Genomic DNA, 115343 nt, shown 5'->3' with positions numbered 1-115343 from the left:
CAACAGCATGGGCGCGCATCTGCGTGAAACCCTGCTGGCCCTGCCAGGCAGCGAGTGGGATAAAGAAGATTATCTGAACCTGATCGCCCAGCTGGACGAAGAAGGACACGATGATTTCACCCGCGTGCGCGAACTGCTGGGTCTGGCGACCGGAAAAGATAACGGCTGGTACACCCTGCGCATCGGCGAGCTGAAAGCGATGCTGGCGCTGGCGGGCGGCGATCTGGATCAGGCTTTGGCCTGGACCGAGTGGACGATGGAGTTTAACCAGTCCGTCTTCTCCGCCGAGCGCACAAACTATTACCGTTGCCTGCAAACGCTGCTCCTGCTTTCTCAGGAAGACGACCGCGAGCCATTGCAGTATCTGAACGCATTTGTACGTATGTACGGTGCGGATGCCGTTGAAGCTGCCAGCGCGGCGCTGAGCGGTGAAGAACCATTCTACGGCCTGCAAGCGGTTGACAGCGATCTGAAAGCCTTCCCGGCGCATCAGTCACTGCTGAATGCGTATGAAAAATTGCAGAAGGCAAAAGCCGCTTACTGGTCAAAATAAGCGCATATAACATTAATGGCTGTAGGCGTATTCAATCGCCTGAGCTATATTACGGGGCAATTTCATTGCCCCTTTTTTTTATTTTTCCGCAATGACGTTTAATTGTAATAATTAAGTTAACCACGGGTAAATATAAAAACGCTTACCTGAGCTTTACTGTTACTAATTATAATAAATACTCCATTTTAATTAACTGTTCCACGGGAGGCTGAAGGAAAAAATTCAACTCTTTTCATAACTTTTAAAATTTATTTTTACACGGATAATCAAATACTTACTCCGCTTTTGCTGTAAAACCATACACACTGCGGGCCTATAAGCCAGGCGAGATATGATCTATATCAATTTCTCTTCTATAATGCTTTGTTAGTATCTCGTCGCCGACTTAATAAAGAGAGAGTTAGTGTGAAAGCTGACAACCCTTTTGATCTATTACTCCCCGCTGCGATGGCGAAAGTTGCCGAAGAAGCGGGTGTCTACAAAGCCACGAAACATCCGATGACGACGTTCTTTCTGGCCATTACGGCTGGGGTGTTCATCTCCATCGCTTTCGTCTTCTATATCACAGCCACCACCGGCACTGCCGGGATGCCTTTCGGCATAGCGAAACTGATTGGTGGTATTTGCTTCTCACTGGGCCTGATTCTCTGCGTCATCTGCGGCGCCGACCTCTTCACCTCAACGGTGCTGATTGTGGTGGCAAAAGCCAGCGGAAGAATTACCTGGGGTCAACTGGGGCGCAACTGGCTCAACGTTTACGTTGGCAACCTGATTGGCTGTCTGCTCTTTGTTCTGTTGATGTGGCTCTCTGGCGAGTATATGACCGCCAACGGCGGCTGGGGGCTTAACGTCCTGCAAACCGCCGACCACAAAATGCACCATACATTTATCGAAGCTGTTGCTCTCGGCATCCTCGCAAACCTGATGGTCTGCCTGGCGGTCTGGATGAGCTACTCTGGTCGTAGCCTGATGGATAAAGCCATGATTATGGTTCTGCCGGTTGCGATGTTTGTTGCCAGCGGCTTTGAGCACAGTATTGCGAATATGTTCATGATCCCGATGGGTATTGTTATCCGCAACTTTGCAAGCCCGGAGTTCTGGACTGCTGTAGGTTCAACCCCGGAAAGTTTTTCACACCTGACTATTATGAACTTCATTACTGATAACCTGATCCCCGTCACTATCGGGAACATTATCGGTGGGGGTCTGTTAGTTGGGTTGACATACTGGGTCATTTACCTGCGTGGCGGCGATCATCATTAATGGTTGTCTCAGGCAGTAAATAAAAAATCCACTTAAGAAGGTAGGTGTTACATGTCCGAGCTTAATGAAAAGTTAGCCACAGCCTGGGAAGGTTTTACGAAAGGTGACTGGCAGAATGAAGTCAACGTCCGTGACTTCATTCAGAAAAACTATACCCCGTATGAAGGTGACGAATCCTTCCTGGCTGGTGCGACTGACGCAACCACCAAGCTGTGGGACAGCGTGATGGAAGGCGTTAAACTGGAAAACCGCACTCACGCGCCAGTTGATTTTGACACCTCCGTTGCTTCTACCATCACTTCTCACGATGCTGGCTACATCAACAAAGCCCTTGAGAAAATCGTCGGTCTGCAAACTGAAGCACCACTGAAACGCGCAATCATCCCGTTCGGTGGTATCAAAATGGTTGAAGGTTCCTGCAAAGCGTATAACCGCGAGCTGGACCCAATGCTGAAAAAAATCTTCACCGAATACCGCAAAACCCATAACCAGGGCGTATTCGATGTTTACACCAAAGACATTCTGAACTGCCGTAAATCTGGCGTTCTGACCGGTCTGCCAGATGCCTATGGCCGTGGCCGTATCATCGGTGACTACCGTCGCGTTGCGCTGTACGGTATCGACTTCCTGATGAAAGACAAATACGCGCAGTTCGTCTCTCTCCAGTCTGACCTGGAAAACGGCGTAAACCTGGAAGCGACTATCCGTCTGCGTGAAGAGATCGCTGAACAGCACCGTGCGCTGGGTCAGATCAAAGAGATGGCGGCTAAATACGGCTGCGATATCTCTGGTCCTGCTACCAACGCTCAGGAAGCTATCCAGTGGACCTACTTCGGCTACCTGGCCGCTGTTAAGTCTCAGAACGGTGCAGCAATGTCCTTCGGCCGCGTATCCACCTTCCTGGATGCGTACATCGAACGTGACCTGAAAGCAGGCAAAATCACTGAACAAGACGCTCAGGAAATGATTGACCACCTGGTCATGAAACTGCGTATGGTTCGCTTCCTGCGTACCCCAGAATATGATGAGCTGTTCTCTGGTGACCCAATCTGGGCAACCGAATCTATCGGCGGTATGGGCGTAGATGGTCGTACTCTGGTAACCAAAAACAGCTTCCGCTTCCTGAACACCCTGTACACCATGGGTCCTTCTCCGGAGCCGAACATCACCGTTCTGTGGTCTGAAAAACTGCCTCTGAACTTCAAGAAATTCGCCGCTAAAGTGTCCATCGACACCTCTTCTCTGCAATATGAGAACGATGACCTGATGCGTCCTGACTTCAACAACGATGACTACGCTATCGCTTGCTGCGTAAGTCCAATGGTTGTTGGTAAGCAAATGCAGTTCTTCGGTGCGCGTGCAAACCTGGCGAAAACCATGCTGTACGCAATCAACGGCGGCGTTGATGAAAAACTGAAAATGCAGGTTGGTCCTAAGTCTGAACCGATCAAAGGCGACGTGCTGAACTATGACGAAGTCATGGACCGCATGGACCACTTCATGGACTGGCTGGCTAAACAGTACGTGACCGCGCTGAACGTTATCCACTACATGCACGACAAGTACAGCTACGAAGCCTCTCTGATGGCGCTGCACGACCGTGACGTCGTTCGCACCATGGCGTGTGGTATCGCAGGTCTGTCCGTTGCGGCTGACTCCCTGTCTGCAATCAAATATGCGAAAGTTAAACCAATTCGTGACGAAGATGGTCTGGCTATCGACTTCGAAATCGAAGGCGAATATCCGCAGTTTGGTAACAACGACGCTCGCGTTGATGACATGGCGGTTGACCTGGTAGAACGTTTCATGAAGAAAATTCAGAAACTCACTACCTATCGTAACGCTATCCCGACTCAGTCTGTTCTGACCATCACCTCTAACGTTGTGTATGGTAAGAAAACCGGTAACACCCCAGACGGTCGTCGTGCTGGCGCGCCATTCGGCCCAGGTGCTAACCCAATGCACGGTCGTGACCAGAAAGGTGCGGTTGCCTCTCTGACCTCCGTTGCTAAACTGCCGTTTGCTTACGCGAAAGATGGTATCTCTTACACCTTCTCTATCGTGCCAAACGCGCTGGGTAAAGACGACGAAGTGCGTAAAACTAACCTGGCGGGTCTGATGGATGGTTACTTCCACCACGAAGCGTCCATCGAAGGTGGTCAGCACCTGAACGTGAACGTGATGAACCGTGAAATGCTGCTCGACGCGATGGAACATCCTGAGAAATATCCTCAGCTGACCATCCGCGTATCTGGCTACGCAGTACGTTTTAACTCCCTGACGAAAGAACAGCAGCAGGACGTTATTACCCGTACTTTCACTCAGTCCATGTAAGTGGAATTGACTGAAATCACGCGTTAAAAAGCGTACAATAAAGGCTCCACGCAAGTGGGGCCTTTTTAACACCCTCGCTTCATCAGTCTCTTTTGTCCGCTATCTATACTTAATGGATAACAGCCAAAACAGACTCGACATAGCCTTTGAGCTGTGCATCTACATAGGCCCCCGGATGGGCCAAATTCGGAGATATCACCGCAATGTCAATTATTGGTCGCATTCACTCCTTTGAATCCTGTGGCACCGTCGATGGCCCGGGGATCCGCTTTATCACTTTCTTCCAGGGCTGCCTGATGCGCTGCCTGTACTGCCATAACCGTGACACCTGGGACACCCATGGCGGTAAAGAAGTCACCGTTGAAGATCTGATGAAAGAGGTGGTGACCTATCGCCACTTCATGAACGCGTCCGGCGGTGGCGTGACGGCATCCGGCGGTGAAGCCATTCTTCAGGCTGAGTTTGTGCGCGACTGGTTCCGCGCCTGCCACAAAGAAGGCATTCATACCTGCCTCGACACCAACGGCTTTGTGCGCCGTTACGATCCGGTTATTGATGAACTGCTTGAAGTGACCGATCTGGTCATGCTCGATCTCAAGCAGATGAACGATGAGATCCACCAGAATCTGGTTGGCGTTTCAAACCACCGTACCCTGGAATTTGCCAAATACATTGCCAACAAAGGCGTCAAGACCTGGATCCGCTACGTGGTGGTGCCGGGCTGGTCAGATGATGATGACTCTGCACATCGTCTGGGTGAATTTACCCGGGATATGGGTAACGTGGAGAAAATTGAACTCCTGCCCTATCACGAGCTGGGTAAACATAAATGGGTGGCGATGGGTGAAGAGTACAAACTCGATGGCGTGAAGCCGCCGAAAAAAGAGACGATGGAGCGCGTCAAAGGTATTCTTGAGCAGTATGGCCACAAGGTCATGTATTAACGAAAAGGCCCGGTGAAAACCGGGCCTTTTTATATTCTATTTAAAGACGCCATTAATAACGGAAGTCACAATCGCCGTACTCAGCGCAATTAAGACCAGGTCGTCACCTACTACGCGCCATTCATAGCCCGGATAGGAAGGAAGCTGACCCAGCATATCGGCTGGCACGGTTTTCTTCGCAATGCCCGGAGGCAGTGGCTTACCGCGCGCCAGGTTTTTCGCAATTCCCGGAGGCAGAGAGTCGTAGCCCGTTAAGCCGTAATTCAGTGCCAGATGGCGGGCATGATCGAAGCTCACGCGAGCATCCACATCATTACCGACATCTTTGCTGTTTTTAAAGCTCTTATCCGATTTCCCAGGGTTATCCTGACCGTTATTGTGTTTATTACCATGGTTACCAGCGTTCCCGTTACCATGATTGCCGCTATTACCTTGTCCGCCACCGTTTCCGTGACCACCACCATTCCCGTTTCCAGGATTAGCCATGGCCGGAGCCGTTGCAAACGTTAAAGCCAACACTACGGAAAGTGCGGTAGTGGAAAAACGACGAGTAGACATGATTGCTGCCTTTTAGTGGTAAACTCATTTGAATTATCGCCAGGCAGTAAAAACTCACAATAAGTAAAAGTCTTATATGTGACAGGGACAAAAAAGCCTGTCATCGACAGGCTTTTAATAAGTCATGCATGGGCCACTGGCGTTGGATGTTCGCCCACTTTGCGCAGCAGCATTAACAGATAAATAAACGACACGCTGGCGATCATAATAAACAGCAGATTGTCAGAATAATTTTGCATGAGCATAGCGGTAAACGTCGGACCCAGTAAACTGCCGATGGTGTAACTCAGCAACAAAGCCTGGTTCATTGCAACCAGCTGGTGATGCTCAACTTTCTCACAGGCCCAGGCCATCGCGACCGGATAGAGCGTAAAGCCCGCAGCTCCCAGAATGAACAGCGCAGGCGCCATTGCGGCGTTGCTGAGCATGGCGAGACAGCCCATGATGACCACGAAAACCTGGACGCGCAGCACCAGCAGACGACCAAAGCGGTCCGCCAGGCGGCCAATCGGCCACTGGCCGACAATCCCCGCGCTGACCATCACCGCCATCCAGAAACCGATCCCGGAATCACTGACGCCCTGATGGTTAAGATAGAGCGGCATCAGGCCATAGAGCGAGCCCAGCACAATCCCGGAAATAATGCAGCCGTTAACCCCCAGACGCGCCTGGCGCAGTCTCAGCATCGGCCAGACGTGGGTAGCTTCCTGATGCTCGCTGTTTTGATTCACAATGCGGGTAAAGAGCAGCGGCAGGATCGCCGCCAGAACCATGCCCGTCACCCACGGCAGCACGCTCATCAGGTCTGTTGGCAGTTTGCTGACCATCAGCTGTCCCAGAACGGTACCGACGTAGTAAACCATCATATAGGCCGCCAGAAGACGCCCGCGATTACGGGACGTTCCGCTGCACATTAGCGCACTTTCAACCACCACCCAGATCATGGCGCAGCCGACGCCCGCAATAAAGCGCCAGACCATCCAGCTCCAGAAGCCGACCATGAGGCCTAAACCGGCGCAGCCGACGGCAAAGATCAGCGACGCCAGATAATAACTGCGGTTAAAACCAAAGCGCTTAATAAGGCTGCCCGTTAATAAGGTGCCCAGCAGATTGCCCGTAAAAAAGGACGAGCTAACCATACCCACCTGCCAGGTCGGTAAGTTTTCATGGGCGAGCCATAGCGGGACGAGTGTGTTTAACACCGCGATCGCCAGGGTCAGCAAAAGCAGGCCACAGAGCAACAAAAGCACCGGGCGGGTATAGGTGGTCATGGATTAAAAACCGTGAGGAAGTTCAGATTTCGTGCGCATCATGCCACTGGCAAAAACAAAGTCAATCCACCGGTTCAGGCGTCACGCACGTTATGCGCCTTGTCGATTTAAAAAACTCATCCTGCTAATGCAAAGCCTGCTACTGATATTAATTATCTATTTGTTTTTATTTATTTCCGGGAATTTTTACAACGAAACATCAGTCGAAAAATTTCATGAATGAAAAAAGAAAAGCCGGGCGCTATGTCCCGGCTTTTTATAACAAAATCTAAAAATTAGCTGGCGATAGCCATACCGACCGTCATATGCAGACCGTAAAATACGCCGCGACCAATTAACTCCCCTGCCAGCACCAGCACAAAGGCCAGGGACAGTAACGGCAGCGCAGGCGAGTAACCTTTAAGCTGAGGGGCAATCCAGCACACCAGCGCCGCCGTCAGCAGCACCACACGCCAGGCCATCAGCGAACCGTAATCCGGCACCAACGCCGAAGCCTGCTGGATAGAGCTGTGAATGGTCGCCAGCTCCGCTCCCTGCATGAGCGCGACAACGGTACTGATTACCAGCGCCAGCAGCGAGACCGCGGGCAGCAGGCGCATCGCCCAACCATTAATGCCAGCCACACGCAGCAGCAGATAACCCAGCAGCGGCCCGCCAATAAACATGGTCAGGAAGAAGCTCATCGGCGTCCAGACGCTGTACCAGGTCGGAACGGTATCGATGGTGTTGTACACCCGGACCATCATCCAGACGAAGACAACGCCCAGTACCATGGTGACGATGAGCCACAACGCGCGTAACCCTGACGGCAGCTTTTTCACCGCTGCCAGTAACCACCCCAGCCCGCCAACGGCAAAGAAGATTGCCCCGCTGGCAATCTCGTTACTCAGCGAAGAGGCACCTACGCGGTTCAGGGAGTTGAACGCGCGCATCGGTGAGCCCAGGTGCAGCGTAGAGGCGATAAACCCAATGCCCATCAACACCCACAGGCCAAACATGCTTAACACCAAACGCTGCTGCTGTTCAGCATTGAGGTTCCCTTTTAACAGCGCCAGCGCAAGGACGATAAACCCGCCCGCCACGCACTGCCCAAAGACCGTGAAGATCATTAGCGGCCATTCATGCCATCCACTTCCCATCTCACACCTCCTTCGGGTTTGCCAGGTAGCCGGTGGTGTCACCCGTCGGACGGCTGTTGGCGTTAGGTTTAATCACAATACTCGGCTTCGTGAAGTGCGCAGACGGCAGCGGCGCGACGGCAGCAAGCTGACCGTGTTTTTTGCGCAGCTCTTCAATCGGGCCAAAGTCCAGCGCGCGCAGCGGGCAGGATTCGACGCAGATGGGCTTTTTGCCGTCCGCCACGCGGCTATGGCAGCCGTCGCACTTGGTCATGTGGCCTTTGGCGGCATTGTACTGCGGCGCGCCGTACGGGCAGGCCATGTGGCAGTAGCGACAGCCGATGCAGACATCCTCGTCCACCACCACAAAACCGTCGTCGCGCTTGTGCATTGCCCCGCTCGGGCAGACCTTGGTGCAGGCCGGATCTTCGCAGTGGTTGCAGGCAATCGACAGGTAATAGGCGAAGACATCCTGATGCCAGACGCCGTTGTCCTCCTGCCAGTCGCCGCCCGCGTATTCATAAATACGACGGAAGCTAACGTCCGGGGTCAGATCTTTGTAATCCTTGCAGGCCAGCTCGCAGGTTTTGCACCCGGTGCAGCGGCTGGAATCAATAAAAAATCCATACTGGGTTGTCATCGGTTACTCCTTACGCCTTTTCAACCTGAACGAGGTTTGTGTGGGATGGGTTGCCCTTCGCCAGCGGCGACGGACGCTGCGTAGTGAGAACGTTGATGCAGCCCGCCTGATCGATACGGTTCGCATCCGGGTTATACCAGGCCCCTTCCCCCAGCGCGACAACGCCAGGCATCATACGCGGAGTCACTTTAGCTTCGATATGCACTTCGCCACGTCCGTTGAAGATACGTACGCGATCGCCATTACTGATGCCGCGCGCTTTCGCATCCATCGGGTTGATCCACATCTCCTGTCGGCAGGCCGCTTTCAGTACGTCAACGTTGCCGTAGGTGGAGTGAACACGCGCTTTGTAGTGGAAACCGGTCAACTGAAGCGGGAATTTCGCCGTCAGCGGATCGTTGTAGTTTTCGAAGCCTGGCGTATAAATCGGCAGCGGATCGATAACATCCCCTTCCGGCAATTCCCACGTTGCAGCAATTTTTGCCAGCTCTTCGGAGTAGATCTCGATTTTGCCCGACGGCGTGGTCAGCGGATTGGCCTGCGGATCGTCGCGGAAGGCTTTATACGCCACGTGATGCCCTTCGGGATCGCGCTGCTTGTACATGCCCTGCTTGCGGAAGGTATCGAAGTCCGGCAGGTCAGGAATGGCTTTGCGTGAGAGCTCGTGCAGATGGCGCATCCACCCTTCCTGAGTACGTCCTTCAGTGAACTGCTGCTCAACGCCAAGACGTTTCGCCAGCTCGGAAGTCATCTCATAAATGGTTTTGCACTCGAAGCGCGGTTTGATGGCCTGGTCAGTGAAGATCACATAGGACATGTTGCCGCAGGAGGCGTCCAGCGCGAAATCCATCTGCTCAGACGCGGTGCAGTCTGGAAGCAGAATATCGGCATACTTCGCCGATGAGGTCATGTGGCAGTCGATCACCACAATCATTTCGCACTTCTTGTCGTCCTGCAAAATTTCATGGGTGCGGTTGATTTCAGAGTGCTGGTTGATCAGGCAGTTACCGGCGTAGTTCCAGATCATTTTGATCGGCACGTCCAGCTTATCTTTGCCCCGAACACCGTCACGCAGCGCGGTCATTTCCGGGCCGCGCTCGATCGCGTCCGTCCACATAAACATGGAGATGCTGGTCTGAACCGGGTTATCCAGCGTTGGCATACGTTCAAACGGGACTTCATACGAGCCTTCACGCGCCCCGCTATTACCGCCGTGAATACCAACGTTGCCAGTCAGAATCGAGAGCATAGAAATAGCGCGGGTGGCAATTTCGCCGTTCGCGTGACGCTGTGGTCCCCATCCCTGGCTGATATAAGCCGGTTTTGCTGAACCAATTTCACGGGCCAGCTGAACAATACGCTCGACTGGAATGCCGGTAATGGTGGATGCCCACTCAGGGGTTTTCGCTACCCCGTCGCTGCCCTGACCAAGAATGTACGCTTTGTAATGCCCGTTAGCCGGTGCGCTGGCTGGCAGGGTCTTCTCGTCATAACCAACGCAGTATTTATCAAGGAACGGCTGATCGACGAGGTTTTCAGTGATCATCACATACGCCAGCGCATTGACCAGCGCCGCATCGGTACCAGGGCGAATAGGGATCCACTCGTCTTCACGTCCCGCGCCGGTATCGGTATAGCGCGGATCGACGATGATCATACGTGCGTTGGATTTGGCGCGCGCCTGCTCAAGATAATAGGTTACCCCACCGCCGCTCATCCGGGTTTCGCCTGGGTTGTTACCGAACAACACCACCAGTTTACTGTTTTCGATATCCGACGGGCTGTTACCGTCTGCCCAGCCGCCGTAGGTGTAGTTCAGACCCGCAGCAATCTGTGCGGAAGAGTAGTCGCCGTAATGATTGAGATAGCCGCCGCAGCAGTTCATCAGGCGCGCCACCAGCGTTTTACCCGGCGGCCAGGAGCGGGTCATGGTACCGCCCAGCGTCCCGGTGCCGTAGTTGAGGTAGATGGATTCGTTGCCATACTCTTTGATCAGGCGCTGCATGTTAGTCGCGATAATATCGTAGGCTTCGTCCCAGCTAATACGCTCGAACTTCCCTTCCCCACGCTTACCGACGCGCTTCATTGGGTATTTCAGACGATCCGGGTTATAAACGCGACGGCGCATTGAACGGCCACGCAGACAGGCACGAACCTGATGTAACCCTTCGTAGTTATCATCGCCGGTATTGTCTGTTTCGACATATTTGATTTCACCGTCCACAACATGCATACGCAGAGGACAACGGCTACCACAGTTAACGGTACAGGCACTCCACACCACTTTTTCCGGGGCTGAAGCGGGAGACAGAGCCTCCGCCGCCGACGCCAGACGGGTAAAAGGGAGCGTAAAGGCGCTGCTGGCAACCGCCAGACCGCCTATTGCCGTGGTTTTCATCAACCCACGGCGAGTGACCTCGGCAGCCATTAACGCTTCAGGCGCTTTGATTTTCATAAAGACTCACTTTGGTTGCTCACAAAGAAATAAAGGGCGGCATACACCGCTATATAGTTTTATGTATAACGATATTTTTGGTTATCAGTGTTTTATGCTGACTTTCGTTCGGAGGAGTATTACTACTTTAGAGGAAGGGGTTATTGCTTCGTATCAAATCAGAGGCATAAAAAAAGCGCCCTGAGGCGCTTTTTTGTCTTAGAGCAAATAATTAGCCGATGAACTGCTGGCCTTTCATGTAAGGGCGCAGCACTTCCGGGATCTCAATGCGTCCGTCAGCCTGCTGGTAGTTTTCCAGCACAGCAACCAGCGTACGGCCTACTGCCAGACCGGAACCGTTCAGGGTATGAACCAGACGGGTTTTCTTGTCAGATTTGCTGCGGCAACGCGCCTGCATACGACGCGCCTGGAAATCCCAGACGTTGGAGCAGGAGGAGATTTCACGGTAGGTGTTCTGCGCAGGCACCCAGACTTCAAGGTCGAAGGTTTTGCAGGCACCGAAGCCCATGTCGCCGGTGCACAGCGCCATACGGCGGTACGGCAGGCCCAGCAGCTCCAGCACTTTCTCAGCATGACCGGTCATCTCTTCCAGCGCGTCCATAGACTCTTCCGGACGAACGATCTGCACCATCTCAACTTTATCGAACTGGTGCATACGGATCAGACCGCGCGTATCGCGACCGTAAGAACCGGCTTCAGAACGGAAACATGGAGAGTGCGCGGTCAGTTTGATTGGCAGATCGTCTTCGTCGATGATCTCATCACGCACGAGGTTGGTCAGCGGCACTTCCGCGGTTGGGATCAGCGCGTAGTTGCTGCTGTCTGCTTCCTCGTCCAGCGGACGGGTGTGGAACAGATCGCCGGCAAATTTCGGCAGCTGGCCTGTACCGTACAGCGTATCGTGGTTAACCAGATACGGAACGTAGGTTTCGCTGTAGCCGTGCTGCTCGGTGTGCAGATCCAGCATGAACTGCGCCAGAGCGCGATGCAGATGGGCAATTTGACCTTTCATGACCACAAAGCGAGAACCCGTCAGCTTAACCGCAGCCGCAAAGTCCAGGCCCGCGTGCATTTCGCCCAGCGTGACGTGATCGCGCACCTCGAAGTCAAACTCGCGAGGCGTGCCCCAGCGTTTCACTTCAACGTTGTCGTTTTCGTCTTTGCCGACAGGCACGCTGTCGTCAGGAATGTTCGGGATCGCCAGAGCGATATCACGAATTTCAGCCTGAAGAACATCCAGTTCAGCTTTCGCCTGATCCAGCTCTTCACCCAGTTTGTTCACTTCCAGGCGTAATGGCTCAATATCTTCCCCGCGCGCTTTCGCCTGGCCAATGGATTTCGATCGAGAATTACGCTCTGCTTGCAGATTTTCAGTTTGTACCTGCAAAACTTTACGACGCTCTTCAAGAGCGCGCAGCTTATCTACATCCAGCTTAAAGCCCCGGCGTGCCAGTTTTTCAGCGACTGCGTCTGGCTCATTACGCAGCAGATTGGGATCGAGCATGCTTATCCTGTGCTTATCGAATTAAAAAAGGAAAAAGTGACCACAGCCTGCGGCCACAGAGATATATTGCCAACATTACCGCAACGATTGAACTAACGGTAGCGTTTTATAGGGCTATTTTGATCCTGTCCGGCAAGCCAGGCGAGCTTTTCGCCAATCTTACCCTCAAGACCTCTGTTTGTGGGATGATAATAGCGGGTTTGTGCCATCTCCTGCGGGAAATACTCTTCCCCGGCGGCGTAGGCATTGGGTTCATCATGGGCGTAGCGATACTCCTGCCCGTAACCCATCTCTTTCATCAATTTGGTTGGCGCATTGCGCAGATGAACCGGCACATCGTAGTCCGGACGTTCACGTGCATCTGACATCGCCGCTTTGAAGGCGGTATACACCGCGTTACTTTTCGGCGCGCAGGCCAGATAGACAATTGCCTGCGCAATGGCACGCTCACCTTCCGCGGGTCCGACGCGGGTAAAGCAGTCCCAGGCGGAAATAGCGACCTGCATGGCGCGTGGATCGGCATTACCGACATCTTCTGACGCGATGGCCAGGCAGCGACGCGCGACATATAACGGATCGCCACCGGCGGTAATGATACGCGCGTACCAGTAGAGCGCCGCATCCGGGGCGCTGCCGCGCACGGACTTATGTAATGCCGAGATCAGGTCGTAAAAACGATCGCCTTTATTATCGAAGCGTGCGCTGCGTTCACCGGCTATTTCGGTGAGCAATTCAGGTTTCAGTACGCGCTTGCCGGCATCATCCACTTCGGCCATATCGGCCATCATTTCCAGCGTATTCAGCGCCCGACGCGCATCGCCGTTGACCAGTTCAGCGATCGCACGACGCGTGTCGTCCGGCAGAACGATATCCTGTCCGCCGTAACCCCGCGCTTTGTCCTCCATCGCCTGGGTCAGAACCTTTTCGATATCCTCTGTAGTCAGGGATTTAAGCAGGTAAACGCGGGCGCGGGAAAGGAGCGCAGAGTTCAGCTCAAACGACGGGTTTTCCGTGGTTGCGCCGATGAAGAAAATCGTGCCGTCTTCAATGTGCGGCAGAAACGCATCCTGTTGGCTCTTGTTGAAGCGGTGGACTTCATCGACAAACAGAATGGTGCGGCGCCCGGCATTACGGTTTTGCCGCGCGCGCTCGATCGCCTCACGAATCTCCTTCACGCCGGAGGTAACCGCCGAGATGCGCTCAACGTCCGCGTTAGCATAGCGGGCGATCACTTCAGCGAGGGTTGTTTTGCCGGTGCCGGGTGGCCCCCAGAGGATCATGGAGTGCAGATGCCCCGCCTCTATGGCGCGCGGCAAGGGTTTCCCCGCAGCCAGCAGGTGTTGCTGGCCGATGTACTGCGCTAAATTTTCTGGCCGCATACGGGCGGCCAGAGGTTGAAACGCATTATCTGAAAAATCGAGCGACAGGTTGCTCACTCATGCCTCTTACTTATTACGTTGGTCGTCCACCGTTACGCCCTGCGGCGGGGTAAAGGTGAATTTCGAAGCATCTACGGCGCCGTTTTGCTGAGACTTGAGCTGATAGCTACTGCGCTGATCGTCCTGCTCAACCGCACCGAACTGATTAATGGTACCGTTGCTGCTCACGTTAATGGTGAACTGCTTCAGGTTACCGTTGCTGCCTTTTGGTGTCAGGACGAACTCATCACCGTTTTGTTTAATGTTGTACTGCTGCCAGTCGCTGGACTGGTTACGGGCAATGAGCATAAACGGCGTATTGCTGGTCGCGTCTTTCAGCCAGGTGGCGGTCGCCTGCTCAACAAACGGGTTGTAGAACCATAAGGTTTTCCCGTCGGACACCAGCACGCTTTCATCCGGCTGGGTCATGTGCCAGTTGAAGAGATTCGGGCGTTTCACCCACAAATCCCCCTGACCTTCCTGCACCGCGTTGCCACTGCCGTCAGTCACTTTTTGCGTGAAGCTGGCGTGGAAGCTGCTCACTTTATCCAGTCGGCTTTTAAGGTCGCTGGCTGCATCAGCCCAGACGCTGCTGGCAACAAAACTGGAGAGTAATGCACAGGCGATGGCGATTTTTTTCATTGTTATTCCTTAAAATACGTCTTCCCGATATGGGGGTTCCGTTTCTATTCTGGACCTGCCCGAAGGCAGGCGACAGAAGAATATGCTTAATTTTTGCTGATTTACCCTTCTTTGCAATCGCTGAAGGTTAATCAAACGGCGGTGGCGCCAGCACCTCACGGTTACCGTTATGCCCCTGTTCGCTCACAATACCCTGGGCTTCCATCTGCTCGATAATACGCGCCGCGCGGTTGTAGCCAATACGGAACTGGCGCTGGACGCCGGAGATGGACGCCTTACGTTTTTCGGTAACGAAATTAACCGCCTGGTCAAATAACGGATCCAGCTCTTCGCCGCCGTCAAAACCACCGCCGCCACCTTCGCTTTCACTGTCGGAGGTGATGCCGTCAACGTATTGCGGCCGACCGCGCGCTTTCCAGTCCTGCACCACCGCATGCACTTCCTGGTCGCGAACAAACGCACCGTGTACGCGCACCGGCGAGGTGGAGTTCGGGCCGGAATAGAGCATATCGCCCATACCCAGCAGCGACTCTGCACCGCCCTGGTCAAGGATAGTACGCGAGTCAATTTTACTCGACACGGTAAACGCGATACGGGTCGGGATGTTTGCCTTAATAAGACCGGTGATAACGTCTACGGACGGACGCTGCGTTGCCAGTACCAGATGGATGCCCGCCGCACGCGCTTTCTGCGCCAGACGCGCAATCAGCTCTTCCACTTTCTTGCCAACGGTCATCATCAGGTCGGCGAACTCATCCACCAGCACCACGATGTAAGGCAGTTTTTCCAGCACCGGATGCTGGGTATCCATGCTGTCCCCCGGCTTCCAGTATGGGTCCGGAATCGGACGGCCCATACGTGCCGCCTCAGCGATTTTCTCGTTATAACCGGCCAGGTTACGCACGCCCAGCGCAGACATCAGCTTATAGCGACGCTCCATTTCATTGACGCTCCAGCGCAATGCGTTGGCGGCGTCCTTCATGTCGGTCACCACTTCCGTTAACAGGTGCGGAATGCCTTCGTAGACGGACAGTTCAAGCATTTTCGGGTCGATCATGATGAAACGCACATCTTCAGGCTGCGCTTTGTAGAGCATACTGAGGATCATGGCGTTCACCCCGACCGATTTACCGGAGCCGGTGGTACCCGCAACCAGCAGGTGCGGCATCTTCGCAAGATCGGCAACCACCGGATCGCCAGCGATATCTTTACCCAACACCACGGTCAGAGGGGACGGGTTGTCGCGGAATTTGGTGTTATCCAGAACTTCACGCAGATAAACGGTCTGGCGTTTCTTGTTTGGCAGCTCAAGGCCAACGTAAGGCTTACCTGGGATCACTTCCACCACGCGTACCGCCACGGTCGACAGAGAACGCGCCAGGTCACGGGAGAGGTTAGAAATACGCGCCGCTTTTACGCCTGGCGCCAGATTCAGTTCGAAACGGGTGATCACCGGGCCAGGTGAGTAGTTCACCACGTCCGCTTTAATACGGAAGTCAGCCAGACGCGCTTCCACCAGACGGGCCATCTGCTCAAGAGCAAAAGTATCCACCGGTTCGACTTCCGCTGGCGGCGGCGTTAACAGATCCAGCGACGGCAACGGCGTACTTGGTCGTTGCAGCGGACGGCTGTCTCCGTTACGCATCAGCAGCGGGTGAATCAGGCTTTCCTGCGGCTGTGGTGCTGGCTGCTGGAACTGCGGCTGCGGCGGTTGGGCCGACGGTGTATGCGGCTGCGCATAAGCCTGCGGCGCTGGCTGTTGTGGCTGCGCATTAACCTGCGGCGCTGGCGCCTGACGCACCGGTTCCGCTTCTGGCATCACGCTCGGCGTGAACAGCGGTTCGCTCGGACCGTCATCCACCAGATCTTTCATCGGTGAAAATTCAAAATCCGAGAGCGAGAACGGGTTTGCCCCCGAAGGCTGCTCACCGGAATAACGTTGCTGTTGCGTGGCCGCAAACTGACGCGCTAATTCCGCTTCGGTAGCATCATCTTCATCCTGCTGAGAATGAACATCGTGTTGGTACTCATTCCCGTAGCGTTGAGTCTGCTGGGCGGCAAACTGACGCGCCAGCTCATCCTGATGCAGTTCGTCGGCATCATCTTCGTAGTCGGACTCACGGGCTTTCTCTTCCGCCATACGCTGGGAAGGCAGTTTAATGCCATAAGAGGCCAGCTCCCGGCGCGTCGGTACGCGCACGCGATTAGGACGCGGCAATTGTGGACCAATGCCCTCTTTTACCTGAGGACGTGGCGCACCATCGGTTGCCGGGCTGAATAGCGGAGCGGACGCGGCAGCGGCTGCCGTTGCCTGCTTCACGGTTTCCGCTCTCGACGCAACGGCTGGCGCTGGGTCTACAGGTGCAACGCTCGCAGAAGGCGCTTTTACAACAGGCTCCTGCACCGGCTCAGGCACGGGCTGATACCAGGCGGCAAGCTGCTCGCGCTCTCGGGCACGGCGCTCTTCCACCTCTTCAAAATAGTACAATGGCGGACGGGATGGCTTCGCTTCCTCCACCATTTCGGGTTCAGACACCGGCGCAACGTATGGCTGTTCAGGCTCAGCAGGTTCGGGCGTATAGGCCTGATACGGCTGTTGCGGCTCGCTGGCAGGCTCAGGCGGCTGATACGGTTGCTGCCACTGTTCCTGCTGCACAGGAATATAGCTTTCAGGCTCCGGCGCAATGGTCGGTTCAGGCGTATGGACGCCTGGCGCAGTCTGCCAGTCCACCTGCGGTTGCTGGATCGCGGACTCCGGTGCCGGAACAGGCGAGGACGGCATCACGGCTTCAACAGGCGCAACATGGGCCTGCGCAGCCGTCGTTGCGGCAGCAGCAGCGGCTACCGGTTCAGTCACGGAATGACCATGCAACAGCGGATCGTATTCGTCATACTCACCCGGCGTAGCTCGATGACCAGAGAACAACACATCATCAGGATCGACGGCCGCGCCGCGATACTCAATCTGCTCCTCTTCATCCATACGTTTGCCGGAGAAAAGCGCGGCATCCGTTTTACGGCCTAACGGGTTAGCGAATTTTTCAGCAACGCGCTGGCGGCGCGCCAGAGCACCGCGCAGAATACGGGCACGGCGGGATTCACGACGCTGCACGGGTGCCTCGTCTTCCTCTTCGTACTCATCTTCATATTCATCTTCATCGACCCACGTATCGTCACGACGGGTGCGATTGCTGGCAAACGTCAGCAGAGTCAGAATAAAGCTGCCGATTTTTTCGGCAATGCTCACCCAGGACCAGCCGGTAAACAGCGTCAGGCCCGCTGCCCAGATACAAAGCAGCGCCAGCGTGCCGCCGCTGCTGTGAAGCATCGGTTGCAGCGCGGAGCTCAACAGGCTGCCAATCACCCCGCCGGAGGCGAAGTACCAGATGTCATCGGCGTTGATCGCCGCCAGTCCGCAGGAGGTGAGGATCAGCGCCAGGGCGCCAATCAGGCGCAGCGAAACGGCAAAATAATCGATGTAGTCGTCGTTCTGTCGATGACGCCAGGCAAACCAGCATCCGCCAATAATGATGACGGGAAGGGTATAGGCCATCACACCGAAAATGAAGAAGAGTGTGTCCGCAAGCCAGGCGCCGGGAACGCCACCTAAATTATGGATAGGCTCATGCCATGCGGTTTGCGACCAGCTGGGGTCTGAGGGGTTGAAACTGAGTAAGGCAGCCATCAGCCAGACGGCAAAAAGGGCAATAACAATCAGTAACGCCTCAAGGAGACGACGTCCGCTGCTTAGCTTAGATAATGTGACTTCTTTGTCTTCAGTGTATTCCTGGCTCAAGAAAGGCTCTCCAGGTATCAGGCATGTCCTGCCTGTGTGCTAAAACGGACAACAGCGCCGGGACTCCCCGGCACTGTTGCTGTATGGATTAACAGGAGTGTAATCAAACTACACTGATTTTGCACCTGTTCCGTGTTAGCGCGTCTTAATAACCAGACGATTGCTCTGTTTGACCTCTTCCATCACCACATAAGTACGGGTGTCGTTCACGCCTGGCAGACGCAGCAGGGTTTCACCCAGCAGCTTACGGTAGGCGGACATATCAGGCACACGGGTTTTCAACAGGTAGTCAAAATCACCGGAAACCAGATGACACTCTTGAATTTCTTCAAGTTTTTGTACAGCGGCGTTAAATTGCTCAAACACATCTGGTGCACCACGATTCAGAGTAATCTCAACAAATACCAGAAGTGAGGCATCCAGATAATGCGGGTTCAGCAGAGCCGTATAGCCCTGAATAAAACCCTGTCTTTCCAGTCGACGCACACGCTCAAGGCACGGCGTCGGGGAAAGTCCCACACGTTTTGAAAGCTCGACGTTGGAAATACGCCCATCCTTTTGCAATTCATTAAGAATGTTACGATCGATACGGTCGAGATCTTTGCCAGGGCGCTTCTTGCTATCTACCATTATTATTGTCTCTCTGTATTCCTTCCCTACTCCTGCCTGGACCCTGTGCACATCACTGTTCAGAGCCTGGACCCGTTATTCATCACATCGCCTGGTTATGTATTAGACGCGATGTAGATTCGGGTTCTGCGGTAAGAAGACCGTTGCCCGAAAGCAGTCACAGACATCACGTATGGCGTCTGTCCACACCATGCGTAGATTTCACTGACCCGGTAAAAATGGCATTTCCGTGCATGTCTATGCGGCATGCAGTTCGTGCGTCTTTTTTCTTCCTTGAATGTTTTCGCAAAAGCGCAGGGGATTGTCAAAGCAAAACATCGATTTTTAGTACAACATGCCGGATATTCATTACGGAGGGGTATTAATCCTCATTTTATTGCCTTATAAACGCGCGGTTTTCAGTAGCAGAAGTGATGTGACCGCCTCTGACCCATAGGGCGCGTCTATTGCATATATCGGAAGCAAAACTCTCCTGCTCTTTTTTTACGGCAACAAATTCCCTACAATCCAGCCCATTGCCTGCCAACAACAATGGGGATCTCATGGGCACGACCAAACACAGTAAGCTGCTAATCCTTGGTTCTGGACCTGCGGGATATACCGCAGCGGTCTATGCTGCACGCGCTAACCTGCAACCGGTACTGATCACCGGGATGGAAAAAGGCGGTCAGCTGACCACCACCACGGAAGTGGAAAACTGGCCTGGCGACCCGAACGACCTGACCGGGCCGCTGCTGATGGAGCGCATGCACGAGCATGCCGCCAAATTCGAAACCGAAATCCTGTTCGACCACATCAATAAAGTGGATTTGCAGAACCGTCCGTTCCGCCTGACGGGTGACAGCGGCGAATACACCTGCGATGCGCTGATCATCGCCACCGGCGCCTCTGCCCGTTACCTTGGTCTGCCATCTGAAGAAGCGTTCAAAGGCCGAGGCGTATCTGCCTGCGCTACCTGCGACGGTTTCTTCTATCGCAATCAGAAAGTCGCCGTGATCGGCGGCGGTAACACCGCAGTGGAAGAAGCGCTCTACCTGGCAAACATCGCCTCTGAAGTACACCTGATTCACCGTCGCGACACCTTCCGCGCGGAGAAGATCCTGATTAAACGCCTGATGGACAAAGTGGCGAGCGGCAACATTGTGCTGCATACCAACCGTACGCTGGAAGAAGTGACTGGCGATCAGATGGGCGTGGCGGGACTGCGTATCCGTGATACCCAGAACACCGATAACGTCGAAACGCTGGAAGTGGCGGGCCTGTTTGTGGCAATCGGCCACAGCCCGAACACCGCTATCTTCGAAGGCCAGCTGGAGCTGGAGAACGGCTACATCAAAGTGCAGTCTGGCATTCACGGCAACGCCACCCAGACCAGCGTTCCGGGTGTCTTCGCAGCTGGCGACGTGATGGACCATATTTATCGTCAGGCGATCACCTCTGCGGGCACCGGCTGTATGGCCGCGCTGGACGCAGAACGCTATCTGGACGGACTGGCTGAACAAGGTAAATAATCTTTACAAGTCAGTAACAAACGTAAATAAAGGCGGCCACTGGTCGCCTTTATTTTTGCTCGCGTGTAACATGCAGAGGTCTAATTTCTTATAACGTCACCTGCAAAGTACGCAATGGAAAAAACCCGTCAACAAGAGTTAACCCGCTGGCTGAAACAGCAAAGCGTTCTGTCCCGCCGCTGGCTTATGATTTCCCGCGTTTTGGGATTCATCAGCGGTCTGTTGATTGTTGCCCAGGCATGGCTGCTGGCCCGCATTCTCAACCATATGATCATGGAGAACATCCCGCGCGAAGCGCTGCTGTTGCCGTTTATCGTTCTGGTGCTGGTTTTCGTTCTGCGTGCGTGGGTGGTCTGGCTGCGCGAGCGGGTTGGGTTCCACGCCGGGCAGCACATCCGCTATGAGATTCGCCGCAAGGTACTCGATCGGCTTTCGGAAGCCGGACCTGCGTGGATCCAGGGTAAGCCAGCCGGCAGCTGGGCGACGCTGATCCTTGAGCAAATCGACGATATGCACGATTACTACGCGCGTTATCTTCCCCAGATGGCGCTGGCGGTGTTTGTGCCCCTGATGATTGTTATCGCCATCTTCCCTGTTAACTGGGTGGCGGCGTTGATCCTGCTAGGCACCGCCCCGCTCATCCCGCTGTTTATGGCGATGGTCGGCATGGGCGCGGCAGATGCTAACCGTCGTAACTTCCTGGCGCTGGGTCGGTTGAGCGGTCATTTCCTGGACCGTCTGCGCGGAATGGAAACCCTGCGGATCTTCGGTCGTGGTGAAGCGGAAACCGAAAACATTCGCCTGGCGTCGCAGGATTTCCGTCAGCGCACCATGGAAGTGTTGCGCATGGCCTTTCTCTCTTCTGGCGTGCTCGAATTTTTCACCTCCCTGTCGATTGCGCTGGTGGCGGTTTACTTTGGCTTCTCCTACCTCGGCGCGCTGGACTTTGGCCACTACGGTACGGCGGTCACGCTTTCCGCCGGGTTCCTGGCGCTGATCCTGGCCCCGGAATTTTTCCAGCCGCTTCGCGATCTCGGCACCTTTTACCATGCCAAAGCGCAGGCGGTGGGTGCTGCCGACAGCCTGAAAACCTTCATGGAAACGCCGCTGGCGAATCCGGAGCGTGGTGAGGTAACGCTGAATACGAACGATCCGGTGACCATTGAAGCACAGGATTTTTCTGTTCTGTCGCCTGAAGGCAAAGTGCTGGCCGGTCCGCTGAACTTTACCCTGCCTGCCGGGCAACGTGTGGTGCTGGTGGGTACCAGCGGCTCAGGTAAAAGCTCATTGTTGAATGCGCTGTCAGGTTTTATGGCGTACACCGGATCGCTGCGTATCAATAAAACGGAGCTGCGCGAGCTCGATCCTGATGCCTGGCGTAAACAGCTGAGTTGGGTGGGGCAAAACCCTCAGCTGCCAGCTCCGACGCTGCGCGAGAATGTGCTGCTGGCACGCCCGAATGCGCATGAAGATGAGCTGCAATCGGTCCTCGACCGCGCCTGGGTCAGCGAGTTTCTGCCGCTGCTTGCGCAGGGTGTCGATACCGTCATTGGCGATCAGTCTGCCGGGCTGTCAGTTGGCCAGGCACAGCGCGTCGCGGTTGCCCGTGCGCTGCTGAATCCCTCTTCTCTAATGCTGCTGGACGAACCCGCCGCCAGCCTGGACGCTCACAGCGAGCAGCGCGTGATGGATGCGCTTAACGCAGCCTCACGCCAGCAAACCACCCTGATGGTGACTCACCAGCTGGAAGGTATTGCCGACTGGGATCAGATCTGGGTGATGGAAAACGGACACATTGTTGAACAAGGCGATTACGCCGCGCTTGTTGCCGCGCAGGGGCCGTTTGCGACCCTGCTGGCGAACCGTCAGGAGGATATCTGATGCGCGCCCTGCTTCCGTATCTTGCACTGTATAAACGCCACAAATGGATGCTGACGCTCGGGATCGTGCTGGCGATCGTTACTCTGCTGGCCAGCATCGGTCTGCTTACGCTTTCCGGCTGGTTCCTCTCCGCGTCTGCGGCCGCAGGCTTTGCCGGGCTGTACAGCTTTAACTACATGCTGCCTGCCGCCGGGGTGCGCGGCACGGCGATTACGCGAACTGCCGGACGCTACTTCGAACGTCTGGTCAGCCACGACGCGACCTTCCGCGTGCTGCAACACCTGCGTATTTACACCTTCAGCAAACTGCTGCCCCTCTCCCCTGCCGGGCTGGCACGTTTTCGACAGGGCGAATTACTCAACCGCGTGGTCGCAGATGTGGATACGCTGGATCACCTCTATCTGCGCGTCATTTCACCTATGGTGGGCGCGTTTGTAGTGATTGTCGTGGTCACGCTGGGGTTGAGTTTCCTGGATGTTCCCATCGCACTGACGCTCGGCGGCATCATGCTGATGACGCTGATTATTCTGCCGCCCCTGTTTTATCGTGCAGGTAAAACCACCGGGGAAAACCTGACGCGCCTGCGAGGGGAATATCGCCAGCAGCTCACCGCCTGGTTGCAGGGACAGGCCGAGCTCACCCTTTTTGGTGCCAGCAAACGGTACCGCGCCCGCATGGAAAATACGGAGCTGAACTGGCATGAAGCCCAGCGGCGCCAGTCTGAACTGACCGCGTTCTCCCAGGCGCTGATGATGTTAATTGGTGGGATTGCCGTTATCGCCATGCTCTGGATGGCCTCCGGTGGCGTGGGCGGTAACGCGCAGCCTGGCCCGCTGATTGCGCTGTTTGTTTTCTGTGCCCTGGCAGCCTTTGAAGCCTTAGCCCCGGTCACGGGCGCCTTTCAGCATCTCGGCCAGGTGATTGCCTCTGCGCTGCGCATTACGGATATTGCCGAGCAGGAGCCGGAAGTGAAGTTCAGCGCGGGTCAAACCGCTGTGCCAGAGCAGGTCGCGCTGACGCTCAGCAATGTCACTTTCGCCTACGACAAGCAGGCGCAAAACGCGCTGGAAGACATCACCCTTTCTGTTGATGCCGGGCAGCGCATTGCGATCCTTGGCCGTACGGGATGTGGGAAATCGACACTTCTGCAACTTCTCACGCGCGCGTGGGACCCACAGCAGGGCGAGATTCTGTTTAACGACGTTCCGCTGTCTGGTTTTAGCGAAGCGGCCTTGCGTAAAACGGTCAGCGTCGTGCCCCAGCGGGTGCATCTGTTCAGCGCTACGCTGCGCGATAATCTTCTTCTGGCGGCACCAGACGCCTCCGACGATACGCTGCGGGCAATGCTGGAGCAGGTTGGGCTGCACAAGCTGCTTGAAGACGACGGGTTGAACAGCTGGCTGGGTGAAGGGGGTCGACAGCTTTCCGGCGGCGAACTGCGTCGTCTGGCCATTGCGCGTGCGCTGCTGCACGATGCGCCGCTGATGCTGCTGGATGAACCGACAGAAGGACTGGATGCCACGACAGAGAGCCAAATCCTTGATTTACTGGCGAATGTGATGAAAGGTAAAACCGTGCTGATGGTCACGCACCGTCTGCGCGGGCTGGTGAATTTCGATCAGATAATTGTGATGGACAACGGACACATAATTGAGCAAGGTAGTCAAGCAGAGCTGCTGGCAAAACAAGGTCGCTACTACCAGTTTAAACAGCGCCTGTAGACTATATTTGTAGCGTCCTCTCTCGCGTACTGGAGTTCTGTTGTCATGCGCCTGGTGCAGCTTTCTCGCCATAATATTGCGTTCCCTTCTCCGGAGGGGGCGCTGCGTGAACCTAACGGCTTGCTGGCTCTGGGCGGCGATCTCAGCCCGGCACGGCTCTTAATGGCTTACCAGCGCGGCATCTTTCCGTGGTTTTCTCCTGGCGACCCGATCTTATGGTGGTCTCCTGACCCGCGAGCCGTACTGTGGCCTGGGCAGTTTCACCTGAGCCGCAGCATGAAGCGTTTTCATACAAAATCACCCTTTCGCGTCACGCTTAATCACGCCTTCGGCCAGGTTATCGAAGGCTGCGCTGAAGATCGTCTAGAAGGCACCTGGATAACCCGCGATATCATTATCGCCTATCACCAGCTTCATGAGCTGGGTTACGCGCATTCGATCGAAGTGTGGAGCGGCGACGACCTCGTCGGGGGCATGTACGGCGTGGCGCAGGGTACGCTGTTCTGCGGCGAGTCGATGTTCTCCCGCGCCACGAATGCGTCGAAAACCGCGCTGCTGGTTTTTAGCCAGGAATTTGCCCGACGTGGAGGACAGTTAATGGATTGTCAGGTGCTGAATGAGCATACCGCCTCGCTCGGCGCCGTTGAAATCTCCCGCCGACACTATATCGAACACCTGGAACAGTGCCGAAAGGAGACCCTACCACGCGATTTTTGGGTTCCCAGAACGCTCTTTATACCCAATGCCTAAATGTTTTCCGCATATTTTTTATGAGGGTGTTATAATTACGCCGCAGAGTAGCTTCTGCCTGTTGCCCCGCCGCCGTTTGGGACCCTCGCTTCAGATAACGTCCTTACGTTTATCCTGTCGTCTCCCCTTTACGAATGCGCTTTCCGTTCGGTTGTACCGTGACGCTTGGGCAATACGCTGAGACTGTTTTGCTGCGTTTTAAACGCGCAATTCTTTACTTAATTGAGGAATTTCGGCATTATCTTGCCGGTTCAAAACTTGGTAGTGATACCCCAGAGGATTAGATGGCCAAAGAAGACAATATTGAAATGCAGGGTACCGTACTTGATACGTTGCCTAATACCATGTTTCGCGTAGAACTGGAAAACGGTCACGTGGTAACTGCGCACATCTCCGGTAAAATGCGCAAAAACTATATCCGCATTTTGACGGGCGACAAAGTGACTGTTGAACTGACCCCGTACGACCTGAGCAAAGGCCGCATTGTCTTCCGTAGTCGCTAATTGTTTTCGCCTGTAATGGCAGATGAATATTTAAAAGGTCGGGACAATCCCGGCCTTTTTTATTTATGGCTTTAGTGTGGCTGTTCAGGAAGAGGTATTTTTGTGCGGTCTGATGCCCTCACCCTGACCCTCTCCCACAGGGAGAAGGAGAAAAGCGGACACAAAAAAGCCGGGTTAAAAACCCGGCTTTTACACTAAAGAAAATCAGTGAGCCGCTTCCGGCTTGTGCTTCGCCGCACTCTGGAAATCGTACGTCAGTTCGTTCTTCGCCTGATCCAGCCCCACCGTTACCTGGCCGCCGTCCACCAGCGAGCCAAACAGCAGCTCGTTTGCCAGCGGTTTCTTCAGGTTGTCCTGAATCACGCGCGCCATCGGACGGGCGCCCATCGCACGGTCGTAGCCTTTCTCAGCCAGCCAGTTGCGGGCCTCCTGGCTCACTTCCAGCGACACGCCTTTCTGATCCAGCTGAACCTGCAACTCGACGATGAACTTGTCCACCACCTGATGAATCACCTCGGTAGACAGATGATCGAACCAGATAATGTTGTCCAGACGGTTACGGAACTCCGGCGTGAAGATCTTCTTGATCTCTTCCATCGCATCGGTGCTGTTATCCTGGTGGATCAGGCCGATGGATTTACGCTCGGTTTCCCGCACGCCCGCGTTGGTGGTCATCACCAGCACCACGTTGCGGAAATCGGCCTTGCGCCCGTTGTTATCGGTCAGCGTCCCGTTGTCCATCACCTGCAACAGGATATTGAACACGTCCGGGTGCGCTTTCTCGATTTCATCGAGCAGCAGTACCGCGTGCGGATGCTTGATAACCGCGTCCGTAAGCAGGCCGCCCTGGTCAAAGCCCACGTATCCCGGAGGCGCACCAATCAAACGGCTGACGGTATGACGCTCCATATACTCGGACATATCAAAGCGCAGCAGCTCAATGCCCAGCGCTTTGGAAAGCTGAACCGTCACCTCGGTTTTACCCACCCCGGTCGGGCCGGCGAACAGGAAGGAACCGACCGGCTTGTGGTCATGCCCCAGGCCAGCACGGGCCATCTTGATCGCTTCGGTTAAAGCCTCAATGGCTTTATCCTGACCAAAGACCAGCATTTTCAGGCGATTGCCGAGGGTCCGCAGCGTATCACGGTCGCTCTGAGAAACGCTCTTCTCAGGAATACGCGCGATGCGGGCCACCACGGACTCGATATCCGCCACATTCACGGTTTTCTTACGCTTGCTGGCTGGCATCAGGCGCGCACGCGCCCCCGCCTCATCAATCACGTCGATCGCTTTATCCGGCAGATGACGATCGTTGATGTATTTCACCGCCAGCTCCACCGCCGCACGTACCGCTTTCGCGGTGTAACGCACGTCGTGGTGCGCTTCGTACTTGGTTTTCAGGCCATTGATGATCTGCACCGTTTCGTCAACCGACGGCTCGGTAACGTCGATTTTCTGGAAACGACGCGCCAGCGCACGATCCTTCTCAAAGATGTTGCTGAACTCCTGGTACGTCGTGGAGCCCATCACGCGGATCTTGCCGCTGGAGAGCAGCGGTTTGATCAGGTTAGCGGCATCCACCTGGCCACCGGAGGCCGCACCTGCGCCGATGATGGTGTGGATCTCATCGATAAACAGGATGCTGTTGGTGTCCTGCTCCAGCTGTTTTAACAGCGCTTTGAAACGTTTTTCGAAATCACCGCGGTATTTGGTGCCCGCCAGCAGCGAGCCAATATCCAGCGAGTAGATGGTGCAGTCGGCAATCACTTCCGGCACGTCGCCCTGCACAATGCGCCAGGCCAGCCCTTCGGCAATCGCGGTTTTACCCACGCCAGATTCCCCCACCAGCAGCGGGTTGTTCTTACGGCGGCGGCACAGCACCTGGATGGCACGCTCCAGCTCTTTGTCGCGACCAATCAGCGGGTCGATACCGCCAACGCGAGCAAGCTGGTTAAGGTTGGTGGTGAAGTTTTCCATACGATCCTCCCCGCCTGCTTGCTCTTCATTGCTGTTGATCTGTCCGCTGGGATCCGATGCCTGGTTAGGCTCGTCTTTTCGCGTTCCGTGAGAGATGAAGTTGACCACGTCGAGCCGGCTGACTTCGTGTTTACGCAGCAGGTAGGCCGCCTGGGACTCCTGCTCGCTGAAGATGGCGACCAGGACATTGGCGCCAGTCACTTCGCTATGTCCGGAAGACTGGACGTGGAAAACCGCGCGCTGCAACACGCGCTGGAAGCTGAGCGTCGGCTGCGTGTCGCGCTCTTCTTCACTGGCTGGCAGCACCGGTGTAGTTTGTTCGATGAAGGCTTCGAGTTCCTGACGTAGCGCCACCAGATCCACGGAGCAGGCTTCCAGCGCTTCGCGGGCAGATGGGTTGCTAAGCAGTGCGAGCAGCAGGTGCTCGACGGTCATAAACTCATGTCGGTGCTCACGCGCTCTGGCGAAAGCCATGTTTAAACTGAGTTCCAGTTCTTGATTGAGCATAGGCACCTCCCCCAATTTTATGCCTTATCAGGCCTTTTCCAGCGTACACAGCAACGGATGCTCGTTCTCCCTTGCATAGTCGTTCACCATCGCTACTTTGGTTTCCGCAACCTCGGCAGTAAAGATGCCGCAGATCGCTTTGCCACGATAATGAACGGTAAGCATCAGTTGCGTTGCACGTTCAACATCATAAGAAAAGAACTTTTGTAGCACGTCAATAACAAATTCCATCGGCGTGTAATCATCGTTCATTAACATAACTTTATACATAGATGGCGGTTTTAGCGCGTCGCGCACTTTATCTTCCGCCAGCTGGTCAAAATCCAGCCAATCGTTGGTCTTACCCATTATGCATAACCACTTTGAATCTACCTCAGATGTTAGATAACAATCATCTATTACTGTCATCCGCGATGTCTGTCACAAACTGTTGCAATAGCGTTAACTGCCTCAAATTTTGGTTGATTATTGTCCCAACTCCAGCGCCAAACGCTTGACGGCTTCTTCCGTTTCTCTAAATTGTACAAGCGTGAGTTGGCGAGGTTTTGAACAGCCCCCACTCCACCACCGGTTCATTCCATCTTAATTTATAAGATTTACGAAGGATGTCGAAGCATGGAAATGGGTACTGTTAAGTGGTTCAACAACGCCAAGGGGTTTGGCTTCATTTGCCCCGAAGGCGGCGGCGAGGATATCTTCGCTCACTATTCCACCATTCAGATGGATGGTTACAGGACGCTCAAAGCCGGGCAGTCCGTCCGGTTCGATGTACACCAGGGGCCAAAAGGCAATCACGCCAGTCTTATCGTGCCCGTTGAAGCAGAAACGGTTGCATAGCTCTCTGATTCATTGTGTACACCCCGCAGGCAAAATGCCAGCCCGATCGGCTGGCATTTTTATTTTCGGGTTATTCCCGCGCCAGCGCATCCACCGGATCCAGCCGCGCCGCGTTTCGTGCCGGCAGCCAGCCAAACAAAATGCCGGTAAAGGTGGAGCACAAAAACGCGGTGAGGATCGCCATCGGTGAGAAGCCAATCTCCCACCCCGGTAAAAAGAGCTGGAGCGCGAAGGCGATCATCATCGAGAGCGCAATCCCCATCGCGCCTCCCACCAGACACACCAGCACCGCTTCAATCAAAAATTGCTGGAGCACATCGCTGGCTCTGGCCCCGACCGCCATGCGAATGCCGATCTCCCGCGTACGTTCGGTCACCGACACCAGCATAATGTTCATCACCCCTATCCCGCCGACGACCAGCGAAATCACCGCCACCAGCGTCAGGAACAGCTGAAGAGTACGTGTGGTCTTTTCGGCCGTTTTCAAGAGGCCGTCCATGTTCCAGGTGAAGAAATCCTTTTTCCCGTGGCGCAACGTTAACAGCCGCTCGAGCTGCTGTTCCGCCAGCGCGCTGTCGTAGCCCTCTTTCACTCGCACGGTAATGGAGTTGAGCCAGGACTGTCCCATAATGCGCCCGGAAATGGTGCTGTACGGCAGCCAGACGCGCAGGATCTTGCTGCTGCCAAACATGGACTGTTTCTCTTCCGCCACACCAATCACCGTGGCGGGCATGTTACCCACCAGGATCACTTCCCCCACCACACGGGTTTTATTGGGGAAAAGCTGTCTGCGCGAGTTAGCGTCTAACACCACCACCTGCGCCCTGCCCGCCAGCTGTTCCGCGTTGAAGGTCGCCCCTTCGCTGAAGGTCATGCCGTAGACGTTGAAGTAATCTCCGCTGACGCCGTTAGCGCTGGCCGCCACGTCGATGTTGCCGTAGCGCAGACGCAGGTTTTGCGACACGGCAGGCGTGGCGGAGTTCACCCACGGCTGCTTCTGAATAGCCGCCAGATCGTCGTATTTCAGCGCCTGCTGATACTGCGGCTCGTCGTCGCCAAAATCTTTGCCGGGGTAAACGTCGATGGTGTTAGTCCCGATGGCGCGAATATCCGCCAGCACCAGCTGTTTCGCCGCATCGCCCACCACCACAATCGACACCACCGAGGCAATACCGATAATGATGCCGAGCATGGTCAGCAGGGTGCGCATTTTGTTGGCCGCCATCGCCAGCCAGGCCATGGTCAGCGCTTCACGAAAGCCGCTGGAGAACTGTCCCCAGCCGGTGGACGCAGGTAAGGCTTCTTTCGGCGCCGCCGCTCTGGACTGACGTGGCGGCGGGTTGCTGACCAGCTCGCCGTCGTGGATCTCAATGATGCGTTCCGCCTGCGCTGCCACCTGCGGATCGTGGGTGACAATAATCACCGTATGCCCCTGATCGCGCAGCTGATGCAGGATCGCCATCACCTCTTCACCGGAATGGCTGTCGAGCGCACCGGTTGGCTCATCAGCGAGGATCACCTGTCCGCCGTTCATCAGCGCGCGGGCAATACTCACGCGCTGCTGCTGACCGCCTGAAAGCTGCGAAGGCTGATAATCAACACGCTCCGCCAGCCCAAGACGCGTTAACAGCGCCTTCGCGCGTTCAAGGCGTTTTTTGCGCTCGACGCCCGCATACACCGCTGGCACCTCCACGTTCTGCGCCGCGCTCAGGTGTGAAAGCAGATGGTAACGCTGAAAAATAAAGCCAAAATGCTCGCGACGCAGCTTCGCCAGCGCGTCGCCGTCCAGGGTGGAAACATCCGTCCCGGCCACGCGATAGGTGCCGCTGGTGGGCTTATCCAGACAGCCAAGAATGTTCATCAGCGTTGATTTACCCGAGCCCGACGCCCCGACAATCGCCACCATCTCACCGGCTTCAACGCGCAGGGAGATGCCCTTCAGCACCTCCACCGGCCCGTCGCCGGACGGATAGCTGCGACGAATGTCATTCAGCTCAAGCAGCGCCGTCATTGCGCGGCTCCGGGCAGGGTTTCGCTGGTGACCACTTCCTCACCCTCTTCCAGCCCTTTTACCACCACCACATCGGTGTCGTTACGTGCGCCAATCACCACTTCCCGCTCGCGGCTTTCGCCGTTGCGCAGCACTTTCACCTTGTAGCGATTGTCCCCGGCGGATTCACCCAGCGCGGAGAGCGGAACCGTCAGCACGTTTTTCACGCCGGTCAGCTGGATATGCACCTGGGCGGTCATGTCCAGACGCAGCACGCCCTGCGGGTTTGGCACCTCAAAACGCGCATAGTAGAAGATAGCGTCGTTGACCTTCTCCGGCGTCGGCAGGATATCTTTCAGCACCCCTTCATAGCGGGTTTGCGGATCGCCCAGCACCGTAAACCAGGCTTTCTGCCCCGGCTTAAGGTGAATGACGTCCGCTTCGGATACCTGGGCTTTCACCAGCATGGTGCTCATATCCGCCAGGGTCAGGATGTTCGGCGCCTGCTGCGCGGCGATGACCGTCTGGCCTTGCAGGGTGGTTATCTGCGTCACTTCCCCGGCCATTGGCGCAACGATTTGCGTGTAATCGAGGTTGGTTTTCGCCGTATCCAGCGAGGCCTGATTCCGTTTGATTTGCGCATCGATGGTGCCAATCTGCGCCTGCTTCACCGCCAGCTCCGTGGCGGCTGTGTCCAGATCCTGTTTCGAGATAGCCTGCGTTTTCGCCAGCGCCTGCTGGCGCGTCAGGGTGACCTGAGCGAGATTACGCTCCGCCTGAGCCTGCGCGCGCTGCGCGCGCAGCTCCATCAGCGTCGCTTCCACTTCGCGGATTTGGTTTTGCGCCTGCTCAGGATCGATCACGCCCAGCAGCTGGCCTTTTTTAACCTTATCGCCAATCTCAACTGACAGGGTTTTAAGCTGACCGCTGACCTGCGCGCCCACGTCAACCTTACGCAGGGCATCCAGTTTCCCCGTCGCCAGCACGTTTTGTTGCAGCTCGCCCGGACGAACAATCAGCGTTTGATACTGTGGTACCGGCGCGTTCAGTACATTCCATAACCAGAATCCGCCCGCTAACACCACTACCGCCAGCAGCAGAAACAGCTTTCTGCGTTTTCCCTTCAGGTTCATAAATATTCCAAATAATTGTTCTGGCTATCATCACCGTTGATTTTATCTAAACCACTCCTCAACGAAACCCCCGATCCCCGTAATCGTCGGGAATTGTTTACCCGATGTTGATAAAGCGCCTGCTGAAATAGCGATATTCCACCAGAAGCAGGATCTAACATGTCTTCCATCGTCGATACACCTTATTCAACGCTGCCCCAGCCTAAATCGGGCTGGCAACTGTTTAAAAGCCTGGCATCGGGTTCCCTCACGCCGGGGCTGGCGTGGCAAAATCCGGCCTATCGACGTAAGTTTATGTTGCGCTCGCTGGCAACGCCGTTCACCACTGCGCGCCTGCTTGGAAACCTTGCAAAACAGCCCCGTCTGATGCAGATCCTGCGCGTGCAGCCCGGCCTGCCGTGCCGCCTGCACCGGCCGTGGCTGACCGTCAATATGGGCCGCCAGACTACGCTGGACGCACTGAACGATCACTATGAGATGATGAGCCGCCATCTTCCGGCGTCGCTGCTGAACGGCTACCTCTCCAGCCAGGGCATCACGCTGGTGACGTTAACGGGCAAAGAGGAGCAGCAGTTTAGCGTTCGCCTGAGCGCGGATGCGTTTCTGGACAAAGAAGGGGAAGCGACCCTCACTTTTTGCGACCACCAGAACACGGTGCTGGCCGAGCTGACCTTTACGCTGTGCACATACCAGGGCAAGCCAACGCTCTTCATCGGCGGAATGCAGGGGGCGAAAGCGCATGTCCCGCACGAGCACATTCAGCTGGCGACCAAAGCCTGTCACGGACTGTTCCCAAAACGTCTGCTGGTTGAAGCGGTCATGACGCTGGCAGGCGCCTTCCCGGTCGAGCAGATCCTCGCGGTGAGTAACGCCACCCACATCTACCGCAGCTGGCGCTATCGCAAGAAAAAAGAGGGAAAATTGCTGGCTGACTATGACAGCTTCTGGCGCTCCCTTGGCGGACAGCAGCAGGATAACGGCAACTTTGCCCTGCCACTGACCATGCCACGCAAACCGATGGAAGAGATTGCGAGTAAAAAACGGTCCGAATACCGCCGCCGCTATGCCCTGCTTGATAGCCTGATCCAACAGGTTTCGCAGGCGACTGCCCGTTAATCGGCCCTCCCGCGAGCCAGCCAGAGGACGCGGGAGAACATTTTACGCAGCAGCGTGGGCACCGACTCCACGCCTCGCCTGCCCGCTTCCGTCGCAACTTCAATGGCCAAATCCGGTTTTGACGACCGATGGATAGCTTTGGCAATCACCCGGCGCATATTCATGGGCACATCTACCGGGATCATCGCCACGCGGTGAAAGACGTCGTCAAATCCCTGGCGGTACATAAAGTGCTCCATGTCCATCGCAGGCAGCGCGGTCAGATGTTCCCGCTCCTCTTCACGATCGTTATTGAGCAGGCTGCGCACGGTCGCCGCATATTTTTTACCTGCCTCATCGCCATCCACCAGTACGTGCCACTCTATCCCCATCCGGCGCGCAAATTTGATCAGCGGTTTTAAGCCAGACTGAGCAAATTCGATCACTTTGATCCCTTCGGCATCAAAGTGGTGTCCGCACTGGCGAGCCAGCTCGTTTATCACCCAGGTTTCCGTTTCCCCTTCCACCAGCAACCAGCAGCGGGCAAACAGGGAAGAGGCACGGTTAAAACGGATATGAAACGCAATTCGTCGGCCATCTTCGGCATTTAACCCGCCGGGCCCGAGCCGGTAGGCGGTGACCCGCGAGGATTCACGCACCAGGCGGCAGACATACTCCACCGGCGTCAGAGAGAGCAGCTCTCCGGAATTCGTGGTGGTGACTCGCTGCAACGGCAGCAAATTAAGAAGATGCCACGCCACGGAAAGCATAATCGGGTGCAGCCGCGTTTCCGGATCTTCCACCAGCAGCAGCGGGCGCGCGTCCCGATCCAGGCGCACCGTCCCTTTCGCCTGTAAAAGCGTGGAGAATAATCCCAGCAGGATCACCCGATGCGTGCGCCCGCCGGGGCGGTCGATCATGCGGTTGATAATATCGAGATAGCGCCAGCTTCGTTGTTCATCGTGCGAGCGGCGACGCATCAGACGGTGGCGCGCCTGCCCCGTTCCCTGCTCGGAGAAATAGTGCTCCAGCAGTTGCACCATGGCAGACAGTCCCTGACGGATCTGGCCGTCGGTGAGGTTCTGCGGCCGTGAGACCAGTTCACGGGCGAGGAAATCCAGTTCGCGGGCGGTCACCTCCACCTCGGGCATATTCGGCACGGTGCCGTTACGGATCCGCCGCATAAAGCGCGCGTCTCGTAAGCGCAGCACGGGGGAGAGGCGGATAAGATGGCGGGCAAGCTCGTCAATATTATCGAGCGGGATCGGATTTCCCTTCTCATCAAGAAATTCACGCAGGGTTAACACCCCGTCGTTTTGCGCCATTTCGCCCTCAAGGCGATAGAAAATACGCTGGAAACCATCTTCACAGGGCACCCAGCAGGGCGACATAGGGCGAAAACGACGCACGCGATGGCGACCGGGCTCGGATTCGCGGAAGGTCAGAATGATATGCAGGTGTTTCTCGCGTCCGTTGACATCCCCCGGCGGAAACCAGAAGTCATCATGAACGAAGTGGTACAAGTTCTCTTCGGGCGAAAGTAGCAGCGTCAGGGCATCCAGCAGGCTGGATTTACCCTAGGCATTTTCGCCTATCAGGACGTTGTTCTGTTCCAGTTGCAGCGACAGGCGGTTAATCCCGCGAAACCCGACAATCTCCACACGTTCGAGTAGCATACATCCCCCGCAATTCGGCCACTTTTTCCTTCAAGTTATCAGCAGTATAGCGGCAGGCTGTGGGTCACGACAGCAGAATATACGCCCCTTAATTATTGGGCTATGCTCTTATTACCTCCGATCTGAACAAGGATTGACATCACATTGCCTTAAATCAAATTTAGTGAATTTATTTGAGTGGCGAAGGGATGTTGATGGTTTCAAAATACTGGCTCTTTGAGTCGTCATCCCTTTATGGCGATATAACCCGCGCGCAGGAATGGGCGCGGACGTTTATTATTGAGGTGGTTATGTTCAGAAAATTAGCGGCAGAATGCTTTGGTACATTCTGGCTGGTGTTTGGTGGCTGCGGTAGCGCAGTACTGGCAGCCGCATTTCCGGAATTAGGTATTGGCTTTGTCGGCGTCGCGCTGGCATTCGGCTTAACTGTATTAACCATGGCATTCGCCGTGGGGCATATTTCCGGCGGTCATTTCAACCCGGCCGTCACATTAGGATTATGGGCGGGCGGACGTTTCCCGGCGAAAGATATTATTGGCTATATTATTGCCCAGGTTATTGGCGGTATTATTGCCGCGGCGGTGCTGTACGTAATTGCCAGCGGTAAAGCCGGATTTGACGCCGCGGCCAGCGGATTTGCGTCGAACGGCTTCGGCGAACACTCTCCAGGCGGCTACTCGATGCTGTCTGCCATCGTGATTGAAATTGTGCTCACCGCAGGCTTCCTGTTGGTGATCCACGGCGCAACGGACAAATACGCGCCTGCGGGCTTTGCCCCCATCGCTATTGGTCTGGCGTTGACGCTGATCCACCTCATCTCCATTCCGGTGACCAACACCTCCGTTAACCCGGCGCGCAGCACCGCGGTGGCTATTTTCCAGGGCGGCTGGGCGCTTGAACAGCTGTGGCTGTTCTGGGTGATGCCAATTATCGGCGGTATTCTGGGCGGCGTGCTGTATCGCACCCTGCTGGAAAAACGCGATTAATTAAGTGCGGTCTGTAATGTCGGGTAGCGCTAAAGCTTACCCGACCTACGTTAGTGTGCACTTTGTAGGCCGGGTAAGGCGCAGCCACCACCCGGCTTTTTTTGTAGCTTTACCTCACAGCCTTTATTGGGTAGTGTCTCTGGCGCTTAACTGATACTCAAAAGGACCGGCTGTTCATGTTCTCAGGACTCCTCATCATTCTTCTGCCCCTGATTGTGGGCTACCTTATTCCGCTGCGTCATGAATCGGCCTTAAAGCTTATTAATCGCTTTCTCAGCTGGATTGTTTACGTCATTCTGTTCTTTATGGGGATCAGCCTGGCCTTCCTGGATAATCTGGCGACGAACTTGCTTTCCATCCTGCATTATTCTGCGGTTACGGTAGTGGTTATTCTGCTGTGCAATATTGCTGCGCTGTTCTGGCTGGAACGCACTATTCCCTGGAAAAATCACCACCATCAGGAAAAGCTTCCCTCCCGTATTGCGATGGCGCTGGAATCATTAAAACTGTGCGGCGTGGTGGTACTCGGTTTTTTACTGGGTCTGACCGGCTGGGCATTTTTACAGCACGCAACGGAAGCCAGCGAATATACGCTTATTTTCCTGCTCTTCCTGATTGGTATTCAGCTGCGAAATAATGGCATGACGCTGAAACAGATTGTCCTTAACCGCCGGGGCATGATGGTTGCCGTTATCGTTGTGGCCAGCTCACTGGCGGGGGGAGTGATTAACGCCTTTATTCTCGATCTGCCGCTGAAAACCAGCCTGGCGATGGCGTCCGGTTTCGGCTGGTATTCGCTCTCCGGTATTCTGCTGACCGAATCGTTTGGTCCGGTGATCGGCAGCGCCGCCTTCTTTAACGATCTGGCGCGCGAGCTGATAGCCATCATGCTGATCCCCGGCCTGGTACGCCGCAGCCGCTCTACCGCGCTGGGCCTGTGCGGGGCCACCTCAATGGACTTTACCCTGCCGGTATTACAGCGCTCGGGAGGGCTGGAGATGGTTCCTGCCGCCATCGTACACGGTTTTATTCTGAGCCTGCTGGTACCCATTTTGATGGCGTTCTTCTCAGCCTGATACTGCTTTGGCGGTAGTGAACCTGCCGCCAAAATTGCGCTAAATCAATAACCCTCCACTTAGTATAAGAAAGCACTTTTCTCCGTTGTGGCACAGGCATAACCTTAAACATGTATCTCAAATATAACTTTAACAGGTGTGATTATGTTTTGTGTGCAATGTGAACAAACCATCCGTACCCCAGCAGGCAACGGCTGCTCTTACGCGCAGGGTATGTGCGGCAAAACCGCAGAAACGTCCGATCTCCAGGATCTGCTGATTGCGGCGCTGCAAGGCTTGTCCGCCTGGGCCTTCAAAGCCCGTGAATATGGCATTGTTGATCACTATGTCGACAGCTTTGCGCCGCGCGCATTTTTCTCCACGCTGACCAACGTTAACTTCGATTCTCCACGCATTGTGGGCTATGCCCGCGAAGCGATTGCCCTGCGTGAAGCCCTGAAAGCGCAGTGCCTGAATGCCGACGCCAGCGCCCGCGTGGACAACCCGATGGCGGAGCTACAGCTGGTGAGCGACGACCTGGGCGAGCTACAGCGTCAGGCCGCAGAATTTACTCCCAATAAAGACAAAGCGGCGATTGGCGAAAACATCCTCGGCCTGCGCCTGCTGTGCCTGTACGGTCTGAAAGGTGCTGCGGCCTATATGGAACACGCGCACGTACTCGGCCAGTACGACAACGCTATTTACGCCCAGTACCACAAAATCATGGCCTGGCTGGGCACCTGGCCTTCCGATATGAACGCCCTGCTGGAATGCTCGATGGAAATCGGCCAGATGAACTTCAAAGTGATGAGCATTCTGGATGCCGGTGAAACCAGCACCTACGGCCACCCAACGCCAACGCAGGTCAACGTCAAAGCGACCGAAGGCAAATGCATCCTGATCTCCGGTCATGACCTGAAAGATCTCTACAACCTGCTGAAGCAGACCGAAGGCACCGGCGTTAACGTTTATACCCACGGCGAAATGCTGCCCGCGCACGGCTACCCGGAGCTGCGTAAATTTAAGCATCTGATCGGTAACTACGGCAGCGGCTGGCAGAACCAGCAGGTGGAGTTTGCCCGCTTCCCTGGCCCAATCGTCATGACCTCTAACTGCATCATCGACCCGACCGTCGGCGCGTATGACGACCGTATCTGGACCCGCAGCATCGTCGGCTGGCCGGGCGTGAGCCACCTTGAAGGCGACGATTTCGGTCCGGTTATCGCTCAGGCGCAGCAGATGGCAGGCTTCCCGTACAGCGAAATTCCGCACCTCATCACCGTCGGTTTTGGTCGTGAAACCCTGCTGGGTGCGGCGGATTCCCTGATTGACCTCGTCAGCCGTGAAAAACTGCGTCACATCTTCCTGATCGGCGGCTGTGACGGCGCGCGCGGGGAACGTAACTACTTCACCGATTTCGCCACCCGCGTACCGGAAGACTGTCTGATCCTGACCCTGGCCTGCGGTAAGTACCGTTTCAACAAGCTGGACTTCGGCAACATCGAAGGTCTGCCGCGCCTGGTGGATGCGGGTCAGTGTAACGATGCGTATTCAGCCATCATTCTGGCGGTCACGCTGGCAGAGAAACTGGGCTGCGGCGTGAACGATCTGCCGCTGTCGCTGGTGCTCTCCTGGTTCGAGCAGAAAGCGATCGTTATCCTGTTGACCCTGCTCTCTCTCGGCGTGACCAACATCGTCACCGGGCCGACCGCGCCAGGCTTCCTGACGCCGGACCTGCTGGCCATCCTGAACGAGAAATTTGGTCTGCGTTCCGTGACCAACGTTGAAGATGATATGAAGCAACTGCTGAGCGCGTAAGGAGTAACTCATGACCATGCCAACCTCACAATGTCCGTGGCGGATGCAGGTTCATCACATCCATCAGGAGACGCCGGATGTGTGGACGCTGTCGCTGCTGTGCCATGACTATTATCCGTACCGCGCGGGCCAGTATGCGCTGGTGAGCGTGCGTAATTCGGCGGATACTCTGCGCGCCTACACGATCTCCTCCACGCCGGGCGTGAGCGAGTACATTACGCTCACCGTTCGTCGTATTGATGACGGCGCAGGATCCGAGTGGCTGACCCGGGACGTGAAGCGCGGGGATTACATCTGGCTGTCTGACGCGCAGGGCGAGTTTACCTGTGACGACAAGACGGAAGATAAATTCCTGCTGCTGGCGGCGGGTTGTGGCGTGACGCCGATTATGTCGATGCGTCGCTGGCTGGCGAAATACCGACCTCAGGCCGACGTGCAGGTGATTTTCAGCGTTCGTTCCCCGGAAGATGTGATTTTTGCCGAAGAATGGCGCAACTATCCGGTGACGCTGGTGGCCGAGCACAACGCGACGCACGGTTTTGTCGCGGGGCGCCTGAGCCGCGAGCTGCTGCAAAGCGTGCCGGATATTGCGAACCGCACCGTGATGACCTGCGGCCCGGCGCCGTACATGGAGATCGTGGAGAAAGAAGTGAAAGCGCTCGGCGTGACCCGCTTCTTCAAAGAGCAGTTCTTCACGCCTGTAGCGGAAGCGGCGACCAGCGGGATGAAGTTCACGAAGCTGCAACCGGCGCAGACCTTCTTTGGGCGGGTGGGCACCACGCTGCTTGAAGCGCTGGAAAGCAACAACGTACCGGTGGCGGCGGCCTGTCGCGCCGGGGTGTGCGGATGTTGCAAGACCAAAGTGGTTTCCGGTGAGTACACGGTCACCAGCACCATGACGCTGACCGACGCAGAAATCGCAGAGGGCTATGTGCTGGCATGTTCGTGCCATCCGCAGGGCGATCTTGTGCTCGCATAATCTGTCGCGGTTCACCTGTAGGCCCGGTAAGCATCAGCGCCACCGGGCTTTTTGCCCATGCAGGCCAGCGCATTTGCCTTTGGAACCCTGTAGGCCCGGTAAGCGTCAGCGCCTCCGGGCTTTTTGCCCATGCAGGCCAGCGCATATGCCTTTGTAACCCCTGTAGGCCCGGTAAGCGTCAGCGCCACCGGGCTTTTTGCCCATGCAGGCCAGCGCATTTGCCTTTGGAACCTCTGTAAGCCCGGCAAGCGTCAGCGCCACCGGGCTTTTTGCCCATGCAGGCCAGCGCATTTGCCTTTGGAACCTCTGTAGGCCCGGTAAGCGTCAGCGCCACCGGGCTTTTTGCCCATGCAGGCCAGCGCATTTGCCTTTGGAACCTCTGTAGGCCCGGTAAGCGTCAGCGCCACCGGGCTTTTTGCCGGGTGGCACTACGTTTACCCGGCCTACATTGTGCCTACGGCCTGTACGGCAGTGAACCGTGGCTAAAGGCATGAGCAAATCAGGCAAGATTTCTAAGCTGCCTGCCCGGCAGTGAACAAAACACGCTGGCGCGTGTCGGTGTCGCCGTATTTCTAAGCTGCCTGCCCGGCAGTGAACTGAAGCAATCTACATCTATCCCTTTGTCTGATAAACCAATACCTCAAAAACTCCCTCCAACCCCTTTTTTATTCCCCTTCAGCCTAACCATATAAAATCAACAACTTATGCACCATCAGGAAAAAAGGGTCTGCAAACCCGCTTCCTCCCGCCCCAACCTCAGCCCGCTGGCGGCGCGTCGCGCAGAAAAACCACCTGTACTTAAGGAATACTGAGCAGGCAATACAGCGACTTTCTTCTAAGCTTGTAAGCGATATCACAAAAAGGAGACGGACAACCATGAAACAAACTGTGGCTGCATACATAGCGAAAACCCTTGAGCAGGCTGGCGTAAAGCGTATCTGGGGCGTCACTGGCGATTCTCTGAACGGACTCAGCGATAGCCTTAACAAGATGAAAACTATTGAGTGGATGCCCACCCGCCATGAAGAAGTCGCCGCCTTTGCCGCCGGTGCCGAAGCGCAGCTTACGGGTGAACTCGCCGTCTGTGCAGGTTCCTGCGGACCGGGAAACCTGCACCTCATCAACGGTCTGTTCGACTGTCACCGCAACCATGTTCCGGTGCTGGCGATTGCGGCTCACATTCCGTCATCTGAAATCGGTAGCGGCTATTTTCAGGAGACGCATCCGCAGGAGCTGTTCCGTGAATGCAGCCACTATTGCGAGCTGGTCTCATCGCCGGAGCAGATCCCACAGGTGCTGGCGATAGCCATGCGTAAGGCGATCCTGAATCGCGGGGTTTCGGTGGTTGTGCTGCCGGGGGACGTGGCGCTGAAGGCCGCACCTGAAACCGCCACCACCCACTGGTACTCTGCGCCCCAGCCAACCATTACCCCTGCCGAAGAAGAGCTGAAAAAGCTGGCACAGCTGCTGCGATACTCCAGCAATATCGCCCTGATGTGCGGCAGCGGCTGCGCCGGCGCGCATAAAGAGCTGGTGGAATTTGCCGGTAAGCTGAAGGCGCCAGTTGTGCACGCCCTGCGCGGGAAAGAGCACGTTGAATACGATAACCCGTACGATGTCGGCATGACCGGGCTGATCGGTTTTTCCAGCGGCTTCCACACCATGATGAACGCCGACACGCTGATCCTGCTCGGCACCCAGTTCCCGTACCGCGCGTTCTACCCGACGGATGCCAAAATTATCCAGATCGACATTAATCCCGGCAGCATCGGCGCGCACAGCAAGGTGGATATGGCGCTTATCGGCGATATCAAATCCACCCTCGCCGCCCTGCTGCCGCTGCTGGAAGAAAAAACGGACCGCAAATTCCTCGATAAAGCCCTGAGCGATTATCGCGATGCGCGCAAGGGGCTGGACGATCTCGCCAAACCGAGCGAAAAAGCGATCCACCCGCAGTATCTGGCGCAGCAGATCAGCCACTTCGCCGACGACGATGCCATCTTCACCTGCGACGTAGGAACGCCCACCGTCTGGGCCGCGCGCTATCTGAAAATGAACGGCAAACGTCGCCTGCTTGGGTCGTTCAACCATGGCTCAATGGCCAACGCCATGCCGCAGGCGCTGGGTGCAAAGGCGACGGCACCGGAACGTCAGGTGGTGGCGATGTGCGGCGACGGCGGGTTCAGTATGCTGATGGGGGATTTCCTGTCGGTGGCGCAGATGAAGCTTCCGCTCAAAATCGTGGTCTTTAACAACAGCGTTCTGGGCTTCGTGGCGATGGAGATGAAGGCCGGAGGCTACCTCACGGACGGCACCGAACTGCACGACACCAACTTCGCCCGCATCGCCGAAGCCTGCGGTATCACCGGTATTAGGGTGGAGAAAGCCTCAGAGGTGGACGACGCCCTGCAACGCGCCTTCGCCATCGACGGCCCGGTGCTGGTGGATGTGGTGGTCGCCAAAGAAGAGCTGGCGATCCCGCCTCAAATCAAGCTGGAACAGGCCAAAGGTTTTAGCCTCTACATGCTGCGCGCCATCATCAGCGGGCGCGGTGACGAAGTGATCGAACTAGCAAAAACCAACTGGCTCAGGTAAAACATTTCACAAGACCTCTTAAATTAAAGGGATGTGAAATGATTGATTTACGTAGTGATACCGTTACCCGTCCGGGCCGCGCCATGCTCGAAGAGATGATGGCCGCCCCGGTCGGGGACGACGTCTACGGCGATGACCCGACGGTCAACGAACTCCAGCGCTATGCGGCAGAGCTGAGCGGTAAAGAGGCTGCCCTGTTCCTGCCCACCGGCACGCAGGCTAACCTGGTGGCGCTGCTCAGCCACTGCGAGCGCGGCGAGGAGTATATCGTCGGCCAGGGGGCGCATAACTACCTGTACGATGCCGCACCCGACGGTACGCTGCCGCTGGACAAAGTCGCGGCGAAAATCAAAGCCGACGATATTCACTTCGCCCGCACTAAACTGCTGAGCCTCGAAAACACCCATAACGGTAAAGTCCTGCCGCGCGAATACCTGAAAGCGGCATGGGACTTTACCCGCGAGCGTAAGCTCGGCCTGCACGTTGACGGCGCACGTATCTTCAACGCCGTGGTGGAGTACGGCTGCGAGCTGAAAGCGATCACCCAATATTGCGACTCGTTCACCATTTGCCTCTCTAAAGGGCTGGGTACGCCGGTAGGTTCCCTGCTGGTTGGCAGCGCGGACTACATCAGGCGCGCCAACCGCTGGCGCAAAATGACCGGCGGCGGGATGCGTCAGGCGGGTATTCTGGCGGCTGCCGGACTGTACGCCCTGAAAAATAACGTGTCACGCCTGAAAGACGATCACGACAATGCGGCGTGGATGGCAGCGCAGCTGCGTGAAATCGGCGCTGATGTCATGCGTCACGACACTAACATGCTGTTTGTCCGCGTCGGCGATGAGCATGCTGCCGCGCTGGGCGACTTTATGAAAGCCCGAGGCGTGCTGATTAACGCCTCCCCGGTCGTACGGCTGGTGATGCACCTTGACGTTAACCGCGAGCAGCTGACCGAGGTGGTGGAACACTGGCAGGCATTTTTACAGCGTTAAGGAGCATACCGTGCCGCAACGTATTCTGGTGCTCGGCGCCAGCGGGTATATCGGTCAGCATCTGACCACTGCGTTAAGCCAGCAGGGGCACCAGGTGCTGGCAGCGGCACGTAACACGGAACGCCTGCAAAAGCTACATTTGCCTGGCGTGACGTGTCACAACGTTGACCTTAGCTGGCCGAAAGCGCTTCCTGCGCTGCTGGAAGGGGTCGATACGCTTTACTACCTTGTCCACAGCATGGGCGAAGGCGGCGATTTTATCGCCCACGAGCGTCAGGTGGCGATGAACGTTCGTGATGCGCTGCTGCAAACGCCGGTGAAGCAGGTGATTTTTTTAAGCTCGCTCCAGGCGCCTGAGCACGAGCAGTCAGACCATCTGCGCGCCCGACAGCTGACGGCAGAAACGCTGCGGAGCGCCCGTATCCCCGTTACCGAACTGCGGGCAGGGATCATCGTCGGCGCGGGGTCCGCCGCGTTCGAAGTGATGCGCGATATGGTCTACAACCTGCCCGTGCTGACGCCGCCGCGCTGGGTACGCTCGCGCACCACGCCCATTGCGCTGGAGAATTTACTCCACTATCTGGTGGCATTGCTGGATCACCCGGCGGAGCAGCATCGCGTGCTGGAGGCGGCAGGTCCGGAAGTGCTGAGCTATCAGGCGCAGTTCGAACATTTTATGCGGGTGAGTGGCCGCCACCGCTGGCTGATCCCCATCCCCTTCCCGACCCGCTGGATATCGGTGTGGTTTTTGAATGTGATCACCTCCGTGCCGCCGACGACCGCCAAAGCGCTTATCCAGGGGTTGAAGCACGATCTGCTGGCGGACGATCTCGCGCTGCGCGCCTTAATTCCCCAGGAACTCATCCGCTTTGACGACGCGGTGCGCAACACGCTGAAAGAGGAAGAGAAGCTGGTGAACTCCAGCGACTGGGGTTATGACGCGCAGGCGTTTGCCCGCTGGCGGCCCGAGTACGGCTATTATCCGAAACAGGCGGGCTGTACGGTAAAAACCACGGCCAGCCTGGCAGCGCTGTGGGAAGTTGTGAACCAGATCGGCGGCAAAGAGCGCTATTTCTTCGGCAATATTCTGTGGCAAACGCGCGGCGCGCTGGATCTGCTGGTCGGTCACCGGCTGGCAAAAGGCCGCCCTGCCCATCCCTGGCTGAAGGTGGGCGATACCGTCGACAGCTGGAAAGTGATTATTGTTGAGCCGGAAAAACAGCTGGCGCTGCTGTTTGGCATGAAGGCGCCGGGGCTGGGACGGCTCTGCTTCACCCTCAAGGACAACGGCGACCATCGTGAACTGGACGTTCGGGCATGGTGGCATCCTCACGGAATGCCGGGTCTGTTTTACTGGTTGCTGATGATCCCGGCACACCTGTTTATCTTCCGCGGAATGGCGAAACGGATTGCGCAACTGGCAGAAGAAAAGCGGGAAAATAACTAAATAAAACTCTTAATCTTTCACCTTTCCCATTGCAACACATCGTAATTCACGAAAGAATGCGCACGAAATTCTTTTCAACACAGTGGATTGTTATGAAGGTACTGGTTACCGGGGCGACCAGCGGCTTAGGCCGAAATGCGGTCGAGTTTCTGCGCAACAAAGGCATCAGCGTGAGGGCCACCGGTCGCAATGAGGCGATGGGTAAGCTCCTGCAAAAAATGGGCGCTGAATTTGTCCATGCCGATCTGACGGAGCTGGTCTCCTCTCAGGCCAAGGTGATGCTCGCCGGTATCGATACGCTGTGGCACTGCTCCAGTTTTACCTCTCCGTGGGGTACCCAGGAAGCCTTTGATCTCGCCAACGTGCGCGCCACGCGTCGTCTGGGCGAATGGGCCGTCGCCTGGGGCGTGCGTAACTTTATTCATATCTCCTCCCCGTCGCTCTATTTCGACTATCACCACCATCGTGATATTCAGGAAGATTTCCGCCCGGCGCGCTTCGCCTGCGAGTTTGCCCGCAGTAAAGCGGCGGGCGAAGAGGTGATCGACCTGCTGGCCCAGTCAAACCCGCACACCCGCTTTACCGTGCTGCGTCCGCAGAGCCTGTTTGGGCCGCACGACAAAGTCTTTATCCCGCGACTGGCCCAGATGATGCACCACTACGGCAGCGTGCTGTTACCGCGCGGCGGCGATGCGCTGGTGGACATGACCTATTACGAAAATGCCGTTCACGCCATGTGGCTGGCGAGCCAGCCGGAATGCGATAAGCTGGTGTCGGGCCGCGCGTACAACATCACCAACGGCGAACCCTGTACCCTGCGCAGCATTGTGCAAAGGCTGATTGACGAGTTAAAAATCGACTGCCGGATCCGTTCTGTTCCTTACCCGATGCTGGACATGATTGCCCGCAGCATGGAGCGCTTTGGCAGTAAATCGGCGAAAGAGCCTGCGCTGACGCATTACGGTGTATCGAAGCTCAACTTTGATTTTACGCTGGATATTTCGCGGGCGGAGAACGAGCTGGGATATAAACCGATTGTATCGCTGGATGAAGGGATAGTGCGTACGGCGGCGTGGTTACGGGATCACGGGAAGTTGCACCGGTAAGCGTTCCAGCCTCATGTAGGCCGGGTAAGCGCAGCGCCACCCGGCAAAAACCAGAGAGTGCGGACTGATGCCTTCACCCCGGCCCTCTCCCACAGGGAGAGGGTGCAGACACTAAAACGGCAACCCTGGGGGTTGCCGTTTGCTGTTTATAATGCCGTCCAGGCTTCAGCCCATGCCAGACCTGCGCCAGGTTCATAGTACGTCGGCGCATTGTTACACCAGCCGCTGTACGGGAACGGTTTGCACTGGAATAGTTTACCGTGGTTGTTCACGATATCACCGGCGTTGTACTTGCTGTTCGCGCTCCATGCCGGGTAAGACGTATCTTCTCCGGATGGCGTTGCCGCTTTCGCTTTCACGTTCAGCAGGTAAGACGTGGTGCTGCTCAGTTCGCCATCGCTAACGGTCAGGCTCACTTCATACTGCTGCGCCGTCGCAGACTCTGGTGCTGTAAAGGTCACAACCGCTTTGTCCTGACCGGTAACAGTCTGACCATCCTGGGAACGCCAGGTATACGTCAGCGTGTTACCATCTGGATCGGTAGAGCCTTCGGCGCTCAGAGAAACCTGCGCACCCGCTTCCACTGCACCGATCGGACCGGCAATCTGCGCAACCGGCGCGTGGTTCACCACAACCGGCGTTTCATCCGGCGTTGGGGTTGGTGCCGGCGTTTCATCGTCGGATGGCGTCGGTGTTGGCGTGACCGGCGTTTCGTCCGGGGTCTCGGAAGAACCCTCGTCGTTAACAATTTTCACGTTAAAGAAGTGCTGCACGCACTTGCTGTAGTCACCGTCTTTAAATGCGCTGAACGGGGTCTGGTAACCCACCAGCTGGCAAGAGTAGGTTTTGCCGTCCGGAGTATCCGCGCTCCATCCCCAGTCCTGTTCCCAGTAAATCTTCAGGGCGCCTGCGCCACCTTCGTCGAACTGCTTCATGTTGGCGCAACCCAACACTTCGTTCGCCGGAACAGGCACTTTCAGGTAGTTCGCGAACTCTTTGTAGTACTTGATACGGTTTTGAGACTGCGCAATTTCAGTCGGGCCGCCGCACTCAACGCCGCCGTTGATGATCTGGGTGGTCACACCAAAGCCCGGAACCAGACCGTTGGCTTTATCGTGATCGTTCGGCTGCCATGTACCGTCGATCACCTGCAACATGCTTGGTTTTGGCGGCTGCGGATAGGCGAAGAAGAAGATCGCACTCGCCAGGTTCAGCCAGGTGTCCGCCACCAGCTCAGGTTTGTCGAGCAGCGTACGCACGTCGCCGTACATCGCTTCAGAGAATGGGCCGTAGTTGTAATTGTAGGACAACTGTTTCGCACCACGACCGAAGTAGCTCAGGAAATCGCCGTCTTTATCTTTACCGCAAGGCCAGGTCTGCCCCTGCCAGACGTCCGGGTTACATTCGCCGTTATAACCGCCCTTCTGCCCTTCGCTCCAGCCCATTTCACGTACGTGGACCAGCGCCTGACGCCATTCGGCTTCCGGACGCCAGCTTTCGTGGCCGCCGGTCTCCTGGGCAAAGTGGGCAAACATGGTGGCCAGCTCTTTGCGGCAGATGGCGTCGCTGTCACGACCGTCATTGTAGGTCTTACACAGCGCCGGGAATTTACCCACGGCTTTCAGGAAGTTGCTGTAGGTATAGGCCTGCGCGCGCAGCGGGAAGAGATATTCCCAGTCGCTGGCTTTCACAATCCCTTCAACGCGTTTAACGTTGTCCGGGTTCGCCGCCCGGCCTGGCTCAATCAATTCAACCTGCGCGTTATCCAGCGTCTGGATGGTCTCTTTAACCGAAGCCATCAGCGGGAAGTCCGTCAGTTCCTTCTCTTTCTTCGCCAGATCGCTGGCTTTGATGGTGTACGGCTCACTGCTGGTCTCCTTCAGGTTAGCAGCCTGAGCCATGAGTGGCGCCACGCAGGCTCCCGCAATGAGTACACTCAGTAACGTCCTTTTGTTCATTTCAGTTTTCCTGTTCGTTTAAAATTAAATGTTATAATCCCGGCTTAGGTATTACTCCGTTAATACATAAACCACATTCAGCTGTTTTCACTTTTCGAAGAACACCTTCAGGAATTCTTCAAAAATAAAAAACGTTAATAACGTGCTGCTAATTTGAGTTGCTGATATTTGGCCCAGACCTTATGGGCATATTTCATCCTCTGCGGATAATTTTCTTTTTTCAGTCCGGCGTTATACGCGCCAACGGCTTCCCAGTTATAGCCATACACCCTGATCATCCCGGCGAGGATAGAAGCCCCGACCATGATCGAAGTACATGGCTCCGTGATTAACCGGTATTCGTCGATTCCTCTGCTTTCCAGCGCGGTAAAATGCGAACTGTTGATTTGCATCAGCCCGACATCCCGCGTGCCATCGCGGTTTTGCCCAACCGCATACGGGTTCATTCCGGATTCCACATTCGCTATCGCGTACAGTAAATAAGGGTCGACATGATAATAATGCGCCGCTTTATTCCAACAGTTTGCCAGAGCGCTTTGGCTTATTATCAATAACAACAAAATCAACTTTTTCATTTTTACCTGCTGACAGTTTCGGTTATTTCTCCTTACCAACATCCTGTAAAATGAATTTTGAATCACTCCCCCTCTAAAAGGGGGAGTCATTAATGGGTTAGATTATTTGCAGTCTGTTGATGCGCCTTCTTTTACCCATACGTCGCTGTTGGCTGGGTTATCACCACGGGTCCACCATTTCGCACGGTAAACGTTTCCTTCATAGGTGGTAGTGTCGCCGCCGTTGTAGACCAGGTCAGAACGCCAGTTCATCTTCACGTTGCTCACCAGCTCCCATGCATCCACACCGAAGCCAGGCTGATTGCCCTGGGTCCAGTACTTCGCTTTCCACACCAGATGGTCGAAGCTTACGGTATCGCCACCGTTGTAGATTTTGCTGGATTCCCACGCCGCATATTTGCTGGCGTTAGCATCCACAGGTGCATCGCAGCTCCCTTTGTCAGACGGTGGAGTCACATCATCAGCCGGAGGGGTAACGTCATCCGCCGGGTTAGTGTCTTCGTCATCTGGCACAGGTGCAGGCGCCGCTTTCGGATTCACGGTGACCTGGACGTTAGACTGCACGCTGGTCTTACCGTCGCTCACCACCACGCTCAGGGTGTAGGTAGACGTCGAGCTCACTTCCGGCGCAGTGATGTTCACGTTCGCGGAGTCAGACCCGGTAGCGTGCATATCTGCTGGTACACTCCAGGCGTAGGTCAACGCATCTCCGTCTGGATCCGCGGCCTGGGCATGCAGCGCATAGGTTTCACCTGATTCAAGCGTGATCGCTTCCATTGGGTTTAAAACCGGTGCCTGGTTAGCTTTCGGCGCCTTGTTCACCACCTGGATATCAATCGCGTTGCTCAGGCCTTTTGCATCGGTCACCGTCAGGCGGAACACCATGGTCTGGTCGGACGTCGCGGCGGCAACGTTAAAGGTCGCTTTCGCTTTGGTGCTGTTGGTGATGGTGACCGACGGACCAGAGACCTGGGTCCATTTGTAGGTAATCGCATCGCCATCAGGATCGCTTGAAGCAGAGCCATCGAGCGTGACGGTTACCGGGCCAGACACGTTCTGATCGGCAGAGGACGCGATTGGCGCGTGGTTGGTGACCTCCGGATCAACCGGCGTAGCGTCGCCGCCCAGCAGGCTTTCGTTCATCGCGTTCAGGATGTCACCGGTGTCAGAGTCGATAGACCATGCGAACAGGCCACCCAGTTTATTCGCCAGAACATACTTACCTTTCGCCGTGGTTGAACGCGCATCTTCATACGTGATCAGGTCGCCGGTAGTTTTGTTGAAGACGTAAGGGGCTTCCGCATCAGCGTCGTAGCCGTATTCCCAGCCTGGTTTGCCTTTGTATTCGTTAACGATCTGACGATAGTCAACCACACCGGGTTCCCAGGTCCCTTTCACCATACCTGTAGCGGTGCCGGTGAAAGGATTGTTACCGGTGTAGCCATGCACGCCGGTCCAGCCGCGGCCATACATTCCCGCACCCACCACGATCTTGCCTGGTTGTACGCCCTGGGAAAGCAGCGCGTTAACGCCATTTTCAGTGGTGTAGTCAGTGTCCGGACGCCATGCTGGCGCGCGCAGCGCCGCCTGGTGGCCGAGAACGGTGTTGCTCCAGCCGCCGTAGAAGTCATAGCTCATCAGGAAGATGTGGTCGAGGTACTGCTGAGCGGCAGTGTAATCCACGTCTTCGATCTTATCGCGGCCTGCACCGATGGCGCTGGTCAGTTCATAGGTACGGCCCGTCTGTGCAGACAGCTCGTTCAGCATGGTGCGCAGGTCATGCATCAGCGCGGTATAGGTCGCTTTATCCTGCTGCGGATTGCCCAGGTTTTCGCTCACACCGCCGCCGCCAGGGAATTCCCAGTCGATATCCACGCCGTCAAAGAATTTCCAGGTCTGGAGGAACTCTTTCACAGAAGAGACAAAGCGTGCGCGGATAGCCGGGTCACCCATGTGGAAGAAGGGATCGGAGAGCGTCCAGCCGCCGATAGATGGCAGCACTTTCAGGTCCGGATGCGCTTTTTTCAGCGCCATCAGCTGGCCAAAGTTACCTTTATACGGGTCGTCCCAGCCGGAGACGCCAGCCTGTGGTTTTTGCAGCGCAGCCCATGGGTCGTGGATCGCCACGGTATAGTCAGGTCGGCCCTTACAGTCGTTCTGGAGCACGCGGAAGCTGTTGCCGCCTTCAATGGTTTTCAGGCCGTCGTTGATGCCGTCACCGCCACAGATTGGAATGAAGCCGTAAAGAATGTGGTTGAGGTTTGCCGCAGGGATCTTATCAACCGGGAAGTTACGGTCATAAACGCCCCACTCCGGGAAGTAGGCCGCAACCACTTTATCGGTATGCTTCGCAAACGCTTTGTTATTCTCTTTGAGAGACGTATTCAGCGGCAGCAGGTGGCTACCGTCGGTGTCTGCCACAATAATCAGCTTGCTGGCGCTTTTCGCACAGCCGCTGGCGTTACAGACTTCAACCTGCTCCTGATAACGCCCGCCTTTTTTCACTTTAAACGTTGCAGAGCCCGTCGCGTCGGCTGCGCCGGTCCATACGGTTTGTCCGTCCAGCAGAACTTTCGCTGAAGTTGGCGCATCACCACTCCAGACGTTCCACTCAACTTTTACATCCACGCCATCGTTATGCACTTTGACAAGATTGTTATAATCCTGGGCTGCCTGATCCACTTCCACCAGGGCAAATTTGTCATTGCCATAGCCGATCGTCGGTGCCCCTGGCGCTGCTGCAAATGCGGAGCTGGTTGCCGCCGCAATAAAGAGCGCCAGATATTTTGGCTTCATAAATTTCATTTTTATTTCCTGATAAATTTATTCGTAACGTAATAACCCATGTCTTCCGTGAGATCATGGATGCGTTTCGCGTAATGCGTATTTAACCAACGTGTGTGCCGTGAACAAAAAATTGTTGCTGCGTTGTATTCCTCCATTAAAAGATACAAGCTGAAATTCCGTGTAGCTTATATCTCTTACGATACACTGAGCGTAAAGGGTCGTCCTTCCCTTCCTCCATCAAAAAGATTTATAAAAAATCTTGACCTGTATATTTAAAATGTGAAAGCAAATTGCTGGCTCATAAACACCACTATTCCAGCAAAGGCGAGATAAGGACCAAAAGAAATAGTGAGGTTATTTTTATTTAAATTATTTACGGCGAAATAACCGACAATACCGCTTAACGCTGCCGCCAGTTCAATGGAGGGCAACACCTGCCAGCCGCACCAGGCGCCCAGCGCCGCCAGTAGCTTAAAATCCCCGTAACCCAGACCTTCTCGTCCCGTGATCAGACGAAAAGCCCAGTAGAGCAGCCAGAGCGACAGATAGCCCGCCACCGCGCCGAACAGCGCATCGCGTAGCGGCAACGTGTGGTCAAACGCATGGAGCACTAACCCCGCCCACAGCAGCGGCTGGGTCAGGCAGTCCGGAAGCAGCTGATGCTGCCAGTCGATCATGGCCAGCGGCAGTAAAAAAGCCGCCAGTAACCACAAAGAGAACAGCGCCTGAACGTCCGGCATGCACCAGGCCGTGATGCCAAAAAACAAGGCGGAGATCAGTTCGACCAGAAAGAGTCGCAGCGGGATCGCGCTGCCGCACTGGTGGCAGCGTCCCCGTAATAACAGCCAGCTGAGCAGCGGGATGTTTTCCCACGCGGCAAGTGCGTGCTGGCACACCGGACAGTTCGAGGCCGGAAAGAGCAGATTGCCACTCCCCTCCTCATCCATCACCATCCCCGGTACGCGTTCGGCGACAACGCCAAGAAAACTGCCCACAATGCCGCCCAGGATCGCACTCATTATCGGGAACCCTACCGGAAAGGCGTCCCGCATCAGCGAAAAGGTATTCATGCGTTTTTTGACCAGGTGAGCTGCACCTGCGCTTTCACGTCGCTGAGGTGGTCCACCGGCGTGAGGTTTATTTTTTGCAGTCTCACGCCGGAGGTCTGATTAATTTCACGCAGCCAGCTTCTTAATTCATACACATTCACCCGATTCAACACGAACGATAAAGTTTGCCCCTCCTGGCGCATATCCGTCAGTGAAAGGTTAATTTCATGGGCGCTGTTCTCGACCACCGTACGCGGATTATTCGTTTTGACTATCTGGACCTGAAGATGATTTTTATCAATTTCACTGCGCATCCAGTTAAGGGTTTCTTTTTGTCTTTTAAGCGTCGACTTACTATTTTGAATCATATTATCCAGGGGGATCACTCCCGTGTAATACACCACTGCCCCCACAATGGCAACGGCACATATTTTTAAAATAATTTTTTCCCGGGTGCTATAATTCTGATAGCGTGACTTCAGCTGCGCGATTCGCTCTTTCATTTATGTTTCCCTGCGATCATGGCGGTATACGGTTCGGTTGTTGAAACAGGCTGTAAGGTAAAATCAAAATTCTCACTGGTCTGGTTAACAAACGCCTGCAACGCGGGCTGGTTTTGCGCGCTGACGCTCAGCGTCAGGGTGTTTTGCTGCGCATCGTATTCCAGCAGCTCGATCTCCATCGCAGGGACTGACTGCCGGGCGTTCTCCAGCTCATCAAGCTGAAGAAAGAATCCCTTGCTCTGTTTTTTCAGGCTTTGACCAAAGTGATATTTGATATTGGTCTGCTGGCGCATGCTGGGGAAATGGTGCTGATAAACCTGGACGATCTCCTCCTGCACCCGATTTTCCTGCTGCACCAGCATCCAGGCCATTGCAATGCGTGGCCCCAGCAGCAGAGCAACAGACAGCACACCCGCCGCCACCATCGCGGCTTTCATACTTTTCGCCGCCCGCCCATTACCGGCCTTAAGGCTGAATTCACCGTGAAGCAGGTTAACGCGGCAGGTTTGCCACTGCGGCTGAATCAGTGCCAGCGGATGCTGCCAGGCATGCTGCACGTCAACGTGCACCTTCGCAGGCGCATCGCCGTAACACCACACTTCCCCGACCCCGGCTTTCTGCATTAACAGCGGCAGCAGGGTTGCCTCCATTTCACCTGCCACATGGGGCGATAAACGCAGCCAGTAGCTATCATCCTGTGCGACCAGCGTGCTGCCCCCTGTCGTCACGGGTAGCAGCCAGGCATCAGGCAGGGCCTGAATCACGTTTAATCCGGCCTCCTGACAGCGGGTTAATGCCGCGCGCAGGCGGTCGGCGTCAATGGCCACGGCGTCGACGTCGGCCCCTTTTTTGTGGAGTACCGTCCAGTGGAGGTTGTCCACGTCGCCAATCAGCGTCTCTTCCGCCATCCACGAGAAGGCCATCGCCTGAGAAGCCACCTTTTTCGGCAGCGTAAAATGGCGGAAAATCATGTCGCTGGCGGGCAACAGGAGACAAACGCGCGTAGCCAGGGGGTGTTCGGCCAGCATCTCCAGGCTGTCGACCACCTCGACGCGCTCGCTGCCGGACTCACACCACATTATTTTTCCGCCCTCGCGGCTGTCGGGACGAACAAAAAGTACCTGTTTCATAACGTTCTACTTTGCTTATTCAATCATTCGGTAACGACGCTGCCACGTCACGATCTCACCGGCTTCGTTATTCACCTGAAGCTGGCTGACCACGCGAAGCGTTAATTCATCGGTATTGCCGGTGTAATTCACGCGGAAGTACCGGCTGTTTATAGAAAATTGATCCGCCACCTGCGGGAGATCGTCTTTTAACTGCGGGAAGGCCTGCTCCAGCGCTTTGCTGAACGCTTCCATATTTTCCCAGCCCGATTCCGGACGCGCATCCAGCAGGCGAACGGCGTCATCCCGCGTCAGTTTTCCGGGGAACATGGCCGCCAGCACGGCGGCCTGTTCCGGTTGCAGGGTGTTGACATCGACCTTGCTGGCAGCGTCCGGCAGCGCGCATAACAGCTTGCTCACCTTCGGATACGCCGTAACAGGGAACGCCGGCAGCAGTTTGATTTCCGCGATGCTGCGCATCATCTGATTTGCCGGTTGCCGCGCGGGCACGACGCCAGCCCACGCATCGCTTTCGGCCCCCTCCTTCGCCGTGGTGCTGTCACCATCGAGATAATCCACCAGCTGGAAATAGACCGCCTCCGCCGTGCCCGGGCTGAGGCCGCTTTCCGTCAGGAGTTGTTCAACAATCCGCGCTTTACGCGATTTTTCCGCCACCCCGGGAGCGCTTTGCCCCTGGGGTGCGATGTCGGCGGTCAACAGGTTATTGACGTTAAAGCAGTCCTGCGCATCTTCCACCTGGCTCACGACCGTATAGTCCTCACCCTGCGTCTCCAGCGGCTGATGCCAGTCGCCGTCCAGGGCCAGTGGCTTGCTCTCGCCGCTGGCGTCGGTCTGTAACCGGTCCTTCACCACTTTTTCCTGGGTCTGCATCGCCCAGCGCAGCTGCTGCTGGCTTACCTGATAATGCGTTTTCTGCAAATTACGGCAGAACTGCTGGCTGATTTTGGCAGCCAGCGCCGACATCATCACCAGCAAAATCAGCACCACCAGCAGGGCGACGCCCTGTTGTTGACGGATCCGTTTCATGGTCTGGTCTCCGGCGAAGGCGCTGGCGCCGCGGCAGCGGCCACCTCCGGCATATCACCCGGTGTAGTGAACACCCAGCGCCAGGTATCCCCGCTTTCCATCGTCAACGTAACCTCCACGCCGTCCGGCAGATGGGCGGCGTCGTGCCAGGCGGTCAGCCAGCCCTGACGATAAAACCGCCACTGCAATGATTTTACGCCGCTGACAATCGGCACCTCGTCAGGCTTAACGTCCGCCGGGCCGTCAATGACCGGCCAGACGTCGCGATACAAACGCCCCTCTTCCAGCCGCCAGCGCACGCGCTCCAGCTGGACCGTTCCGCTCACGCCATTCAGGGTGGTCAGTTCAAGAGCATCGCCCTCCTGACGAAACAGCTCCGGCTCATTACGCGGGGCGCGCGCCTGAAGCTGGAAAAAATCACGCTCCATCAGACTCCAGGCGCGCTGAAGCTGGTTGAGCTTTGCGGCGCTGGCATCGGTGACCGAGCTGGTACGCATCGCGCCGTCCAGAATTTGCCAGGCCAGGGTGCTGATCACCGCGAAGATAGTCAGCGCAATCATGATCTCCAGCAGGGTAAATCCGCGCTGGCGTCGCGTTTTCTTCACTTGCTCTCTCCCGGCGGAATGATGCGCAGGGAGATAACCGGCTGGCTCTCATCGCTTTCCGCATATACGCGTAGGGTATTCGCCCAGACGTTGTCGGCGGTTTTCACCCGCTGCTTACGCCAGTTCCAGCTGCGCCCGCCCATGATTTCCGTCCCCTGCTGTTCAGCATCCGGGAAGTCAGTTCTGGTGAGCTGTGCCTCCGCCAGCTGGTTTTCCGCCACCCAACTGGCCTGCAAGGTATCGGCCAGGCCATGGGTAAAACGCACGTTCAGGGAGACCGAGTTCATCAGTGCCAGCGCGGCGGTGGAGAAAATCACCAGAGCGACCATCACCTCCAGCAGCGTCATCCCCTTTTGCTTTTTGTTGCCGTTAGCCATCGTTTTCTACCGATACCGGCGCCGCACCGTGCGACACCACGCGGAAATGGTGCTGTTTGTCGTAACTTTGCAGCGTCAGCGTAAAGCGGCTGATTTCACCGTCCGGTAAAAAGATCACCTGCGGCTCGGAGGTCACCGTCGCGGCCAGACGCTGCGGCGAAAGCGACACATGCATCTCTTCCGGAAAATCACCTTTGGTGTTAATGCGTCCGGCAGATAATGGCATCCAGTGACGCTCGCCTTTTTTATCGGCGATCGTCACCAGCTGATATTTATCGGTGGCGATCACCAGCCCGACAATATTTCCGTCCATCACCGCACGGTCTGAACCATAATCAACGAGCGCTTTTAATTGCTGGCCAAATATATCCGCGCCGCTGCGCGAAGGAATGGTGGACACCACCATCATGGCGCAACTGGCAAATATCACCAGCGCCAGAATAATTTCCAGCAACGTAAAGCCGCGTTGATTTTTCATTATTTCTCTTTCTTATCGAGAGACCAGTTGGTAATGTCATCGGCGGTATTGGCTTCGCCGTCCGGACCGGCTGAGAAGACGTCCACCGCGCCGTGTTCACCCGGGCTCACCAGAAGATAATCATTGCCCCAGGGGTCCTGCGGCAGGCGACGGATATAGCCGTCCGTGCGGTAGCCGTTCGGGATTGGCGCGATTTCAGGTTTGGTCACCAGCGCCTGCAAACCCTGCTCTGTGGTCGGGTAGCGGTGGTTATCCAGCTTGTACATATCCAGCGAGCCTTCGAGCGCGACAATATCGCTGGTTGCTTTTTGCGTATCGGCTTTTTCCTTATTGCCCATTAAATTTGGCACCACCATACTCGCCAGTACGCCGAGAATAACAATGACCACCATTAATTCGAGCAATGTAAAGCCCGCCTGGCGAGCCAGGTTTTTACGTTTTAAAGCCATGATTTAACCTACCATATTATTAAGTTGCAGAAGCGGTTGTAATATTGACAGAACGATGAATAAAACAATCGTCGCCATGGATACCACCAGCGCCGGTTCAAAGACCGACAGCGTTAATGTAATTCGATGTTGTAAGGCCGATTCCTGATTTTCCGCCGCGCGATCCATTAAATTACCTAATTCCCCGCTCTCTTCACCGGAGGCAATCATATACAGCATGGTGGGGGGGAATAATTTCGCCTGTTCCAGCGCCGCATACAGCGACGCCCCCTGACGCACGGTGTCGGCGGCCTGCTCCAGCACCTGCCGGGCATAGCGGTTTTCAATACCGTCCATCGCGATATACATTCCCTCTAGCAGCGGCACGCTACTGGCCTGCAAAATGCTCAGGGTACGGATATAGCGGGCGCTGTTGATGGCGCAGACCAGCTTTTTAATCGGCGAGCCGTTCACCAGCCAGCTGTGCCAGCTAAAACGGTTTTTGGCATTCCTCAGCCAGGTTTTGAAGCCGATAAAGCCGCCCCCCAGAATGCCCACAATATAAATGCCCCAGGCTTGCAGGAAATCACTTACCGCAATCAGCGTCCGGGTGGTGATCGGCAGCTGCTGCTTCATGTGGGTAAACTGCTCGATCACCTGCGGCACCACCGCCACCAGCAGGATGCTGATGACCGCGATGGCGACCACGGTGAGGGTTATCGGGTAGACCATTGCCTGCGTCAGCTTGCTTTTCATCTTCTGGCGCTGCTCGTTGTACTCCGCCAGCTTTTCCAGCACGTCGCCCAGGTGACCGGTTTTCTCCCCGGCCATCACCAGCGTGCAGTAAAGCTTGTCGAAGGTGCGCGGAAACTGGCTGAAGGCATCGAACAGGGTGTGGCCTTCCACCACCTTCTCGCGGATCTCCACCACCATCGCCGCCAGCTTTTTGTCTTCCGTCTGCTTTGAGATCGCTTTCAGCGCGCTCTCCAGCGGCAGCGCGGCGTTGACCAGCGTCGAAAGCTGACGGGTAAACATCGACAGCACCGGAGTGGAGAGCTTCACCCCGGTTTTCGCTTTCCCGCCAGCCGCCGTTTCGCGGGTTTCGGTGATGCTGACGGGCATCAGCTTTTGCTCGCGAAGCCACTGGCGAACCTGCTTCTGCCCCTCGGCCTGTAACGTCCCGCGCTGTGTTTTCCCCGCGGCATCCGTTGCCGTCCAGGCGTAGAAAGCCATTACGCATCCCCCCCACGTTCGGCGGTGACGCGCATGACCTCTTCCAGAGACGTCACGCCGCCGATCACCTTCAGCAGCCCGTTTTCACGCAGGCTGTAGGCATGCTTAAAAAGCTGCGTTTCGAGGGACATTTCGTCCTTATCTTCATGGATGGCGCGGCGCATGGCGCTGTCCACCACCAGGAATTCATGGATACCGGCGCGGCCCTGATAGCCGCTCTGACGGCAGTGTTCGCACCCCACCGCGCGGTAAATCGCGTCTGGCGGCGCGGCCATAAAGCTGAACAGCGCTTTTTCATTGGCGTCCAGCGGACTGGTGGTCCGGCAGTGCGTACACAGCCGACGCACCAGACGCTGGGCAATGACACCGAGCAGCGATGAACCGATTAAGAAGGACTCCAGCCCCATATCCCGCAGACGGGTTATCGCCCCTGCGGCACTGTTGGTGTGCAGCGTCGACATCACCAGGTGACCGGTCAGCGACGCCTGCACCGCAATCTGGGCGGTCTCACCGTCGCGAATTTCCCCGATCATCACCACGTCCGGGTCCTGACGCAGAATGGCGCGCAGCCCGCGGGCAAAGGTCATGTCCACGCGCGGGTTAACCTGCGTCTGCCCCACCCCTTCCAGCTCGTACTCAATCGGATCTTCCACGGTCAGAATGTTGCGTTCGTGGCCGTTCAGCGCCGAGAGTATGGCGTACAGCGTGGTACTTTTACCGGAACCCGTCGGGCCGGTAACGAGGATGATCCCGTGCGGGCGGTCGATCAGCCCTTTCAGCTTCTCCAGCTCTTCATCAATCAGCCCCAGCTTGTTGATGTCGGGCTTGAGATTGCTTTTATCGAGCAGGCGCATCACCACGCGCTCGCCGTACTGGGACGGAATGGTCGAGACGCGCACGTCGATGGCCTTGCGACCGATGCGCAGGGAGATACGGCCATCCTGCGGGAGGCGTTTCTCGGCGATGTCGAGTTTCGACATCACCTTGATACGCGACACCAGCAGCGGGGCGAGCTTACGCGCCGGTTGCAGCACCGGGCGCAGCACGCCGTCAACGCGAAAGCGTATGCTCAGGGTGCGCTCGAAGGTTTCGATATGAATATCCGACGCGCCGTCCTTCACCGCCTCGCCGAGAATGGCGTTGATCAGGCGGATCACCGGCGAGTTTTCGTCGTTATCGAGCAGATCTTCGTTATCCGGGATCTCCTCGGTTAACGCCATCAGATCGATATCCGCGTCCATGTCGTCCACCAGCTGCTGCGACACGCCGCTGCTCTGCTGCCAGATTTTAGCCAGCATCTCGTCAAACGCTTCCGGCGCCAGGGTGATCGGGACGAATGCGCGTCCCAGCACCCGGCGCACCTCCAGCAGTGCTAATGCCGGGGTGTCCTCACGGATATAGACGTCATTGTTGTAAAGCAGAACGCCGTTATCTTTTGCGTAGTTGCTGCTACACAGGGTTTTAGTCAGTTCGTCCACGTTTCCCCTCCGCCTTACTCTTTAAACGGATTGCGTGCCGCGGAGGTTTTCGCGGGTGCGGCGCTGGCGGCAGGGAACGCTGGCAGTACGGCGTTGTCCGTCGGTTCAATAATGCCCAGCTTCTTCTCTTCCGCTCGCTGCATCTGGCGCACCCGGATCTGGTCGTATTTCTCTTTCGAGGCTGCGCTGTAGTTGTCGTCGTCACGCAGGACGGTGGTATGAATAAACACCATCAGGTTGCGTTTAGAGGTATCCTGCGAGGTGTAGCGGAACAGCTGCCCGACCAGCGGGATATCGCCGAGCAGCGGCACTTTGGAGACCGACTGTTTGGTCACATTTTCCATCAGACCGCCGAGCACCACCGTCTGGCCACTGTGGACCATCACTTCGTTATTGATCGTGCGCGTGTTGAAGGTTGGGCCGAGGCTGGAATCTTCCGTTGCGCTGTTGTCGACGCTGGATACTTCCTGCTCAATCTTCAGGTGGATCATGTCGCCATCGTTGATTTGCGGCACAATCTTCAGCTTGGTCCCCACGGTTTTACGCTCAACCGAGTTAAAGACGTTGTCGCCGCTGGTGGTTTGCGAACCGGAAAGCACCGGCACATCCTGACCGACGTTGAACGACGCTTCTTTATTATCCAGCGTGACCACGCTTGGCGTGGAGAGGATGTCGTTTTTACCGTCGGTGGAGAGCGCGGTCACCAGCGCACCGAAATCACCGTTAAAGAAGCCGGTCGCAAGGCCCGTGAAGCTCGCCCCTTTCATGGTGCCATTTTTAATCTGGCTGATTGGCAGGCCGGTAGCGCCAAACTGCACGCCGCCGTGCTTGCTGGTCCACTGCACGCCAAGATCCAGGCCGTTGCCGTCCTGCACTTCGGCAATGATCGCTTCCACCAGCACCTGCGGACGGCGAATATCCAGCTTGTCGATCACCTTCTCCAGGGAGTTCATCACGTTAGGCTGCGCGGTGATCACCAGGGAGTTGGTCGACTCGTCGGCGGTAATGTTCAGGTCGGTTGAGGCGCTCGCGGTTTTCGCTTTGGCCGCGCCCGGCTTGTCTTTCAGCTGCTCGCCAATCCCCGTCAGCACCGGTACCACTTTGGTGGCGCTGGCATATTTGAGGTAGAAGACGCGGGTGTTCCCCTCGTTATTCTGCTCGCGATCCAGCTGATGGATAAGGGAACGGGTACGCGCCCGCGCATCTTCCGAGCCGCTGATCACCAGGCTATTGGTTTCGTCATCCGCCACCACCTTGGTCGCCAGCTGCGGCGCATTCTGCCCCTTCTGCTCTTCGTTGTTGAGGTTATTCAACATATCCGAAAGCTCTTTGGCAGAGGCAAAGCGCAGCGGGATGATTTCGCGGCGCTGAATACCGTCTTTATCGACGCGCTGCACCAGATCCACCAGGCGGTTCACCACCGAGGCTTTACCGGTTAACAGCAGGACGTTGGACGGCTCAAAGTGGACCACATTCCCGATGCCGGTGGCATCGTTGAGCTGACGCAGCAGCGGGGCCAGCTCGCGAACGGGTACGTTTTCCATGCGCACCACGCGGGTGATAATCTCGTCACCTTTGCCCGGGTTTTTGCTGTCTGCCAGCGGCGCACCGGCGGTACGCGCCACGCTTGAGCGCACCACTTTGACCATGCCGTTGTCCATCGGGATCACCGACAGGCCGTAGAGATCCAGCACGCTCAGGAAGAACTGGTAATACTCATCCTCCGTCAGCACGTTGTAGGTTCTGACCGAGACGGTTCCCTGGACGGACGGATCGACCAGAATAGTTTTGTTGAGATTGCGACCTACCGTATCGATAAACTCGCGAATATCAGTATTTTTAAAACTTGCGCTAAAGTTAGCTGCAAGCAGCGAACTGGAATATAACGACAATGCGGTCAGCGCCACGCATGCCCAGGGAAATTTTTTCATGTCTGCACACTTATTAATTGTTTAGAACATTAACCCGAATATTTTCAAGGTGAGCGTGACGTCGTACGATGACCTCCGCTTCTTTCATTTTCGACCAGTTGGCAATAATGCTTTTCGCTTTTGCTTCATCGGTCATATCGACAGAGTTAACCTGAATCGCCACATCGCCTTTTTCCAGACCTGACTGACTGTAAAAGGCGGAGGCATTCCTTGGGTTTATCCGGTAGCCTTCCAGTCGGCCTTTTTCAATGATGGGTTTTAACACCAGATAATCATCAAGATGCACACTCTCTGCGCCAGCATCTTTCGTCGATTTTGTAACCGGGCCGCTCTCCACGCCCCCCTTAAAATAGTCCGGTTTATTTAACGCCAGTACCTGCGTAGCACCTTCATAATTAACCACCACATTATCTTTGTTTATTTCCTGAATAAATGCGTCGTTAAACCCGGCGAGCGGTTCACCCTCGCGGTAGCTTCGCTGGCCGCCCGGGGTTTTGATGACAGCGAAGGAGAGCCAGGCGTCATCACTGCGCACAATGCCTTCAATCTCCGCCGCCAGCGGGGGTTTTGCCGCAGCCGATAAGTTCTCCTGACGGACGGCAGCCGTAAAAAGCGTGAAGGGTTTGTCTTCGCGCGTTTTTTTCAGCGGCTGTAGGTCAGAATTAGCAAACTTATTCGTAACTTTTTTATAATCTTTAAAGGTGAGATAGCCTTGCTGGCCGCAAAAAATGAGCAGCAAAAACATAATACAAGGCGTTATCCACCGTGACAGAAATGAGAACCTCATTTTTTATCCGGCCTATAGCAAAGCAAAAATAAGCAGCGTCATACTGCGCCAATATGGAGGAAAATAGTAATAAGCTGTTGCAAACGCGACCACTGACTTCGCCACCAACTTTCATAAAGAAAAATATTGACCGTATAAATTCCAGATGTTAGGCGCAGCCGGCTGGATATTTTTACTCTGTCTGCAAATTGACCGCTCAGGGGCATTACCTTACTTTCTGCTGCTGTTGCTATTCCTAATCAGAGACGGTAAGTCGTTATGTATCAGAGTCACTTTAATTTTAAAAATCCGCCATTCAGGACAATCACCCGTTTATCCGGTGATTTTCTGGTGCCTTATCATCAGGACGTGTTCAACCTGCTGAAAGAGAAAACCCAGCTGGCGGGAATTATCGGGCTTTTTTGCGACGACGCTCCGCTTCTGGGTCAGTTCATCGACGCGCTTAAAGCCAGCAACAATACCGTTCTTGCCATCAACGCGTTTCCCAAACTGAGTGCCAGTAGCCTGCTGTACAAACTCAACCCGGGAACGAAAGCGATTAAAGATCGCATGCAGGCAGTGGATGCCGTCCTGCGCCAGTGGCAGGAGGGGAAAGCAAAATCCAGAGTGCTGACGATCGCCCATGCCGAAGCCATGAAGGAGAGCTGCCGTGAAGTCCTGGGAACGCTGCTCACGCGCGCCCAGGAGCTGAACTTCCGGCTCGCCGTGGTACTGACGGGTACTGCGGATCAGGAGATCCTGCTAAAGCAACCTGAAATGCGCGAATATACGCACACGCATCATGCCCTGCGCCCCCTGACCTGCCGCGAATACCTGAGCTATGTTCAGGCCCAGTGCGAAGAACACGGCTGCGAAAACTCGCCGTTGCCGCCTGCCCGCGTGCGCAAAATGCACACGCTAACCAAAGGCAACATCAGCAAACTGAACGCGCTGGCGCACCTGTCAATGCTCGCCGCCTGGACGGAACGCGCGGCGCAGGTCAGCCCACGTCATTTACGTCTGGCGGCGGGAGAGATCCTGCCCGCCCAAAAACACGGTAAGCGCCTGGCGACCGTGGGGCTGTTTGCATCCGTGCTGTTTGCCGCCTGCGGCTGGTATTTGACCTCATCGATCGGCGCACGCCTGCCGATCCAGCTGCCGGTGCCCGTCAGCTGGAAACAGCAATCGCTAAAAGTCGAAGCGCCCGTAGTGCCGGTTATCGACAACGAAATAGTTAATCAGCCGGATGCGATGCATCAGTTGTATCTCATGTGGGGGTATGACGCCTCGGCCGAAGATGCGCTGTGCCAGAACGCCGCCAAAGTGAACCTGATGTGTAAACAGGGGAACGCGTCGCCGGAGACGCTGGCGCAGGAAGGGTATCCGTGGGTCAGTGAACTGAAAACCAGCGGCCATCTTAACTATGCGGTGGTCGCCAGGGTCGGGGACACGTCCATTGACCTGTTAATGAATAACCGGACCTGGCAGGTGAGCCGCAGCTGGTTTAACCGGCACGCGACCGGCAACTTCACCCAGCTGCACCGCCTGACACCGGAAGGTAAAGACGCGATCGGCGCGGCCAGCGACAGCAAAGATATGGCCTGGCTGGATCAGCAATTAAGCCTGGCGCTGAGCCAGCCCGAAACGCATGCCCGGATCTGGACCACAGAGATGATGAAACGCACCCGCGAGTTCCAGCAAAAAATGCATCTGCACGTGGATGGTATCCCCGGTGAAGATACGCTGATGCAGCTGATGCGCGTGACCAACAGCACGCCGGGCGTACTGATTCAGACCACCCGCACCACCCCGGACGCGAAAATGCAGGAGAAGAAAGCCTAATGTCGACCATCTGTCTTGCGGCCCAGCGCAGCTATACAACCGGGGAAGCGGTCTGGTTTTCGTACCGTCTCCCCAGCCTTAAAAACGTATTCGGCAAAACAGTGTTATGGCTGGTCGGGCTTTGCGCCATGCTGGTTGTCGGCCTGTATATGCACGTCTACTGGAACCTACGCCACCCGGCGCCTGAACCGGTCAACGCCAGCGTTGCGAAACCGGAAACGCAGCTTTCGGATATGCATTACGTGTACGTGAGTAAACCGTTCCCGCATCCGCAGCCTAAAGCTGCGCCAGTGCCAGTTGATGTTCCATCGATGCAGGATCTGCCGATCAACAGTGATGATGGCGACTGGCAGCAGGCGCCCGACGGCGCGGTGCCACACGACGCCTCACGGGATACCTTACCCGGGACCGAAGCGCATGAGCACGATAACGCTCCCGCCAGCACGGGCAGTGAAGAGTCATCATTAACGGAATTATTTAAGCAGGCGCTAAAAGAGCAGGAGCAGGATTATTCTCAAGGAAAAATTCCCGAGCCGCCGGTTGACGAAACGCAGGATAATTCACAAGCCAGTGTAAAAAACAGTGGAAATAGCCGTTCTCCTTTCAGTGAAAAAGGAGACGGCGGGAGCAGGTATTAATATTTTTCAGGCAGTGCGGTAAGGTTAAGCAGTCGACCTTTTTCCACCACAATATATTGACCCTTTTTCAGATCGGAGAGGATTTTAATAATAGTGCTACGTGCCAGGTTAGTGTATTCCTGAATGTAATCATAAACGTTAATATCACGCTGTTGTTGAACAATCAGGTCGTTAATCTCATATAAAAATTCGCGGACAACGGAATACGCACTGCGGGCAACCAGAACATCATCACGTTTGCTCAGCATGCAGATGTACCAGGAAAGGACTTTGGTCAGTTCTGGCCACAGATTTTTTTCGGTCATCAGCTGGGCGAAGACCTCTTTCTTGATCGAGCGAACAACCGTATTCGTCCGAACAAGGCCGTACATATGGGTGGCGTTGTAATACATTGACGACAGGCCGAAAATGCATTGCCCGGTGACGGTGAACATGCACAGTTCGTCAGATTCACGTCGAAATTCGACTTCACCGCTGACGATAATATGAATATAGCCGGAATCAGAGGTGGAAATTTTCTGCCATTTTTTTAACGTTCTTTCTTCAACGCCTGAGGTTGCAGAAATGATCTTTTCCATTTCATGTTGCGGACGTAATTTTTTTCCATAGATGCTTAACATTGTTATACCCGATTCAAGATGTGATTTTTAAAAAGCATGGCCACGGTGTTGTTACCGAGCCATAAATATTTTTCCTGATGAAAACGTCAAGAATAAACAAAAAAAGAGTGAAGCTTTTTATTAATTCGCCAAATTACTTAGCGCGCTATGTGTCCATCTTAAATCCGGATAATTTTAAGTCAATTAACTAAAAATGAAATGAGTTTGTACTTAGGATTAATCTGATAGAAACTTACGAAAATATACTCATTCGGGGGTAGTCCGAAGGTTTACCCCTGCCCGTATTTCTCTAAAAGTGCTTCGGCAATCGCCATGGTTTCCACATCCGCTACGCCATTCCATAACTGCGGACGGAAATGCATCTGGAAAACCATGATGATGCGTTTTTGCTGTTCGGGCGTACTGTTTTCTGGCACTTCGTAACCGTAGCGCGCCAGCAAATCGAGCAGTGCTGCGGTATCAACCTGCTGATAATGCGGTCGCCCGTTGATATAAAAATTCACGCGCCCCGGATCGGGCCAGGCTCCGATACCCTGCTGCGCCAGTTCGCGCCAAGGAAACAGTGGCCCAGGATCGTCTTTACGCTGCGGGGCGATATCCGAGTGTGCCACCACGTTCTGCGGTTTAATGTCGTAGCGGGCGATGATGTCTCTGGCAAGCGGGATCAGCGCCGCAATTTGCCCCGGTTCGAAGGGGGTAAAGGTTTTCACGTCACCGGTTTTCCGCCAGCCGCGGTTTTCCAGCTCAATGCCGACGGAGGTATCATTTATGCGGTTGGTGCCACGCCAGAAGCTGATGCCCGCATGCCAGGCCAGTTCGCTCTCCGGGACCAGCTGCCAGATACGCGGTTTGCCCTGCGGAGCTGGCGGCTTTGCGGGGATGAGATAGTGAGAGCTGACGTTTTTATCGGTCAGGGTCGCAAGCGAGGTGTCGAAATCATCGGCGGTGTAGTGAATAACCAGCACCTTTATACGCGGGTAGGCCGCCTGCGCCTGATGGCGCGTATCCAGCTCGTACGCGCCTTTATCAACAATGCCCTCTTCCGAGGCGCATCCTGCCAGCAACATCGCCAGCAGGAGGGTTGAGAGCGAACGCTTCATCGACGGGTTTTCACCGCCGTACCGCTTACGCTCACCATCAGCATGCTGGCATCTTTCCCGACCGTTTCGTAGTCGATATCAATGCCCACCACCGCATCCGCGCCCAGCGCTTTGGCCTGCTCGCCCAGCTCCTTAAAAGCAATCTCGCGCGCCTTACGCAGCTCTTTCTCGTACGCGCCGGAACGACCCCCGACGATATCCCGAATGCCGGCAAAGAAATCGCGGAAAATGTTTGCGCCCAGAATCGCCTCACCGGTGACCACGCCGCAGTACTCGGTAATCGGTTGACCTTCCAGGGTTGGCGTTGTTGAAAATTGCATACTTTCTCTCCTTCTTTAGCGTTCAATGCGTTAGCGACAGCATTATCGGTTCGTTACGCTATGATTGAAAGGATAGTTAATAAATAAGGAAATCAACATGCGCTACTCTGCTTTAACGCTTTTAGTGCCATGCGCGCTGGTGCTCAGCGCCTGCACAACGCCGGTCACGCCAGCCTTTAAGGATATCGGAACCCGCAGCGGCCCTTGTATTGAGGGTGGCCCGGATGCCGTGGCGCAACAATTTTATGATTACCGTATTCAGCATCACGGTAATGACCTGACCGCCCTGCGCCCGTACCTGAGCGATAATCTGGCGAAACTGCTCACCGACGCTTCGCGCGATCCGCAGCACAACGCCCTGCTGTCATCCGATCCGTTCTCCAGCCGCGCCACGCTGCCGGACAGCGCCGACGTTGCCAGCGCGTCCACCATACCGAATACCGACGCACGCAATATTCCCCTGCGCGTGAAGCTCACCCAGGGGACGCAAACCTGGCAGGATGAGGTGCTGATGATCCGTGAAGGCCAGTGCTGGGCAATAGACGATGTGCGCTACATTGGCGGCAGCGTTCATGCCCCGGCGGGCACCCTTCGCCAGTCGATCGTGAACCGCTAACGCCTCCGTTCAATAAACGTTAACCCCGTAAAATGTCCGGCATTTCCTGCGGAATGCCGACATTTATACTCGCCCCCCTTTCCCGTCGCTATTTTGTGCTATGTTTAAGAGGAAACACGGGTTATATTTAACTTTTAACGCAGAAATATTGCATAACTATTCTGTCAACGGTACTATCTGCGGCCTCAATTGCTATAGATTGCCTGGATGAGTAAAGACTGCCCCGATGAGTATTAAACTAAACGGCATTAACTGCTTCTACGGCGCACACCAGGCGCTGTTCGACATTACGCTGAGTTGCCCGGAGGGCGAAACGCTGGTTTTGCTCGGCCCAAGCGGCGCGGGAAAAAGCTCCCTTCTGCGAGTTCTTAATCTGCTTGAAATGCCCCGTTCGGGGACGCTGGCCATCGCCGGTAACCATTTTGACTTCGCGAAAACCCCGTCTGATAAAGCGATTCGTGAACTGCGTCAAAACGTGGGCATGGTTTTCCAGCAATACAATCTCTGGCCGCATCTGACGGTGGTGCAAAACCTGATTGAAGCCCCGTGCCGCGTGCTTGGCTTAAGCAAAGACCAGGCGATGGCGCGTGCGGAAAAGCTGCTGGAACGTCTGCGTCTGAAACCGTACAGCGACCGGTATCCTTTACACCTCTCTGGTGGTCAGCAACAGCGTGTGGCGATCGCCCGTGCGCTGATGATGGAGCCGGCAGTGCTGCTGTTTGACGAGCCAACCGCGGCGCTGGACCCGGAAATTACCGCCCAGATCGTGAGCATTATTCGTGAGCTGGCGGAAACCAACATTACCCAGGTCATCGTGACCCACGAGGTGGAAGTGGCGCGCAAAACCGCCAGCCGCGTGGTTTATATGGAAAACGGGTATATCGTTGAGCAGGGTGACGCGAGCTGCTTCACTAACCCGCAAACCGATGCCTTCAAAAACTACTTATCACACTAATGTGTTAGGAAAATTATAATGAAAAAAGTATTGATTGCCGCGCTGCTTGCTAGCGTCAGCCTTTCCGCTACCGCAGCCCAGACCATCCGTTTCGCCACTGAAGCGTCCTACCCTCCGTTTGAATCCATTGATGCGAACAACAAGATTGTTGGCTTCGACGTGGACCTGGCAAACGCCCTGTGTAAAGAGATCGACGCGACCTGTACCTTCAGCAACCAGGCGTTCGACAGCCTGATCCCAAGCCTGAAGTTCCGCCGTATCGATGCCGTAATGGCCGGAATGGACATCACTCCGGAGCGTGAAAAGCAGGTTCTGTTCACCACCCCTTACTATGACAACTCGGCCCTGTTCATCGGTCAGAAAGGTAAATACGCCTCCGCTGACCTGCTGAAAGGCAAGAAAGTCGGCGTGCAGAACGGCACCACGCACCAGAAATTCATCATGGATAAGCATCCGGAAATCACCACCGTGCCGTATGACAGCTACCAGAATGCGAAGCTGGACCTGCAAAACGGTCGTATCGATGCGGTGTTCGGGGACACGGCTGTTGTGACCGAATGGCTGAAAGCGAACGACAAGCTGGCCGCCGTGGGTGACAAGGTGACCGATAAAGACTACTTCGGTACAGGTCTGGGTATTGCCGTACGTCAGGGCAATACCGAGTTGCAGCAGAAATTCAACGCTGCGCTGGAAAAAGTGAAGAAAGACGGCACCTACGAAACCATCTACAAAAAATGGTTCCAGAAGTAATTCCTGATGAATGAAATTTTTCCTTTAGCAAGCGCCGCCGGGATGACCGTCGGCCTTGCCGTTTGTGCACTGATTATCGGCCTCGTACTGGCGATGTTCTTTGCGGTGTGGGAGTCCGTTAAGTGGCGCCCTGTCGCATGGCTCGGTTCAGCGCTGGTGACTGTGCTGCGTGGACTGCCGGAAATTCTGGTGGTCCTGTTTATCTATTTCGGCTCCTCACAGCTGCTGTTAACGCTGTCGGACGGCTTCACGATTAATCTCGGCTTTGCGCAGATCCCGGTGCAGATGCAGATTGAGAACTTCGACGTCAGCCCGTTCCTGTGCGGCGTGATTGCGCTCTCCCTGCTCTATTCGGCCTATGCGTCACAAACGCTGCGCGGCGCGCTGAAAGCGGTACCGCAGGGTCAATGGGAATCCGGCCAGGCGCTGGGTCTGTCGAAAGCGGCGATCTTCTTCCGCCTGGTGATGCCGCAGATGTGGCGTCATGCCCTGCCAGGGCTGGGTAACCAGTGGCTGGTACTGCTGAAAGATACCGCGCTGGTGAGCCTGATCAGCGTGAACGATTTGATGTTGCAAACAAAAAGTATCGCCACCCGTACGCAGGAGCCGTTTACCTGGTACATCGTCGCGGCGGCTATCTACCTGGTGATCACGTTGCTGAGCCAGTACGTTCTGAAGCGTATTGATCTGCGCGCAACGCGTTTTGAACGGAGACCAGGCTGATGCTGGATTATTTACCCGAACTGATGAAAGGGCTGCACACCAGCCTGACGCTGACCGTCGCGTCTATCATCGTGGCGCTGATCCTGGCGCTGATCTTCACCATCGTCCTGACGCTGAAAACGCCGGTGCTGGTGTGGATTGTACGTGGCTACATTACGCTCTTCACCGGAACGCCGCTGCTGGTGCAGATCTTCCTGATTTACTACGGCCCGGGCCAGTTCCCGTCGTTACAGGAATATCCGGTTATCTGGCATCTGCTCTCTGAGCCATGGCTCTGCGCCCTGATTGCCCTCTCCCTGAACAGCGCGGCCTATACCACGCAGCTGTTCTACGGCGCCATTCGCGCGATCCCGGAAGGCCAGTGGCAGTCCTGCGGGGCGCTGGGCATGAGCAAGAAGGATACGCTGGCGATCCTGCTGCCTTATGCCTTTAAGCGCGCCCTCTCTTCCTATTCCAACGAAGTCGTGCTGGTGTTCAAAAGTACCTCTCTGGCCTACACCATCACCCTGATGGAAGTGATGGGCCACGGACAGCTGCTGTACGGACGCACCTACGACGTGATGGTGTTCGGTGCGGCGGGTCTGGTCTATCTGGTGGTCAACGGTCTGCTGACCCTGATGATGCGTCTTATCGAGCGTAAGGCGCTGGCGTTTGAGCGCAGAAATTAATCGACTTAATGCATAAAGCTGTTTTCGTAGTGCGGGTAACCTGATGGGTTACCCGCATTTTTTTATGCATTAAATAATATTTAATCATATTTATTGCATATAAATTCATTGAGTGGCATTGTACATCCATGCCGCAGACACGGCGCATAATGACAAGATTGACAGACGGGAGCATTACAATGAAAAAGTTAGTTCTGGCCGCATTACTCGCAACCTTCGCCGCTGGCGCATCCGCCGCCGATAAAATCAATTTCGGCGTTTCTGCCACCTATCCGCCGTTTGAATCGCTGGATGCCAGCAACCAGATCGTCGGCTTCGACATCGACCTGGCGAAAGCGCTGTGCAAGCAGATGCAGGCCGACTGCACCTTTACTAACCACGCATTTGACAGCCTGATCCCGTCCCTGAAATTTAAAAAGTACGACGCGGTGATCTCCGGCATGGACATCACGCCAGAGCGCAGCAAGCAGGTCGCGTTCACCGACCCGTACTACGCGAACTCTGCGGTGGTGATTGCGAAGAAAGGGGCTTATAAATCTTTCGACGAGCTGAAAGGCAAGCGCATCGGCATGGAGAACGGCACCACGCACCAGAAATACCTCCAGGACAAGCATCCTGAAGTGAAAACCGTGGCCTACGACAGCTACCAGAACGCCATTATCGACCTGAAAAATGGCCGTATTGATGGCGTATTTGGCGACACCGCGGTCGTGAATGAGTGGCTGAAAACCAACCCGCAGCTGGGTACAGCGACGGAGAAAGTGACCGATCCGCAGTATTTCGGCACTGGCCTCGGTATTGCCGTGCGTCCGGATAACAAGGCTCTGCTTGAGAAACTGAACGGCGCGCTGAAAGCGATCAAAGCTGACGGCACATACCAGAAAATCAGCGAGCAGTGGTTCCCGCAATAACCTTTTTTGCCGGGTGACCTGGCCTACGGGGGTGGTCTGTAGGCCGGGTAAGGCGAAGCCGCCACCCGGCAATTTCTTAAAGCGGCACAAAGAACCTGAACCGTGCCCCGCTCACGGACTCCATCAGCCTGATCCCCCCGCCGTGCAGCTCCAGCATTCTTTTCACGATTAACAGCCCTAACCCGCCCCGGTGCTCCCGCGAGGCCTGTGGATTTAACGCTGACGGACGCTGGAACAGATCGTCCCGTAATGCGGCATCAACACCCGTTCCGCTGTCGGCCACTTCAACCTGTAACCGGTCGTTCTCCTGCCACACCGCCAGACGAATGTCTCCACCTGCTGGGGTATGGCGTATCGCATTATCCAGCAGATTCGTCACCACCCGTTCAATCATGGAAACATCGGCCAACACCTGCGGCAGCGGACCCGGGACGTCAATGTGCAGATTTAACTCACGCGTGCGGGCAGCGAGTTCAAACTTTTGCGCCACGTCGGAAATCAGTTCAGCCATGGCAAAACGCTCGCGCTGGGGCTTGATGCCGCCGTGCTCAAGACGCGCCAGCTCGAACAGCTGCTGCGACAGATGGCGTACCTTTTGCCCCTGACGCAGCGCGGTAGCGAGGTACTGCTGATGCTCCTGCGGCGACAGCGTTGCGGATTTCAGCGACAGCGTTTCCAGATAACCCAGCAGCGACGTCAGCGGGGTGCGTAAGTCGTGCGAAATGTTGGCGATAAACTCCCGGCGCTGGCGGTCGCTGTCGGCCAGCCGATCCCACTGAGAGGTGATTTTGCGCGCCAGCTCGATAAAGGTATTGCGCAGGATCGCCACTTCATCCTGGCCGGCAGGCTCAAGCGGCTGGGCCGCCAGCTGCTTAATCGCGCTGATGCTGTCCTGCTCCAGCCCGGCCACGTCCAGCGTGAGCTCTTTAACCGGGCGCGTCACCCAGTACCAGAGCAGCAACCCCGCCAGCAGACCAAACAGCGCCACCAGCAGCATCGACCACAGCGCCGTACTCCAGAGCGCTTTGTGCCAGGCCATCTCCGCCAGCGCGTTGGACTCCTCCCCCTGCAAAATAATGTACAGATACCCCTTCAGCTCACCGTCCTGCCGCAGCGGGGTGGCGCTGAAGACTTTCTTATTCTGGCTTCGGGGATCGTCGCCAAACACCGGCATCACCGTCCCGCTGAGGAAATTCTGTATCGGCACGAGGTCAATTTTTTGCCGCTGAATGTGCCCTGGCGGGGCGGCATCGGCCAGGATATCGCCATTTGGCGAGACAACATACAGCTCGACGCTCGGATTAAAGGTCATCAGCCGGTCGAACAGCGGTTTTAAGGCGCTGCGATCCACCCTGCCCTGCGCATCCACAATCGCTTCCCGCTGCACAATCTGCTGCGCCAGCCCGCCGGAGAGCCGCTGCACCATCGCATTGCCGTACTGCATGCTACTGTAGAGCTGCACCGCACAGGCGACGGTGGCGCAGAGCAGCAGTAACGCCGTAAACAGCAGCGTCAGGCGCTGGCTCAGGCTAAAGCGACGCATCATGATTCTGCTCCGCAAATTTGTAGCCTTTGCCCCAGACGGTGCGAACGATCTCCGGCTCGGCGGCATCTTTCTCTATTTTAATGCGCAGGCGGTTAATGTGGGTATTGACGGTGTGTTCGTAGCCTTCGTGCTGATACCCCCATACCTGCTCCAGCAGTGCCAGCCGCGAAAAGACCTCTCCGGGATGGCGGGCAAAGAAATAGAGCAGTTCAAATTCGCGCGGGGTGAGATCGACGTGTTGGCCGTTAAGGCGCACGGTGCGCGCCAGCGGATCGATAGTCAGTCCGTGCGCCTGAATAATGCCGTCCGTCTGCGCCTGGCCCATCGCCTGCTGACGGCGAAACAGCGCCTTAATGCGGGCAATCAGCTCCTGCACCGAGAAAGGTTTTGCCAGATAATCATCCGCCCCGGTTTCCAGGCCGGTAATACGGTCAGTTTCACTGCTGCGGGCGCTAATGATGATAATGGGCAGGTAGCGGGTCATCTGGCGGATACGGCGGCAAATCTCCAGACCATCGACATTCGGCAGCATCAGATCGAGGATCACCGCGTCCCACGGCTGTGTTTCAAGACGCTGTAAGGCGTTGCCCCCGTCGGGCTCGTGGGTAATGGCATAGCCTTCATCTTCCAGGTTAAGACGCAGGAGTGCCGCGATATCGTGGTCATCTTCTACCAGCAGGATCTGCTTCATGGGTAAGCCTTCAATCATTTGTTATGACGTAAGCTTACCTGATTTCGAGCGGGGGAAGAGTTCACATTTTGTTGAACATTGTGCGGGGTTTATGCCGGGTGACGGCTTCGCCTTACCCGGCCTGCGCTTTGGTTAACAACGTGAGCTGACAGGCTATTTTGCCGACCAGTTGAAAGCGCCACGCTGGCTTAAAACAGAGACGGGAGTCGCATTACTGGGTTGAGCAAACAAAGCCGGGTGGCGGCTACGCCTTACCCGGCCTACTCCGGATCGTAGGCCCGGTAAGCGCAGCGCCACCGGGCGATGTTGAGGATTAGCGCGTTTTCACCAACAACGTCAGCACTTCATAATGGGCGGTATGCGGGAACATATCGAAAAGCTGCACGCGTTCAATGCGGTAGCCCGGTAGATGAGCGATATCCTTCGCCATGGTCTGCGCGTTACAGCTGGAGTAGACAATGTACTCCGGCGCCATCTGGCTCAGGTAGTCGCAGAGCGCCTGGCCGATACCCCGGCGCGGCGGGTTCACCAGCACCAGCTCCGGCACGTTGCCCTGTCCGGTGGCGAACCGGGTCGAGTCCAGCGCCTGGAAGTGCAGATTCGTCAGCCCCAGCTCTGCGGCGGACTGCTTCGCGCAGGCAATCGCTTCGGCGGAGATCTCAATTCCGGTGAGCTGCATGTCTGGCGTGGCACAGTGCAGGCCAAAGCCGCCGACGCCGCAGAACAGATCCCACATGTGATGAACCTGTAACGCACGCACCCAGTCGCGCGCGGTGGCATACAGCGCGCTGGCGACGGTGGGGTTAGTTTGAAAGAAGCTTTGCGGACGGATCCACAGCGGCACGCCGTTAAAGCTCTCCGCCAGCGCATGCTGTTCGGTGAAGAAAATCTCTTTCTCACCTTCCATGATCGCCATATGCACCGGCTGAATATTCGCGGTGATAACCTTGAGCTGCGGAAGCTGTTCCTGCAACCCCGGAAGCGCCGCGCGCAGCTGCTCCAGCTTGTTTTCCGAACGCAGCACAAAGCGCAGCATCATCCCGCCGTCGATCTGGCTTTCGGTCAGCAAAAGGTATTTCAGCTCGCCGCGCCTGCGGGCAACGTTATAGGGCGTTAACCCCGCCCGGGCGATAAACGGTTTCAGCGCGCTAAACACCGGCTCAAACGAGGCGGGATATAGCGGGCAGTCGGTTAAATCTTCCGGGGTGCCGTCGCGGTGCAGCATCCCCAGCAGCGGCTTTTCAACGCTGCCGCTGACCACCATTTTGGCTTTATTGCGAAAGCCCTGTTCCGGGCCACTTACGGGTGCGCACCACTCGCCCACCGCATGTGCTGTCAGCAGCTGTTGCAGGTCGGCCATTTTGGCGGTGAGTTGTTGAGAGACCGGCTGTTCTATCCACTGACAGGAGCGGCAGCGTCCGGCGTCATAGAGTGCGCACTGCATATGAAAACCTTAAGAAACACGAGGGCTGCGATTATACACATTATTGCAGGCGGAAGAACCGCCGACTGGAAGCCGGGAGATAAAGCAGGCAGAGCACCAGCATATCCGGCAGTTTTTGCATCACCAGTGAATGGAAAATCTCGCGTCGCGACTCACCGGGTATGCTGAACAGCTCCGGATAGCCATAGCCCAGCGAGGCGGCCCACAGGTAGCCTGCGGCGGTGATCTGCGTAAGCAGATACACCCAGCGCGCCCAGTTACGTCCTTTCACCAGCGAGAACGCACAGTAGATCTCAATAAACACCAGCATCAGGCTGCTGAGAAACACCAGCGTCAGATTCCACGTCTGCGCGCTGCGGTGAATAAATTCCCCCATTCCGCGCGGACCCAGCGTGTTCATTATCATCAGCACATCCAGGCAGCGGATCATAATAATGGCGAGCGCCGCCACCTGCACCAGTGCAGGGACGTTCGGACGAGCGTGCGAATGACGTGTTTTTTGTAAGAATCCCAATGTTTTTACTTCCCTGAAAAACAGTGCCGCGTCATACGCGGCACATCATTGGAAATAGTAATTCCTTCAGCCGCGTCTTGCACGCTGGATATCGCGCACACGCTGTTTTTCCGCGCGCGCCATCAAATACCAGGCGATAAATCCGACAATTCCGACCACGCCAAGGATGATGGACGCCAGGGCGTTGATCTCCGGATTCACCCCCATCCGCACGCTGGAGAAGACCAGCATCGGCAGCGTCGTCGCGCCCGGCCCCGACACAAAGCTGGCGATAACCAGATCGTCGAGCGAGAGCGTGAACGCCAGCAGCCAGCCGGAGATCACCGCCGGCATAATCATCGGCAGCGTGATGATGAAAAAGACCTTCAGCGGCGTTGCGCCGAGATCCATCGCCGCCTCTTCAATGGAGCGATCCAGCTCGCGCAGTCGCGAGGAGATCACCACCGCCACATACGCCGTACAGAAGGTGACATGTGCCAGCCAGATGGTGAGCATCCCGCGATCCGCTGGCCAGCCGATGGCGTGCGCCAGCGCGACAAACAGCAGCAGTAGCGACAGGCCGGTGATGACGTCCGGCATAACCAGCGGGGCGGTGATCATAAACGCGAAACCATTCGCCCCGCGGAAACGGCCAAAGCGCACCATCACCAGCGCGGCGATAGTGCCCAGCACGCAGGCCATCGTCGCCGCCAGCGCCGCAATGGTCAGGCTCAGCCCCACCGCGCTCATCATCGCATCATCATGGAACAGCTCGCTGTACCAGCGCGTGGACCAGCCCGCCCAGACGGTGACCAGCTTAGAGCTGTTGAACGAGTAGATCACCAGCATCAGCATTGGCGCATACAGGAAGGTAAAGCCGATAATCAGGATCGCAATTCGCCACGGGGAGCGTACTACCGGTAAGTTGTTCATCCGTGGTCTCCCATCTGTTTCTGCTGATGTTTGTGGAACCACATGATCGGCACGATCAGCAGCAGTAACATGACGATCGCCACCGCCGAGGCCACCGGCCAGTCGCGGTTATTGAAGAACTCCTGCCACAGCACGCGGCCAATCATGATACTGTCCGGGCCGCCGAGCAGTTCCGGGATCACAAACTCCCCGACCGCCGGGATAAACACCAGCATCGATCCGGCGATGATCCCGCCTTTGGTGAGCGGCACAATGACGCTGAAGAAAGTCTTCAACGGGCGTGCGCCGAGATCCAGCGAGGCTTCCACCAGCGAGTAATCGATTCGCGTCAGCGCCGTATAGATCGGCAGCACCATAAACGGCAGATAGGCATAGACAATCCCGATATACACCGCAAGGTTGGTGTGCAGGATCGTCAGCGGCTGGTCGATGACCCCAAGCCACAGCAGGAAATTATTCAGTATGCCGTTATTCTTCAGGATCCCCATCCACGCGTACACGCGGATCAGGAACGACGTCCACGACGGTAAAATGACCAACAGCAGTAAAATATTTCGCGTCGACGGCTTGCTGTGCGCCACTGCCCACGCCAGCGGGTAGCCCATCAACAAGCAGCAAATCGTAGAAATGGCCGCAACCTGTAACGACTGCAAATAGGCTTCGAAATAGAGCGGATCGTCGGTCAGTTGCAGGAAATTACCGAGGTTTAAGGTCAGCGTCAGCTGCCCGTCGGCCCACTCCCACAGATCGGTATACGGTGGGATCGCCCGCGCCATCTCCGCCAGGCTGATCTTAAAGACGATCAGGAACGGCAGCAGAAACAGCAGGATCAGCCAGATATAGGGCATGGCGATGACCAGCTTGCGGCCATGCGCCATCTGCATGCGCGCCAGCCAGAGCGCGAAACCGCCCGGTTTTTTGACGCGGGCTGGAGGTTCAAGTGTGCTCATGACCGCTCCTTATACCGTCAGGACTACGCAACTGTCCGCATCCCAGCAGAGGCTCACTTCGTCGCCCCAGGTTGGCTGTCCCTTGCGATACCGGTGTTCGTTCTGTAACTGGGCGCTGAGCATCTGGCCGCTTTTCACGCGCACATGGTAAATCGACAGATCGCCGAGATAGGCAATGTGCACCACTTCGCCCACGGCAAAGTTATAGCCATCGGCGGGCGGCTCATCGCAAAGCATGATTTTTTCCGGGCGCAGGGCAACGTAAACCGGCACGTTGTCCACCACGGAGTTATCAGAATCAACCTTCAGCGGGTGCACCAGCCCCGGCGATTCAATCACCAGACCGTCGTCCTGGCGTTCCTTCAGTAGCCCTTCGAAGACGTTCACCGAGCCGATGAACTCCGCGCTGTAGCGGGTTGTCGGGTGTTCATAGATCTCTTCCGGCTCGCCGATCTGCACGAACTTACCGCGATTCATGATCGCAATGCGCCCGGCCATGGTCATCGCCTCTTCCTGATCGTGGGTCACCATCACGCAGGTCACCCCCACGCGCTCGAGGATATCCACCACTTCCAGCTGCATCCGGTCGCGCAGCTTTTTATCCAGCGCGCCCATCGGCTCGTCGAGCAGTAATAATTTTGGTCGCTTCGCCAGACTTCTTGCCAGCGCCACGCGCTGACGCTGGCCGCCGGAAAGCTGATGCGGCTTACGCTTCGCAAACTCCTGCATATGCACCAGGCTCAGCATCTCTGCCACGCGCGCGGTGATTTCGGCTTTCGGCAGTTTGTCCTGCTTCAGGCCGAAGGCGATGTTCTGCTCAACGGTCATGTGCGGGAACAGGGCATAGGACTGGAACATCATGTTTATGGGCCGCTGGTACGGCGGCACGCTGGAGAGGTCTACCCCATCCAGCACGATCTGCCCGGCGGTAGGCTGTTCAAAGCCTGCCAGCATACGCAGCAGTGTTGATTTGCCGCAGCCCGATGCGCCGAGCAAAGCAAAAATTTCACCTTTGTAGATCGTCAGGCTGACATCGTCCACGGCATGCTGGCCGTCGAAGGATTTGGTGAGGTTACGAATTTCAAGAAGCGGGGTCAGCGCTTTACGGACTTTCGCCTGCGGGCGGGGGATAGCGTCATTCACGGGGTGCTCTCCGGCATAGATCAACACTGGTGCAAACGCACCGTCAGGGTGCGCATCGCCGGGCGGCGCTAACGCTTGCCCGGCCTACGGGATCTGTCGGCCCGGTAAGCGACAGCGCCACCGGGCAACGATATCAAACGCCGTTACTTACCGCTTTTCACCTTGGTCCACGCGCGGGTACGCACACGGTCAATTTTCGGTTCCTGCACTTTCAGGGTGAAGAGCTTGGCAAACACATCGGCTGGCGGGTAGATCGCCGGATTATTGCGGATTTCTTCGCTCACCAGCGGCACGGAGGCCTTGTTACCGTTGGCGTAGTAGACATGGTCGCTGATGTGGGCAATCACCTCCGGACGCATCAGGTAGTTGAGGAATTGATACGCTTCCTCTTTATTTTTCGCATCAGCCGGCATCGCGAAGACGTCGAAGAACGCCAGCGCCCCCTCCTTCGGAATGAAGTAGGAAACATTTACGCCGTTTTTGGCCTCTTTCGCGCGGTTCGCCGCCTGCCAGACATCGCCCGCCCAGCCGATGGCCACGCAGATATCCCCGTTAGCCAGGTCGTTGATGTACTGAGAGGAGTGGAAGTAGCGAATATTCGGACGCAGCTTCAGGAGCAGGTCGGTTGCCGGACCGGTGTAGTCGTCGGCCTTGCTGCTGTTAGGATCTTTGCCGAGATAGTTAAGCACGGTGGCGAAAATCTCTTCCGGCGCATCGAGGAAAGAGACGCCGCAGCTTTTCAGCTTCTCGAGGTTTTCCGGCTTCAGCACCACGTCCCAGCTGTCCAGCTTGACGTCCGGGCCCAGCGCCGCTTTGACTTTATCCACGTTATAGCCAATACCGGTGGTCGCCCACAGGTAAGGCATCGCGTATTTATTCTCCGGATCGTGCTTCGCCACCAGCTTCAGCACGTCCGGATCGAGGTTTTTCCAGTTCGGTAATTTGCTCTTGTCCAGCGGCTGGAAGACACCGGCGGTCAGCTGACGCTCCAGGAAGCTTGCCGACGGCACCACCAGATCGAAACCGGTGCTGCCCGCCATCAGTTTGCCTTCCAGCACTTCGTTGGAATCGAATACGTCGTAGACAACCTTAATGCCGGTCTCTTTTTCAAAATTCGCGACGGTGTCCGGCGCAATATAGTCAGACCAGTTATAGACGTGCAGCGTTTTTTGTTCCGCAGCGAGCGTGCCGGCAGAGACGGCCATCAGAGCACCCGCAACCAGACCCGATAACCATTTTTTATTCAAGGCGATCATATTGTTATTCCTTCTGAAAGTTCGTTAACAAACGAACCAAAACTGTGCAGCTTGAAGATATGCAATAATCATGCATAGTTTGTCGCTCTGCCCGAAATAAAATACCCCCCTCTTCCCGGCAGGTTCCGCTCGCTTTTTTAAGCACCGCAAGAATAACTGTAGCCCGTGTCTCCGGCTATAGCCCAGACGAAAAAACGCCTTTTATCAATTTTTTATGCAGATTATGTCTACGTGATAAGCCGAAACGGCCGGAGAGGAGGTGAAAAACTCTTTAAAGAAAGGTTAAAAGCAGCAGAAAAAACGGTGTTATGCAGCCGCTCTGGCAGCGACTGCGCAAAAGTCAGACAGGCTTAGTGGAGAAAATTGGGAGATGCATCATTATTCTCGGCATCATCTTCCGCGCTATACAGCAGGTGATGTGCGTTGGCTTCCATCATTACCATTGAAATTTGCTCTTCGCTCAGGCGCATAAACCAGGCGAATTGCTTGAAGGAGAGCCCCGCGCCGGAGAATAAAGACTGGCAAACCACCAGCTTTGGCAGATTATCATCCTGTATGTCGAGAAACGCTTTCACCGTCAAAGAACTGGCGTTGATCGCTGACAGATCAGACGCCAGCGCCAGCAGCGCAGAAGGCTTTACTTCAGCCAGCGCCGAGAACAGGATCACGTCGTTAATCAGATCGATTTTGGCATCGAAAATGCCATCGAAATTTTGCATGTGAGGCAGATGCAGCGCCTGGCAGGAGTCGCATTCGAAGAAAGTAATACCGGCATCATCGAGCCATTGACGTAACGTATCCAGTGTAGGTACGACCTGTAAATCCATCGCTGTGCAGCCTCTTAAATAAAAACGTTGTCCAGATTACGCAAAAAGTGCGCGCCGATCCATTTAACCGCCCGTTTTCAGGCAAAATCCCGGCGTCGCATGGCGTTCAATCCATGCGATCATTTTACCTGCAATATCGACGCCTGTGGTTTTTTCCACCCCTTCCAGCCCCGGCGAGGCGTTGACTTCCATCACCAGCGGCCCGCGCCCGGCACGCAGCAGATCGACCCCCGCCACGTCCAGGCCCAGCGTCTGCGCTGCTTTCACAGCAATCTCGCGCTCGCGCTCGCTAATAAGGGCCACCCGCGCGATACCGCCGCGGTGCAGGTTAGAGCGGAAGTCGCCCTCTTTTGCCTGCCGCTCTATGGCGGCCACCACTTCATCGCCCACCACAAAGCAGCGGATGTCGCACCCGTTGGCCTCTTTAATATACTCCTGCACCAGAATATGGGCATTCAGACCGCGAAACGCGTCGATCACGCTTTCCGCCGCCTGACGCGTCTCCGCCAGTACCACCCCAATACCCTGCGTACCTTCCACCAGCTTAATAACCAGCGGCGCACCGCCCACCATGTCGATTAAATCGCTGGTGTCGTCCGGGGAGTGGGCAATCCCGGTGACGGGCAGATCGATCCCCTGGCGCGCCAGCAGTTGCAGCGAGCGCAGCTTATCGCGGGCGCGTGAGATCGCCACGGACTCGTTGAGCGGATAGCTTCCCAGCATTTCAAACTGGCGCAGCGCAGCCGTACCGTAATAGGTGATCTGGGAGCCAATGCGGGGGATCACCGCATCAAAATGCGGGAGTTTGCGGCCTTTGTAATGAATCGACGATGCCGCAGGGTCGATGTTCATATAGCAGGACATCGGATCGAGGATCTCAATCTGATGTCCGCGTTTCGCCGCCGCTTCTCGCAGGCGTTTACATGAATAGAGCGTTCCATCCCGGGACAATATGGCAATTTTCACCCTGCACCTCTCTAAAGACATGGTAAAAGCCTGCCTATCATACACGAGGCGCAGGAGGAATGGACTACCGCGTTGCCCAGCCCTGTTTGTGCAGGTAATCAAGAATGAACGGGCGGTTCTCCTTGATGATGGTGCGACGAATATGGTCGCTCCAGGTGTCGCGGCGGTTGTTGCTGTCGCGCGTCAGATAGTAGTTCGCCAGCTCTTCATCGTATTGATGCAGAACGTCCTGGTCGACCGGCTGGTAGTGGTTTTCATGCACCAGCATCGCAGCAGGAATGCGCGGCTTCAGATCCGGGTTATCCGCCGGCCAGCCGAGGCACAGACCAAACAGCGGCAGCACGTGTTTCGGCAGCTTCAGCAGTTCCGTCACGCTTTCGATGTTGTTACGCAGCCCGCCAATATAGACGCCGCCAAGCCCCAGCGATTCCGCCGCCGTGAACGCGTTTTGCGCCATCAGCGCCGTATCCACCACGCCCAGCAGCAGCTGTTCCGCCAGCCCCAGCTCGGCCTCGGGGCAGATTTGCAGATGACGGTTAAAATAGGCGCAGAACACCCAGAACTCAGCCGCCTGGGCAACGTGCTTTTGTCCGCCCGTCAGCGTTACCAGCTGCTCACGCATCGCCGGATCGGTGATGCGGATAATGGAGCTGCACTGCAAAAAGCTGGAGCTGGAGGTGCCTCTTGCGCTGTCGATGATCGCTTCCCGCTGCGCCTGGGTAATCGGCTCATCGGTGAAATGGCGAATGGAACGGTGGGAACGAAGCAGGTCAATGGTTGGCGTCATTTTGTCTCTCTTTGTGTTGCGTAAAACGTATGGCAGCCAGTATAGGCAATGATCCACCTGATGTAATTGGCGAAACATAGCCTGACTGTATCAAAGTGACAGGTGAAACCTTCTTTCCATGACGGCAGGTTATCGTGCACTATAGGCGCCATTCGCCGTCAGGCTTGTTTTTTGAGGAGAGAGAAATGTTTGCAGTAATTTTTGGTCGTCCAGGATGCCCTTACTGTGTACGCGCGAAAGAGCTGGCAGAGAAACTGACTGAAGAACGTGATGATTTCAACTTCCGTTACGTGGATATCCACGCGGAAGGCATCACTAAAGCCGATCTGGAAAAAACCGTGGGTAAACCGGTTGAAACCGTGCCGCAGATCTTCCTCGATCAGAAACACATCGGCGGCTGCACTGATTTTGAGGCCTACGCCAAAGAACACCTGGGCCTGTTTGCGGCTCAGTAATGCGAAGACGCCCTCACCCTGAGGGCTTTTTTATTTACGGTGCTTCCTCTGTTGCAGCAGGCTGCGCGTAAATAAGAAACAGAGCGCGCCCAGCGCACACCAGAAAACGCCACTCAGTAGCCACGCCACTTCCTGCCAGACGCTTCTCGACGAGAGAAACAGCACGCGCATCAGAAGCAGGCAGAGCGGGGCCGCAAGCATTGCCCCAATAAGCGGCATCACCACCTCGCCTTTACGCGAGAGAAAACCGGCGACTACCCCCGGCAGGATGAAGAACAACAGGCCCAGCTCGGGATGACCGGACGCTCTGAAGGCGCCTTTCACGTTAAAAGCGAGCGACATGCAAACGACCGTAAACAGCAAAAAACAGCTGATTACGCCAGCCCAGTTTCGTTTAAAGTTCAAACTATCCTCCTGACTTATCTCTATCAAATACAAAAATCGTCCGGTGGACGCCCAGTCAGATAAAGCAATGCGGCAATCCTTGCCAAAGCACGCACAAAAGTCGTGCGATAATAGGTGGCTGTCGGTAGCTATTACGATTAAACTAACCGACTGCTAGTGTTTAGGGTATTTATCAGGAAGCAGGGAGATGCAAAGTGATTCCCTGACTCTGAAAACAGTAGCCCAAATAGTCCTTTCATTCAACAACTTACTGGTAAACAAGAAGTTAGCCTCCGTGAATATAAACGTCGCAGACTTGTTAAATGGGAATTACATCCTGTTATTATTTGTGGTACTGGCGCTGGGCCTTTGTCTGGGTAAATTACGCCTGGGTTCAGTTCAACTTGGTAATTCCATTGGCGTTTTAGTCGTCTCCCTGTTATTAGGTCAACAACATTTCAGTATTAACACGGACGCGCTTAACTTAGGTTTCATGCTGTTTATTTTTTGCGTAGGCGTGGAAGCCGGTCCGAACTTTTTTTCCATTTTCTTCCGAGACGGCAAAAATTACCTGATGCTGGCGCTGGTGATGGTCGGTAGCGCCCTGCTGATTGCGTTAGGGCTGGGCAAACTGTTTGGCTGGGACATCGGCTTAACGGCCGGTATGCTGGCAGGCTCGATGACCTCCACGCCGGTGCTTGTTGGCGCGGGGGATACGCTTCGTCATTCTGGCATGGCAGGCACGCAGCTTTCCTCCGCGCTAGACAACCTGAGTCTGGGCTATGCCCTGACCTATCTGATTGGTCTGGTGAGCCTGATTGTTGGCGCGCGCTATCTGCCAAAACTTCAGCATCAGGATCTTCAGACCAGCGCCCAGACCATCGCCCGCGAGCGCGGCCTGGACACGGACTCCAAACGTAAAGTTTACCTGCCGGTGATCCGCGCCTACCGCGTCGGGCCGGAGCTGGTTGCCTGGACCGACGGGAAAAACCTGCGCGAGCTGGGGATCTACCGTCAGACCGGCTGCTACATCGAACGTATCCGTCGTAACGGCATTCTGGCAAACCCGGACGGTGACGCGGTGCTCCAGATGGGCGATGACATCGCCCTTGTTGGCTACCCGGACGCCCACGCGCGTCTCGATCCGAGCTTCCGCAACGGGAAAGAGGTGTTTGACCGCGACCTGCTGGACATGCGTATCGTCACCGAAGAGATTGTGGTGAAAAACCACAACGCCGTGGGCCGCCGTCTGGCACAGCTGAAGCTGACCGACCACGGTTGTTTCCTCAACCGCGTGATCCGCAGCCAGATTGAAATGCCTATCGACGATAACGTGGTGCTCAATAAAGGCGATGTGTTGCAGGTCAGCGGCGATGCCCGACGTGTTAAAACCGTTGCCGACCGTATCGGCTTTATCTCGATCCACAGCCAGGTGACGGACCTGTTAGCCTTCTGCGCCTTCTTCATTGTCGGCCTGATGATCGGGATGATAACCTTCCAGTTCAGCAACTTTAGCTTCGGCATTGGTAACGCAGCCGGTCTGCTGTTCGCCGGGATCATGCTGGGCTTCCTGCGAGCGAACCATCCCACCTTCGGCTATATCCCTCAGGGGGCGCTGAATATGGTGAAAGAGTTCGGTCTGATGGTCTTTATGGCGGGTGTCGGCTTAAGCGCCGGGAGCGGCATTGGCAACGGCCTGGGCGCGGTCGGCTGGCAAATGTTGGTTTCCGGACTTATCGTCAGCCTGGTACCGGTGGTGATCTGTTTCCTGTTCGGCGCCTACGTGCTGCGCATGAACCGCGCCCTGCTCTTCGGCGCGATGATGGGCGCGCGCACCTGCGCACCGGCGATGGAGATCATCAGCGACACTGCGCGCAGCAATATCCCGGCGCTGGGCTATGCAGGCACGTACGCCATCGCCAACGTGCTGCTGACGCTGGCGGGTACGCTGATCATCATTATCTGGCCAGGACTCGGATAAATCTCAAGTTTGCGTGTAGCTGAAAAAATTTTCGTTACGCGCAGAACTTTTTACGCAGGGTGCAGTCATAACTAGTGCCACTGCTTTTCTTTGATGTCCCCAATTTGTGGAGCCCATCAACCCCGCCGTTTTGGTTCAAGGTTGATGGGTTTTTTGTTGCCTGAATTTTATTAACATTAAAATCAACAGGTTATATTGCATCATCAAGCCCAGTGGCGGCAAAATGGCGACTAAAAAATACATGTATCACCATCTTTCGTTATCCCACCTCTTAACATGCTCAGTGGACGCTTTACAAAAACCATCAAGATCAGGAAATAAGGTTAACTGTCGCACATCAAATGTTTCTGAAAGGATGCGCAAGAACATCAGTTTCATTTCAACCGTTATTGCTAATGGCTAATAAAATCGTCCTGGCAGTGTGGGAACTTTCGTAAGTCATTTCTATTACTTGGTTAAAATTTACCTGGTCAATTTCCTAAAAACAGATTCCTTGGGTTTAACATGATCAGGTTTGAATTTTCATCTCATCTGCGGGCATATGCTGCGGCGAATAAATGTAAATAATGGAATTAACAGAGATGGACTTTACAGCAGTAGTATTTGGATTAAAGATGGCGACCATGCCGAAGATAACATCCAACGGTGACAAGAAGGGTTGGTATGTATGGCTATAAATGGAACAATGACGCTAAATGGTGCTGACTACGCCCCATTTAATTTATATGGGGTTGGCATCTTTATGGCGCATTCCGGACAGGGAACTTACCGTAATCAAGGAACTTGTGGCGCAATACAAGGTGCAGGCCCAATTCCCCCAGGTAAATATTGGATTGTTGATCGAGGCTCAGGAGGTTTCTTATCCTCATTAAAAGCTCATGTTCAGGACCAATGGAACAAAATAAGATCCGGTGCGGAATTTGGCCGTGATGAGTGGTTTGCTTTATATAAGGATGATTGGGGAATCGACGATGGAACATGGGTTGATCACGTCTATCGCGGGCTGTTCAGACTCCATCCCGGTACAGTGTCAGAAGGGTGTATAACAATCGCTCATAACTCCGATTATGCATTAATCCGTAACGCTCTTATGAACACAGAGCTTATTCAGGTTCCATGTATGCGTTCACTTATGGCTCGCGGCTGTATTGAGGTTGTTGACGGTGGATATAGCTACACTTGCCCGTAAATGGGGATCAAGACTGCTTAAGGCCGTCTGGTTTGTGTTAATTAGCTTTCCGCTAGGACGCACGCTGGGTCCTTCTACAGATTATATTAATCATAATGTTGCAACTGCTATTTGCGGCTTCATCTATGGTGATGTGAATGCGGAAACAATGTACGAAACATATATAAACACCGATATTTTAATCCTGTTTACTCTCACAACGGTTTTCTATCTCTTAACAATGAAGTTATTCAATAAAATAAGGAAAAAATAATATGCCAATCCCTCCCTATATGTGGCTCAAAGACGACGGCGGCGCAGATATCAAAGGCTCAGTAGATGTTCAGGACCGCGAAGGAAGCATTGAGATAATCGGTTTAAGTCACGGTATCAATCTTCCTGTTAACAGCGCAAATGGAGCGATTACCGGTACACGACAGCACTCTTCTATGAGGATCGAAAAGGAGGTGGATAGTTCTACCCCATATCTTTATAAAGCTGCCGCCACTGGCCAGGCGCTAAAAAGCGCAGAAATTAAGTTCTATCATATTAACGATGCCGGTCAGGAAGTGTGCTATTACACAGTCTTCATGGAGAACGTGAAGGTGACTGGGGTTAACTGTAGCGTACCTAATGTGAAAATCGCGGCCAACGATAAAATTAACCACGTCGAAAGCGTCAGCTTGCAGTATGAGAAGATCACCTGGCGCATTGTTGATGGGAACATCCAGCACAGTGACGCCTGGAACGAACGCACTACGGCGTAAAATAAAAGTACTTCTTTAAGGGCATTTATTTGCCCTTATTGCCCTTCCCTCACTCGCCACAAACATATATGATTTAATGTATATGATAAAAACCACGCAGGATCGCCAGATGCTTCACCCCGTTCAGCTCTTCAAAACCCTCTCCGACGAAACGCGCCTCTCCATCGTCATGCTTTTGCGTGAAGCGGGCGAGCTGTGCGTCTGCGATCTCTGCTCCGCTACCAACGAGCCGCAGCCGAAAGTCTCCCGCCACATGGCCTTACTGCGCGAGGCCGGGCTGGCCATCGACCGTCGCGAGGGTAAGTGGATCTACTACCGTCTCTCTCCCAACATGCCTGCATGGGCGGCAACCGTTATCGACACCAGCTGGAACTGCCTGCGGGAAGAGACGCGTATGAAGCTGAAAAACCGACTTCCGGGCTCGTGCTGACCAAAACATATTCACAATAACAGATATAATGGAGTAAAAGATGTTTCTGGCAGGAGCGATTTTTTTATTCACACTGGTGCTGGTCATCTGGCAACCCAGAGGGCTCAGCATCGGCTGGAGCGCGACCATTGGCGCCGCGCTGGCGCTGATGAGCGGCGTTATCCACATTAACGATATCCCTGTGGTGTGGAATATCGTCTGGAATGCGACGGCAACGTTTATCGCGGTTATCGTTATCAGCCTGCTGCTGGATGAGTCCGGCTTTTTCGAGTGGGCCGCGCTGCACGTTGCCCGCTGGGGAAACGGTCGCGGGCGATTGCTGTTTACCTGGATCGTGCTGCTGGGCGCAGCCGTGGCGGCGCTGTTTGCCAATGACGGCGCGGCGCTGATCCTCACCCCTATCGTCATCGCTATGCTGCTGGCGCTGGGGTTCAGCAAGCAGGCTACGCTGGCGTTCGTGATGGCGGCGGGATTTATCGCCGATACCGCCAGCCTGCCGCTGATTGTCTCCAACCTGGTCAACATTGTGTCGGCGGACTTCTTTAAGCTGGGCTTCAGCGAATACGCCTCGGTGATGATCCCGGTTGATATCGCTGCGATTGCCGCAACGCTGGTGATGCTGCATCTGTTCTTCCGAAAAGAAATTCCCCACGAATATGACCAGGCAAAACTCCGCGAGCCCGCACGGGCCATTCACGACCTGCCAACGTTCAGAACGGGCTGGATCGTGCTGCTGCTACTGCTTGTCGGTTTCTTTGTGCTTGAACCTCTGGGTATCCCGGTCAGCGCTATCGCAACAACTGGCGCGCTGATTTTGTTTGCCGTTGCTAAACGCGGGCACGCCATTAACACTGGAAAAGTGCTGCGCGGCGCGCCGTGGCAAATTGTTATCTTCTCGCTGGGGATGTATCTGGTGGTGTATGGCCTGCGCAACGCCGGGCTGACGGAGTCTCTTTCAGGCGTTCTTGATCACTTAGCCGGATACGGACTCTGGATCACCACGCTGGGAACCGGATTTATCACCGCCTTCCTGTCATCCATAATGAACAATATGCCAACGGTGCTGATTGGCGCGCTCTCCATTGAGGGTAGTGCTGCAACAGGGTTGGTTAAAGAGGCAATGATTTACGCTAACGTGATTGGCTGCGATTTGGGGCCGAAAATTACCCCCATAGGAAGTCTGGCTACCCTGCTCTGGCTCCATGTGCTGGCACAGAAAAACATGACTGTTACCTGGGGCTACTACTTCAGGACGGGCATCATAATGACCCTGCCGGTTCTCTTTGTGACGCTCGCCGCACTCGCGCTACGTCTCTCCTTCACACCATAATGAGTCACTGATATGAGCTACATCACCATTTATCACAACCCCGCCTGCGGCACGTCGCGCAATACGCTGGAGATGATCCGCAACAGCGGTACGGAACCAGAGATTGTCCTCTATCTGGAAAACCCGCCGTCACGCGATCAACTGACCAGGCTGATTGCAGACATGGGGATTTCCGTGTGCGATCTGCTGCGCAAAAACGTCGAGCCTTATGAGCAACTGGGCCTTGCCGGGGGAAATTTCACCGATGACCAGCTTATCGATTTCATGCTGCAATACCCCATCCTGATTAACCGTCCGATTGTGGTGACACCGCTGGGCACCCGTCTGTGCCGTCCTTCTGAAGTCGTTCTCGACATCCTTCCGGACGCGCAAAAAGGGGCATTTACAAAGGAAGATGGCGAAGTCGTCGTTGACGCCAGCGGGAAAAAAATCTCCCGACAATAAGCGTAGCCGGGGCGAGTGCTATCAGACGGTATCCTCGCCTGCAATCCGCCCCACCATCACCCGGATCTCCTCCCGGGTTAACGGCGACCGATCGGTCACAAAATGCAGCGTCATCCCCTCGATAAACGCATCCAGCGCGCGGGCGGTGGCCGGATCAAACCACTGCTCCAGCGTAGCCTGGCTCATCTTCATCCAGTCCTGCATCACCGTTTTCAGCGCGGCGCTGCGGTGCATAAACGCGTACAGCTGATACATCAGCGCCATATTGTGTGGCGTGGTCACGGCTGAACTGTGGATCAGCGTGGTAATCGCCTCGCACGCCCTCTCGCGCCCCGTAACCCCCGCGAAGAAATCCCGGTACTGCTGAGACATCTGCTGCGTAAACCACGTGAATGCCTCCTCCAGAAGCGACTCCATCCCGTCGAAATAGTAGGTCATCGACCCCAGCGGCACGCCTGCGCAGGTGGCAATTTTGCGGTGCGTGACGGCATGAATACCGTGCTCAGCAATGGTGTCCAGCGTCGCCTGGAGTATCTTCTCGCGGCGGTTAGGGTCGTTCGGTGGTCTGCTCATAAAATCCTCATCCGGTTTATGTACAAATGTACACAAAGTTGCTAGTGTTGTCGCTATTGTTGTACTTCTGGTGCTGATCCCAATGACGCTAACTTCTCCTCGCAAAGCCCTGCATCTGCGCATGTGGGCGCTATTTATGTTCTTCTTCATCCCCGGGCTGCTGATGGCTTCCTGGGCAACGCGCACCCCGGCAATCCGCGATACGCTATCCGTTTCGACGGCGGAGATGGGGATCGTGCTGTTTGGCCTGTCGATTGGCTCGATGAGCGGCATCCTCTGCTCGGCCTGGCTGGTGAAACGCTTTGGCACGCGCGCGGTGATCCGCACCACCATGTGCTGCGCCGTGGTGGGAATGCTCGGTCTGAGCGTGGCGCTGTGGTTCGCCTCGCCGCTGATGTTTGCCCTTGGGCTGATGGTATTTGGCGGCAGCTTTGGTGCGGCGGAAGTGGCCATTAACGTCGAGGGGGCCGCCGTTGAACAGGCGATGAACAAAACGGTGCTGCCGATGATGCATGGCTTTTACAGCCTCGGCACGCTGGCGGGCGCGGGCATAGGGATGGCGCTGACGGCGCTGGGCATTGCGGCCAATGTGCACATTTTACTCGCGGCGCTGGTCTGTATTATCCCGATCCTCACCGGCATCAGGGCTATTCCCGCTGGCACAGGACAAAATGCCTCGGACGAACAGAAGTCTGCGGCAAAAGGGTTGCCCTTCTATCGCGATTTCCAGCTGATGCTGATTGGCGTGGTGGTACTGGCGATGGCGTTTGCTGAAGGCTCCGCCAACGACTGGCTACCGTTGCTGATGGTAGACGGGCACGGATTTAGCCCCACCTCCGGCTCGCTGATTTACGCCGGGTTCACGCTCGGCATGACCGTCGGACGCTTTACCGGGGGCTGGTTTATCGACCGTTACAGCCGCGTGGCTGTCGTCCGTGCCAGCGCCCTGCTGGGTGGGCTGGGCATCGCGATGATTATCTTTGTGGATGTGGACTGGATTGCCGGCGTGTCGGTGATCCTGTGGGGACTGGGCGCCTCCCTTGGCTTCCCGCTGACCATTTCCGCTGCCAGCGATACCGGCCCCGACGCGCCGACGCGCGTGAGCGTCGTGGCGACCACGGGCTACCTCGCTTTCCTGGTGGGCCCGCCGCTGCTTGGATTCCTCGGTGAGCACTACGGGTTACGCAGCGCGATGCTGGTGGTATTAGGGTTAGTCATTATTGCCGCCCTGGTGGCGCGAGCGGTGGCAAAACCGGAAGCAGAAACAACGTCAATGGAGAAGGGATATGAGCGTTAAACTGATTGCAGTCGACATGGATGGCTCCTTCCTGAGCGATGCGAAAACCTATAACCGCGCGCGTTTTCTGGCGCAGTACGCGCGCATGAAAGCGCAAGGCATCCGTTTTGTGGTCGCCAGCGGAAACCAGTACTACCAGCTGATCTCATTTTTCCCGGAGATCGCCCATGAAATTGCCTTCGTTGCCGAAAACGGCGGCTGGGTGGTGGATGCGGGCGAAGACGTGTTTAACGGCGAACTGTCGAAAGAGCATTTTCTGACCGTCGCCACCCTGTTAAACGACGTGCCCGGCATTGAGATAATTGCCTGCGGAAAAAACAGCGCCTACACGCTGAAAACGTATAACGACCTCTTCAAAGAGATTGCTGCGAAATACTATCACCGCCTTGAAAGCGTCAGCAGCTTTGACAACCTCAACGATATTTTCTTCAAATTCGGGCTAAACGTCTCTGACGACGAAATTCCGCGCATTCAGGCGCTGCTGCATGAGAAGCTTGGCGACATCATGGTGCCGGTGACCACGGGACACGGCAGTATCGACCTGATTATCCCCGGCGTACACAAAGCTAACGGCCTGCGGATCCTGCAAGCGCGCTGGGGCATTGAGGACAGTGAAGTGGTGGCCTTTGGCAACAGCGGTAACGACGTGGAGATGTTGCGCCAGGCAGGGTATGGCTTCGCGATGGCCAATGCCAGACCGCACATTAAGGCGGTGGCCCGCTATGAAGCGCCGAACAATAATGACGAAGGGGTGCTGGACGTAATTGATAGGGTGCTGGACGGGGAGGCGCCGTTTAATTGATTCCGTGCGCTCTGGTGCCCTCATCCTAACCCTCTCCCACAGGGCTAAGGGTTCCCCACAAAATAATGCCTGCACAGACGGCCCCCTCTCCCTTGAGGGAGAGGGAATAAGGGTTACGGTTGCAGGGCGTTTCCGACGCGTTTGTCCTTCAGGAACACCACCATCAGCCCTACCCACAGCACACCGTTTGCGAGATTGAACAGGCTGAACAGTCCGTTACCGCCGAAAGCATAGGCATGCTTGCTCACCTCAATACCGACAGTGAAAATCAGCATTTGCAGCATCCCCATCGCGGCAGACACCGTGCCTTTACTCATTTCACTGGCGAACAGCGTCAGGCGTACCAGACCGGCATTCGCCACGCCAATACCAAACGCGTAAACGCTCAGCCCCGCCGTCATCCACAGGTACGCATGAGACGAGGCTACGGTCGCCACCGCCGCGATAATCAGCCCTGCCGCAATGGGCCAGCCGCCCATAATAATCAGCGAACGCACGGTACGACGCGACGTCAGACGCGCCAGCACCAGGTTACCGATAATCAACGCGCCAAAAATCGGCACCTGTAACAGGCCATACTCATAGCTGCTAAGCTGCTCGCCGCTGATGATAATAACCGGCGACTGGGCAATCCACGCCAGCAGCGGCAGGCTGACAAAGCCCGTCGCCAGCGCGCCCGCGACAAAACGGCCGTTTTTCAGCACCGCCTTATAATCACGCCCCAGCTCTTTAAGCGAGAGCTTTTCGCCCAGGCGGGTGGCGGTCTCCGGCATCGCACGGTGCAGCCCAAAGAAAGAGATGGCCGCAAGCGCGGCAAAGAGGACGAACATCCCTTCCCACGGCGCAACGTGGACCCATGCGGCTCCCACCAGCGGCCCCAGAAGCGGCGCAATCAGCGCCACGTTCGCCATCAGCGCGGTTATTTTGATACATACCGCCTCCTCAAACGACTCCTGAATAGCGGCGTAGCCCACGGCGCCAATAAAGCACAGGCTCACGCCCTGAAGGAAACGCAGCAGCGTGAATTGCTCAATGTTCTGCGCCAGCAGCGTGGCGAGACAGGTGACGATAAACCACACCACGCCCGTCAGCATCACCGGGCGTCGGCCAATACGATCCGACAGCGGCCCTAAAAGCCACTGTAAAAACATGCCGCCCGCCAGATAGGCGGTCATGGATGTAGGTACCCACTCAATACCTGCGTTGTACTGCTCAACCACAGCCAGCATGCCTGGCTGGATCATGTCGTTGCCGATGTAGGTAGAGAATTCGTAAAGCACCAGACACAGAGGAAAAAGTAACGCCTGACGACCCAGACGATTACCGGAAGAAGAACGGTTTATCATGCAATCTCTTTAGTATGAAAAAATCGCGATGAGTGTAATGAATTGCCGCTGTCTGAGATAGCATAATCACGTGAAAACACAGAAATAAGGCACTTATCGTTGTTGTTTAAGGTTTCCTTAAGTTGCCCTCCCTATGATAGTGCTATTTCACGTTATTGACCGAAACTATGACACACGCCGTCAGCCCTTCAGAATTATCTAAGTTACCGACAAATAAGACAAAAAGCCTTTACCGTTTGCCTGCCCGCTTTTATGGTTATCAGCTTTTCGGGCTGATCGTCCTTGCGCTGCTTTTTACCTGGCTTTCGCGCGATGAATCGCTTGACCGATGGATAACCGGCTTCTGGTATGACGCGGCGACGCACCATTTCCCGCTACAGCAAAACCCGCTGCTGGATCTGCTGAACCATCGGCTGGCGAAATATGTGACCATTGCGCTGGCTGCCGCATCGCTGATTTACGGCGCTTACAAACGCAATGCCCGGCTGGTGACGGCCGCGCTTCTGATGGGGCTGGGGGCGCTGGTAGTTGGGGTGCTGAAAAGCATAAGCCACCACAGCTGTCCGTGGGATCTGGTGGAGTATGGCGGCAAAGCCGTCTCGTATCCCCTGTTCAGCGCCGTTCCGGCAGACAGCGGACCGGGACGCTGCTTTCCCGGCGGCCACGCCTCAAGCGGGTTTATGGTGATGGGGTTGTTTTTTGCCTTCTGGCGTGAACGTCCGCGCCTGGCCTGGTCCTTTGTCGCGTTAGGCGTTGTTATGGGGCTGCTGATGGGATTCGGGCAGGTCATGCGCGGCGCGCATTTTTTCTCTCACAACCTGTGGGCCGGGTGGTGGGTCTGGTTTTCCCAGGTGCTGGTTTACGGGCTGGTTTCCACCTGGTTTGCTAAAGAGTAACGAGATTATGTTAGAAAATCTGAACTACGAACTGTTTTACCTGCTCAACGCCACGCCAGCATCACCGGAATGGATGATCGATCTCGCCACCTTCATTGCGAAAGATGTGATCAGCATTGTACCGGCGCTGGCGGTGATCCTCTGGTTATGGGGACCTCGTACACAGGTCACCGCCCAGCGCCATCTGGTGATCAAAATGGCGATGGCGATCGGCGTGAGCGTGCTGGCAAGCTACGTGCTGGGCCACGCCTTCCCGCACGATCGTCCGTTTGTCGATCGCGTCGGCTACAACTTCCTGCACCATGCGCCGGATGACTCGTTCCCGAGCGATCACGGCACGGTGATCTTCACCTTTGCGCTGGCCTTCCTGTTCTGGCATCGCCTGTGGTCTGGCATGGTGCTGATGGGGGTGGCGGTCGCCATCGCCTGGTCCCGCGTCTACCTGGGCGTGCACTGGCCGCTGGATATGGTCGGCGGTTTCCTGGTGGGGCTGATGGGCTGCGTCAGCGCAGCCATCCTGTGGAGCCTCTTTGGTCCGGCGCTTTATCGTGGATTATCACAGGCCTATCGCGTTCTGTTTGCCCTTCCGATCCGCAAAGGCTGGATACGTGACTAACCCCGGTCCGTCAGGTTACACTTGAGCCCCCGCCCTGCGGGGGCTCACTTTTTTAGCCCGAGGATCTATGGAAACACGTCGCGATGACCGCATTGCTCAGCTGCTTCAGGCGCTGAAGCGCAGCGATAAGCTGCATCTTAAGGAAGCCGCTACCCTGCTTGGCGTGTCTGAAATGACCATTCGTCGCGATCTGAACAGCGTCAGCGCCCCCGTTGTGCTGCTTGGCGGGTATATTGTTCTGGAGCCGCGTAGCGCCAGCCATTATCTGTTAAGCGATCAAAAAACACGCCTGGTGGAAGAGAAGCGCAAAGCCGCGCGGCTCGCCGCCTCGCTGGTGCAGCCGCATCAAACGCTGTTTTTTGACTGCGGTACGACAACCCCGTGGATCATCGAGGCCATCGACAGCACCGTTCCCTTTACCGCCGTCTGTTATTCGCTAAACACCTTCCTGGCCTTGCAGGAGAAACCGGCGTGCCGGGTGATTTTGTGCGGCGGCGAGTTTCATGCCAGCAACGCCATCTTCAAGCCGCTGAATATTCAGGACACGCTGAGCAATGTATGTCCGGATATCGCCTTTTACTCTGCGGCGGGTGTGAATGTGAAACAGGGGGCAACCTGTTTTAATCTTGAAGAGTTACCGGTGAAACAGTGGGCGCTCAACGCCGCACAGCAGCATGTGCTGGTGGTTGATCACAGTAAATTTGGCAAGGTTCGTCCGGCAAGGATGGGGGAACTGTCGCGCTTTGACGCCATCGTCAGTGATTGCCGCCCGGATGACGAGCTGGTGTCGTATGCAAAGGCGCAGCAGGTGAAGTTGATGTATTGAGGTTATGCCGGGTGGCGCTTCGCTTACCCGGCCTACAACAGCTCGAACGAAGGCCGGGTAAGCGCAGCGCCACCCGGCAAAAACCTAGCTGAACCAGCTGCCAAACCAGCCGTGGAACTTCATTAACACAAAGTCCCACATCCGGCTGAAGAAGCCCCCCTCTTCCACCGCTTCCATCACCACCAGCGGACGCTGCTCAATGGATTTGCCGTTAAGCTGGAAATCTATCGTCCCGACCACCTGGCCTTTTTTCAACGGCGCGGTCAGCTGTGGCTCGGTCAGGGTATAGCTGGCTTTCAGGTTTTTCAGCTGACCGCGTGGAATGGTGACGGACCCCGCTTCACCTGCCCCCAGGTTCACTTCACTTTTATCCCCAAACCAGACGCGCTGGCTGACGAAGGTGGCGTCCGGCTTAATCGGCGTGACGGTTTCAAAGAAGCGGAAACCCCAGGTCAGCAGTTTTTCGGATTCATTAAAACGAATGCGGTCGGTTTTCGTCCCCAGCACCACCGAGATCAGGCGCATGTCGCCCTGCGTCGCAGAAGCCACCAGGTTGTATCCGGCCCCGGCGGTCGTCCCCGTTTTCATGCCGTCCACGTTAACGTTACTGCTCCAGAGCAGACGGTTACGGTTAGGCTGGCGGATATTGTTGAAGGTAAACTCTTTCTCTTTATGGATGGCGTACTCATCCGGCACGTCATGGATCAGCGCTTTGCCCAGCAGCGCCATATCGCGCGCGGTACTGAACTGACCGGGCGCATCCAGGCCGTGAACGGTTTTAAAGGTGGTGTTGGTCAGACCCAGTTTTTGCGCGTAGCCATTCATCAACCCAATGAATGAGTCCTGACTGCCTGCGACGTAATCGGCCAGCGCAATACAGGCATCATTTCCCGACTGAATAATGACCCCTTTATTCAGATCGGAAACGGAGACCTGATCGCCGGGCTTCAGGAACATGACGGACGAGCCGCGCAGCGCCGGGTTACCCGTCGCCCAGGCATCTTTGCCGACGGTGACCATGTCATCCAGCTTGATCTTGCCCGCTTTCAACGCCTGGCCGACAACATAGCTGGTCATAATTTTCGTCAGGCTCGCCGGGTCGAGTTTTTCGTCGGCGTTACCTTCCGCCAGCACTTTCCCGCTGGCGTAATCCATCAGGATCCAGGCGCGCGCATCGACAGGCGGCGCTTCGGGCGCCGTCTGTTCCGCCGCATGGAGCGTTGGGGCAAAAAGGAAAAGCAGCGCCGAGCCTGCCGCCAGGCTGCGCAGAGAAGAAGTTTTTTGCGTCATAAATGCCACCCGAGTGTCCATTCTAAAAATCACGTCACAATCACCGTGTCGCAAGAAGCGATGAGTAATAGCGCACTACAGCGTTCAAAGAAACCTGTTCCAGGTAAAGTTTTTAAAGTTTATGCAATAACATTCAGATACGCTTTGATTGCGGCGTTTTTTTTAGCATCTGTTGCGTAATTGTTAGGTTTATCTCACCATGGCGAAAAGCTGACTCGGATTCACATCTCATCGGGAGTAAATATGATTACGCTGTGGGGCAGGAACAATTCGACTAACGTGAAGAAAGTGCTCTGGACGCTGGAGGAACTGGATTTACCGTTCAACCAAATCATGGCTGGCATGGCGTTCGGGGTGAATAAAGACGCCGACTATCTGGCGATGAACCCAAACGGACTGGTGCCGTTGCTGCGCGATGACGAGACAGACGCCACGCTGTGGGAGTCCAACACCATCGTGCGTTATCTCGCCGCGCAATACGGCCAGGGTCGCCTGTGGGTGGAAAATCCGGCCCGGCGCGCGCAGGGCGAAAAATGGATGGACTGGGCAAACCAGACGCTTTCCCCCACGCACCGGGTGATCCTGATGGGGCTGATCCGCACGCCGGAAGCCGAACGTGATTATCCCGCCATTCATGCCGCCCAGGACGCCTGCGAATCCCTGTTCGCGATGATGGACGACGAACTGACGAAGCACGCCTGGTTCTCCGGCGACACCTTCGGCGTGGGCGATATCGCCGTCGCCCCCTTCGTCTGGAACCTCACTAACATGGGTCTTAGCTGGAGCCCGCGCCCTCACCTGGAGCGCTGGATCCAGCAGCTTAGCGAACGCCCGGCGTATCGCAACGTGGTGATGATCCCGGTGACCTGATTACGACCTGGACGGGCTGACTTTCAGCAGTTGCCCGTCCGTCTCGTCAGTCAGCACGTACAGATAGCCATCCGGCCCGACGCGCACATCGCGAATACGCTGATCTTTATCGCCCAGAATGCGTCCGTCCTCCGTCACGCTATTGCCCTTCACGCTCAGCACGATGACGTCTTTCTCCTTCAGCGCGCCGATAAACAGCTTGTTTTTCCACTGCGGGAAGACGTCGCTGTTGTAGAACGCCATGCCGCTGACGGCGGGCGATACTTTCCAGACAAACAGCGGCTTTTCGGTGCCCTCAACGTGCTCGCCTTTCGCTTCCGGGATTTTCAGGCCGCTGTAATTAATCCCGTGCGTCGCCAGGGGCCAGCCGTAGTTTTTGCCCTTCTCAGGAATGTTAATCTCATCCCCACCGCGTGGTCCGTGTTCGTTGAGCCACAGCGTGTCGCTCCACGGATTCATCGCCATCCCCTGCGGGTTGCGAATGCCATAGGACCAGATTTCAGGGCGCGCACCGGCGGTGTTCACAAACGGATTATCCGGCGGCACTTTTCCGTCCTCCGTCAGGCGCACCACCTTGCCCTGAAGCTTGTCCAGCTCCTGCGCCGTCGGGCGCTGGTTGTTTTCACCCAGGCCAATAAAGAGATAGCCTTTGCCGTCGAACACCAGCCGTCCGCCAAAGTGGTTGCCGGTAGAGAGCTTCGGCATCTGTCGGAACACCACCTGGAAGCCCTCAATGCGCGAAATGTCATCGCTCAACCGCCCGTAGCCCACGGCGGTACCCGCTTTGCCATCATTACCTGCCTCGGCGAAGCTGAGCCAGACCCGCCGTGACTGTGCAAAATCCGGGGCCAGCGCGACGTCCAGCAGTCCGCCCTGGCCGCTCGCCCACACTTTCGGCACGCCGACAATCGGATCGGAGAGCCCTTTTCCAGCCTGCCAGTGCTTAAGCTGCCCGTCTTTGAGCGTGATGAGCAGCCCCTTGTTATCTGGCAAAAACGCCAGCGACCAGGGGTGATCCAGTTTTGTCTGTAGCACGTCGACTTTAACCGTCTCAGGCGCTGCAAGCAGTGAAAGCGGGAATAACAAGACTGGAAGGAAAATCAACGAGGATCGAGGCATAACGCACTCCTTTATCGACATATGGCTTAAAGATTAGCCACTGTTCCCGGGTGCGTTACCACTTTTACAAAAGCTTAATCAGAAGGGGGAGTTGCCTCCCCCGGGTTCAGTGCCGGGCAAGCGTTTCCGGCTTGTTCAGACACATGATGCAAAGCGCGAGCGTGGTCAGGCAGTTTTCAAGCTTCTCCGCGTTAACGGCAATAAAATTCGGGCAGTCGTGACGTCCGTTCATCAAACAGACTCCGGCGATGGAGAGCACCTCGGCGGCGCGGCGCAGCGCCACTAATTCGCTTTCAGCGCAGTGCGCTTTCAGGATGGGTGCTTTTTCACGCATGAAATTGCAAAGTTCAAAGAAGTTATCACGCAGATTTTCGCTTTCGCTGACTGACATATACCCTTTCGCCTTGCGGAGTTGCAGATATGCGGCCAGGTCGATTCGGGCGTTGATCAGATTGTTAAGCAGATCGCGTTTCAGTCTGTCAACGGACATGCTACTTCCTCCCCTGTCAGCCATGTTACCTTATTAAGGATAAGGTCATTTTTTGTACAATGTAATGCCTGAGATCAATAAACGATAACTGATTAACATTCTTTACAATGTTACAACGATTGCCCGCCTCAACTGCGCCATCAAGAGTGTATAAATCCCCCGCGATACGCTGTAAAATCCCGCCCTGATAACTCCATAATTGATGAATTTTTAACCTATGAGCAATGTTACGCACCCGCCGAAAATCGGCTTTGTCTCCCTCGGCTGCCCGAAGAACCTGGTGGACTCCGAACGCATCCTGACTGAACTTCGCACTGAAGGCTATGACGTGGTGCCAAGCTACGACAACGCCGACATGGTGATCGTCAACACCTGCGGGTTCATCGACAGCGCGGTCCAGGAGTCACTGGAAGCCATTGGTGAAGCCCTGACGGAAAACGGCAAAGTGATTGTCACCGGCTGCCTGGGCGCGAAGGTGGATCAGATCCGCGAAGTGCACCCGAAAGTGCTTGAGATCACAGGCCCGCACAGCTACGAGCAGGTGCTGGAACATGTTCATCACTACGTCCCCAAACCAAAGCACAACCCGTTCCTGAGCCTGGTGCCGGAACAGGGCGTGAAGCTGACGCCGCGCCACTACGCCTACCTGAAAATTTCCGAAGGCTGCAACCACCGCTGTACCTTCTGCATCATCCCGTCGATGCGTGGCGATCTGGTGAGCCGTCCGATTGGCGAGGTGCTGGCAGAAGCCAAACGCCTGGCCGACGCGGGCGTGAAGGAGCTGCTGGTCATCTCCCAGGACACCTCCGCCTACGGTGTGGACGTCAAACACCGCTCCGGTTTCCACAACGGCGAGCCGGTGAAAACCAGCATGGTCGGCCTGTGCGAGCAGCTGGCTAAGCTCGGGATCTGGACGCGCCTGCACTACGTCTATCCTTACCCGCACGTTGACGATGTGATCCCGCTGATGGCGGAAGGCAAAATCCTGCCGTATCTGGATATCCCGCTACAGCACGCCAGCCCGCGTATTCTGAAGCTGATGAAACGTCCTGGCTCCGTGGATCGCCAACTGGCGCGCATCAAGCAGTGGCGTGAGATCTGCCCGGATCTGACCCTGCGCTCCACCTTTATTGTCGGCTTCCCGGGTGAAACCGAAGAAGATTTCCAGATGCTGCTCGACTTCCTGAAAGAGGCGCGTCTGGATCGCGTCGGCTGCTTCAAGTACAGCCCGGTTGAAGGCGCAACCGCCAACGAGCTGGCGGACCAGGTGCCGGAAGAGGTAAAAGAGGAGCGCTGGAACCGCTTTATGCAGCTGCAACAGCAGATCTCGGCTGAACGCTTGCAGGAGAAAGTGGGCCGCGAAATTCTGGTGATTATCGACGAAGTGGACGAAGAAGGCGCGATTGGCCGCAGCATGGCGGATGCGCCTGAAATCGACGGCGCGGTGTACCTGAACGGCGAAACACAGGTTAAGCCGGGTGATATTATTCGCGTGAAGGTTGAAAACGCGGATGAGTATGACCTGTGGGGTAGCCGGGTTTAAACACCCTGCTTCCCTTTTGTAGGCCGGGTAAGGCGTAGCCGCCACCCGGCACATTTCACTGCACTACCCCTTAATCCTCGGATCCAGCGCGTCGCGCAGCCCATCCCCCAGCAGGTTAAACGCCAGCACGGTCAGGAAAATCGCCAGGCTCGGGAAGATCGCCACGTGTGGCGCAATCACCATATCCGCCCGCGCCTCGTTCAGCATCGCCCCCCACTCCGGCGTCGGCGGCTGTGCCCCTAACCCCAGAAACGACAGGCTGGCCGCCGAGATAATCGACACGCCTATGCGCATGGTGAAATAGACCACGATAGACGAGACCGTTCCCGGCAGAATATGGCTGAACAGGATGGTGGCATCGCTGGCTCCCATGCTGCGCGCCGACTCGATAAAGGTCTGCTGCTTCAGCACCAGCGTGTTGCCACGTACCAGACGCGCGAAAGCGGGAATCGAGAATACCGCCACGGCGATAATGACGTTCGCCATGCCGCTGCCCATCACCGCCACCACGGCAATCGCCAGCAGAATACCGGGAAAGGCAAACAGCACGTCGCAGATACGCATGATGATGCGGTCCCACCAGCCTTCGTAGTACCCGGCCACCAGCCCCAGCACGGTGCCAATTGCTGCGCCCATCAGCACCGCGAAGACCCCGGCCGCCAGTGAGATCTGCGCCCCTACCAGCACGCGGCTAAAAATATCGCGCCCGAGCGAGTCCACGCCAAACCAGTGCATCATCGACGGACCATCGTTCAGCCGGTCGTAGTCGAAGTAGTTTTCCGCATCAAACGGGGCTATCCAGGGGGCGATAATCGCCACCAGGATCAGCAGTAACACAAACAACCCGGCGACCATAGCGACGGGCTGACGACGGAATCGACGCCAGAACTCAACCCACGGGGTGCGAATATGGTCCGGCCTGATCCCCGGCATAGCGTTTAAAATGGCCTGGCGACGCCAGTTCAGTAATCGCATCTTACTTATACCTGATGGCCGGGTTAATGGCGGCGTACAGCACATCCACCACTAAGTTGATAAGAATAAACTCCAGCGAGAAAAGCAGGACTTCAGCCTGAATAACCGGATAGTCACGCATATCGACCGAGTCGACCAGCAGGCGCCCCAGCCCCGGCCAGTTAAAGACCTTCTCAACCACGATAGAGCCCCCCAGCAGGAAGCCGAACTGTAGCCCCATCATCGTGACCACCAGGATCATCGCATTACGAAAACCATGCTTCAGAATGACCCATTTCTCACTCACCCCTTTTGCCCGCGCGGTGCGAATGTAATCTTCGCTCAGCACGTCGACAAACGAGGCGCGGGTAAATCGGGCCATAACCGCCGCAACGGCCGCGCCTAGCGTCATAGAGGGCAGAATGTAGTGCTTCCAGGTGTCGGCCCCGACGGTCGGCAACCAGCCCAGCTCGACGGAGAAAATCTGCATCAGCAGCATGCCCAGCGCAAACGCCGGGAAAGAGATGCCGGTGACCGCCAGCGCCATACCGAGCTTATCCGGCCAGCGGTTGCGCCAGACGGCGGCGACAATCCCCGCGCCCAGGCCAAAGACAACCGCCCAGCTCATACTGGCAATCGTTAACCAGAAGGTAGGCATAAAGCGGCTGGCAATCTCCTCCGACACCGGACGACGCGACACCATTGAGATGCCGAAATCGCCCTGAAGGACATTGCCAATGTAACGCAGAAATTGCCTGTACAGCGGCTGGTCAAGACCGAGCTGTTTACGCACCAGTTCAATAACCGTCGCATCCGCTTCCGGTCCGGCAATCAAACGCGCCGGATCGCCGGGCAGCATATGGACAAACAAAAACACCAGCACGGCCACAATCAGCAGCGTCGGGATAAGCCCCAGCAGGCGTTTACACACATAATTCAGCATGAGTTTTATTTCAAATCCGCGTCATCAAAGCTAAAGCCCGTATCCGGCATGATGTAAAAACCGGTCAGCGCTTTGTTGTGGGCTGAGACCAGTTTTTCCACCACCAGCGGCACCCACGGCGACTCTTTCCAGATAATGTCCTGCGCCTCTTTGTACAGGCGTGCTTTCTCTTCCGGTTTGGTGGTTTTCAGGGCATCGGCCAGATCTTTATCCACCTGCGGATTACTGTAGAACGCGGTATTGAACAGCGTTGGCGGCCAGTTCTGGGAAGCAAACAGCGGCGACAGGGACCAGTCCGCTTCTCCGGTTGAAGCCGTCCAGCCGGTGTAGAACATCCGCACGCCGCTCTCTTTCTGTCCTTTGCCTTCCACTTCCGCCGCTCGCTGTCCGGCATCCATCGCCGTAACCCTGGCTTTAATGCCCACCTGCGCCAACTGCTGCTGGGTAAATTGCAGCACCTTCTGCGCGGTACTGTGGTTATGCGACGACCACAGCGTAGTGCTAAAGCCGTTCGTATAGCCCGCCTCTTTCAGCAGTTCCCGCGCTTTCGCCGGATCGTAAGGCCACGGCTGATAGCTTTGCGCGTACTCAATGGTTGGCGGCATCACGCCCGTCGCCGGGGTGGCGTAGCCGGCAAAGGCCACCTTCACCAGCGCCTGGCGGTTAATGGCGTAGTTGATGGCTTCACGCACCTTCGGGTTATCAAACGGTTTCTGCGTAACGTTCATGCTGATGTAGCGCTGCATGATCGACGGGCTGGCCACCAGTTCCAGCTTGCTGTTTTTCGCCAGCAGCGCCGCCTGTTCGTACGGGATCGGGAAGGCAAACTGCGCTTCGCCGGTTTGCAGCATTGCGGCGCGGGTATTATTGTCCACTACCGGCCGCCAGGTGATGGTATCCAGCTTCGGCAGCCCCTGCTGCCAGTATCCGGCGAATTTTTTCACCTTCACAAAATCGGTCTGGTTCCAGGTGAGCAGTTCGTACGGTCCGGTCCCCACCGGGTGGAATCCAATCTCTTTGCCGTATTTTTTCAGGGCGGCGGGCGAAATCATCGCCGTCGCGGGATGCGCCAGGATATTGATAAACGCCGAGAACGGCTCTTTGAGGGTGATCTTCACCGTTGCCGGATCAACCACCTCGGTTTGGGCGATATTTTTATACAGGTTGTAGCGTTTAAGACCGTTTTCCGGATTGCTGGCACGATCCAGGTTGACCTTAACCGCCTCGGCGTTGAAGTCGGTGCCATCCTGGAACTTCACGCCGGTACGGAGCTTAACGGTATAGACCAGCCCGTCGTCCGACACGGTATAGCCTTCCGCCAGCACGTTTTTCAGCTTCATTTCGCGGTCCAGGCCGAACAGCCCCTGGTAGAAGGATTTTGCCACCGCCTGAGAAAGAGTGTCGTTGGCATCATACGGATCCAGGGTCGTGAAGTTAGACCCCACAGCCACCACCACATCTTTCGCCGCGAACGCGGGGGCGGCGGCCAGCGCAGCCGTCACGCTCGCGGCCAGCAGCCATTTACGAGCAACAAAAGGAACCATTGTGTTCTCCTGCCTGTTGTAAGTTATAACCGCGAGAATGCATTGCCCTGACGCGGTGGTGCGACAAAATGACCGGGTCCCACCTCACGCAGCGCCACGCGCTCCAGGGTTTCGCCCCGTTTACGAATATTGCTCGGCATTTCGTCCTGCAACAGCACGCGCTGGGCGTGACGATGCTCAGGATCGGCAACCGGTACGGCAGCCATCAGCTTGCGGGTGTAAGGGTGCTGCGGGTTTTCAAACACCGCCCGACGGGGGCCGATTTCAACAATTTGCCCCATGTACATCACCGCCACGCGATGGCTGATCCGCTCCACCACCGCCATATCGTGGGAGATAAACAGAAACGCAATGCCCAAATCCCGCTGTAAATCGAGCAGGAGATTGATAATTTGCGCGCGGATAGAGACATCCAGCGCTGACACGGACTCATCCGCAATCACCACTTTCGGATTGAGGGCCAATGCCCTCGCAATGCAGATACGCTGACGCTGACCGCCAGAAAATTCGTGCGGATAACGCCAGGCATGCTCCGACTTCAGGCCCACGCGCTCCAGCAGCCATGCGACGCGGCGCTGCGCGGCTTCACCGTCGAGCAGGTTATGCACCCGCAGCGGCTCCATAATCGAGTACCCCACCGTATGGCGCGGATCGAGCGACGCATAAGGATCCTGGAATATAAACTGAATATCCCGGCGCACCGCCTGCAATTTACTGTTAGGGAGCGTGTCGATGCGCTCACCGTTGAAGGTGATGCTCCCCTCCTGCGACGCCACCAGCCTGAGCAGCGCCCGTCCGGTGGTGGATTTACCGCAGCCGGACTCCCCCACCAGCGCCAGCGTTTCGCCCGGCCAGAGATCAAAACTGACGTTTTCAACCGCATGCACTTCGCGCTTCACGCGATTGAGGATCCCGCTACGCAGCGGGAAACGGGTCACCAGGTCACGCACTTCGAGAATTGGCCTGCCGGGAACCACCGTATCCTGTTCGGTTTCGTCTTCCTGCTGGCCCTGTTCGGTCTGTGAGATCAGCGGAAAACGGCGCGGAAAATCACTGCCATTCATGGCCCCCAGACGCGGGACCGCCGCCAGCAGCGCTTTGGTATAAGGATGCACCGGCGCATGAAAGACCTGCTCCACCGTGCCGGTTTCCACGGCATTGCCCTGATGCATAACCAGCACCCGATCGGCAATATCCGCCACCACCCCCATATCATGGGTGATGAAAATCACCCCCATCTCCATCTCCTGCTGCAACACCTTAATCAGTTGCAGGATCTGGGCCTGAATGGTGACATCCAGCGCCGTGGTGGGTTCGTCCGCAATGAGCACCGCCGGACGGCACGACAGCGCCATCGCAATCATCACCCGCTGGCGCATGCCGCCGGAAAGCTGATGCGGATAGCGGGACAAAATCGCGTGCGCCTCAGGGATACGCACCAGCTCCAGCATCCGTTTTGCTTCGTTGAGCGCCTCATCACCGCTCAGTCCCTGATGCAGGCGGATAGATTCGGCAATCTGCTCGCCCACCGGAAAAACCGGGTTCAGGGAGGTCATCGGCTCCTGAAAAATCATCGCAATATCTGCCCCGCGCACCCCCTGCATCTGGGACGCACTGAGCTCGTTGAGATCGATAACCTGACGGTTGCGACGGCGCAACAGCATCCGCTCGCTGGTGACCTGCCCGCCCGTCTGCTCAAGCAGACGCATCAGCGCCAGCGCGGTAACGGATTTACCGGAACCTGATTCGCCAACAATCGCCAGCGTCTCGCCGCGCCTGAGCGAAAACGATAAATTCTGTACTGCGGGGATGAACTGCCGCTCTTCCTGAAACGCAATATTCAGTTGGTGGACAGCCAGCACTTCGCAGTTGTCCAGCTCTTCACGGTGCGGCACGCAATGCCCCCTTATTCACGATAAATGCCTGTGCTGGGCGCATCGCCGGCATACCCCCACGCCCGGTACATCCCTTCACTGTTGAACGGCAGAGCCACGTTGCCCTCCCGATCCACCGCAATTAAGCCGCCAATCCCGCCCAGCGCCGGCAGTTTCTCCATCACTACCCGCTCGCAGGCCTCACTCAGGCTTAATCCGCCGTAATCCATTAGCGCGGTAATGTCGTAGGCCGCCAGCGCGCGGATAAACACTTCGCCGGTGCCGGTGCATGACACCGCCGCGGTGGCGTTATTGGCGTAACACCCGGCCCCCGGCAGCGGGCTGTCGCCGACGCGACCGGGAAGTTTGTTGGTCATACCGCCTGTCGACGTCGCGGCGGCGAGGTTACCGGCTTTATCCAGCGCCACCGCGCCTACCGTGCCCATTTTGCTGCGTTCATCGAGCGGCGCGGCATGGTCCAGCTGCGTCATCCCCGCTGTACGGGCGTCCAGCAGTTGCCGGTAACGCTCCTCGGTGGAGAAAAGATCGGGCGAGACCGTGTCCATCCCGTGCTCGACGGCAAATTTTTCCGCCCCCGCCCCGGCCAGCAGCACATGCGGGCTTTGTTCCATCACCAGACGCGCGGCCAGCACCGGATTACGCAGACGGCTGACACCCGCTACCGCGCCCGCCTTCAGGGTGACGCCGTCCATCACGCAGGCATCCAGCTCGTGCGTTTCATCGCGCGTAAAGACCGAGCCAATACCGGCATTAAACAGCGGGCACTCCTCCAGCAGACGTACTGCTTCGGTCACCACGTCCAGCGCGCTGTCGCCCGCTTCCAGCATCCGCTGGCCTGTTTCCACAATGGCGTTCAGCGCATCAATATAACGCTTCTCCTGCTCGGGACTGAGCTGTGCACGGGTGATTGCCCCGGCACCGCCATGAATTGCGATAACCGCTTTACTCATTTCGCATCACCCATCAGCCTGGCTGGCTGCTTTTTCTATAAATATCATTATCGTCGACGAATCTTCAGATGATTTTTGAATATAGAAAGACGCAACTGTGATGTAAAGCGTACACCCATCGGGTCATACAGTTAGCCGCACTTTTCTGCCATAATGAGCGCTTTCGTTGTTACTCCGCAGGAGCCCACCATGGATTTTACCGCCGGACTGATGCCGCTTGAGACGGCACTCTCGCAGATGCTTGATCGTATTACTCCACAGCACGACGTTGAGACACTGCCGCTTGTGCGCTGTTTTGGCCGTATTGCCGCGCGCGATATCGTCTCGCCGCTGAACGTGCCGGGGTTCGATAACGCGGCGATGGACGGCTATGCCGTACGTCTGGCGGATCTGCAAACGGGTCAGCCGCTGCCGGTGGCAGGTAAAGCGTTTGCCGGGCAGCCGTTCAACGGTGAGTGGCCAGCGGGCACCTGCGTGCGCATTATGACCGGGGCACCGGTGCCAAAGGGCTGTGAAGCCGTGGTGATGCAGGAAGAGACCGAACAAACGGACGACGGCGTGCGCTTTACCGCCAGCGTCAAAGCGGGACAAAATATCCGCCACATCGGGGAAGACATTACCCTGGGCGCAACGGTCTTTGCCGCCGGGCAAAAGCTGACGGTCGCCGAACTGCCGGTGCTGGCATCGCTTGGCATCGCGGAGATTGACGTGGTCCGCAAAGTGCGCGTGGCGGTGTTCTCCACGGGAGACGAGCTACAGCTTCCGGGTCAGCCACTGAACGAGGGGCAGATTTACGACACCAACCGTCTGGCGGTGCACCTGATGCTTGAGCAGCTGGGCTGTGAGGTGATTAACCTCGGTATCATTCCTGACGATCCGCAAAAACTGCGCGCGGCGTTTATCGACGCTGACGCCTCTGCCGACGTGGTGATCAGCTCCGGCGGCGTATCGGTTGGCGAAGCGGATTACACCAAAACCCTGCTTGAAGAGCTGGGCGAAATCGCCTTCTGGAAGCTGGCGATTAAACCGGGCAAACCGTTCGCGTTTGGCAAACTTCCGCACAGCTGGTTCTGTGGCCTGCCGGGTAACCCGGTCTCCGCCGCGCTTACCTTCTACCAGCTGGTGATCCCGCTGCTGGCGAAGCTTTCAGGCAACAATGCCAGCCCGCTGCCGGAGCGTGTGCGCGTGCGGGCGGCAACGCGCCTCAAAAAATCACCGGGCCGTCTCGATTTCCAGCGCGGCATTCTGGCGCGCAACGCCGACGGCGAGCTGGAGGTGAGCACTACCGGGCATCAGGGTTCGCACATCTTTAGCTCCTTCAGTCAGGGGAACTGCTTTATCGTGCTGGAGCGCGATCGCGGCCACGTTGCGGCGGGCGAATGGGTTGAAGTGGAACGCTTTAACCACCTGTTCGGAGGCTGACATGACGGTGGAACTGAGCGACCCGGAGATGATGCGCTATAACCGCCAGATCGTGCTACGCGGGTTTGATTTCGAGGGCCAGGAAGCGCTCAAGGCGGCCAGCGTGCTGGTTGTGGGCCTGGGCGGGCTGGGCTGCGCAGCGGCGCAATACCTGGCTGCGGCGGGTGTCGGCAGCATGACGCTGCTGGATTTCGACACCGTGTCGGTGTCCAACCTGCAACGCCAGACGCTGCACAGCGACGCGACGGTCGGTCAGCCTAAAGTGGAATCAGCACGCACGGCGCTGGCGCGCATTAACCCCAACGTTCAGTTCACCCTGATTGACGCGATGCTGGATGACGACGCGCTGTTTGCGCAGATTGCACGGCATGACCTGGTGCTGGACTGCACCGATAACGTCGCCATTCGCAACCAGCTCAATGCGGGCTGCTTTGCCCGTAAAACGCCGCTGATTTCCGGCGCGGCCATTCGCATGGAGGGGCAAATCACCGTCTTCACCTACGCTGAAGGAGAGCCCTGCTACCGCTGCCTGAGCCGTCTGTTTGGCGAGAATGCGCTGACCTGCGTCGAGGCGGGCGTGATGGCGCCACTGGTTGGCGTTATCGGTTCCTTGCAGGCGATGGAGGCGATCAAAGTGCTGGCGCACTACGGCACGCCCGCAGCGGGTAAAATCGTGATGTATGACGCGATGACCTGCCAGTTCCGCGAGATGAAGCTGATGCGTAACCCCGGGTGTGAGGTGTGTAGCCAGTAAAAAAGTCGGGTGGCGGCTTTGCCTTACCCGACCTACAACGGCCCGAGCGTAGGCCGGGTAAGCGTCAGCGCCACCCGGCAACAGCGTCAAATAGACGTCCGTCCAAACGCCCCCTGCCAGTCCTGCTCAAACTTCACAATTGCCGCATCCACGGCCGGAGAGGTAATAAACTGCTGCGCCACGTCCAGCGGCAGCGTGATGGATTCGCACCCTGCCAGCAGGCAGTCCAGCGCCTGGCGCGGGGTTTTAAAGCTCGCCGCCAGCACTTTTGACTGCGGGGCATGCAGGGTCAGCAACTGTTGCAGTTCGACCACCGTCTGGATCCCATCCCCGCCCTGCGCGTCCACGCGGTTCACATAAGGAGCCACATACTCAGCCCCCGCCAGTGCGGAGAGCATCCCCTGTGCTGCGCCGTACACCGCCGTACCCAGCGTCGGGATCCCTTCTGCTTTCAGCATTTTGATCGCCGCCAGCCCTTCAGCGGTCACGGGCACTTTCACCACCAGGTCATTGATTATCGCGCGCAGCTTACGTGCGTCTTCCACCATTCCCTCGGCGGTCTTCGCCATCACCTGAGCGAACAGGCGGCCCTTGCCGCCCAGCGCGTCGTGCAGCGCGGGCAGCAGCTCTTCCAGAGGCGTTTTACCCGCCGCCACAATGCTTGGGTTAGTGGTCACGCCCGCCAGCGGGAAGATACGCGCCAGCTTTTTGACTGCCGCAACGTCAGATGTGTCGAGATAAAGTTCCATGATGTCACCCTCAAAATTAGCCTGCACTTACCCTATCACAGCAAAACCTGCTCAGGAATTGACCCATATCAAGATAACTTTCATTCGAAAGTAATTTAATCTTCATATGTAATTCGAGGGCAAGAAAATGATCTTCAATATACAGCGTTACTCCACCCACGACGGTCCCGGTATTCGAACCGTGGTATTCCTGAAAGGCTGCTCGCTGGGCTGTCGCTGGTGTCAGAACCCGGAAAGCCGCTCCCGCACGCGGGACGTCCTGTTTGATGCCCGTCTGTGCCTGGACGGCTGTGACCTGTGTCAGCAGGCCGCGCCGGGGTGTGTTGAACGCGCGCTGAACGGGCTGGTCATTCATCGTGAGAAGCTTAACGACGAGACGCTCACTGCCCTCACCGACTGCTGCCCGACCCAGGCGCTTACCGTCTGCGGTGAAGAGAAGCAGGTGGAGGAGATTATGGCCGCCGTGCTGCGCGACAAGCCCTTCTACGACCGCAGCGGCGGCGGGATCACCCTCTCCGGCGGCGAGCCGTTCATGAACCCGGCGCTGGCACATGCCCTGTTTAAAGCCAGCCATGAACAAGGCATTCATACCGCCGTTGAAACCTGCCTTCACGTACCATGGCATTATATCGAGCCGTCACTGCCGTATGTCGATCTATTCCTGGCGGACCTGAAACATGTGGACAGTGACGTATTTAAACAGTGGACCGATGGCTCAGCCAAACGGATCCTGGACAACCTGAAGCGCCTGGCCGCCGCCGGGAAAAAAATCACCATTCGCGTGCCGCTGATCCAGGGCTTTAACGCCGATGAAGCGTCGGTTACCGCCATTACCAATTTCGCCGCCGACGAACTCGGCGTTCACGATATTCATTTTCTGCCGTATCACACGCTGGGCATGAACAAATACACCCTGCTCGGCCAACCCTACTCTGCCCCTGACAAACCGCTGGATAACCCTGCCCTGCTGGACTTCGCGCAGCAGTATGCCTGCCAGAAAGGGTTAACCGCGACCTTACGAGGATAAACTTATGACCACCCTGAATCTCAACACCCTCAGCGAGCGCATCAAGGCGCACAAAACGGCGCTGGTGCATATCGTTAAGCCGCCGGTCTGTACCGAGCGCGCGCAGCATTACACCGAAATGTATCAGCAGCACATGGACAAGCCGATCCCGGTACGTCGCGCCCTGGCGCTGGCGCATCACCTGGCCGAGCGTACCATCTGGATCAAGCATGACGAGCTGATTATCGGTAACCAGGCCAGCGAAGTGCGCGCCGCGCCGATCTTCCCGGAATATACCGTCTCCTGGATTGAGAAAGAGATTGACGATCTGGCGGACCGCCCGGGCGCAGGCTTTGCTGTGAGCGAAGAGAACAAGCGCGTGCTGCATGAGATCTGCCCGTGGTGGCGCGGCCAGACGGTGCAGGACCGCTGCTACGGCATGTTCACCGACGAGCAGAAAGGCCTGCTGGAAACCGGCATCATCAAAGCGGAAGGCAACATGACCTCCGGTGACGCACACCTGGCGGTGAATTTCCCGCTGGTGCTGGAGAAAGGGCTTGACGGCCTGCGCGCGAAAGTGGCCGAGCGCCGGTCGCGCATCAACCTGACGGTGCTGGACGATCTGCACGGCGACCAGTTCCTGAAAGCCATTGATATCGTGCTGGAAGCCGTAAGCCTGCACATCAAACGCTTTGCCGACCTGGCGCGTGAAATGGCCGCAACAGAAACCCGCGACAGCCGCCGCGACGAGCTGCTGGCCATGGCGGAAAACTGCGACATCATCGCCCACCAACCGCCAAAAACCTTCTGGCAGGCGCTACAGCTGTGCTACTTCATTCAGCTGATCCTGCAAATTGAGTCCAACGGTCACTCCGTCTCCTTTGCCCGTATGGACCAGTACCTTTACCCGTACTACCGCCGCGACGTGGAGCTGGACCAGAGTCTGGATCGCGAGCACGCCATTGAGCTGCTGCACAGCTGCTGGCTGAAGCTGCTGGAAGTGAACAAAATCCGCTCCGGCTCGCACTCCAAAGCCTCTGCGGGCAGCCCGCTGTATCAGAACGTCACCATCGGCGGCCAGAAGCTGGTCAACGGTGAACCGATGGACGCGGTCAACCCGCTCTCTTACGCCATTCTCGAATCCTGCGGCCGTCTGCGCTCCACCCAGCCGAACCTGAGCGTGCGCTACCACGCGGGCATGAGCAACGACTTCCTCGACGCCTGCGTGCAGGTGATCCGCTGCGGCTTCGGGATGCCGGCGTTTAACAACGATGAAATCGTGATCCCGGAATTTATCAAGCTCGGCGTGGAACGAGAGGACGCGTATGACTATGCGGCGATTGGCTGCATCGAAACCGCCGTCGGCGGCAAGTGGGGCTATCGCTGCACCGGCATGAGCTTTATCAACTTCGCCCGCGTGATGCTGGCGGCGCTGGAAGGCGGTCGCGACGCCACCAGCGGCCAGGTGTTCCTGCCGCAGGAAAAAGCGCTTTCTGCCGGTAATTTCGGGAATTTCGATGAGGTCATGGCGGCGTGGGATAACCAGATCCGCTACTACACCCGCAAATCCATTGAGATCGAGTACGTGGTGGACACCATGCTGGAAGAGAACGTCCACGATATTCTCTGCTCGGCGCTGGTGGACGACTGTATCGAACCCGCGAAAAGCATTAAGCAGGGCGGCGCGAAGTATGACTGGGTTTCCGGCCTACAGGTGGGGATCGCCAACCTTGGCAACAGCCTGGCAGCGGTGAAGAAGCTGGTGTTTGACCAGGGCGTTATCGGTCAGCAACAGCTGGCGGCGGCGCTGGCGGATGACTTCGAGGGGCTGACCCACGAGCAGCTGCGCCAGCGCCTGATCAACGGCGCGCCGAAGTACGGCAACGACGACGACAGCGTGGACCTGCTGCTGACCCGTGCTTATCAGACCTACATTGAAGAGCTGAAGCAGTATCACAACCCACGCTACGGCCGCGGCCCGATTGGGGGTAACTACTACGCGGGCACGTCGTCTATCTCCGCAAACGTGCCGTTTGGCGCAGCAACCATGGCGACGCCGGACGGCCGTAAAGCCCACACCCCGCTGGCGGAAGGGGCAAGCCCGGCCTCCGGTACCGACCACCTCGGCCCGACGGCGGTGATTGGCTCCGTGGGTAAACTGCCGACGGAAGCGATTCTCGGCGGCGTGCTGCTAAACCAGAAGCTGAACCCGTCGACGCTGGAAAACGACAGCGATCGCCAGAAGCTGATGGTGCTGCTGCGCACCTTCTTCGAGGTGCATAAAGGCTGGCACATTCAGTACAACATCGTCTCCCGCGAAACGCTGCTGGAAGCGAAGAAACACCCGGATCAGTATCGTGACCTGGTGGTGCGCGTCGCGGGTTACTCGGCGTTCTTCACCGCCCTGTCGCCGGATGCGCAGGACGATATTATCGCCCGTACTGAGCATACGCTGTAAAAAAACGCCCGGTGGCGCTTCGCTTACCGGGCCTACATTGTCCCCCCGTAGGCCGGGTAAGGCGAAGCCGCCACCCGGCTTTCTGACTTTCATTCGAAATTAAATTTGTGCTCCCCGTCACCTTGTTATTAGAATGTTTCAAACGCAGTGACCCAGGAGCACAGTATGACCGTAAAAGTTATCGTCACCGATATGGACGGAACTTTCCTTGATGATGCCAAGCAGTACGATCGTGACCGCTTCCAGGCACAGTTTGAGCAGCTTAAAGCCCGCGACATTGAATTTGTTGTCGCCAGCGGCAACCAGTATTACCAGCTCATCTCCTTCTTCCCGGAGCTGAAAGATCAGATCTCCTTCGTCGCGGAAAACGGCGCGCTGGTCTTCGATCACGGCGAACAGATTTTCCACGGCGAACTGACGCGTCATGAGTCGCAGATCGTCATTGGCGAGTTGCTGAAAGACAAAGGGCTGAACTTTGTGGCCTGCGGGCTGGAGAGCGCGTACGTCAGCGATAAAGCACCAGAAGCGTTCGTGAAGCTGATGTCGAAACACTACCATCGCTTAAAACCCATCAGCGATTACCGCGAAATTGACGACGTGCTGTTTAAATTCTCCCTGAACCTGCCGGACAGCGATATCCCGAATCTGGTTGATAAACTGCATGTCTCCCTGGACGGCATCATGAAGCCGGTCACCAGCGGCTTCGGTTTTGTCGATTTGATTATCCCCGGCCTGCACAAGGCCAACGGCATCAGCCGCCTGCTTAAACGCTGGAAAGTCTCACCTCAGGCGTGCGTCGGCATTGGCGACAGCGGCAACGATGCGGAAATGCTGAAGCTGGTAAAATACTCCTTTGCGATGGGCAACGCGGCGGACAGCATTAAAGAGGTCAGCCGTTACACTACCGACGATAACAACCATCAGGGCGCGCTGAATGTGATTCAGTCCGTGCTCGACGCGCACTCCCCGTTCGACGCCTGATCCCCCTACCTGCCGGAGCCTCGCTCCGGCCTCTCACTCTTTTCCCATCCTGTGGCACCCGTCAAGGTTTTAAACTTGCATTAACTTTTTTTTAACTTAAAGTATCACTTGTAGACACTTTTACTTTCGAATGAAAGATGCGAGGCAGTTATGACCTTTACCAGCGAAACGTTGCCAGCGGACCATAAAGCGGCAATCCGTCAGATGAAACGTGAATTACGCGCGCAGATCGGCGACGTGCAGGCGGTGTTCGACCGGCTCAGCGATAAAATCGCCACCCGCGTGGCGGAAATCAACGCTCTCAAAAACAAAGGCGAAACCGTCTGGCCAGTGATCCCTTTTGCCGACGTGAAAAACGGCACGATCACCGCCGAACAGCGCGAAGCCGTTAAACGTCGCGGCTGCGGGGTGATCAAAGGCCACTTCCCGCGCGAGCAGGCGCTGGCGTGGGATCAGTCGATGCTCGACTACCTCGATCTGAACAAATTTGACGAGGTGTACAAAGGACCCGGCGATAACTTCTTCGGCACCTTAACGGCCTCTCGTCCGGAGATTTATCCGATCTACTGGTCTCAGGCGCAAATGCAGGCGCGCCAGAGTGAAGAGATGGCGCAGGTACAGTCATTCCTGAACCGTTTATGGACATTTGAGAGCAACGGTAAACAGTGGTTCGACCCGGACGTGAGCGTGATTTACCCTGACCGCATCCGCCGCCGCCCGCCGGGAACCACCTCGAAAGGACTTGGCGCACACACCGATTCTGGCGCGCTGGAGCGCTGGCTGCTGCCCGCTTATCAGCAGGTGTTCGCCCGCGTGTTTGACGGCAACGTCGAGAAATACGATCCGTGGAATGCCGCGCATCGTACCGAAGT

103 protein-coding genes and 1 pseudogene (2 of these 104 cut by a window edge) are annotated in these 115343 nt (G+C 56.2%); 48 read left to right on the top strand and 56 right to left on the bottom strand.

Annotated features, from left to right (window positions below):
* The 4 genes from ycaO to pflA all read left to right on the top strand — a co-directional run.
* A protein-coding gene (ycaO, locus tag KTH07_RS05125; protein WP_023303388.1) for a 30S ribosomal protein S12 methylthiotransferase accessory factor YcaO crosses the window boundary here: on the top strand, positions 1–553 show its final stretch. Its footprint begins 1208 nt before the window's first position; only the last 553 of its 1761 coding nucleotides appear in the window; its start codon lies off the left edge, out of view; its stop codon occupies positions 551–553.
* A 405-nt stretch (positions 554–958) separates the two neighbouring features.
* The gene (gene focA, locus KTH07_RS05120) at positions 959–1816 is read left to right on the top strand and encodes a formate transporter FocA (protein ID WP_017384832.1); all 858 of its coding nucleotides are present in this window, start codon (positions 959–961) and stop codon (positions 1814–1816) included.
* Positions 1817–1867: 51 nt separating this feature from the next.
* On the top strand, positions 1868–4150 hold the full coding sequence (pflB, locus tag KTH07_RS05115; protein ID WP_003858247.1) for a formate C-acetyltransferase: 2283 nt from the start codon (positions 1868–1870) through the stop codon (positions 4148–4150).
* A 203-nt stretch (positions 4151–4353) separates the two neighbouring features.
* Entirely contained in the window at positions 4354–5094 is a 741-nt protein-coding gene (gene pflA, locus KTH07_RS05110) for a pyruvate formate lyase 1-activating protein (RefSeq protein ID WP_003858250.1), read from the top strand.
* A gap of 36 nt (positions 5095–5130) precedes the next feature.
* On the opposite strand, the gene KTH07_RS05105 is transcribed toward pflA, so the two are convergent.
* The 10 genes from KTH07_RS05105 to lrp form a co-directional block, all read right to left on the bottom strand.
* Positions 5131–5652 (bottom strand): anti-virulence regulator CigR family protein, encoded by a 522-nt coding sequence (locus KTH07_RS05105; RefSeq protein ID WP_032619976.1) that lies wholly within the window; start codon positions 5650–5652, stop codon positions 5131–5133.
* A 122-nt stretch (positions 5653–5774) separates the two neighbouring features.
* Entirely contained in the window at positions 5775–6923 is a 1149-nt protein-coding gene (locus KTH07_RS05100) for an MFS transporter (protein WP_003858254.1), read from the bottom strand.
* A gap of 275 nt (positions 6924–7198) precedes the next feature.
* Complete coding sequence (locus KTH07_RS05095; RefSeq protein ID WP_017693703.1) at positions 7199–8062, bottom strand: dimethyl sulfoxide reductase anchor subunit family protein; 864 nt, start codon at positions 8060–8062, stop codon at positions 7199–7201.
* Between the two features lies 1 nt (position 8063).
* Positions 8064–8681: a DMSO/selenate family reductase complex B subunit gene (locus tag KTH07_RS05090; protein ID WP_017384835.1), complete on the bottom strand. Its 618-nt coding sequence runs from the start codon at positions 8679–8681 to the stop codon at positions 8064–8066.
* A 10-nt stretch (positions 8682–8691) separates the two neighbouring features.
* Positions 8692–11136 carry a dimethylsulfoxide reductase subunit A gene (gene dmsA / locus KTH07_RS05085; RefSeq protein ID WP_015570977.1) on the bottom strand — a complete coding sequence of 815 codons (2445 nt, stop codon included), beginning with the start codon at positions 11134–11136 and terminating at the stop codon, positions 8692–8694.
* A gap of 211 nt (positions 11137–11347) precedes the next feature.
* On the bottom strand, positions 11348–12640 hold the full coding sequence (gene serS / locus KTH07_RS05080) for a serine--tRNA ligase (protein WP_003858266.1): 1293 nt from the start codon (positions 12638–12640) through the stop codon (positions 11348–11350).
* 92 nt (positions 12641–12732) lie between these two features.
* Positions 12733–14076: a replication-associated recombination protein RarA gene (gene rarA, locus KTH07_RS05075; RefSeq protein ID WP_023296220.1), complete on the bottom strand. Its 1344-nt coding sequence runs from the start codon at positions 14074–14076 to the stop codon at positions 12733–12735.
* A gap of 9 nt (positions 14077–14085) precedes the next feature.
* Complete coding sequence (gene lolA, locus KTH07_RS05070) at positions 14086–14700, bottom strand: outer membrane lipoprotein chaperone LolA (RefSeq protein ID WP_003858270.1); 615 nt, start codon at positions 14698–14700, stop codon at positions 14086–14088.
* A 127-nt stretch (positions 14701–14827) separates the two neighbouring features.
* Entirely contained in the window at positions 14828–18496 is a 3669-nt protein-coding gene (locus tag KTH07_RS05065; RefSeq protein ID WP_032619979.1) for a DNA translocase FtsK 4TM domain-containing protein, read from the bottom strand.
* A 135-nt stretch (positions 18497–18631) separates the two neighbouring features.
* On the bottom strand, positions 18632–19126 hold the full coding sequence (gene lrp / locus KTH07_RS05060) for a leucine-responsive transcriptional regulator Lrp (protein WP_000228469.1): 495 nt from the start codon (positions 19124–19126) through the stop codon (positions 18632–18634).
* Positions 19127–19668: 542 nt separating this feature from the next.
* On the opposite strand from lrp, the gene trxB reads away from it, so the two are divergent.
* From trxB to infA, 5 genes are all read left to right on the top strand, one after another.
* A complete protein-coding gene (gene trxB / locus KTH07_RS05055; protein WP_003858303.1) occupies positions 19669–20637 on the top strand; it encodes a thioredoxin-disulfide reductase in 969 nt (322 codons plus the stop codon).
* A 114-nt stretch (positions 20638–20751) separates the two neighbouring features.
* Positions 20752–22518, top strand: a complete 1767-nt coding sequence (cydD, locus tag KTH07_RS05050) for a cysteine/glutathione ABC transporter permease/ATP-binding protein CydD (protein WP_017693705.1) — start codon at positions 20752–20754, stop codon at positions 22516–22518.
* On the top strand, positions 22518–24239 hold the full coding sequence (cydC, locus tag KTH07_RS05045) for a cysteine/glutathione ABC transporter ATP-binding protein/permease CydC (protein WP_023303386.1): 1722 nt from the start codon (positions 22518–22520) through the stop codon (positions 24237–24239). Before cydD ends, cydC begins: the two co-directional genes overlap by 1 nt.
* A 45-nt stretch (positions 24240–24284) precedes the next feature.
* The gene (gene aat / locus KTH07_RS05040) at positions 24285–24989 is read left to right on the top strand and encodes a leucyl/phenylalanyl-tRNA--protein transferase (protein WP_023303385.1); all 705 of its coding nucleotides are present in this window, start codon (positions 24285–24287) and stop codon (positions 24987–24989) included.
* Between the two features lie 284 nt (positions 24990–25273).
* A complete protein-coding gene (infA, locus tag KTH07_RS05035; RefSeq protein ID WP_002211347.1) occupies positions 25274–25492 on the top strand; it encodes a translation initiation factor IF-1 in 219 nt (72 codons plus the stop codon).
* A gap of 204 nt (positions 25493–25696) precedes the next feature.
* Here the strand turns inward: infA and clpA are convergent, their stop codons facing one another.
* Together clpA and clpS are read right to left on the bottom strand one after the other, a co-directional pair.
* Complete coding sequence (gene clpA / locus KTH07_RS05030; protein WP_032619985.1) at positions 25697–27976, bottom strand: ATP-dependent Clp protease ATP-binding subunit ClpA; 2280 nt, start codon at positions 27974–27976, stop codon at positions 25697–25699.
* 27 nt (positions 27977–28003) lie between these two features.
* Positions 28004–28324 carry an ATP-dependent Clp protease adapter ClpS gene (gene clpS / locus KTH07_RS05025; protein ID WP_006174393.1) on the bottom strand — a complete coding sequence of 107 codons (321 nt, stop codon included), beginning with the start codon at positions 28322–28324 and terminating at the stop codon, positions 28004–28006.
* Between the two features lie 267 nt (positions 28325–28591).
* On the opposite strand from clpS, the gene cspD reads away from it, so the two are divergent.
* Positions 28592–28813 (top strand): cold shock-like protein CspD, encoded by a 222-nt coding sequence (gene cspD, locus KTH07_RS05020; protein ID WP_006809408.1) that lies wholly within the window; start codon positions 28592–28594, stop codon positions 28811–28813.
* 70 nt (positions 28814–28883) lie between these two features.
* Here the strand turns inward: cspD and macB are convergent, their stop codons facing one another.
* Positions 28884–30824: a macrolide ABC transporter ATP-binding protein/permease MacB gene (gene macB / locus KTH07_RS05015; protein ID WP_015570984.1), complete on the bottom strand. Its 1941-nt coding sequence runs from the start codon at positions 30822–30824 to the stop codon at positions 28884–28886.
* On the bottom strand, positions 30821–31936 hold the full coding sequence (macA, locus tag KTH07_RS05010; protein ID WP_032619987.1) for a macrolide transporter subunit MacA: 1116 nt from the start codon (positions 31934–31936) through the stop codon (positions 30821–30823). The genes macB and macA overlap by 4 nt, the downstream gene beginning before the upstream one ends.
* Before the next feature lie 159 nt (positions 31937–32095).
* Between macA and KTH07_RS05005 the strand changes: the two genes are divergently transcribed.
* Positions 32096–33052, top strand: coding sequence for a VirK/YbjX family protein (locus KTH07_RS05005; RefSeq protein ID WP_017693707.1), 957 nt, complete (start codon positions 32096–32098; stop codon positions 33050–33052).
* On the opposite strand, the pseudogene KTH07_RS05000 reads toward KTH07_RS05005, so the two are convergent.
* Positions 33049–34707, bottom strand: a pseudogene (locus KTH07_RS05000) (ATP-dependent endonuclease). The gene KTH07_RS05005 and the pseudogene KTH07_RS05000 sit on opposite strands and share 4 nt — an antisense overlap.
* Positions 34708–34997: 290 nt before the next feature.
* Between KTH07_RS05000 and aqpZ the strand changes: the two are divergent.
* The 9 genes from aqpZ to KTH07_RS04955 all read left to right on the top strand — a co-directional run bounded on the left by aqpZ (position 34998) and on the right by KTH07_RS04955 (position 45685).
* Positions 34998–35693 carry an aquaporin Z gene (gene aqpZ, locus KTH07_RS04995; RefSeq protein WP_026080729.1) on the top strand — a complete coding sequence of 232 codons (696 nt, stop codon included), beginning with the start codon at positions 34998–35000 and terminating at the stop codon, positions 35691–35693.
* Between the two features lie 176 nt (positions 35694–35869).
* Positions 35870–36769 (top strand): lysine exporter LysO family protein, encoded by a 900-nt coding sequence (locus KTH07_RS04990; RefSeq protein ID WP_015570988.1) that lies wholly within the window; start codon positions 35870–35872, stop codon positions 36767–36769.
* A 144-nt stretch (positions 36770–36913) separates the two neighbouring features.
* Positions 36914–38566: a hydroxylamine reductase gene (hcp, locus tag KTH07_RS04985; protein ID WP_017384847.1), complete on the top strand. Its 1653-nt coding sequence runs from the start codon at positions 36914–36916 to the stop codon at positions 38564–38566.
* A gap of 10 nt (positions 38567–38576) precedes the next feature.
* Positions 38577–39545 (top strand): NADH oxidoreductase, encoded by a 969-nt coding sequence (gene hcr / locus KTH07_RS04980; RefSeq protein ID WP_023303384.1) that lies wholly within the window; start codon positions 38577–38579, stop codon positions 39543–39545.
* Positions 39546–39893: 348 nt separating this feature from the next.
* Positions 39894–40031: a hypothetical protein gene (locus KTH07_RS04975; protein WP_154294646.1), complete on the top strand. Its 138-nt coding sequence runs from the start codon at positions 39894–39896 to the stop codon at positions 40029–40031.
* 390 nt (positions 40032–40421) lie between these two features.
* The gene (poxB, locus tag KTH07_RS04970) at positions 40422–42140 is read left to right on the top strand and encodes a ubiquinone-dependent pyruvate dehydrogenase (protein WP_017693711.1); all 1719 of its coding nucleotides are present in this window, start codon (positions 40422–40424) and stop codon (positions 42138–42140) included.
* A 38-nt stretch (positions 42141–42178) separates the two neighbouring features.
* On the top strand, positions 42179–43132 hold the full coding sequence (ltaE, locus tag KTH07_RS04965) for a low-specificity L-threonine aldolase (protein ID WP_075606756.1): 954 nt from the start codon (positions 42179–42181) through the stop codon (positions 43130–43132).
* Between the two features lie 10 nt (positions 43133–43142).
* On the top strand, positions 43143–44579 hold the full coding sequence (locus tag KTH07_RS04960) for an SDR family oxidoreductase (RefSeq protein ID WP_023303382.1): 1437 nt from the start codon (positions 43143–43145) through the stop codon (positions 44577–44579).
* Positions 44580–44671: 92 nt separating this feature from the next.
* A complete protein-coding gene (locus KTH07_RS04955) occupies positions 44672–45685 on the top strand; it encodes an NAD(P)-dependent oxidoreductase (RefSeq protein ID WP_017384852.1) in 1014 nt (337 codons plus the stop codon).
* 146 nt (positions 45686–45831) lie between these two features.
* Here the strand turns inward: KTH07_RS04955 and KTH07_RS04950 are convergent, their stop codons facing one another.
* The 15 genes from KTH07_RS04950 to gspC all read right to left on the bottom strand — a co-directional run bounded on the left by KTH07_RS04950 (position 45832) and on the right by gspC (position 61988).
* On the bottom strand, positions 45832–47643 hold the full coding sequence (locus tag KTH07_RS04950; protein WP_017693713.1) for a glycoside hydrolase family 19 protein: 1812 nt from the start codon (positions 47641–47643) through the stop codon (positions 45832–45834).
* A gap of 134 nt (positions 47644–47777) precedes the next feature.
* On the bottom strand, positions 47778–48218 hold the full coding sequence (gene iagB, locus KTH07_RS04945; protein ID WP_017384854.1) for a type III secretion system invasion protein IagB: 441 nt from the start codon (positions 48216–48218) through the stop codon (positions 47778–47780).
* Between the two features lie 102 nt (positions 48219–48320).
* Positions 48321–51023: a glycosyl hydrolase family 18 protein gene (locus KTH07_RS04940; protein WP_217310893.1), complete on the bottom strand. Its 2703-nt coding sequence runs from the start codon at positions 51021–51023 to the stop codon at positions 48321–48323.
* A gap of 254 nt (positions 51024–51277) precedes the next feature.
* Positions 51278–52075: an A24 family peptidase gene (locus tag KTH07_RS04935; protein ID WP_023303380.1), complete on the bottom strand. Its 798-nt coding sequence runs from the start codon at positions 52073–52075 to the stop codon at positions 51278–51280.
* The gene (gene gspM / locus KTH07_RS04930; protein ID WP_017384857.1) at positions 52072–52557 is read right to left on the bottom strand and encodes a type II secretion system protein GspM; all 486 of its coding nucleotides are present in this window, start codon (positions 52555–52557) and stop codon (positions 52072–52074) included. Before gspM ends, KTH07_RS04935 begins: the two co-directional genes overlap by 4 nt.
* Entirely contained in the window at positions 52554–53687 is a 1134-nt protein-coding gene (gspL, locus tag KTH07_RS04925) for a type II secretion system protein GspL (protein ID WP_032103415.1), read from the bottom strand. The genes gspM and gspL overlap by 4 nt, the downstream gene beginning before the upstream one ends.
* A gap of 15 nt (positions 53688–53702) precedes the next feature.
* A complete protein-coding gene (gene gspK, locus KTH07_RS04920; RefSeq protein WP_017384859.1) occupies positions 53703–54713 on the bottom strand; it encodes a type II secretion system minor pseudopilin GspK in 1011 nt (336 codons plus the stop codon).
* Complete coding sequence (gspJ, locus tag KTH07_RS04915) at positions 54710–55318, bottom strand: type II secretion system minor pseudopilin GspJ (protein WP_063161949.1); 609 nt, start codon at positions 55316–55318, stop codon at positions 54710–54712. Before gspJ ends, gspK begins: the two co-directional genes overlap by 4 nt.
* The gene (gene gspI, locus KTH07_RS04910; protein WP_015571001.1) at positions 55315–55695 is read right to left on the bottom strand and encodes a type II secretion system minor pseudopilin GspI; all 381 of its coding nucleotides are present in this window, start codon (positions 55693–55695) and stop codon (positions 55315–55317) included. Before gspI ends, gspJ begins: the two co-directional genes overlap by 4 nt.
* Positions 55688–56173 carry a type II secretion system minor pseudopilin GspH gene (gene gspH / locus KTH07_RS04905; protein ID WP_023303377.1) on the bottom strand — a complete coding sequence of 162 codons (486 nt, stop codon included), beginning with the start codon at positions 56171–56173 and terminating at the stop codon, positions 55688–55690. Before gspH ends, gspI begins: the two co-directional genes overlap by 8 nt.
* Positions 56173–56622: a type II secretion system major pseudopilin GspG gene (gene gspG / locus KTH07_RS04900; protein ID WP_003858352.1), complete on the bottom strand. Its 450-nt coding sequence runs from the start codon at positions 56620–56622 to the stop codon at positions 56173–56175. The genes gspH and gspG overlap by 1 nt, the downstream gene beginning before the upstream one ends.
* Positions 56623–56625: 3 nt before the next feature.
* The gene (gene gspF / locus KTH07_RS04895) at positions 56626–57834 is read right to left on the bottom strand and encodes a type II secretion system inner membrane protein GspF (protein WP_032619993.1); all 1209 of its coding nucleotides are present in this window, start codon (positions 57832–57834) and stop codon (positions 56626–56628) included.
* A complete protein-coding gene (gene gspE / locus KTH07_RS04890; protein ID WP_032619994.1) occupies positions 57834–59312 on the bottom strand; it encodes a type II secretion system ATPase GspE in 1479 nt (492 codons plus the stop codon). The genes gspF and gspE overlap by 1 nt, the downstream gene beginning before the upstream one ends.
* Positions 59313–59326: 14 nt before the next feature.
* Positions 59327–61243, bottom strand: a complete 1917-nt coding sequence (gene gspD, locus KTH07_RS04885; protein WP_017384866.1) for a type II secretion system secretin GspD — start codon at positions 61241–61243, stop codon at positions 59327–59329.
* A 13-nt stretch (positions 61244–61256) separates the two neighbouring features.
* Positions 61257–61988: a type II secretion system protein GspC gene (gene gspC, locus KTH07_RS04880; protein WP_032619996.1), complete on the bottom strand. Its 732-nt coding sequence runs from the start codon at positions 61986–61988 to the stop codon at positions 61257–61259.
* A gap of 300 nt (positions 61989–62288) precedes the next feature.
* Between gspC and KTH07_RS04875 the strand changes: the two genes are divergently transcribed.
* Positions 62289–63851 carry an ExeA family protein gene (locus KTH07_RS04875; protein ID WP_032619997.1) on the top strand — a complete coding sequence of 521 codons (1563 nt, stop codon included), beginning with the start codon at positions 62289–62291 and terminating at the stop codon, positions 63849–63851.
* On the top strand, positions 63851–64489 hold the full coding sequence (locus KTH07_RS04870; protein ID WP_032619999.1) for a hypothetical protein: 639 nt from the start codon (positions 63851–63853) through the stop codon (positions 64487–64489). Before KTH07_RS04875 ends, KTH07_RS04870 begins: the two co-directional genes overlap by 1 nt.
* On the opposite strand, the gene KTH07_RS04865 is transcribed toward KTH07_RS04870, so the two are convergent.
* From KTH07_RS04865 to KTH07_RS04855, 3 genes are all read right to left on the bottom strand, one after another.
* A complete protein-coding gene (locus KTH07_RS04865) occupies positions 64486–65109 on the bottom strand; it encodes a helix-turn-helix domain-containing protein (RefSeq protein ID WP_017693726.1) in 624 nt (207 codons plus the stop codon). The two genes, KTH07_RS04870 and KTH07_RS04865, sit on opposite strands and share 4 nt — an antisense overlap.
* 269 nt (positions 65110–65378) lie before the next feature.
* Positions 65379–66209 carry an N-acetylmuramoyl-L-alanine amidase gene (locus KTH07_RS04860; RefSeq protein ID WP_023296195.1) on the bottom strand — a complete coding sequence of 277 codons (831 nt, stop codon included), beginning with the start codon at positions 66207–66209 and terminating at the stop codon, positions 65379–65381.
* Positions 66206–66529: a heavy metal-binding domain-containing protein gene (locus tag KTH07_RS04855; RefSeq protein WP_006174327.1), complete on the bottom strand. Its 324-nt coding sequence runs from the start codon at positions 66527–66529 to the stop codon at positions 66206–66208. Before KTH07_RS04855 ends, KTH07_RS04860 begins: the two co-directional genes overlap by 4 nt.
* Before the next feature lie 97 nt (positions 66530–66626).
* Between KTH07_RS04855 and KTH07_RS04850 the strand changes: the two genes are divergently transcribed.
* The 6 genes from KTH07_RS04850 (at position 66627) to artJ (ending at position 71152) form a co-directional block, all read left to right on the top strand.
* Positions 66627–67145, top strand: coding sequence for a lipoprotein (locus KTH07_RS04850; protein WP_217310890.1), 519 nt, complete (start codon positions 66627–66629; stop codon positions 67143–67145).
* A gap of 226 nt (positions 67146–67371) precedes the next feature.
* A complete protein-coding gene (gene artP / locus KTH07_RS04845; RefSeq protein WP_006809439.1) occupies positions 67372–68100 on the top strand; it encodes an arginine ABC transporter ATP-binding protein ArtP in 729 nt (242 codons plus the stop codon).
* A gap of 18 nt (positions 68101–68118) precedes the next feature.
* Positions 68119–68850 (top strand): arginine ABC transporter substrate-binding protein ArtI, encoded by a 732-nt coding sequence (gene artI / locus KTH07_RS04840; RefSeq protein ID WP_063161950.1) that lies wholly within the window; start codon positions 68119–68121, stop codon positions 68848–68850.
* Positions 68851–68856: 6 nt separating this feature from the next.
* Positions 68857–69573 (top strand): arginine ABC transporter permease ArtQ, encoded by a 717-nt coding sequence (artQ, locus tag KTH07_RS04835; protein ID WP_003858367.1) that lies wholly within the window; start codon positions 68857–68859, stop codon positions 69571–69573.
* A complete protein-coding gene (artM, locus tag KTH07_RS04830; protein WP_003858369.1) occupies positions 69573–70241 on the top strand; it encodes an arginine ABC transporter permease ArtM in 669 nt (222 codons plus the stop codon). The genes artQ and artM overlap by 1 nt, the downstream gene beginning before the upstream one ends.
* A gap of 179 nt (positions 70242–70420) precedes the next feature.
* Entirely contained in the window at positions 70421–71152 is a 732-nt protein-coding gene (gene artJ / locus KTH07_RS04825; protein ID WP_015571008.1) for an arginine ABC transporter substrate-binding protein ArtJ, read from the top strand.
* A gap of 76 nt (positions 71153–71228) precedes the next feature.
* Here artJ and KTH07_RS04820 read toward each other — a convergent pair whose 3' ends face one another.
* From KTH07_RS04820 to nfsA, 11 genes are all read right to left on the bottom strand, one after another.
* Positions 71229–72698: a sensor histidine kinase KdpD gene (locus KTH07_RS04820; protein ID WP_032620001.1), complete on the bottom strand. Its 1470-nt coding sequence runs from the start codon at positions 72696–72698 to the stop codon at positions 71229–71231.
* Positions 72682–73389, bottom strand: a complete 708-nt coding sequence (locus KTH07_RS04815; protein ID WP_022650690.1) for a response regulator transcription factor — start codon at positions 73387–73389, stop codon at positions 72682–72684. Before KTH07_RS04815 ends, KTH07_RS04820 begins: the two co-directional genes overlap by 17 nt.
* Before the next feature lie 313 nt (positions 73390–73702).
* Positions 73703–74833: a 23S rRNA (uracil(747)-C(5))-methyltransferase RlmC gene (gene rlmC, locus KTH07_RS04810; protein WP_017693730.1), complete on the bottom strand. Its 1131-nt coding sequence runs from the start codon at positions 74831–74833 to the stop codon at positions 73703–73705.
* A gap of 40 nt (positions 74834–74873) precedes the next feature.
* Complete coding sequence (locus tag KTH07_RS04805; RefSeq protein ID WP_085929694.1) at positions 74874–75371, bottom strand: YbjO family protein; 498 nt, start codon at positions 75369–75371, stop codon at positions 74874–74876.
* 42 nt (positions 75372–75413) lie between these two features.
* Positions 75414–76259: a putrescine ABC transporter permease PotI gene (gene potI / locus KTH07_RS04800; RefSeq protein WP_003858378.1), complete on the bottom strand. Its 846-nt coding sequence runs from the start codon at positions 76257–76259 to the stop codon at positions 75414–75416.
* The gene (potH, locus tag KTH07_RS04795; RefSeq protein ID WP_017693731.1) at positions 76256–77209 is read right to left on the bottom strand and encodes a putrescine ABC transporter permease PotH; all 954 of its coding nucleotides are present in this window, start codon (positions 77207–77209) and stop codon (positions 76256–76258) included. The genes potI and potH overlap by 4 nt, the downstream gene beginning before the upstream one ends.
* A 9-nt stretch (positions 77210–77218) precedes the next feature.
* Positions 77219–78352 (bottom strand): putrescine ABC transporter ATP-binding subunit PotG, encoded by a 1134-nt coding sequence (potG, locus tag KTH07_RS04790; RefSeq protein ID WP_063161951.1) that lies wholly within the window; start codon positions 78350–78352, stop codon positions 77219–77221.
* Between the two features lie 143 nt (positions 78353–78495).
* Positions 78496–79608, bottom strand: a complete 1113-nt coding sequence (gene potF, locus KTH07_RS04785) for a spermidine/putrescine ABC transporter substrate-binding protein PotF (protein ID WP_015571013.1) — start codon at positions 79606–79608, stop codon at positions 78496–78498.
* 350 nt (positions 79609–79958) lie between these two features.
* Positions 79959–80435 carry a YbjN domain-containing protein gene (locus KTH07_RS04780; protein ID WP_003858385.1) on the bottom strand — a complete coding sequence of 159 codons (477 nt, stop codon included), beginning with the start codon at positions 80433–80435 and terminating at the stop codon, positions 79959–79961.
* Between the two features lie 63 nt (positions 80436–80498).
* Positions 80499–81401 carry a 30S ribosomal protein S6--L-glutamate ligase gene (rimK, locus tag KTH07_RS04775; RefSeq protein WP_017693733.1) on the bottom strand — a complete coding sequence of 301 codons (903 nt, stop codon included), beginning with the start codon at positions 81399–81401 and terminating at the stop codon, positions 80499–80501.
* Between the two features lie 64 nt (positions 81402–81465).
* Positions 81466–82188 (bottom strand): nitroreductase NfsA, encoded by a 723-nt coding sequence (nfsA, locus tag KTH07_RS04770; RefSeq protein ID WP_075606757.1) that lies wholly within the window; start codon positions 82186–82188, stop codon positions 81466–81468.
* 185 nt (positions 82189–82373) lie between these two features.
* On the opposite strand from nfsA, the gene KTH07_RS04765 reads away from it, so the two are divergent.
* Entirely contained in the window at positions 82374–82643 is a 270-nt protein-coding gene (locus KTH07_RS04765; RefSeq protein ID WP_006809455.1) for a GrxA family glutaredoxin, read from the top strand.
* A 30-nt stretch (positions 82644–82673) separates the two neighbouring features.
* Here KTH07_RS04765 and KTH07_RS04760 read toward each other — a convergent pair whose 3' ends face one another.
* Positions 82674–83048: an inner membrane protein YbjM gene (locus KTH07_RS04760; protein WP_017384878.1), complete on the bottom strand. Its 375-nt coding sequence runs from the start codon at positions 83046–83048 to the stop codon at positions 82674–82676.
* A gap of 274 nt (positions 83049–83322) precedes the next feature.
* On the opposite strand from KTH07_RS04760, the gene KTH07_RS04755 reads away from it, so the two are divergent.
* The 6 genes from KTH07_RS04755 (at position 83323) to arsC (ending at position 89147) form a co-directional block, all read left to right on the top strand.
* Positions 83323–85008, top strand: coding sequence for an aspartate:alanine antiporter (locus tag KTH07_RS04755; protein ID WP_026080732.1), 1686 nt, complete (start codon positions 83323–83325; stop codon positions 85006–85008).
* A gap of 667 nt (positions 85009–85675) precedes the next feature.
* Positions 85676–86197: a DUF2778 domain-containing protein gene (locus KTH07_RS04750; protein WP_023303364.1), complete on the top strand. Its 522-nt coding sequence runs from the start codon at positions 85676–85678 to the stop codon at positions 86195–86197.
* Between the two features lie 254 nt (positions 86198–86451).
* The gene (locus KTH07_RS04745) at positions 86452–86943 is read left to right on the top strand and encodes a type VI secretion system tube protein TssD (RefSeq protein WP_017384881.1); all 492 of its coding nucleotides are present in this window, start codon (positions 86452–86454) and stop codon (positions 86941–86943) included.
* A 109-nt stretch (positions 86944–87052) separates the two neighbouring features.
* Positions 87053–87373, top strand: a complete 321-nt coding sequence (locus tag KTH07_RS04740) for a metalloregulator ArsR/SmtB family transcription factor (protein ID WP_015571018.1) — start codon at positions 87053–87055, stop codon at positions 87371–87373.
* Between the two features lie 40 nt (positions 87374–87413).
* Entirely contained in the window at positions 87414–88703 is a 1290-nt protein-coding gene (locus tag KTH07_RS04735; RefSeq protein WP_015571019.1) for an arsenic transporter, read from the top strand.
* A 12-nt stretch (positions 88704–88715) separates the two neighbouring features.
* Positions 88716–89147 carry a glutaredoxin-dependent arsenate reductase gene (gene arsC, locus KTH07_RS04730; protein ID WP_015571020.1) on the top strand — a complete coding sequence of 144 codons (432 nt, stop codon included), beginning with the start codon at positions 88716–88718 and terminating at the stop codon, positions 89145–89147.
* 21 nt (positions 89148–89168) lie between these two features.
* On the opposite strand, the gene KTH07_RS04725 is transcribed toward arsC, so the two are convergent.
* Positions 89169–89720, bottom strand: a complete 552-nt coding sequence (locus tag KTH07_RS04725) for a TetR/AcrR family transcriptional regulator (RefSeq protein ID WP_015571021.1) — start codon at positions 89718–89720, stop codon at positions 89169–89171.
* An 82-nt stretch (positions 89721–89802) separates the two neighbouring features.
* On the opposite strand from KTH07_RS04725, the gene KTH07_RS04720 reads away from it, so the two are divergent.
* Positions 89803–91017 carry an MFS transporter gene (locus tag KTH07_RS04720; protein ID WP_017384883.1) on the top strand — a complete coding sequence of 405 codons (1215 nt, stop codon included), beginning with the start codon at positions 89803–89805 and terminating at the stop codon, positions 91015–91017.
* Positions 91007–91819: a Cof-type HAD-IIB family hydrolase gene (locus KTH07_RS04715; RefSeq protein ID WP_075606758.1), complete on the top strand. Its 813-nt coding sequence runs from the start codon at positions 91007–91009 to the stop codon at positions 91817–91819. The genes KTH07_RS04720 and KTH07_RS04715 overlap by 11 nt, the downstream gene beginning before the upstream one ends.
* Positions 91820–91932: 113 nt before the next feature.
* Here the strand turns inward: KTH07_RS04715 and KTH07_RS04710 are convergent, their stop codons facing one another.
* The gene (locus tag KTH07_RS04710; protein WP_006809465.1) at positions 91933–93165 is read right to left on the bottom strand and encodes an MFS transporter; all 1233 of its coding nucleotides are present in this window, start codon (positions 93163–93165) and stop codon (positions 91933–91935) included.
* Between the two features lie 167 nt (positions 93166–93332).
* Between KTH07_RS04710 and KTH07_RS04705 the strand changes: the two genes are divergently transcribed.
* The 3 genes from KTH07_RS04705 (at position 93333) to deoR (ending at position 95503) form a co-directional block, all read left to right on the top strand.
* A complete protein-coding gene (locus KTH07_RS04705) occupies positions 93333–94061 on the top strand; it encodes a phosphatase PAP2 family protein (protein ID WP_023303358.1) in 729 nt (242 codons plus the stop codon).
* 7 nt (positions 94062–94068) lie between these two features.
* Positions 94069–94677, top strand: coding sequence for an undecaprenyl-diphosphate phosphatase (gene ybjG, locus KTH07_RS04700; RefSeq protein WP_015571025.1), 609 nt, complete (start codon positions 94069–94071; stop codon positions 94675–94677).
* A gap of 67 nt (positions 94678–94744) precedes the next feature.
* Positions 94745–95503, top strand: a complete 759-nt coding sequence (deoR, locus tag KTH07_RS04695) for a DNA-binding transcriptional repressor DeoR (RefSeq protein ID WP_032620005.1) — start codon at positions 94745–94747, stop codon at positions 95501–95503.
* Positions 95504–95587: 84 nt separating this feature from the next.
* On the opposite strand, the gene dacC is transcribed toward deoR, so the two are convergent.
* Positions 95588–96793 (bottom strand): serine-type D-Ala-D-Ala carboxypeptidase, encoded by a 1206-nt coding sequence (gene dacC / locus KTH07_RS04690; RefSeq protein ID WP_023296184.1) that lies wholly within the window; start codon positions 96791–96793, stop codon positions 95588–95590.
* Positions 96794–97036: 243 nt separating this feature from the next.
* On the opposite strand from dacC, the gene KTH07_RS04685 reads away from it, so the two are divergent.
* The gene (locus KTH07_RS04685) at positions 97037–97663 is read left to right on the top strand and encodes a glutathione S-transferase family protein (protein ID WP_032620007.1); all 627 of its coding nucleotides are present in this window, start codon (positions 97037–97039) and stop codon (positions 97661–97663) included.
* Here the strand turns inward: KTH07_RS04685 and KTH07_RS04680 are convergent, their stop codons facing one another.
* Positions 97664–98782 (bottom strand): PQQ-dependent sugar dehydrogenase, encoded by a 1119-nt coding sequence (locus KTH07_RS04680; protein WP_023296182.1) that lies wholly within the window; start codon positions 98780–98782, stop codon positions 97664–97666.
* A 106-nt stretch (positions 98783–98888) separates the two neighbouring features.
* Positions 98889–99272, bottom strand: a complete 384-nt coding sequence (bssR, locus tag KTH07_RS04675) for a biofilm formation regulator BssR (protein ID WP_217310888.1) — start codon at positions 99270–99272, stop codon at positions 98889–98891.
* Between the two features lie 217 nt (positions 99273–99489).
* On the opposite strand from bssR, the gene rimO reads away from it, so the two are divergent.
* Complete coding sequence (gene rimO / locus KTH07_RS04670; protein WP_017693743.1) at positions 99490–100815, top strand: 30S ribosomal protein S12 methylthiotransferase RimO; 1326 nt, start codon at positions 99490–99492, stop codon at positions 100813–100815.
* A gap of 63 nt (positions 100816–100878) precedes the next feature.
* On the opposite strand, the gene gsiD is transcribed toward rimO, so the two are convergent.
* From gsiD to iaaA, 5 genes are read right to left on the bottom strand one after another with little or no spacing between them, the layout of a single operon-like run.
* Complete coding sequence (gsiD, locus tag KTH07_RS04665; protein ID WP_015571027.1) at positions 100879–101790, bottom strand: glutathione ABC transporter permease GsiD; 912 nt, start codon at positions 101788–101790, stop codon at positions 100879–100881.
* Position 101791: 1 nt separating this feature from the next.
* Complete coding sequence (gene gsiC, locus KTH07_RS04660; protein ID WP_032620011.1) at positions 101792–102712, bottom strand: glutathione ABC transporter permease GsiC; 921 nt, start codon at positions 102710–102712, stop codon at positions 101792–101794.
* A gap of 5 nt (positions 102713–102717) precedes the next feature.
* Entirely contained in the window at positions 102718–104256 is a 1539-nt protein-coding gene (gsiB, locus tag KTH07_RS04655; RefSeq protein ID WP_032634035.1) for a glutathione ABC transporter substrate-binding protein GsiB, read from the bottom strand.
* Between the two features lie 23 nt (positions 104257–104279).
* Complete coding sequence (gsiA, locus tag KTH07_RS04650) at positions 104280–106151, bottom strand: glutathione ABC transporter ATP-binding protein GsiA (RefSeq protein WP_032620016.1); 1872 nt, start codon at positions 106149–106151, stop codon at positions 104280–104282.
* Between the two features lie 11 nt (positions 106152–106162).
* Entirely contained in the window at positions 106163–107101 is a 939-nt protein-coding gene (gene iaaA, locus KTH07_RS04645; RefSeq protein WP_017384893.1) for a beta-aspartyl-peptidase, read from the bottom strand.
* Between the two features lie 189 nt (positions 107102–107290).
* Between iaaA and moeA the strand changes: the two genes are divergently transcribed.
* Together moeA and moeB are read left to right on the top strand one after the other, a co-directional pair.
* Positions 107291–108523 carry a molybdopterin molybdotransferase MoeA gene (gene moeA, locus KTH07_RS04640; protein ID WP_017384894.1) on the top strand — a complete coding sequence of 411 codons (1233 nt, stop codon included), beginning with the start codon at positions 107291–107293 and terminating at the stop codon, positions 108521–108523.
* Between the two features lies 1 nt (position 108524).
* Positions 108525–109277 (top strand): molybdopterin-synthase adenylyltransferase MoeB, encoded by a 753-nt coding sequence (gene moeB, locus KTH07_RS04635; protein ID WP_017384895.1) that lies wholly within the window; start codon positions 108525–108527, stop codon positions 109275–109277.
* 86 nt (positions 109278–109363) lie between these two features.
* Here the strand turns inward: moeB and fsa are convergent, their stop codons facing one another.
* On the bottom strand, positions 109364–110026 hold the full coding sequence (fsa, locus tag KTH07_RS04630; RefSeq protein WP_017384896.1) for a fructose-6-phosphate aldolase: 663 nt from the start codon (positions 110024–110026) through the stop codon (positions 109364–109366).
* Between the two features lie 127 nt (positions 110027–110153).
* Here fsa and KTH07_RS04625 point away from each other — a divergent pair, with 127 nt between their 5' ends.
* The 4 genes from KTH07_RS04625 to KTH07_RS04610 form a co-directional block, all read left to right on the top strand.
* Positions 110154–111053, top strand: a complete 900-nt coding sequence (locus KTH07_RS04625; RefSeq protein ID WP_023296177.1) for a glycyl-radical enzyme activating protein — start codon at positions 110154–110156, stop codon at positions 111051–111053.
* Positions 111054–111057: 4 nt separating this feature from the next.
* Positions 111058–113490 (top strand): formate C-acetyltransferase/glycerol dehydratase family glycyl radical enzyme, encoded by a 2433-nt coding sequence (locus KTH07_RS04620; RefSeq protein ID WP_063161952.1) that lies wholly within the window; start codon positions 111058–111060, stop codon positions 113488–113490.
* Positions 113491–113655: 165 nt separating this feature from the next.
* Complete coding sequence (locus KTH07_RS04615) at positions 113656–114471, top strand: Cof-type HAD-IIB family hydrolase (protein ID WP_032620018.1); 816 nt, start codon at positions 113656–113658, stop codon at positions 114469–114471.
* A 150-nt stretch (positions 114472–114621) separates the two neighbouring features.
* On the top strand, positions 114622–115343 hold the 5' portion of the coding sequence (locus tag KTH07_RS04610) for a DUF1479 domain-containing protein (protein ID WP_032620020.1). It continues 535 nt past the right edge of the window; only the first 722 of its 1257 coding nucleotides appear in the window; the start codon lies at positions 114622–114624; its stop codon lies beyond the right edge, outside the window.

Source organism: Enterobacter cloacae complex sp. ECL72 (assembly GCF_019056635.1).
GTDB lineage: Bacteria > Pseudomonadota > Gammaproteobacteria > Enterobacterales > Enterobacteriaceae > Enterobacter > Enterobacter hormaechei_C.
The sequence above is the reverse complement of the archived record's forward strand: the minus strand, read 5'-3'. Positions and strand labels throughout refer to the sequence as shown.

Bases quoted from the DNA above. Each gene is read 5' to 3' on its own strand.
- KTH07_RS04820 (WP_032620001.1), bottom strand. From the start codon at position 72,698: ATGATGCGTCGCTTTAGCCTGAGCCAGCGCCTGACGCTGCTGTTTACG.
- moeB (WP_017384895.1), top strand. From the start codon at position 108,525: ATGACGGTGGAACTGAGCGACCCGGAGATGATGCGCTATAACCGCCAG.
- lrp (WP_000228469.1), bottom strand. From the start codon at position 19,126: ATGGTAGATAGCAAGAAGCGCCCTGGCAAAGATCTCGACCGTATCGAT.
- artJ (WP_015571008.1), top strand. From the start codon at position 70,421: ATGAAAAAGTTAGTTCTGGCCGCATTACTCGCAACCTTCGCCGCTGGC.
- KTH07_RS05090 (WP_017384835.1), bottom strand. From the start codon at position 8,681: ATGACAACCCAGTATGGATTTTTTATTGATTCCAGCCGCTGCACCGGG.
- KTH07_RS04950 (WP_017693713.1), bottom strand. From the start codon at position 47,643: ATGAACAAAAGGACGTTACTGAGTGTACTCATTGCGGGAGCCTGCGTG.
- artM (WP_003858369.1), top strand. From the start codon at position 69,573: ATGCTGGATTATTTACCCGAACTGATGAAAGGGCTGCACACCAGCCTG.
- gspK (WP_017384859.1), bottom strand. From the start codon at position 54,713: ATGAAACGGATCCGTCAACAACAGGGCGTCGCCCTGCTGGTGGTGCTG.
- KTH07_RS05095 (WP_017693703.1), bottom strand. From the start codon at position 8,062: ATGGGAAGTGGATGGCATGAATGGCCGCTAATGATCTTCACGGTCTTT.
- KTH07_RS04620 (WP_063161952.1), top strand. From the start codon at position 111,058: ATGACCACCCTGAATCTCAACACCCTCAGCGAGCGCATCAAGGCGCAC.
- trxB (WP_003858303.1), top strand. From the start codon at position 19,669: ATGGGCACGACCAAACACAGTAAGCTGCTAATCCTTGGTTCTGGACCT.
- iaaA (WP_017384893.1), bottom strand. From the start codon at position 107,101: ATGAGTAAAGCGGTTATCGCAATTCATGGCGGTGCCGGGGCAATCACC.
- gspC (WP_032619996.1), bottom strand. From the start codon at position 61,988: ATGTTTTTGCTGCTCATTTTTTGCGGCCAGCAAGGCTATCTCACCTTT.
- deoR (WP_032620005.1), top strand. From the start codon at position 94,745: ATGGAAACACGTCGCGATGACCGCATTGCTCAGCTGCTTCAGGCGCTG.
- fsa (WP_017384896.1), bottom strand. From the start codon at position 110,026: ATGGAACTTTATCTCGACACATCTGACGTTGCGGCAGTCAAAAAGCTG.
- gspM (WP_017384857.1), bottom strand. From the start codon at position 52,557: ATGAAAGAGCGAATCGCGCAGCTGAAGTCACGCTATCAGAATTATAGC.
- KTH07_RS04740 (WP_015571018.1), top strand. From the start codon at position 87,053: ATGCTTCACCCCGTTCAGCTCTTCAAAACCCTCTCCGACGAAACGCGC.
- KTH07_RS04875 (WP_032619997.1), top strand. From the start codon at position 62,289: ATGTATCAGAGTCACTTTAATTTTAAAAATCCGCCATTCAGGACAATC.
- hcp (WP_017384847.1), top strand. From the start codon at position 36,914: ATGTTTTGTGTGCAATGTGAACAAACCATCCGTACCCCAGCAGGCAAC.
- KTH07_RS04815 (WP_022650690.1), bottom strand. From the start codon at position 73,389: ATGAAGCAGATCCTGCTGGTAGAAGATGACCACGATATCGCGGCACTC.
- aqpZ (WP_026080729.1), top strand. From the start codon at position 34,998: ATGTTCAGAAAATTAGCGGCAGAATGCTTTGGTACATTCTGGCTGGTG.
- pflA (WP_003858250.1), top strand. From the start codon at position 4,354: ATGTCAATTATTGGTCGCATTCACTCCTTTGAATCCTGTGGCACCGTC.
- cydC (WP_023303386.1), top strand. From the start codon at position 22,518: ATGCGCGCCCTGCTTCCGTATCTTGCACTGTATAAACGCCACAAATGG.
- KTH07_RS04850 (WP_217310890.1), top strand. From the start codon at position 66,627: ATGCGCTACTCTGCTTTAACGCTTTTAGTGCCATGCGCGCTGGTGCTC.
- clpA (WP_032619985.1), bottom strand. From the start codon at position 27,976: ATGCTCAATCAAGAACTGGAACTCAGTTTAAACATGGCTTTCGCCAGA.
- KTH07_RS04955 (WP_017384852.1), top strand. From the start codon at position 44,672: ATGAAGGTACTGGTTACCGGGGCGACCAGCGGCTTAGGCCGAAATGCG.
- KTH07_RS04710 (WP_006809465.1), bottom strand. From the start codon at position 93,165: ATGATAAACCGTTCTTCTTCCGGTAATCGTCTGGGTCGTCAGGCGTTA.
- arsC (WP_015571020.1), top strand. From the start codon at position 88,716: ATGAGCTACATCACCATTTATCACAACCCCGCCTGCGGCACGTCGCGC.
- poxB (WP_017693711.1), top strand. From the start codon at position 40,422: ATGAAACAAACTGTGGCTGCATACATAGCGAAAACCCTTGAGCAGGCT.
- KTH07_RS05105 (WP_032619976.1), bottom strand. From the start codon at position 5,652: ATGTCTACTCGTCGTTTTTCCACTACCGCACTTTCCGTAGTGTTGGCT.
- KTH07_RS04680 (WP_023296182.1), bottom strand. From the start codon at position 98,782: ATGCCTCGATCCTCGTTGATTTTCCTTCCAGTCTTGTTATTCCCGCTT.
- gspD (WP_017384866.1), bottom strand. From the start codon at position 61,243: ATGAAAAAATTTCCCTGGGCATGCGTGGCGCTGACCGCATTGTCGTTA.
- KTH07_RS04990 (WP_015570988.1), top strand. From the start codon at position 35,870: ATGTTCTCAGGACTCCTCATCATTCTTCTGCCCCTGATTGTGGGCTAC.
- iagB (WP_017384854.1), bottom strand. From the start codon at position 48,218: ATGAAAAAGTTGATTTTGTTGTTATTGATAATAAGCCAAAGCGCTCTG.
- KTH07_RS05100 (WP_003858254.1), bottom strand. From the start codon at position 6,923: ATGACCACCTATACCCGCCCGGTGCTTTTGTTGCTCTGTGGCCTGCTT.
- clpS (WP_006174393.1), bottom strand. From the start codon at position 28,324: ATGGGTAAGACCAACGATTGGCTGGATTTTGACCAGCTGGCGGAAGAT.
- gspH (WP_023303377.1), bottom strand. From the start codon at position 56,173: ATGAAAAATCAACGCGGCTTTACGTTGCTGGAAATTATTCTGGCGCTG.
- gspG (WP_003858352.1), bottom strand. From the start codon at position 56,622: ATGGCTTTAAAACGTAAAAACCTGGCTCGCCAGGCGGGCTTTACATTG.
- KTH07_RS04720 (WP_017384883.1), top strand. From the start codon at position 89,803: ATGACGCTAACTTCTCCTCGCAAAGCCCTGCATCTGCGCATGTGGGCG.
- KTH07_RS04870 (WP_032619999.1), top strand. From the start codon at position 63,851: ATGTCGACCATCTGTCTTGCGGCCCAGCGCAGCTATACAACCGGGGAA.
- gsiC (WP_032620011.1), bottom strand. From the start codon at position 102,712: ATGCTGAATTATGTGTGTAAACGCCTGCTGGGGCTTATCCCGACGCTG.
- rlmC (WP_017693730.1), bottom strand. From the start codon at position 74,833: ATGCAGTGCGCACTCTATGACGCCGGACGCTGCCGCTCCTGTCAGTGG.
- macA (WP_032619987.1), bottom strand. From the start codon at position 31,936: ATGAACCTGAAGGGAAAACGCAGAAAGCTGTTTCTGCTGCTGGCGGTA.
- KTH07_RS04625 (WP_023296177.1), top strand. From the start codon at position 110,154: ATGATCTTCAATATACAGCGTTACTCCACCCACGACGGTCCCGGTATT.
- serS (WP_003858266.1), bottom strand. From the start codon at position 12,640: ATGCTCGATCCCAATCTGCTGCGTAATGAGCCAGACGCAGTCGCTGAA.
- dacC (WP_023296184.1), bottom strand. From the start codon at position 96,793: ATGACGCAAAAAACTTCTTCTCTGCGCAGCCTGGCGGCAGGCTCGGCG.
- pflB (WP_003858247.1), top strand. From the start codon at position 1,868: ATGTCCGAGCTTAATGAAAAGTTAGCCACAGCCTGGGAAGGTTTTACG.
- gspI (WP_015571001.1), bottom strand. From the start codon at position 55,695: ATGGCTAACGGCAACAAAAAGCAAAAGGGGATGACGCTGCTGGAGGTG.
- gspF (WP_032619993.1), bottom strand. From the start codon at position 57,834: ATGGCTTTCTACGCCTGGACGGCAACGGATGCCGCGGGGAAAACACAG.
- cspD (WP_006809408.1), top strand. From the start codon at position 28,592: ATGGAAATGGGTACTGTTAAGTGGTTCAACAACGCCAAGGGGTTTGGC.
- KTH07_RS05005 (WP_017693707.1), top strand. From the start codon at position 32,096: ATGTCTTCCATCGTCGATACACCTTATTCAACGCTGCCCCAGCCTAAA.
- lolA (WP_003858270.1), bottom strand. From the start codon at position 14,700: ATGAAAAAAATCGCCATCGCCTGTGCATTACTCTCCAGTTTTGTTGCC.
- KTH07_RS04975 (WP_154294646.1), top strand. From the start codon at position 39,894: ATGCAGGCCAGCGCATTTGCCTTTGGAACCTCTGTAGGCCCGGTAAGC.
- KTH07_RS04865 (WP_017693726.1), bottom strand. From the start codon at position 65,109: ATGTTAAGCATCTATGGAAAAAAATTACGTCCGCAACATGAAATGGAA.
- KTH07_RS04705 (WP_023303358.1), top strand. From the start codon at position 93,333: ATGACACACGCCGTCAGCCCTTCAGAATTATCTAAGTTACCGACAAAT.
- potI (WP_003858378.1), bottom strand. From the start codon at position 76,259: ATGAACAACTTACCGGTAGTACGCTCCCCGTGGCGAATTGCGATCCTG.
- nfsA (WP_075606757.1), bottom strand. From the start codon at position 82,188: ATGACGCCAACCATTGACCTGCTTCGTTCCCACCGTTCCATTCGCCAT.
- potF (WP_015571013.1), bottom strand. From the start codon at position 79,608: ATGATCGCCTTGAATAAAAAATGGTTATCGGGTCTGGTTGCGGGTGCT.
- cydD (WP_017693705.1), top strand. From the start codon at position 20,752: ATGGAAAAAACCCGTCAACAAGAGTTAACCCGCTGGCTGAAACAGCAA.
- KTH07_RS04715 (WP_075606758.1), top strand. From the start codon at position 91,007: ATGAGCGTTAAACTGATTGCAGTCGACATGGATGGCTCCTTCCTGAGC.
- KTH07_RS04940 (WP_217310893.1), bottom strand. From the start codon at position 51,023: ATGAAATTTATGAAGCCAAAATATCTGGCGCTCTTTATTGCGGCGGCA.
- potH (WP_017693731.1), bottom strand. From the start codon at position 77,209: ATGAGCACACTTGAACCTCCAGCCCGCGTCAAAAAACCGGGCGGTTTC.
- KTH07_RS04745 (WP_017384881.1), top strand. From the start codon at position 86,452: ATGCCAATCCCTCCCTATATGTGGCTCAAAGACGACGGCGGCGCAGAT.
- KTH07_RS04725 (WP_015571021.1), bottom strand. From the start codon at position 89,720: ATGAGCAGACCACCGAACGACCCTAACCGCCGCGAGAAGATACTCCAG.
- KTH07_RS04765 (WP_006809455.1), top strand. From the start codon at position 82,374: ATGTTTGCAGTAATTTTTGGTCGTCCAGGATGCCCTTACTGTGTACGC.
- infA (WP_002211347.1), top strand. From the start codon at position 25,274: ATGGCCAAAGAAGACAATATTGAAATGCAGGGTACCGTACTTGATACG.
- gspL (WP_032103415.1), bottom strand. From the start codon at position 53,687: ATGAAACAGGTACTTTTTGTTCGTCCCGACAGCCGCGAGGGCGGAAAA.
- KTH07_RS04855 (WP_006174327.1), bottom strand. From the start codon at position 66,529: ATGCAATTTTCAACAACGCCAACCCTGGAAGGTCAACCGATTACCGAG.
- hcr (WP_023303384.1), top strand. From the start codon at position 38,577: ATGACCATGCCAACCTCACAATGTCCGTGGCGGATGCAGGTTCATCAC.
- dmsA (WP_015570977.1), bottom strand. From the start codon at position 11,136: ATGAAAATCAAAGCGCCTGAAGCGTTAATGGCTGCCGAGGTCACTCGC.
- bssR (WP_217310888.1), bottom strand. From the start codon at position 99,272: ATGTCCGTTGACAGACTGAAACGCGATCTGCTTAACAATCTGATCAAC.
- rimO (WP_017693743.1), top strand. From the start codon at position 99,490: ATGAGCAATGTTACGCACCCGCCGAAAATCGGCTTTGTCTCCCTCGGC.
- artI (WP_063161950.1), top strand. From the start codon at position 68,119: ATGAAAAAAGTATTGATTGCCGCGCTGCTTGCTAGCGTCAGCCTTTCC.
- artP (WP_006809439.1), top strand. From the start codon at position 67,372: ATGAGTATTAAACTAAACGGCATTAACTGCTTCTACGGCGCACACCAG.
- KTH07_RS04780 (WP_003858385.1), bottom strand. From the start codon at position 80,435: ATGGATTTACAGGTCGTACCTACACTGGATACGTTACGTCAATGGCTC.
- KTH07_RS04935 (WP_023303380.1), bottom strand. From the start codon at position 52,075: ATGAATACCTTTTCGCTGATGCGGGACGCCTTTCCGGTAGGGTTCCCG.
- gsiB (WP_032634035.1), bottom strand. From the start codon at position 104,256: ATGGTTCCTTTTGTTGCTCGTAAATGGCTGCTGGCCGCGAGCGTGACG.
- artQ (WP_003858367.1), top strand. From the start codon at position 68,857: ATGAATGAAATTTTTCCTTTAGCAAGCGCCGCCGGGATGACCGTCGGC.
- KTH07_RS04615 (WP_032620018.1), top strand. From the start codon at position 113,656: ATGACCGTAAAAGTTATCGTCACCGATATGGACGGAACTTTCCTTGAT.
- KTH07_RS04735 (WP_015571019.1), top strand. From the start codon at position 87,414: ATGTTTCTGGCAGGAGCGATTTTTTTATTCACACTGGTGCTGGTCATC.
- gsiD (WP_015571027.1), bottom strand. From the start codon at position 101,790: ATGCGATTACTGAACTGGCGTCGCCAGGCCATTTTAAACGCTATGCCG.
- KTH07_RS04860 (WP_023296195.1), bottom strand. From the start codon at position 66,209: ATGAAGCGTTCGCTCTCAACCCTCCTGCTGGCGATGTTGCTGGCAGGA.
- KTH07_RS04685 (WP_032620007.1), top strand. From the start codon at position 97,037: ATGATTACGCTGTGGGGCAGGAACAATTCGACTAACGTGAAGAAAGTG.
- macB (WP_015570984.1), bottom strand. From the start codon at position 30,824: ATGACGGCGCTGCTTGAGCTGAATGACATTCGTCGCAGCTATCCGTCC.
- moeA (WP_017384894.1), top strand. From the start codon at position 107,291: ATGGATTTTACCGCCGGACTGATGCCGCTTGAGACGGCACTCTCGCAG.
- ybjG (WP_015571025.1), top strand. From the start codon at position 94,069: ATGTTAGAAAATCTGAACTACGAACTGTTTTACCTGCTCAACGCCACG.
- KTH07_RS04750 (WP_023303364.1), top strand. From the start codon at position 85,676: ATGGCTATAAATGGAACAATGACGCTAAATGGTGCTGACTACGCCCCA.
- ltaE (WP_075606756.1), top strand. From the start codon at position 42,179: ATGATTGATTTACGTAGTGATACCGTTACCCGTCCGGGCCGCGCCATG.
- aat (WP_023303385.1), top strand. From the start codon at position 24,285: ATGCGCCTGGTGCAGCTTTCTCGCCATAATATTGCGTTCCCTTCTCCG.